This is a genomic window from Arthrobacter sp. STN4, assembly GCF_024539665.1.
GTDB lineage: Bacteria > Actinomycetota > Actinomycetes > Actinomycetales > Micrococcaceae > Specibacter.
In genome coordinates this window covers 1-115,343 of record NZ_JAKZGX010000007.1, presented here as the reverse complement: position 1 = coordinate 115,343, position 115,343 = coordinate 1, and the positions used below count along the sequence as shown (strand labels likewise).

Sequence of the window (115,343 nt, the reverse complement as noted above, 5' to 3'; positions counted from 1 at the left end):
GGAAAAGGCAGGATTGGGCCCGATGAAGCCGCCACAGGAGGAAGCGCCTATGGCCCGGCAACCGAAACCGGATCAGACCGAATCTTGAACTTCGGACAAGGAACGCCATCATGGAACCAACAACGCAACCCGCCACGCGACCCCTGTACGCCGTTGTCGCCAACGGGGGCGCACCTCCTGCCACCCATCCGGGTCCGGCGGAACGCGTAGCGGAGCTCACTGACGGACTGTACACGCTGCTGACTGAGGCCGTCGACGATCCAAGGCAATGGCACCGGCTGCTCGATACCTCGGCAACCCTGTGGAGGTACTCCGGCGGTAACATCGCCTTGCTAATGCTGCAAATGGCCCAACGCGGCAATATGCGACCCACACTCGTGGCGGGCTATAAGGACTGGGTACGCCATGGCCGCTACGTCCTCAAGGGCGAACATGCCCTCTATGTGATCGCACCGCGTACAGCGCGCATCGCCCCGAACGAAGCGGCCGCAATCGATTCAGCAATGGACGGTCCACCTGCCGCACCGGGCGACGGAGTGAACCGCTCGCGGATAGTTGGCTGGCGCGGACAGGCCGTCTTCGACGTCTCGCAAACCGAGGGTGAACCTCTGTTCATACCAGTTCCAGGTGCCCCGGAGTCCGGGCCACCTGAGCCCGCAGCTGTGCTTCAGCTCTGGGAGTCCCTTACTGCCGTGGCACGTGAGGCACGCTTCAACATCGTCGTTTCAGACACGCAAATGGGCTTGGCCGACGGTTTCACCGACCACGCCCGCCAGCTGATCAGTGTTGGATCGTGGCTGGCACAAGACGAACGTGTGGCGACGCTCGCCCATGAGCTGGCCCACGCCTCTCTCCACGTCCCAGGCGACGCAATTGGTGCCCTGTATGGCAACAGCGCCACACACCACGGCCTCGCCGAAATCGAGGCGGAGTCCGTGGCCTACGTCGTCCTCCGCGCCCATGGCATTGATCGTGGCCCCCAATCGGCAGCCTACCTGGCAGGATGGGCCGACGCCGTCATCGAAGCGGAAGCTGACGCAATTCTGCGGTGCACCCGCGACAGAATGCCGATGTCCCGAGTGGACATCGCCAAGTCCGTCCTGGGGAGAGTGTCCTCCGTCGCGAAGACCATCCTGGAAACGACAAATCCGCCAGGGTTTGGCGGGCGGCTGGGGATTCCCGGTCCCAGCCCCAGTAGTAATGTCACAACTCATGGAGTGGATCCACGGAGGTCTGGGGTGCTGCACCAATCGGGAGCTGAGAGGTTGGGTCCTTCCGTTGCTGGCTGACCGGGCGCGGCACATTCCCGGTTAGCGGCGAATTCATGTTCGAATGGCGGCCGTTTCCCATCGGGAACGGCCGCCCTTCGTGCCAGGCGAGGTGTTCGTGGAGCTGGCTAGACGGTGAAGCTGGAGTCGTCGTTCAGATCGACGTCTTTCGTTTCCGGGCCCATGGTGGCTCCGACCCATACGAGGATGCCGGCGAGGCAGATCAGCGAGGCGACGGCTACGCGGTCCGGCATGAAGTTGCCGAGGGCCTGGATGTAGAAGGCGTAGAAGGCCGGGATGATGACTGCGAGGCTGTATCCGACGCCATAGCCGCTGGCGCGGATGCTGGAGGGGAATCGTTCGCACAGGTACGCCCCGACGGGTGCGAATACGCACAGGCTGGTGACCTGGACCAGGACGGCAAGAACACCGGCCAGGATGACGTTTCGGGATCCGACACTCATGGTGGCGATGTACAGCAGGGGAGCGACGACAATGACCAGGACGGCGTACCAGCGGTAGAACCAACGGCGGCCGATCTTTTGTGAGAGGGCTCCCGAGGCGACGAAGGCGCAGGCCGTGACGAGAGGGGCGATGGTCATGATGATGCTGACCGTTTGGTCAGGAATATGGGCGTCGGTCTTGAGCCTGCCGGTGAGAACGGCGTTGCTGAGGTTGCTGAGGATCCACATGCCTGTCATGAGAATGAAAATCTGGATGAGGCTGCGGCGGTGGACGCCGGTAAACAGCGACTTGATCGGGTTCTCTGCCTTGACGGCTGTTTCGGTTCCCGGTGCGTCGTGGACGTTCTTGCGGTAGAAGAAAAACAGTACGGTTGCCAGGACTGCGCCCAAAAGGAATGGGATTCTCCAACCCCAGACCGCGTATGCGGAGTCGTGTCCGGCGGAGGGGATGAAGGACAGCAAGATAAAGGTAATCAGTCCCAGGCTGACGTTGGCCACGGAGGCCATGGATGTGATCATGCCGCTCAGGGGCCCAGGCCGTTTCTTTGGTGCCCATTCCATGGCCAGGGGGATGGCGACGGAGTATTCGCCTCCCAGGAAGAAGCCGCCGATGAATCTCAGCCCGATCAGGAGGGCGAGGCCAAGATGGCCGGCTGTTTCAAAGCCGGGAAGCAGGGCCATGAGCAGGGTCGCCATGCCGAAGCCGCCGATCGCGACCAGGGTGGTGAGCCGGCGGCCGGTCTTGTCAGCAATGTGGCCGAAGAACGCAGCGCCGAGGGGGCGTGCAATGAGGGTGGAGATGAAGATCAGGGAACTGAAAAGGGCGACAGTCTGGGGTGGGGTACCTGCGCCGTTGAAGTAGCTCATGGCGGGTGCCAGGGTGATGATGGGCAGGAAGATGTCGAATTGGTCGACGTAGTAGCCGAAGATTCCGCCGCGGAGTGCGCCCCGGCGTTGTTTGGACAAGGTGGCGTCATGCAGCATTGGCGTTGCCGATTGTGTTGTCATGTGAGGCTCTCTGAATTGTGCCCGTCGTTGGGCGGTGAAAGTTGATGGTTATGCCAGGTCAAGGCGCCGAATGGTGTTGGCGAGGACGTGCACTCCGTTGCTGAGCTGGATCTTGTCCGTGTATTCATCGGGGCAGTGGCTGCGTCCGTCTTGGGAGGGTACGAAGATCATGCCCATGGGGCCGAGGTGGGCCATGTGTGCGGCGTCGTGTCCGGCGCCGCTGGGCACGGCTTCCCAGCTGTATCCGAGGTCATCGGAGGCGGCTGCTACTGTGTCCTGCATGCTTTGGGCTGCTGGGACGGGGTCTTGGTCATTGAGGAGGTCGATGGCCACGTCGACGCCGCGCTTGGCTGCGTCCACGGCGATTTTCTCCGCGATGCTTCGGCGGGCTCCGCCGAGCCAGCTCGGGTCAATGCTGCGGATCTCTGCCCAGATGGTGGCGGAGTCCGGTACGACGTTGAACGCGCCGTGTCCGGTCGCTATCCGGCCGGTGGTGCTCACACCGTGGACGGGTGCTCCGCAGCCCACGCGTTCCACGGTGAGGATTGCTTCTGCGGCAGCTATGAGTGCGTCGGCGCGTTGGTCCATGGGTGTGGTTCCTGCATGGTCGGCCCGGCCGGTGAACACCGCCATCACCCGTTCGATGCCTGCGATGGAGGTGACGACGCCGATTTGGCTGCCGCTGCGTTCCAGCATGGGGCCTTGCTCGACGTGGAGTTCGATGTAGGACTTGATGTTCCGTGGGTTCCAGGCCATGGAAACGGCCGCATTGGGGTCTGCCCCGAAACCGGCTATGGCCTCGCCCATGGACACGCCATGGGCGTCTTTCCGTGCGAGGTGGCTGGCCTCGAGGACCCCGGCGACGGCACGGGACCCTACGCAACTGACGCCGAATCCGTTGGCTTCTTCCCCCAGGAAGTCCATGACGACCAGGTCGCTGGTCAAGCGGGTGCCCGATTCCTGCAGGATCCGGGCGGCCTCGATGGCACCCAGGACACCGACGACGCCGTCGAACCTTCCGCCTGAGTGTACGGTGTCCGTGTGGGATCCGGTGATGATGGCCGGCGCGTTGGGGTTGGTGCCGGGCAGGCGTCCGACGATGTTGCCGGCCCCGTCAATATGGGCCTGCAGTCCGGCGGCGCGCATGCGTGCCAACGTCCATGATCGCGAGGCCTTGTAGGGGTCGGAAAAGACCTCGCGGGTCCAGCCGGGACTGTCGGAATCGACGATTGCCGAGAGGTCCATGATGTCGGTCCAGAGCCGGTCGGCGTCGGGACTGAGGATCGAAGAGGTGGAGCTAATCATAGTGTTTCCATTTCAAAGTATTTACGGGCGGGGAGGGTTTGGCGGCGCCGGGCCTACCACCCTTCCTCTGTCATCCATGCTGCGGAGCCGGCGGCTGAATCTAGTTCGTTGCCGAGCTCGGTGGCGGACTTGCACACGAGCTCAATAATTTCGTCGAGCCGATTGCCGCTCATGCGCTGTTGGCGCCCGGCGACGCTCACCGCGCAGATGCAGTGGCCATGCCGGAAGACCGGGGCGGCGACGCCGATCATGAACGGGTCCACTTCACCCTCGCTAACAGAGAATCCGTTGGAGCGGATCGTGGGCAGCAACATCTGAAGGCGCTCGGCGTCCGGTGTCATGGCGGTGAACCTTCGCATGCTGCTTTCCTGGACGTTGGCCACCACCTCTGCCGGAGCATAGGCCAGCAATGCGGTAGCGCTGGCTCCTGCATGCAGCGGCCGGACCGAACCGCGATAGAACGACAGCGCATCGGCCCGCCGCGGCGAAAGCCTTTCGAGGCAAAGGGCTGCCATTTGAACGCGAACCGTCAGGATCACTGCCTCGCCGGTCTGACTGCATAGCCGGTTCAGCACGGGGGCCGCCACTTCCACCAGGTGCTGCTTTTCCGTTTGCTCGTCGCGGCTGGACACTCTCAGGCCCGGGTAGTAATAGCCGTCCATCTCATAGAGGTAGTCGGTCTCTCGAAAGAGCTTGATGTAGCGGTAGGCGGAGGATTGCGGGATGTCCAGGACCGAAGCGATTTCGTCCACGCGCATTCGGCCCTTGTCAGCAATCATGGTCAGGATCTTCAGACCACGATTGAGTGATGTCAGGCTCATGGCAACTCCTCCTTCCGGCTCCGTTTCATTGGACTATGAGGACTGGACGACGGTCCCATGGCCCTGGACGCCCAGAATCGCGCTTCCGTCCCATACAACCGAGCCTCGTGAGATCGTGGTGGTCACGCGCCCGGAAGTCTTGATGCCCTGGAATGGCGTCCAGCCTGCGTTCGAGAACATGTCCCCGGCATCAATGTGCCAGGCAGTGTCCGGGTCGAAAACAGCAATGTCGGCATCGAAGCCAACTTCAAGGCTTCCCTTCACATGCCCCACACCAAACCTTTGTGCCGGGGTGGAGGTCAGCGACTTGACCGCGGCATTGAACGCCTCGGGGCCACGCTCGAGGGCGGCCGACAGGGTGATGGCCATCGACGTCTGCACGCCCGGGGCCCCGGAGTGGTTGGCAAATATCCCTTCATGGTCCTTGTACTCCGTCGGCCACGGCGCATGGTCGGAAGAGACAACATCAATTTTGCCAGTGGAAAGCCGTTCCCACATGCCCTGGCGGTCGGCGGCCTTGCGCAGCGGCGGATTGATCTTCAACCGTCCCCGCTGGGCATCATGGTCATCCTCCGTGAACGTCAGGTAGTGGGGGCATGTTTCAAGCGTGACGTCCAGACCCTGGTCCCGATACCAATTCACCAGATCCACGGACCGGGGGAGGCTGAGGTGGCAAAGGTGCAGCTTGGCGGACTGCTCGAAGGCAATCTCGAGCGCAGTCAACACACCCATCGTCTCGCTGACCGGAGGGCGGCTGCGGACATGCGCCTTGGGATCGAACGGGTTGCGTTCCTTCTCGATGGCCAGCATGGCCTGCACGATCTCATTGTTCTCTGCATGGACGGCCACGGTCCGTCCGGCGGCGCCAGTTGCGGCCATGACATTGCGAAGTTCGGCGTCGTCAATCCGGGGAAACCTTGCAGCGTCGGTATTGAAAAGCGATACCTTGAACCCAACGGCGCCTGCCTCGCTGATGGCCTCAGCTGCGCGCCAGCCACCCTCCGGAGCAAGCGTGCCCATCATGGCGACGTCAACGAACGCCTCAGTTTCGACCAGTTCACGTTTGACCTTGATGCGCTCAACCGTGTTGATGGGACCTGCCAGGTCAAACGGCATCTCAACAATGGTGGTCACGCCACCGGCGGCCGCGGACTGCGTTGAGGCAGCGACGCCTTCACCCGGATGGGAAAGCGAGTGGACGTGGGCGTCGACCATGCCCGGCAGGACGTAGGCGTTCCCCACGTCCAGCCTGCGCGTCGCTTCAGTGGTGGCGGAAGGATCGGCGATGGCCGTGATTTTTCCGTTGGCAATGTGGACTTCCCGGCGCTTCCAGACGTCGCCGCACTGGACGAGTCCCGTCACCACCAGATCGAGTTTTGCTGTGTTCATAACCACAGCATCTCAATGCGTGGGGATTGTGGAAATATCATTCCTGCAAAATGAGAATTTCATCGTTGTGATACCTGGGTCATTCCTATTCTCACAGCGGGCCTTCTAGAGATCTCCTACCGACGTAGCAATCTGCGGGATGTTCGAGTCGGCCTGGAGAGTCGTCAAGTTTTCGTTGTCGCAGGTGCCACGGCCAGACAATCGTGGGGTCCAATATAGTAAGTCGCGGGCCAAGGGTAGCCGACCATGATCTGTGCTGGATCCGGGCGGATGAGCAGTACCGTCGCTGGCCAGATCGGGAACGATCCATTGGCGATCCATGCCGGTTGCACGTAGCCGAACTTCTCCCAGCGGATCGTTGCCCAAGCCCCGGTTGGGTGACTCTCCTGAAATCCCAGTACCGTGATTTCCGTAGTGGTCTCGTGTTCTTCCTTGGCACGCGCCATGTAGTCCCATTGACGGGTGGCGAACTGGTCCCAAAGGGCCCGTTGATGGAGGCGTTTGGACCAGCCCCACGCAAGCAAGGCTCCAGCAGCAACCGTCACTGCGAGAAAAATCCAAGCCCCGCGCAGCGGAGGCCAACCGAAAATGACAATTACGGCGGCCACGATGAGCAGAAAAGCGGCGACAGTTGTCGTCGCCACCAGCGGGCCAGTGTAAATCTGTGGCCTGACCATCGGGTTCGCATCCATTGGATCTACCTCCGCTCTCATTCTAAATTTCCCATCCGACATTGGTAAGAGGGGCCTCCGTGAACACCTGAGGGGCGGAAAGGTCGCCGTCAGTAGTGGCCACACGTTGCAGGTGGGCCACTTCGGATTCCAGTTGCCGGCGGTCGCTGGCACGCTCCCACTCGTAGTCGGCAGGGGGAGGACCCAACGGGTCGGGATCGGTGCCGATGAGCCACCGGTCCCTGTAAAAGGCGACCCGCTCCAGCAGGGTGTTGCGGTCGACACGTGATGTCTCTGAGGAAATGCTTTCCAGCAGCCCCTGAATCCATGGATCGGCCCCCTCCGTGACCCGTGTATTCAGAACCTGGATCCGCTGCGACGCGAGGCCCCGAACTTGGTTGATCATGGCGGCGAGGTCGTCGCGCCTCGTGGGCAACTCGTCGATCAGCCACCCATCCATGGCTGTTGGCTCCCGGGCTCCGACGGGTCGAAGTCTTGCATGGACGACGGCCATGAGGTCCTTGGCGTCGCCCGGGTGTTGAAGAGCGTGCTCCAGCGTTGCCGTCGCGGTCGTTGGGGCGCTGGCCTTTGCCCGGCGCCAGGCGGTGACGCCGGCACCCCATGAGGGCGACGCTTCCAGCACGTCCGCAAGGCCGGGCTGGATTTGCTCGACGGCGGCGTGGAGGTCGTCGGCTCCGGCGAGTTGTGCGAGGTAGTCGTATTCGGCGGCGAGCCGGTTGAGTGAATTGGCGTTTTCCAATTCCTCATCACCAACTTCGTGGGCCGTCCATTCTGCGCCCTGGGCGGCGAGGACTTCGCCAATGATCTCCAACCACGTGGGATTCTCCGCCTCATGCGCGGAGTCCTCGGGCACAGGTCCGCTCTCGCAGACGTAGGCGGTGTTGCTTTCCCTGCCCCGCGTCATGCCTACGTAGAAGAGTTCACGGGTCAGGCAACCTTGCGTAAGGACCGTGTGGCTCGTGTCCACGGTAATCCCCTGGGAGCGGTGAGCCGTGGTGGCGTATCCAAGTTCCACGGACTCGGACAGGAAAGTGGGGGTCAGCCGGATGCTTTCGCCGGTGTCGGTCCGGCGCCCCACAACTGATCCGTCGCGGCCGGGCCGGGCGGTGAGCTTGATAAGGGTGCCGTTGCGGATGAAGTCGCCGGACGCGTCGGTGAGCCGGCGGTCGTTCTTGCGGGCGATGACGGTGTCGCCGCAGCCGCCGCTGAGTCCGTCGCTGAGGCAGACCGTGTGTTCTGCGTCGACGAGTCCCTGGTCGACGAGTTCGGCATGGGCTCGTTCATTGAGGACCGTGACGGCTTCGTTGTCGGGAGCTATAAGGATTGATGCATGGCCAGCGACGGTGTCGGCGGCCCATTGCTGGTAGGCCGCGTCAATCATGTCCTGGTACTCGCCGTGGATGAAGCGCCCATGGGCTGTGTACGTTTTGACTGCCTCGAAATCCCCAACTCGCAGTTGGAGCGATGCCGGCCCTTCCCAACCGTGGCGGAACCGGCGGACGGTGGTTAGTTCGATCGCCTTGCCCTCTCGGTCCAGCCAGCCGAGGATCCCGCCGGCGTCAATCGCGTCCAGCTGGGCAGGGTCGCCCACCAGAACGATCTTGGCCCCCGCGTCGCGGGCTTGTTGGACCAGGGCCGCCAACTGCACGGTGGAGACCATCGAAGCCTCGTCGACAATCACCAGTTGGTTGCGCCGGAAGCTCCACTGCTCCTGCCGCATGGCCAAGTCGGCCAGCCGTTGCGCGGTCCTCATCTGCTGCCAGTGTTCCGGCCCCGCTGTGGCTTCCAGATCACGGAACCGTTCGGCACGGTGGGCGGCGCCTTGCCCGACTGACTCGTAGAGCCATTTGGCCACGTTCTCCGCCGGCAGCCCCAGCTTGCGCCCGAGGACGTCGGCACTGGCTGCCGCCGGGGCCAGCCCGATGACGGATCCGGTGCCGTGTGATTGTTCCCAGCCGTGTCGGATGGCCTCCATTGTGGTGGTCTTGCCGGATCCTGCCGGGCCGACGACGGCGTCCAGGAACCTGCCGCTGGACAGGACCCGGAATGCGGCCTCCCGCTGGTCCGGGGCCAGTCCGGGTTGGGGGTCGCCGTTGCCCGTGGTGAGCCACGTGTCAGCGAGCCCGGGCGCGATGGCGGGGCCGCCGTCGTTCTTCCAGGTGTCCATGACCAGCTGCTCATTGGCCAGGATTCCGGCATCCGTGTAGAGGCGGGAACCGTGGAATTCGAAGACGCTGTGGACGGCGAAGGCCAGGTCGTCGCCGGCATCCAGGGGGACGTTGTAGCGGTAGGCGTTGAGCGCGACGCACTGGGACTCGGCGGTCGTGGCGACGGTGTCAATCATGGTGCGGCGGGCAGTGGGGGAGGCGCAGCGGATTTCGGCGCAGATGCGTTCGGCTTCGGCGAGGAGGTTCCAGCGGTTCCAGGTGGCGCGCCGCCGTGCCACGGCTTCTCGGGCAGCCGTTGCCGCCGCGGCGACCCACGGCTGTGTGAGATCACTGGCGGTGACGGGGCGTTCATGGGAGCGGTTGACCGTCTGGCGGATGACCCCTACCGGCTCGAAACCCTGCTGCTGCGCGCGGGACCGCCAACCGGCGGCAAGTCCGGCGAGTGGTTTTGGCTCCCTGTCCTTGGCCTGCCGGGTTGAAAGCGTGGCCTGCTGGCGGAGCTTGACGACTACGGTCGCGGATGGAGCATGGCCGCGGGATCGTGTCCACGCCTTGACGAGGCGGTCCTTCTCCTGATCAATGAGCCGGGACCGGTTGGAAAACTCACGCAGGAGCGCATCGTCGACACCGACGAGCTCGTGGCGCGGGTTGCGCTCGGGACCGGCTGGCGGTCGAAAGCCGGGAACTGCCCCCAGTCGCTGCTGCAGCCGGTCAAAGAGCAGCCCGTTGTAGTATTCGCTGGCGGCCACGGTGGCCTTGTACAGGGTTCGTGAATCAAGAGTGGACCAGGCGCCATCGGTGGTGCGCTGGGCGCGGTTGGCAATCACCACATGGGTGTGTAGTTGGGGGTCGCCAGCCCTGGATTCCCAATGGTCGAATGCCGCCGCCACCGCACCCAGAACTGCAATATGTGCGGTTCCGCCGCGTCCGGTCCGTGTGTGGACCACGGACTCCTCCAGCCAAGACAGGACGTCGTTGACGGCGTCGTGGTGGGCGGAAAGGACCTGGCTCTGGATCTCGCGCGGGGCCAGCGCCCACAGGACGGACACGGACTTGGGCACGCTGAAGGTCAGGTCGAAGCCGGCGACGGCATGGCGTTGGATTTCCTCGCCGTTGCGGTGTGCGACGGTGGTTTGGCCGGGGGAGCGGCCCAATGGTGTGTGGGTGTCGGGGTGTTCGGCATGGGTGAAGACGGCGTTGGCGTCGCCGGCCGTGACCAGGTCCAATGGTGCGCGATTGATGCCGGCGAGGCCGTGTCCCAGCCACCGGCCTGTAGGTGTGCCCGCTTTCACGTAATAGCCAGTGGCGTCACCTGGCGCCAGCGGTCCGTCGCCGCGCATGGTGGTCTTGAGCAAATATTTGACGCCAGCCTGGGTGGTCAGGTGGGCAATGGAAACGGTCATCGCAGGCCGGCTGGGACCGTCGCCGCCCACCCGCGGCGGCGGTAAATGTCCGCCGTCGACCGGTCGAGGGGGATGCCGAGATGGTCGGTTAGTTGGAGTAGCCGGCCGGCGAGTCGCATCAGGTCTTGGGCATCGGCCCGCTGGGTGCGAAGCAGGCGGGCGACCTCCAGACGGCCTTCGACCGTTTCTGCTTTGGCCTCGGCAAGCTCACCGCACATATCAAGATTCACGGCATACAGCTGCTGGATCTGCGTTTGCTGCTGGTCGATGGTCCGGTCCCGTTCCAGGACGGCGTTGTTGAACTTCGCGGCCGCCGTCGAATTCTCGATCTGGAGCTGCCGATCGTAAGTGGCTTCGGCTTCCCGTAGCCTAGCTTGGCCGTCTGCCCGTTCGACGGCGACCAGGGTCTTTGCCGCTACACGGGACGTTGACCGCCGCCGTTCCCGTCGGCGGCGTTCATGGGCCCGGCCGGAACATTCGGGCGAGCAGTACAACTGGGTGGACCGCTGCGGTTCAAATGGCGCTTGGCATTGCTGGCACTTTTGCGTAGACATGCATACTCATGGTGCCTGGGCCGGCGGGCATCATGACTGCCCGTACCATCAAAAGCCCGGGGCGGGACCTTGGGTGACAGACGTGTGAACGAGTTTTTGGTAGCTGCAGATCCATGGCTGGCGGGGTGATTTTGCTGTGGAAAATGGCATGGAGTTGGGAGCTGGCCGGGCTGGTGAGCAGAGGAAGAATTTGGTGATGGGGTGGTGGCGCAGGGGAGTGCCGCATGAGGATTTCATGCGGCACTGGATCTCCTGATGGGGCGATTATTGAATCGCGAGCCGGAGTCGTTCGATTTCGGTGGGATTGAATCCAGCCCAATGGTCGTGTTCATTGACGACGACCACTGGGGCTTGGGCGTAGCCGAGGTCCTGGACGTATTCAAGGGCGGCGGCGCTAGTTGTCATGTCCACGACGCTGTAGGGGATGCCGGCATGGGCAAGCGACAGGCAGGTGAATTTGCATTGCTGGCATCCTGGTTTGCTATAGACCGTGACGTTCATTGGTCTCACCTCGTTCTGTATCTTCCGGACTGGATCTCGAGGAACTGTTAGTGCTGGTTCCGGTAGGCGGTGTTCTTGTGCTGTGCCCAGCCGGAGACGACGCCGGCGCCCAGCATCTGGTCCAGCAGTCGGGCCAGGTGGTAGTCGGGGTCGAACGTCAGGGCGACGTGCATGTAGTTCCCGGCGGCCGTTCCCTTGCCCTTCCACCAGCAGATGTGCCCAAGCATCGTCAACGGGGCTGCCACATGTGATGGGGCTGCGATGGTGAGCAGCTGCCGCAGCAGCTTTTCGGCGCTGTCGATCCGGTCCCACTGCGGGGCTTCGCCCGTGGCGCCGAAGAGTGTGGCTGCCATGGGTTCGTTGAGGCCGGGCATGTCGGCCAGGATTTGGTCCCTGAGCCCGACGTGCTGCAGCCCGGCCAAGACCTCAGCCAGTTGGTCGTGGGTGGCTTCGGCGTTGTGGTCGATGAGATCCATCCACAACCGATAGGCCGCGCCTAAACCTTCGGCCGGGTTGGTGACCATGTCCTGCAGCGCTGACTCGACCGCGTCGTGGTCGGCGGCGGCGAACAACTCCGGGATGGAGGGCGTGTCGCTCTGTTCGATGGTGCTGCCTTGGTAGACGAGTTCGGCATTGAGAATGCTGCATTCAATGGCAGTCAGCGGGGTTTCCGTGCCGCACGTGGCGGGGCTGGCGCCGTCGTACGTGGCGAAGGATTCGGGGCCGACAATCCATACGTCATGGACGAGCAGCCCGGCGGTAGCGAGCCGGCGCTTGAGCCCTTGGATCATGGCGGCGAAGGGCTTTTGGTTTCCATGGCCCCATGGCTGGTGGGTGAAGAGGGCGATGAGGACGGCGGTGGCGTCGTGGTCGATGCCGACGGCGTGGGCGACGCGCTCGGCGTAAGTTTGGCCAACGTCGTCACTGGATGGGAGGTTCACGCGGAGGGTCGGGCCGAGGGCCTTGCCTTCGAGGGCGACGCAGACGAGGCTTTCCTTTGGCCAGTAGCCGAGGCTGTGGCCCGTGTAGCTGATGGCATCGGCGGGGCTGCTGATTCTGATCGGTTCCATTGTCCTGCTCCTCTATGTGTGAACGGTGGCTGAGTGTTCGCGGCCGCCTGCTCTGTTGGTGCCTTCTGGTAAGAGGAATCACCGCTGGGTATTAGGGGCCGGAGGGCAACTTGGGGTACCGGGCACGGGGCAAAAACTCTTTCGAGGAAATAAGCGACGCAGGAGCGCCGAGGAAGAATTTTTGGAGGAGCGCACGGCGCGCAGCGCCCTGGTTGCGTGGAGGGCCCGCCCAGCGATGATGGGGTACCAGAAGGCACAACGTGGTTTGGCATGTGTTCATATGGATCCATCGACCGGGGTGTTTGTTCGTGCCGACCGATGAACGCTGAGCGGCTTTGGAGCAGCGGACTTCAGCTTGCGAGTTCATACCTGTTCATAGCGCTGGGGGAGCGAGACGACATGACCGAACGTCCCGCGGCAAGAACGAAGAGGCACGTGTCTCCCGAAAGTAGTGTGATAGGCCATGCCGACGACTGAGGTCGTTGGCACTTCGCCCTGCCACGACTAGTGGATGGGGCGATTTGGAAATCTGCTGGTAGAAATGACTCAGCTCTGTTGACGTTCGGAGAGCCACAGGACAGGAGAACGAGCTATGGGTGCGGAACATGTATTTGAAGCCGGTCAAGGCGAACCAACGGGGAGCAGCGGTGGCGGGGAGAACCGCTCTCCCTGGGACAAGGCCTGGGCTCGAAGCCCCCAATCCCCGGAAGAACTGTGGGCGGAGATCGGCTTCCTGAGTTTTGCCCTTGGGATTGAAACCAAGTTTGTGTGGCGCGGGTTGCCGAGCACGGATTTTGAGGTCAAGTCATCACTGGCACGTAGGCTCTCCGAGCAAGGGATTGAGCCAACAGAAGCGAATCTTCGCTTCAATGAGTTGAAGGCAATAAAGGCCGCCCGAGAATGGGGACTTGGTCATTCACAATATGGATATGCCTCTGACCTTCATTTGTTGGCACTCATGCAACATCACGGGATTCCAACGAGGTTGATTGACGTCACGTACAATCCGCTGACAGCGCTCTGGTTCGCATGCGCAGACCCGGGTCTCATTGACGAACCAGGTGTCCTCGTCAGCATGGCAGTAAGCGATGCCCCTGTTATTGAAACGGTGCCGGTCTTGCCGGAGCAAACGTATGGTTCCATGGAGGACCCCCTGGGATTCGACTACTCGCAGGCGCTCGAGAGTTCAGCTTTGAATCGCCAGCCTTTTCTGGTCCAACCCGTCGTTCGCGATCCCCGGATGACAGCTCAAGAGGGGCTCTTCATAACGGCCTCTGTGCCAGACCAATCCGATGCGACGCCACTATGGGGTTTTCCTTATGAAGCAAACTGGACATTGCTCAGCGTGGTTCGAGAAATGAAAGACATGGGGGTTACGATCCACGGCGACCGATGGCCATCATTCGGAACCTTGGGTCTGATCATCGAACCCGACGTTAAAAGGAAGATCCTGCCTATTCTTGAGCACAGCTTCAATCGCTCTCACCGAACGATGTACCCCGATCTGTCGGGATTCGGAACGCACCGGTTCGATTACTCCGAAGCGAATTGATACTTGCCGCCGGCGCCACGGACGTCATCTGCCATCAGGCAGCCTTGGTCGTGGACTATCCGACGTCGCAACTGGTGCTAGTGGAGATAGTCGTCGGCCATGCCGTTTGATAGTCACACCTCCTCGGCGTTCCATTCACCGAGATAGATGCTCAGCGCGTTGTCGTCGCTCCTAGTGTGGTCCTCACCGATTGTGCAGCGGCAGTCGTCGCCGCAAGAAATCCCTGATTGGCCGTTCGGGATACATGAGGAAGGAATCCAGCGCTTAGCGCCATCTCAGCCAACCACTTTCGGTTTATGTCCAACCATCCTGTGGAATTTCCTCCGCTTGTGTTCAGTGGTATGAGCAATTAAACCTATTTGACTTAGCCTTAGACACTGTTCTGACCGTTCACTCAGGCTCTGCTCGACGTTGACGATTCGTTTGTATTCGAAGGGTCGGCATCCTGCTGCACCGGCAGCCGTTCTTTGCAGTCTGGAGTGTGGACGAGCTCCTGAACTGCGACGCAGCCGACGCTCTCCCCGAACTACGAGATGAGTGTGCCGATTTTCACTCCGATATGCTGAGACGCCATCCTGTCGCTCATCTTGCGGCTGTCAGAACAGTCTGAGACCCTATTTACGGATTCAAGGCTGATGGAGGATCACATCTCCGTGGACAATACCCGTCAATGATTGCAAAGGGGATGAATATGTGTGGCTTGGAAGAAGACTTCCATGTGGATGCGTTTGTTCGTGTGTTGCGGTCACTGGAACCGCATTTACCGATCTCCGACTCCTATGAGCGTGATTGTCCACAGCGTCGGGGAGCGTGGTGGTCGAGCCAGCAGGAGCATATGGTGGCTTGGTTCCAAGGCCAGAACAGTCAAGGAAGTGGAGCGTTCACTCGTGAAGTCCCGAACGTCAGTGCACGCACCACGTACAACCGGCTGCTTTGCCCGGCAGCTCTCGTTTGGATGGCCGAGGCTCTCGGTGAAGATTCTGGGGTTGTCCAGACCGCTGCGGATGCAGCCCGAAATGAGAGCAACCCTCGCAAACGCCCAGGACTACTGCGCCAGCACCTGCCCTGGGCGCGGATCTTCGAATTAGTCCGAGCATTGTAAGTTAGCCGACTTTTAGCCCCTCATCGAAGGACCTGAGCACCAGTTCCAGTCGGTCTAGCACATCGTCCCCGAACAGCTCGTCCGGCCCTGTGGGTGCCAGCTCGCTGTAGGGGGAGTCGTAGAGCGCGCCGATGTCCACAGAGCCGTTCTCCGACAACTGTGTGGTCAGCACAGCCAGGAAGTCCAGCTGTGCGGCGTTAAAAGTGGCGCCGGCAATGAACTCGGACAGGGCTTCCTCCACGGCTGAGCGGTCGAGCCCCACCAGGGAACGTACGAAGTGCGCCAGACCCTCGGTGCGGGCCCGCGCCAGGTCCTCCTGCGTTCCGGCACCGCTCTCCTCAAGGATGCGTTCCAATTCTGCTAGGTCCAGGGGAGTGAGCGGTTTGTTGCGGCGCAGGCGCTGCAGTGTGGCCAGGTCCAGGTGGGAGCGCAGGTACATCTGCGCCTTCTGGCGGTAGCGGTCAAAGTTATTCACGCCTGAATGGACGCCGTCGAGCTCGATCTCTACGAGTTCACCCAGTTCGTCCTCGAAGTTGGTGTACACGACGTTGCGGCGCTTCTTCTCGATCAAGTGGACCAGCCCGCGCAACTTTCGCCGGATCGATTCCAGCCACTCCAGGGAGACGGACTGCCACTCGTTGTCGTCGGCAATTTGTTCCAGCAGGACCAGCACCGGAGAAATGGCTGGATTGTTGGGCTGGTCGGCCAGAGCAGCCGCAATGTCCTGGATCTTCTTGCGGTACCTGTCCACGGCGCCGGGATCCACCAAGGATGCCAGCTGGGCATTGAGCACAATCAGGTCAAAACGTTTCGCTTCTTCCTTCTCGGCAGGTGCGCCCTGTCCGGCAACCTTGGCCAAACCGGTTTCCAGTCCGGCCACATCCTCATCGGATAAGCCACCCCAGCCCTCCGGCGTCGAATATTTCTCAACCGCCTGCCGATGAGGCTTCACAAGGAAATTACTAGTGGGCAGCAATGAAACTTGGCCGGATAGCCCGTGCACCAGGTCCGTCACCAGCGACAGGGAGCCCAATCCGGCCGCCCGGGAGGCAACCAGCAGCTTGGCCCGCGTTGCAAATGTCGTCTCGGACAGGGACTTGCCTACCGATCCCTCGTTCCCGGGTAGCCCTGCGTTGAAGTACTCGGCATTGCGGCATAGGTCAAAGATAAAGAAGTCCTGTTTGTCCTGGCCGGGCCCGAACAAGTCAGGGCGCAACCGCGTGCCGCGCCCCAGCATCTGCCAGAACTTCGTCTTCGAGCGCACCATCTTGAAGAACACCAGGTTGAGAACTTCCGGCACGTCAATGCCGGTGTCCAGCATGTCCACAGAGACGGCAATGTGCGGGTTGTCGTCCGTGCGGCTAAAGGAGTCGATCAGACTCTGCGCATACGTTTCCTGGTACGTGATGACGCGGGCAAAGTCCCCTTTTAGGTGCGGGTAGTTCTTGTCGAACTGGCGGGCTATGAAGTTCGCGTGGTCGTTGTTCTTGGCGAATATGATGGTCTTGCCCAGCCTGTCGCCGCCGGCCACCTTGTGCCCGCGCGTCATCAGCACTTCAAGCGCCTTGTTCACGGTGTCGGTGTTGAACAGCCAGCTGTTAACGACGGCGGGATCCACGGCATCGGGGATCTCACCTTCCTCGTCCCATTCGAGTTCGTCCCACTGCTCCTTCTCTGCTTCGCTCAGATCGTCGTAGCGGATGCCCTCGTAGGGGAACTTCAGCGGGACCGGCACAACACGGGGCGGCACGAGATAGCCAGCCTCGATCGCCTCGTCCAACTCGTAAGCGAAGGTGGGGACGTTGTCTTCAATGTCGAACATGGAATAGGTGTTGCGATCCACGTCGGCCTGCGGCGTGGCTGTCAGGCCCAGCAGCAGCGAGTCAAAGTAGTCGAAAATGGCCCGGTACTTTTGGTAGATCGAGCGGTGCGCCTCATCCACAATGATCAGGTCGTAGTGCCCAATCCCGAACGACGGTTGACCATCCGCGCCCCGCGCACTGCCGGAAATCATGTTCATGATGGTCGGATAGGTGGCCAAGTTGATGCGGCTGTCGGTATCGTTGTCCCGCCCCAGAATCGCCGGTGCGCTACCGGGAAGGTGGGTTTTGAAGGCCCTCGCCGCCTGCTGGACGAGGGATACCCGGTCGGCAAGGAAGAGGATGCGTTTGGCCCAGTTTGCGTCCATGAGCAACTTGGACAGTGCGACGGCGGTCCTCGTCTTCCCGGTTCCCGTCGCCATCACAACAAGTGCCTTGCGGGACGCGGCCTCAAAGCTTTCCGTCACCGTGCGGATCGCGCTGTGCTGATAGCCGCGTTCCACAATGCTATTGTCGATCGGTTCGCCGGCAAGGTGGCGGCGGATGGTCCGACGCGCGACCATCAGTTCCAGCTGGTCACGGGTGTGGAACCCCTGGACGGGGCGGTCGCCGTAGAGGGCGTCGTCCCAGAGCCATGTCCTATAGCCGTTGCTGTAGTAAATGACAGGGCGGCGCCCGAACTTTTGCTCCAGGCAGTCGGCGTACAGCTTCGCCTGCTGCTTGCCCACCAAAGGATCCTTGGTGGAACGCTTGGCCTCAACCAGGGCCAGCGGCAGCCCGTCGGCACCCCACAGCACATAATCGACATAGCCGACCCCGCTGGAACTGGGCATCCCGGTGACCGGATACTCACGGTCCTCATCCTGCGTCAGCGGCCATCCGGCGTCGTGCAAGTCCTGGTCAATGAGGTAGGCGCGGGTCAGTGCCTCGTCATAGTTGTGCACGTCCGGAGTGGCCTGGTTGCGCTGCTTGGCTGCCGCAATCTGGGCCAGGGCCTCCGCGAGCTGGTGTTCAAGTGATGTCGACGCTGCACGGGCTTCAGCGAGTTCCTTGTCCTTGGCGGCGAGCTCATCAGCGAGCTTTGCCACGGCTTCCACGGAAGAGCGAGCAGGTGCCGGAGTCTTCAGCTTCGGCTTGAGCAGTTCGAGATCGAACGCCATGCCGGTTGCCGGCAGGTTCGCGGCGTCGATCGTGTAGGTGCGGGCAAGCCAATAGCAAACATGGAAGAGCTCAGCCACGGCGAACTGCGAGTTTTGGGGAGAAGGATCAGACTTGCCGTGGACGGCGTTGTTGCCGGCCTTGCGGATAGCGTTGAGTTTGCCGGTGACGGTGCTGCCCACCAGCGCCTTGAATTCGGGCTGATTCAGCAGGCCATTGAAATCCCGCTGATACGGGTACGGGATGGCGGATTCATGCTCATAAATCCAGTCCACAATATGCTCGGCCGTGTGGCGGGCATACATCATGGACACGCGCGGATCTATCCAGGCGAATTGCTCGGCCTTTCGGGCCCGAAGTGCCAGGTCCGGCCACTGTGCCAGCATGAAAGCAAAGTTGCTTTGCACTTCCCCCAAGACCGCTCCATTCGTAGCACTGATTGTTCTCTTCAATCATTGAACCATGCAGCTGTGACAGAACTGGAGAGCGTGCCGCACTTTGACGGCACGGCGCGCTTTTGCTGTGAAACAAGACGCCGGACAGCTTGCGTGGGTGCGTCAGTTCACTGTTGCTGCGGTGCTTGAATCTCAAACGTGCCAGGTGACTTTGACGATGACCCGCAAGTGATGACCAACGTGTTCTGGATTGATATGTTCAATAGCTGCCGTCGCAGGTGCGGACTCAAATCCCAGCAGCGCCAAGTAATCTAAGACTGGTGCAGGGACGTAGCCCAGACGCTGATCAGTAGTGGTCAGAAGTTGACGCGCACGGGGATCGAACTGGTTCTCCTTCTCCGGAACTACGTTCAGTGGGGACCCCCCAGCGAGCTCGCCGGCATTCACAGAATTCAGAACAGCCGCATCCTGGTGCCGTAGACCATGTACGGGAACAACGAAGGACACAGTTTTCGCAGACAGGTCAAGATCCGGTTCCCGGAATAATTCATAGGTGTCTGCAACGCGGTGCCCAAATGAGCGGCCAAGAATTTCGAATGGTACAGCGTCAGTATTTAGCCCCATATTGCTTAGCCACTCTGGACGATCTGGACGCTTGGAACCCATCAGCCTTCCCGAGAAAAATGGGAACATCACTGTGGATGTGTAGCTGGATTTTGGATCACGGAAGCCTGGAATGGGGCGGAAATCCTTGTTGTCCTCGACGGAGGCAAAATACTTGAACTCGTAGGAACCGGACTCGTTCATGCCGAGGCGTCCCAAAAGGATGTAGCGACGAGTGCTCGGGTTCTGCCAAGTGACCAGCAATCCGCGGTCATCTGTCTGCTGTGTCCAGCGTGGCTCATGCATCAGTAGCTGAGACATTGACGAAGCCTTTCCAAGTTGGACTGAATGATATTGGTTGCAAGACTAGTTGCAGGTAGTGACATTCTAGAGGAGGCAAGCGCTTCTATGGCTTCGGCTGCTGGAAAGTCATTGATCCGGTTGCGCCAATGTGCTTGGGCCCGGGGTGAGCATTCGGCCAGAAAACTGCAGGCAAAGTCCACCAAACTGACGGTCTTGCCAGATTCAAACCTATGCGCGGTAGCCTGGGTTGCAAAGTCAGGGATCAGGTTTGGTGACTCAAGTAGTCGATCCCGTTTGTCGCCGCGATTGCTGATGCCAAGGCTCGTTGCGTGGTCAAATGATGGCGCGAGGTGCATTTCGCCGGTCTGAGTAGTTTCGACGGCCCAGTTCTGACTGTGCCGGTCTGTGTTCCCGATGAGGGCATCGAATAACAGATAGCCGGAAAACCAATCTGCGGCCGACATCGTCGAATCGTAACCAATGGGACCCTGGATCTGCTCAAGTAGCGCGCGGATCGTGGCGAGGCTGTGTCCGCGTGACTGCTTGTCTCTTGGATCAAAGTCCTTTGTGAACTCAACAAGATAGGAGGCCGCTTCTTCCATCTCATGGATTGGGTCGAGGATCACATTTCGAGAAATGCAACCAGTTGTGCCGGCATACTGCGCCAACTCAACGCGGGCCGCCGGAATGCTTAGCAAATTCGCTATCCGGCTTGTAGCGGCTTCGCAGGAGCCTTCGTCTTGACTACGCTTGGGGCGGTTCGGCTTGTACAGCCAGCGTTGGTTCGTTGATGGCTCCACGAACCAACGCTTGTCTGTCTCGCCCAGCGGCTCATCGTCTCCGCGCAGCCAAGAGCCAAGATCTGTGATGGGGAGTAATGATTGACTCATATTCACATTCTCTCTGGGCAAGCGTCTTCGCGTCCTGGAGACGGCAGGGGCATGAATCGAATTGGTAGCTAGTCCATGCTGAAGTGTGTGAGTGCCCTTTCAACGAGCTTTTCGCGACGGTCACGGATGTGCTGCTCGGTCCATTCCGCTTGGGAGACAACGTCGTCATTAATTGACAGTCCGTTTTTCAGTCCTACAGAACGGTTACCGTTGTCGGTAGACGTGAGTTTTTCAGCAAAAGATTTGTTGCTCAGGGTCGAGTTGAAGCGGGTGATGCTCAGGTTTCCCAGAGTATGGACCAATTCATTTTGCACCCGCTTGGCATGGTCTGCGTCCCCGCCCATGGCTTCGATCCATGTCTTGGGGATGTTTGCCCCTTGAGGGAAGATGTGTTCAACGGACCAGGCGCGCCGGGTCCCGTCTGCCATCGCCCAGAGGTCCACGCGTGTTTCGTCGGTCATGGTCGACTCTGCGAGGGACGCGAGGATGAACCTGGCCATGTCGCGGGCATCCTCGTACAAGTCGCCACGAAGCTTGTCCCGGAAATGGTCATCTGTAGTTGAGAGAGCAACCAGCCGTGTTTGCAGATGTGCGAAGACAGATCCGTTCCAGTCACCGTCCAGATCCCGAGTGATGCCCATGAACGTGCGCTGCAACTCGTACGTCGCGGGCAGTCCAGTCACATTGCGCCGGACAAAGAACGCAACCAATAACCGGCAGATTGCCACGAGTTCATTGAATGACAGTTCCAATCGCTGACGATGCGTCATGAGGTACATCAGGAGCAGGTACGACGTGGACCCTTGTGCCCTGCGAACGCTGGCCAGAGCCTCATCAAATGCCTGCGATCCCGTCCCGGTACCTTGGCCGATCTGGCTGTAGATTTCGGCGGCCGCGGTCAGGTCCTTGACGAGAATTTCGGGACCGTGCTCGATCAACTTCTCAAAAATCTTGATCAAGTTGGACTTGGTGGCCACAGCTTCATTGACCACGGACTCCAACGATGGCTTGAACGCGTTGTAGTACTGGCGGAAGAACCGTTCCTGCTGAACGTAATCGTCTCCCAGCAGATCGATGATCCGCATCCAGTCGGCAAAGACCTCGTCGACTGCCTCCTTGTCGTTGCCGTGAGTGGTCGCAAGCAGCTTGTTCTTGATCAGGTCGATTGGCGTCAGCTGGGCGCCGCGATTGTTCAGCGATTCAAACAAGACATATGCATCGGAGTGCGTTTTCACTTCGATCTTGACCAAAACGGCATCGGACACCAAGTCGACGAAAGTGAAGAGCCGCTCGATGGCATCTGGTTCGGACAATTTGGCGCGGATTGCCAGTTGCTCCTTGAAATACTTGAATGCTTTCATAATCTTGCGGTTTCCGAGGTTGGCGGGCTTTGCCCTATCGGAAATGATGCCGGCTGCAGCCAGGACTGCAGCATAGTCTGCGTTGTTGTTGTTCTGTTTCTGCGGGCTGAGACGAATGAAGTCTTTGGGTGACCTGAGGACAAGTTTCCGTTTGAGATTGAGCAGCTCGGAGGTGGATTCTTCGTCGAGCTCATCCTTACGCTCATTGAGCAGCGCATAAAGCGCGGTCAGCAAGATGGACAGGGTGGTCATCCGCTGCTGGCCGTCAATAAGCTCCAAGGTTGCCACATCCGTGGCATCCTTCTGCTGATTGATGCAAATGATCGAGCCAAGGAAGTAGCCCTTGGGCGAATCCAGGACGTCGTCGAGCAACTGCTCCCAGTGGGTCTTGTTCCACTTGTACTCGCGCTGGTACGGCGGGATGTGGTAGACAATCTTGTTGTCCACTCCAAGGAGAAGTGAAACGGCGCAAGCATTGACGGAATCGATCACTGGTGGAGCTCCTAGAGTTAAAGTTGGCCGCTGAATGCGCGGTGTTGGAGTGACGCGAATAGGGTGTCCAACTGGGCCAGCTGGGTCCGGTGCTGCTCCTTCAAACGTTCGACGCCGGCCACGCGTCTTGCGAAGCTCTGCTGCAGTTCCAGCGGCGGGACTGCGACGTCTAGAGTCCTGCAGTAAGGAACAGAGAGGTGCTTGACGGTCGTACCAGAACCATTCCGTAGGTACTCGCGATGCATATGTTCTCCAGTGAGGTAATGCAATAGAAACTCTGCCGTGGAGATATCGGGGTCTGGGCGGTAGAGCATGGTGCGCTGACCGAGGAAAACTTGCTCGCCGGGCGGAATGATTCCGGCCTCTCCCATTGGAGCTTCCCGAGTCAATACAACGTCACCGTGTGATGGCACTGCACGGCGATTCCACGTCACGAAAGTGTGCTCGTCGACATATCTCACGCTGGTGAGATCTATGGAACGATTCCGAACGTTTGACGTTCGAATCATTTTGTAGGGTGTTGGAGCATCCGCCAGAGGTGCTGTCCGGTTCACACAGTCGACGATGGCGTCGCAAACTTCGCCGATGGGAAGTATCGGCCACCCAGTCTTCTCTGGATCCAAATTTCCGAACATGCTGTTGAACATTGACTGTGTCAGGGCGTCGAGGTGGGCGAGGGCTTCGCGGCGCTGGGTGCGGAGGTGGTCGGCCTTGTCCAGGATGGCCGCGATCCGGCGCTGTTCGGGGAGGGGCGGGAGGGGAATTGTCGATTCTCGGACGATCTTGTCGGAAACAGCAGGGTAGCTCGCACCAGTGGCCTTTGAAATCATGTCGTCAATAAACCGCGGAGACTTCACCCACTGAAAGAGGTAAGTAGGGAGGATCTTTGAGGCGTCAGGACGAAGGACCGTGAAGCCGGTCGAAGCGATGGACCCATCCAGTACCTTGGGGACTACCGCAACGCCATTGAGATTCGGGCGGACGGTAGAAACTAGGACATCGGAAGTCTGGACCACCTGGCGGGCTCGACTCGGGGCCTCTGATGGTTCCAGATTCTTTGTGTCGGAAACCTTTTTTTGCGCCTGATCTACAGATGAGAGGTCGATGTAGGTGAACGCATCAAGAAACTTCTTTTTGGGATCGACGGACGCGGCGCGGGAGGTTACTTCACCGAGTTGAATGAGTTGGTACCCGGTAAGCTCGGCCACCGGCGGGTGATCAACGATTGTCACTTCAACAACTCCCGCAACTCAGCCATGCCGCTGAGGATGGAGGCCTCCAGTTCATTGAGGGCGCCGAGGATTTCTTCGGGAGACTTATGATCCACCTCGTCGTACTCGATTTCCTTGTAGCGGTTGAGGGAGAGATCGTAGTCGTTCGCTTCGATCTCGGAGCGGGGGACGCAGAAGGACTGGTCGGTGCGGGCTCGGGTAAGTTCCGTCGTCGAACGTCCCGTCCAGCGGGTAGCAACGTCCTCAAGATCGGATGTGCCGAGCGGCGTGCGCTTGTCGTCGAGGGAGAAGCCGTCGCTCTTGACGTCGTAGAACCAGACGTTTTCAGTGCCGCCGGCGTTGGTCTTGGTGAAGAACAGGATTGCGGTGGAGACTCCTGCGTAGGGCTTGAAGACGCCGGAGGGGAGTTTCACCACGGCGTCGAGCCTATGGCCGTCGACGATCAGCTTGCGCAGTTCCTTGTGGGCCTTGGTGGAGCCGAACAGCACGCCGTCCGGGACGATCACTGCCGCGCGGCCGCCGGGCTTGAGCAGGCGCAGGAACAGGGCCAGGAACAGCAGCTCCGTCTTCTTGGTCTTGACGATGCTGAGAAGGTCCTTGGCGACGTTGTCGTAATCCAGGCTGCCAGCGAACGGGGGATTGGCGAGGATGAGATCGTATTTCTCTTCCTCTGTTTCGTGGAGGTTGGCCAGGGAATCCCGATAGGTGACCTCGGGATTCTCTACGCCGTGCTGGAGCAGGTTCATGGCGCCAATGCGGAGCATGGTGTTGTCGAAGTCGAAGGCGTGAAACTGTTCGTTGTGGTAGAACTTTGCCGTTTCCGAGTTGGTCAGCAGCGTTTCGTTGTTCTCGCGCAGGTACTCGGAAGCCTGGACAAGGAAGCCGCACGTGCCGGAGGCAGGGTCACAGATTACCTCGAGCGGCTGGGGCCCCTGCATCTGGACCATCAGGTCGATGATATGGCGAGGCGTGCGGAACTGTCCATTGGTGCCTGCCGTGGAGAGCTTGGAGAGCATGTACTCGTAGAGGTCGCCTTTGGTGTCCTTGCCCGACATGTCCATGGCGGAAATGACGTCAACCACGGTGCCGAGTACATTCGCTGTGGGGATGGTGAAGCGGGCGCCTTCAAGATGCTTGGCATAGCTGGAGGCCTCGCCGTTGGACTGCGTGTGCAGGTCCTCGCGCAGGAACGTGAACATGCGGTCAGTGAACAGTTTGAACATCTGGTCCTTGGACAGGTCCTGGAAATTTTTCCAGCGCAGATCACTCCACGGACGGCCCAAATGGTCATTGCCCAACGGGAACGGCAGGTTGTGGGCTTGTTTCCCCGTACGTAGCGTCTGCTTCTCGGCTCGGGTCTGTGCCTCGTCCAGCCGTTTCAAGAAGAGCAGGTACGTGACCTGTTCAATAATCTCGATGGGGTTGGAGATGCCGCCGGTCCAGAACGTGTTCCAAACCTTGTCTACCTGGGACTTAATTTCACCTGTGATCACCAATCGAGTTTAGCGCCGGAAACCTTTCTTGCTGGGCCGGTCGATTCTGCCGCGTGTTTGGTGAGCTACTCCTGTTGTCGAAAATCGCTGGAGCCCTACTGGGCCGGAATGACACGAGTGCTCGTCGACGTCCGGCAGCCAGCGCCCTGTGCTCTCGCTATGCCGAGCTCCGTAGCATCCCCACCGTATCCGGGGACCGACACCAGGCGACGTGACCGAGAGGTAAACCGTCCACTGAGGTGCTGAAAAGGGGGAGTGATTTCTGAAGAAAATTTTGCTGAATTGGGGGAGTAAAGGGGGAGTTGGGCCGTTTTTGGCCTTAGACGACTCTGACCTGCGGAACATAACCGCAGGTCAGAGCCACAATTTGGTGCCCCGGGCGGGAATTGAACCCACGACCAAGAGATTAGAAGGCTCCTGCTCTATCCGCTGAGCTACCGAGGCGTGGCCGCCACAAGCGGCCCCCACTAAATTATCAGGTTTGCGGGCGTATCTCTCCCTCCACAGGCCCACGCCGCCTTGTAGTTGTCCACAAATCAGCCAAGCCCCCTTTTGGAGCCCGTGGCGGGGGAGTTGGCTTGATCCAAGCGAACAACGCCCAAGCAAGGCATAACCGAAAGGAAATCTCATGTCGAACTACTTGACGATCCGGGGCTTTGCCTCGTCACCCGTCGAACTGCATACCAAGGACTCCGGGCTGGTCATTGGCAAGTTCAGGATGGGTTCCAATGACAGGGTCCTGGATCCCTCCACGAACGAATGGGGCGACGGTCCCACCAACTGGTACCGCGTCAACACCTTCCGGACCCTGGCCGGCAACGTCGCCGCCAGCATCAAAAAAGGTGACCGTATCATCGTGACCGGCAAGTTGAAGATCAACACGTACACCAAGCTTGACGGGACCCAGGGCATGTCAGTCGAGATCGACGCCGATTCCGTCGGCGCCGACCTGAAGTTCGGAAGCTGCGCCTACCACCGCAATTCCACCCAGCGCCCCGGCTCCCAGCCACAGCATGGTCAGCAGTCCCCGGACGACTCCGGAGCCACCTCCGAGGCGGGCTTCAACACTGCGGAGGATGGACGGACATCCACCGCGCCCGACCTGGACGCTGAAGGCGGTGAGGTGGATGAGGATGATGACGAGGCCGCAGCCGCCGCACAAAATGCTGACGGCAGCGCCGTGCCGGATGAGAACGGCCGGTATGAAGGGGCGGGAGACAATACTGACGAAGAGGCATATGTGGACAAGGAAACCGGGGAACTCGTCAAGAGCGGCCCACCGTTCTGAGCCACGCCTGCGATGGCGCCCACCCGTCAAGGCGCGTGACACAATGGCGGGGTGACTGCGATGAACCTGACACCCCGCCGGCCGTTCCTTCCTGCCAGGAACCGGCTGCGTGCCACGGCAGCGGCACTGGCGCTTGCTGCCACGCTGGCCGCCACCGGGTGTTCAACGCTCCCGGCCGGTACAAGCGCCGCGCAAAGCCCCTCGCAGGCAGCCAGCCAAGAAGCCAAGGCGAGCAGCACAGCGGGTCCTAAGGAATCAGCTAAAGCCAAGCAACCGGCGTCGGACGCGGCGGCCTTGGCGGCAAGGGTCAAGACCTCCCTGACCGCGCTGGGCAACACCACAAAGTCGCCAAATCGGGGCCAGATGATGCAGGCCATGTTGTCGGCGGGTGCGGTCAAGAACACCGTGGAGGTTTCCATCGACAAGACCCCCACGGGCCTGGCCGTGGACGCCATCCAGTCTGCAGCACGGGTGGCCAAGGAGTGTGTCATTGGCCAGGTGCGCGACGGCAAGGCTGCCGTCACAGTCCTGCCGGTGCTCGCCACCGGCCTCTGCTTTGTTGGCGACCAACACTGACCTCAGCCCTGCCTTGAATGTGAGTTAACCCCCTGCACCCACTAACCTATTGGGTATGGCGGAATTTATTTACACGATGTCCAACGCCCGCAAGGCCGTTGGCGACAAACTCATTCTTGACAACGTAAGCATGTCCTTTTTCCCGGGTGCCAAGATTGGCGTCGTGGGACCCAACGGTGCCGGCAAGTCCACCATCCTGAAGATCATGGCCGGATTGGACACACCCTCCAACGGCGAGGCCCGCCTCAGCGCCGGCTACTCCGTGGGCATCCTGCTCCAGGAACCCCCGCTCAACGAGGAAAAGACCGTCCTGGGCAACGTCCAGGAAGGCGTGGGTGAAATCTACGGCAAGATCCAGCGCTACAACGAGATCTCCGAGGAAATGGCCAGCCCGGACGCGGACTTCGACTCCCTTCTTGAGGAAATGGGCAAGCTGCAGGAAGCAATCGACGCCGCCGACGCCTGGGACATTGACTCCCAGCTGGAGCAGGCCATGGACGCTCTGCAGTGCCCCCCGGGCGACGCCGACGTCACCGTCCTCTCCGGAGGTGAGCGCCGCCGAGTGGCACTGTGCAAGCTGCTCCTGCAGAAGCCGGACCTGCTGCTCCTCGACGAACCCACGAACCACCTGGATGCCGAATCCGTGCTGTGGCTCGAGCAGCACCTGAAGAGCTATGCGGGCGCCGTCCTGGCCGTCACACACGACAGGTACTTCCTGGACCACGTGGCCGAATGGATCGCCGAAGTGGACCGCGGCCACCTGTACCCCTACGAGGGCAACTACTCCACCTACCTGGAGAAGAAGCGCGCCCGACTGGAAGTCCAAGGCAAGAAGGACGCCAAACTTGCCAAGCGCCTCGCCGAGGAACTCGACTGGGTCCGCTCCAACGCCAAGGGCCGCCAGACCAAGTCCAAGGCCCGTCTGGCCCGCTACGAGGAAATGGCCGCCGAGGCCGACCGCACGCGCAAGCTCGACTTCGAGGAAATCCAGATCCCGCCGGGACCGCGCCTGGGCAGCGTGGTGCTGGAAGCTACAAACCTGCAAAAGGGCTTCGGCGACCGCATCCTCATCGACGGGCTCTCCTTCACCCTCCCGCGCAACGGCATCGTCGGCGTCATCGGACCGAACGGCGTTGGCAAGTCCACCCTGTTCAAGACCATCGTGGGCCTGGAACCGCTCGACGGCGGCACCCTCAAGGTGGGCGAGACCGTCAAGATCTCCTACGCCGACCAGAGCCGCGGCGGCATCGACCCGGACAAGACCCTGTGGGAGGTTGTCTCCGACGGCCTCGACTACATCCAGGTCGGCAACGTGGAAATGCCCTCACGCGCCTACGTTGCCGCTTTCGGCTTCAAGGGCCCGGACCAGCAAAAGAAGGCCGGAGTGCTCTCCGGTGGTGAGCGCAACCGCCTGAATCTGGCACTGACGCTCAAGCAGGGCGGCAACTTGCTCCTCCTCGATGAGCCCACCAACGACCTCGACGTGGAAACCCTCAGCAGCCTGGAAAACGCGCTGCTGGAATTCCCCGGCTGCGCCGTTGTGGTTTCCCACGACCGCTGGTTCCTGGACCGGGTGGCCACGCACATCCTGGCCTACGAAGGCACCGACGAAAATCCGGCCAACTGGCACTGGTTCGAAGGCAACTTCGACTCCTACGAGGCCGACAAGGTGGTGCGTCTCGGCGTGGACGCAGCACGTCCACACCGCGTCACGCACCGCCGCCTGACGCGCGACTGATGCGAAACTGATTGAGTGGGGGCCGGTCCTGTGGGGCCGGCCACCAGTCATTTAAGCGGTTGGTTCGGGATACGGGGTCTCGACGGGCTCGACCGCCGGGGTCTCGACGGGCTCGACCGACGGCCTGGCCACGCGGACAGGATGACTTTCAGTCCGCCACCGGTGTGCCCTCGGGCAGCCGGAGCATGCCCTCCTGCGCCACCGAGGCCACCAGTTCGCCTTCGCGGTTGTAGAAGCGGCCGCGGCTCAGGCCGCGCGCGCCGGATGCGCTGGGGGAGTCGGACACATACAGCAGCCAGTCGTCCACGCGGAGCGGACGGTGCCACCACATGGCGTGGTCCAGGCTGGCCACGCTCATGCCGGGCGTGGCCCAGCTGAGGCCGTGCCGGCGCAGCACCGGTTCAAGCAGCGTGTAGTCGCTCGCGTACGCCAGTGCGGCGCGATGCACGCTCTGCTCCTCCGGCATGGGACCCATCGACTTCATCCAGACGGACTGGTGCGCCACATGCCCGCCGGGTGCCTGGAAGTAGATGTTGGGGTCCACATGTCGGATGTCGAAGGGGCGGTCGTACGCCCAGGCCTGGGCGACCGGGTGGTCGATCGCACCCAACAGCTCGGCCGCCGTCGGCAGCGTTTCGGGGTCCGGGATCCCGGCGGGCATGGGTTCCTGGTGCTCGAGGCCGCCGTCGGGCAGCTGGAACGAGGCAATCATGGACAGGATGGGCCTGCCGCCCTGGTAGGCATGGGCGCGACGGGCGGAAAACGAGCGGCCGTCGCGCAGCCGCTCAACGCCGAAGGTGATGGGATCCGCGGCATCGCCCGGGCGCAGGAAATATCCATGCATCGAGTGCACCAGCCGGTTTCCCTCCACGGTCCGCGACGCGGCAATGAGCGACTGTGCCAGCACCTGTCCGCCAAAAAGGCGCGGGCGGACAGAGTCGGGCACGCCCGGGCCCACGAAGATGTCCTCGCCGGTCCGCGCCCCGCCGGCGTCGGAAAGGTCTAGGATATGCAGCAGCTGGTCCATGGGGGCGGCGCGTGGCGGCAGGGCGTTCATACCGAGACTCTATGCGTCATCCGCGTACCCGCACAAATGGCCGCGCCAGCGTAAAAGCCCGCCGGACGCTGCCCGGACGCCGTGATCCATGCCACCTCCGCTTGGTGGCGCCCGGCAGCTTTGACATGATGTGAATATGGCCCAGGCAATCCAAATCCCCCTGCAGGTTCGCTTCGGCGACATCGACGCGTACAACCACGTGAACAATGTTGTCTACCTTCAGTACCTCGAGGACGCCCGGGTGAGGCTGATCCGCACCCCGTTCGCCGAAGACGTGCCGCCGGGCTCGGCCGCAAGCTTCAACGACCTCATCACCGATGACCTGTTCACGCTCGTGGGGCGCAACGAGATCGAATACCTGGCGCCCATCGCCTTCCGCACCGACCCCGTGTTAGTCAACATCTGGGTCACGAACGTCGGCGGCTCCAGCTTCGACTTCGGTTACACCATCACCGACGCCGACACCTCCGTCGTCTTCGCCCAGGCCGCCACCTCCATGGTGCTGGTCTCGCGCGCCACCGGCCGTCCCGTGCGCCTGACCGGGGCCCAGCGCGCCGCCCTCGAAACGTGGCGGGGCGGCCCCGTGCACTTCCGGCGCCGGCCCGCGGAGCTTCCCGCCGGCGTCGAACTTCCCGCAACACCTGCCACCCAAGGAGCGCGCTAAATGCCCACCGCAACCCATGTTGACCAATTCCTCCTGGCCGACGGCGGCACGGTCGCGGACCTGCGCACCTTCGTGACCCGTGCCCGCACCGCGGACGACGGCGCCATCCGCCTTCAGGGGGCCGGTTCCGTCCTCGCGGCGTACGTGTGCGTCATGCGTGCCAAGCTGCTGGGCGAGGGCACCCCGACGATCCTGGGGCTGCGCACCATGGCGCTGGACACGCCGTCGAGCCTGGACGTCACGGTGAGCCTGGCCTCGGTAGCCGACCGCCTGGCGCGCATGGACGCCGACGAGACCGCCCTGCCCGTGCCTCCCATGGCCGTCAACGAGTCGTGGGCGGCGGTCAGTGCACCGCGCGGCGCGTGGGAGGAGGTGGCCGCCGTTGACGCGGAGACGCTGATCAAGGTGGCGAAGGACGGGGTGCAGGAGATCGGGCAGATCATTCCCGTCAATCCCGGTGCGCTCATTGTGAACAACGCACGTGCCGCCGTGTGGGGCCGCCCCATTGCCGGGTTCGACGGCGAATTGCCCGGCGGTGCCGCGTTTGCCGCCTACGCCCTGGGCTTCGTGGCGCCGGGGGAGACCGGTGCCGTGTTCCGGTCCAACCGCTGGCTGCGCCTGAGCACCAGCCGCGGCCACATCCTGGTCCGGCCGAAGGCGGTCCTGTAGCCTTCGGCGGTGCACCTCAGGCGGGTTGTCGCGTGGGTGCGGATTCGGCGGTGCAGCTCAGGCGGGCTGGCGGGTGGCTGGGTCGCTTTTGCTGCACCGCCGATCGGGCCGGCGCCGGCATTCTGCCAATAAGGTCCGCCAGGTCGCCACAGCTGTACTTTCGGCCGCCCGGGCCGGCCGCAACGACCTCCGGGCCGGCGTAGCCAGCAGTGGCGCTACGCGCGGTCGTCCGGGTTGGACGCGGCATTGACCAGCGACGCCGCGGCCCGTTCGAGATAGTCCCAGAGCGTGGCCTCGTGCAGCGGGGAGAGCTCGACGGCGTCCACGCCCTTGCGCATGGCCGCGAGCCACCGGTCGCGGGCCTCGGGCGTGACCGCGAACGGCACGTGGCGCATGCGCAGGCGCGGGTGGCCGCGTTCCTCCAGGTACGTGCGCGGGCCGCCCCAGTACTGTTCCATGAACATCAGCATGCGGCGCTCGGCCGGTGCCAGGTCCTCCTCGTGGTACATGGCCCGCAGCAGCGGATCCGCGGCAATGCCCTGGTAAAAGACGTGGATCATCTTTTCAAAGGTGGCGTGCCCGCCGATCTGGCCGTAGAACGTGTCGGCATAGGCGGATTCGTCCGCGTACGGGTCCGTGGCTGCTGCCGTCCCCTCGTTGCCTGACGCATCTGCCGGGGGCACGGCCGCGGCTGTTTCCGACGGTGATACGCCGGGTGCAGCTGCCGTAGTCGGGGCGGGCCAGGCGCTGGGTGCGTTGACGGAGGGCAGCGGCCGGCCGACTCCCGTGGGAATGGGCAGGAGGGTGGACAACGACTCGCCAAAGCGCGACGGCACGGGGATCCCGGCTCCCAGCTTCGGGCCGGCGGCAACTCCGGGCTTCGCCGGAACTCCGGGCATGGCCGCTCCGCCGGACGTGGGCGCAGCACGGCGGGCAGCTGAATCGGCACCGCCCTCGGCGGCGTCGTTGGCCCGCGGGCCGTCGGCGAAGGGGGACAGCTGGTTGTGTTCGGCGGTCATGGCTGTGTCTTGCTCTCTACTCTGCGGATTCGTGTGGCTCGGTGGTGCGGGGCGTGGCAGGTCCGGACGATGCCGGCGTCCGCGGGCGCTGGCCGGCCTGCGCGTCCGTGTCCACGGAGGCTGGGCCCGCCGCAGGTGCGGCGTGCGAAGTGGCAGGCGGAGTGTCCGCTGGACCACCCGGTGCACCGGCGGCCGCCGGAGGGCCACCCGGCGCGCCGGCAGCCGCACCACCCGAAGTGGCGGCCGGAGCTGCGGGCGCCGTGCCCTGCGCCGTGTCCGGGTCCTCGGACGGGACGTAGCTGCCCTTGGTGCGGTTGCCCAGCCGGAGGATTTCGCCGTTGCGCAGGTACCAGAGCGTGCCGTCCTCGCCCAGCACCCTGGTGATGCGCAGGCCCACGTACTGGACTTCGCCGATGACCTCGCTGGTCTGGATGACGTCGCCGATCCCGTACTGGTCCTCAAGGGTGATGAAGATGCCGGCGAGGAAGTCGCGGATCAGCTGCTGGCTGCCAAAGCCGATGGCGATGCCCACCACGCCGACGCTGGCCAGCAGCGGCCCGATGTCCACATGGAAGGCCAGCAGCACGTAGAACACGGCAATGACCACCACAATGACCGTCAGGAGCGAGTTCAGCAGCGTGCCGATGGTGCTGGCACGCTGGATGCGCCGTTCGTTGTCCAGGGCGCGGAGCACGGGGTCCAGGTTGCGGAAGACGGGCTTCACCCAGCCGAAGCTGCGTTGGTGGAGCGTGCCCTTCCTGACGTGAGTGACGACGGACTTGATCAAGTAGTGCAGCACCAGCCACGCGACCAGTGCTATGGCAACGGCGATGCCTGCGTGGATCAGGTTTTCCAGGAAGGAGTTGCCGGCAGCTTCAAGGGTGTTCAGGGGCAAGGGGTAATCACCTGGCATCTTCGGGGGTGGGAATCGGGCTCGCTTCCAGCCTAGCGCCGAAGGCTGGCAGTTTCCTCCCCGCAGGGTCAGTCCTGCGTGGGTGCGGCCAGGGCGGGGTCGTGGTGGACGGGGAAGTTCACGCTGCGGGCAATGAAGCACTTCCGGTTTGCCTCGGCATGCAGGGAAAGCGCCAGTTCCGCCGTGGCCGGGTCGGCCACGGCAATCCTCGGATGCAGCGTCACGGAGGAGAACTGGCCGCTGCCGTCCGGGTTCAGCACCATGGTGCCGGTGGCGGTGTCCTCGTACTTGGTGATGACCACCCCGTTCAGGACGGCCACGTGCAGGTAGGAGAGCATGTGGCACTGGGACAGGGCGGTGACCAGCAGCAGCTCCGGGTTCCATCGTTCCCGGTCACCGTGGAAGGTCCTGTCCGCGGAGCCGAGAAGGGTGGGCAGGCCTACGGCCGTGACACTGTGGTCACGGCCGTAGCTCCTGTAGCCGGACGTCCCGGCTCCCCGGTTGCCCGTCCAAAAAACATTGATTGCGTAGTGATGCTCGTTTAGCGCCATACCTCAGCATAGAGCGGCGGGCTCAGTTGCACGCCCTGCAGCGCTGCTGCGTAGCCGGATGCGTAGCCTTCCGCGGTGGGGTGGAACGCCAGGGGCAGCGACACAAACGGCGAAACCAGCCAGCTGTCCGGGCTGGGGAAGCCGTGGCCGTCAAAAAGCCCGGCCACCGGCACGAAGCCTGCCCCGCTGCGCTGGACCGACTGTGCCAGCACGGCGTTGAGCTGGTCCACGGCCGCATTGACGGCAACCGCAGCGGCAACCTCCGCAGGCGGGTAGCCCAGTGCAGCCATGTTGGCCGGCTCCAGCAGGTGCGGATAGCCCATGAAAAGCACCTGGGCCTGCGGCACCTGCGCACGGATGGTCTGCGTCAGTGCCGACACCTGCCCCGGCAGCAGGGCGAGTTTGGCCTGCGCCCCGGCGATGGCCCCCTGGCATGTCTCGGGGGTTCCGAGCAGGCAGGCCGCGGCGACCTGGCCGGCCCCCACGTCATTGGCACCGACGGTCAGCGTGACCAGCCGGGTGGTCGGCGGGACCAGCGGCACCTGCAGGGCGGACACCTGGCTGATCGTGGCGCCGTAGCAGGCCAGGTTTGTCATGGACAGGCCGTTGGCGGCGGCAAAGTCGCTGCCATAGCCGTTGGGGCTTTGCAGGCAGGGACCGGCTTCCATGCCGCCGCCCGAGCCGGCCGAGTAGGAATCGCCGAGCACCGTGTACGTGCCGCCGGGCGGCGTTGCCGCCAACGCAGGAATGCCGGCGAACCCCAGGATGAGTCCGCCGGCAACCATTGCCGCTGCGGCTGTGCGCGCGGCCATTCTCTTCAGTGGGTGAGCTCTCATGACCCGACGCTATCCCCACAGCGCGCCGGGGCATAGAGTGGCGGGTACTTGTCTTTGCGGCGCCGGGCACCCTGCCGGCGCCGCAAGGACGACGACGGGCTACTGGTCCGCGGCCTGCGCCTTCAGCGCCCGCACCACGCCGTCGCGGCTTTCCACCACAAGGCGCCGCAGGGCCGGTGCCTCGGAGCCCAGTTCGGCCAGGAAGGCGTCCGTGGCGTCCACCGTGGACTGTGCCACGAGCTGCGAGGGATACAGCCCCGTGATGATCGTCGAGGCGGTCTCATACGACTTCTCCGCCCACACGCCCCGGATCGCGGCAAAGTACTTCGCCACGTACGGCTCCAGCAGTGCGGTGTCCCACACGCGCCCGAAGCCCGTGACGGCCGCGCGCTGCACGGCGTTGGCCCCTTCCCCACGCACGACGACGGCCTCCCACGTCCCGGCCTTGCCTTCCGGCGTCGGTATGGCCGCATGGGCCGTGGCCGCAGCTAGCTGGCCGTTTTGGGTGTTGTCGCGTTCCAGCTCGGCATCGATGTTGCCCTGCGCGGCCCGCGCGCCGGCCACCAGGGACGTCAGCAGCTCCCAGCGCAGGTCCGTGTCAATCGCCAGCCCGTCCAGCGTTTCGGTCCCCTTAAGCAGTTCCTGCACGTTGTCCAGCTGCACGTCGCTTTGTGCGTGCAGCGCGAACGCCTTCACGAACTGCAGCTGGGCGTCGGAACCGGCCGCGGCGCCGCGGGCCAGCTCCCACAGCGCGTCGGCGGCATCAAGGGCCGTTTCCCGCTGGTGGTCCGGAGCCACGTAAAAGTGCAGGGCGGTGGCCAGCTGGCGCAGCAGCACCGTGATGACGGTGGAGTCGGTCTCGTGGCCGATGTTGGCCAGCACCAGCTGGACATACTCGCGGGCGGGGGTTTCGCCGTCGCGGGCGGCATCCCAGGCGGAGGCGGAGACCAGGGTGCGCGGCAGCGAGGCCTTGAAGTCCTTTAGGTGCGCCTTGGCCGTGGCCAGCGAAACGTCGTCGAGGCGGATCTTGGCGTAGGCGAGGTCGTCGTCGTTGAGCAGCACCAGGTCGGGGCGCTGCAGCCCCACCACCTGCGGAACGGCGGTGGACGCGCCGTCCACATCCAGCTCCACGCGCTGCGTGCGCACCAGCTTGCCGGCGTCCTCCCCGGCGGTGGCCAGGTTGTAAAAGCCCACGGCCGCGCGGTGGGGGCGCAGCACGGGGTGCCCGGCCACGGCGGACTGGAGGATCGCGAACGAGGTGATGGCGCCGTCGTCGTCCACCTCAATGGCCGGCTTGAAGGTGTTCACGCCGGCCGTTTCCAGCCATTTTTCCGTCCAGGCCGAGAGGTCGCGGCCGCTGGCGGCCTCCAGTTCAACCATGAGGTCCGGCAGCTCCGTGTTGGACCAGGCGTGCTTGCCGAAGTAGGCGCGCACGCCGGCCATGAACTGCTCCTGGCCCACCCAGGCCACGAGCTGGCGCAGCACCGACGCGCCCTTGGCGTAGGTGATGCCGTCAAAGTTGACCAGCACGTCCTCAAGGTCCTTGATCTCGGCCTTGATGGGGTGCGTGGACGGCAGCTGGTCCTGGCGGTAGGCCCAGCTCTTTTCCAGCGAGGAGAACGTGGTCCAGGAATCCACGTACCGGGTGTTTTCCGCCGCGGCCAGGGTGGACATGAACTCGGCAAAGGACTCGTTGAGCCACAGGTCGTTCCACCAGCGCATGGTCACGAGGTCGCCGAACCACATGTGCGCGAGCTCGTGCAGGATGGTGATGGCGCGGCGCTCCACCATGGCGTCGGTGACCTTGGAGCGGAACACGTAGCTTTCCAGGAACGTCACGGCGCCGGCGTTTTCCATGGCGCCGGCGTTGAATTCGGGGACGAACAGCTGGTCGTACTTGGGGAACGGGTACGGGGTGCCGAACTGCTTTTCAAAGAACTCAAAGCCCTGGCGGGTTAGTTCAAACACGGCGTCCGCGTCAAGGAACTCCATGAGGGACTTCCGCGCAAACACGCCCAGCGGGATCACGCGGCCGTCGGAGCTGGTCAGCTCGCTGCGCACGGATTTGTACGGGCCGGCGATCAGCGCCGTGATGTAGCTGGACATCTTCAGCGTGGGCGCAAAGTGCCACACGGCCTTGCCCTCGCCCGCGGATTCCGGCACCGGGGTGGGGGAGTTGGAGATGACGTCCCAGTGGGCCGGGGCGGTGATGTGGAAGGTGAACTGCGCCTTCTGGTCGGGCTGTTCAAACACGGCAAACATGCGCCGGCTGTCCGGGACCTCGAACTGCGTGTACAGGTACACCTCGTTGTCCACCGGGTCCACAAAGCGGTGCAGCCCTTCGCCGGTGTTCATGAACAGCGCGTCCGCCTCGACGGTGAGCACGTTCTCCGCAGCGAGGCGGGGCAGCTGGATGCGCACGCCGTCGGACACTTCCGCCGGGTCCAGGTCGACGCCGTTCAGGGTCACCTTGTGCACCGTCTCAGTCACCGCGTCAATGAACGACGACGAACCCTCCTTCGCGCTGAACCTCACCGTGGTGGTGGACGGAAAGGTGGTGGCGGACTGTGTCAGGTCAAGGGTGACGTCATAGTCCTTGACCGTCAGTGTTGCGGTGCGCTCGATCGCTTCGGCGCGGGTCAGGTTCAAGCCAGGCAAGGTAATGCCTTTCGTTCGGTGTCGGGTGGACGGTGGTGCACGCCCGCCGCTGGTCTCCAGCGGGGGCGTCCGGGTCATGCGGCGGGGCCGGCCGGCTCAATGCCCCGGCGGGTTCAGCCCAGTCTTTCACTTAAGTCCGCCGGGTGTGAGCGGCGGCACGCCCCAGCCCCTCAAAATTGCCCCCGCCCCGGCCTGCTCCGGGACGGTGCCGCGGCGGTACGCTGAAAATAATCGATTCACGTCAGACACAAGGAAGTGTTGACCATGGCCATCGCGCATGAAGAAGAGCGTGGAACATTCGAATCGGCGGACGGCGGCCTCAAGCGGAGCCTGTCCCTGACACAGTTGCTGTTGCTGGGCGTGAGCGCCCAAATCGGATCCGGCTGGCTGTTCGGCGTGCTGGCGGCGGCCGGGGTGGCGGGCCCCGCGGCCATCCTGTCCTGGATCATCGCCTCAGTCCTGGTCTTCCTGATCGCCCTGACGTACCTGGAGCTGGGGGCCATGCTGCCGAGGTCCGGGGCCATTGTCCGTTACACCTTCCTCAGCCATGGCGCCTTTTCCGGGTGGATCATCGGCTGGGCCTACTGGCTCTCGGTGGTGTCCATCCCGCCCATCGAGGCCGAGGCCACCCTGACGTATCTGGGCGGGCGCTTTCCCGAAACGCACTTTTTGACCACCGTCGGCGGTGTGAAGCTGCTGAGCTGGCCCACGGGGATTGTCAGCGGCTTCATCCTGATGCTCCTCTTTTTCATCCTGAATTTTTTTGGCGCCCGTTTCCTGGCCGAATCCAACCGCTGGGTCACCCTGTGGAAGATCGCGCTGCCGACCCTGACGTTCATCTTCCTGTTCTTCATCCTCAACGGCAGCAATTTCACCTCCTACGGCGGATTCGCACCCCAGGGCGTGCCGCCGATCTTCCATGCCATTGCCACAACCGGCATCATTTTCTCCCTCCTGGGTTTCCGGCAGGCATTGGACTACGGCGGGGAATCGCGCAACCCGCAACGGGACGTGCCGCTGGCCACCATCGGGTCCATTGTGATCCCGGCCGTCATCTACACCTTGTTGCAGGTGGCCTTCATTGGCGCCATCAACTGGCAGGACATGGGCCTGAAGGGCGGCCAGTGGGACAAGCTCGTCAGCGGCGGCTGGGCCGACGGCCCGCTGTTCCACGCACTGGACTCCGCCAACATTGCCGCCCTGGCGGCGCTGGGCACCTTCTTGCTCATTGACGCCGCGATCTCACCCCTCGCCACCGGGTGGGTGTACCTGGGCACGGGGGCCCGCACCGGCTACGGACTGGGCGTGCACCGGAACGTGCCGCGCACCTTCACCGCCAGCAACCGCTACGGCATACCGTGGCTGGCCCTGGTGGTCTCGGCCGTGGTGGGCTGCGTGTTCTTCGTCCCGGCCCCGAGCTGGTACCAACTGGTCGGATTCATCAGCAGCGCCGCCGTGCTGACCTACATCATGGGCGGCGTGGGCCTGCCTGTGCTGCGCAAAACGGCCGGTGCCCTGGAGCGGCCGTTCCGGCTTCGGGGATTCAGGTTTTGGTCCCCGGTCTCCTTCCTGGCTGCCGTGTTGATCCTGTACTGGAGCGGGTTTGCGACGCTGACGAATGTCTTCACCGCCACCTTCATCGGCCTGCCCTTCTTCACGGCCTACTACGCCTGGAAGGCCGGCTGGATGCACGCGGTGGCCAGCACCGTCGTCAGCGTCGTGTTCTTTGTCCTGTGGATCTGGACGGCAGCCGCCAGCGGCTGGGTCCTGACGGGGAGCGGCGGGGCCCGTCCCGGCGCCTGGCCCTTCGTCACCTACTACGTGGTGTTCTGCGTCCTGGTGGTCGCCTTTTGCACCGCCGTGTGGGTCTTCAGCAATGCGGAGGGCCGCCAGCACGTCAACGCCACGTGGTGGCTGGTCTGGCTGCTGCTGGCCTCCCTGCTGGTTGGCTACCTTGGCGTGTACGGACCCCTGGCCACCCCGGTGCTCCAGTTCCCCTGGGGCATGGTCACCGAACTTCTTGTCGGCATCGTGACCTACCTCTGGGCCGTCCGCTCAGGATTTGAAACGGCTGAAATCAAGGACATCGTGGCCGGCGCCGCGGGCCGTGGCCCGCGGTCCGGCACCGCCGCCGGCGCGGGGGCCTGAAACCGCCGGGCCGGCCGGCCCGCCACCGACGTAAAGACCAACGTGTGAATAAAGTAGGGACCATGGACGCCCCCGCATCGGAGAACAGCAACGACCGGCACATTGACGCCCGGGCGCTGCGCTTCGCCATGATCTTCCCGGTGCTGCTGTGCCTGGGCCTGGTGGGCGGCGGCCTGCTGGTGGCCGGCAGGCTTCCCGCAGGGGCGGTGCTGCCCACCGGCGGCGGTGCCCTGCCGCTGCCCGCATTCCTGGCCGTGGCCGTGGCCGTGACGCTGGGCCTGGGCGCAGGCATCGGCTTTTTCGGTGCGCGGACCACGCTGCCGCGCAACCTGCGCCGGATCCTGCTGGGCACCGCCATGGCACTGCAGCTGGCCTCCACCACCGTTTTTTCCGCCGCGCTCCTGGGCCAGTCCGGGCTGGGCGGTGCGGCCCCCGTGCGGTTGGACGGCTACGTGGTCATGATGGGCTGCGGGCTCGCCGCCGCCATGGGGGTGGTCCTGGCCCTGACGTTCAAGCCCGACGAACAGTGGACCGGGGCCGACGACGAGGCGCTCGCGGAACTGCTGGAAATCGAGGCGGACCCCACGGTGGCCAACGACCGCCTGTTCTACGCCATCCACCCGCGCAGCTCCGTGGTCATCATGATCCTGCTGGCCGGGATCCTGCCCGGGGGCGTCCTGACAGTGGTCAGTCCCTGGCTCCTGCTGGCCCTGGCCCTGGCCGCCGGGCTGGTCGTGGCCCTGCTCAGCGCCACCGTCCATGTGGACAGGCAGCGGCTCGTGGTCAAGCTCGCCGGGGTGGTGCCGGTCATCGCCATGGCCTGCACCGACGTCGAAGCGGCCGTGTCACTGGACATCAAGGCGCGGGACTACGGCGGCTGGGGCCTGCGCAAGCACAGCGGCAGTGAAAGCTTCCTGGCGTTCTCGGGGGCCGCCGTCGTCCTGCGGGACGTCAGGGGCAGGGTGGTCCTCGGCGCCCCCAACCTGGACACGGCCGACGACCTTGCCGCGATCCTCAACCGGCGTGCGGGCAAGCGGCCCGGTCAACACTGAGGCGGCGGTTTCGGTAGGCTGGAGGCAACTGCACCCCTCAAGCCTGAAGGACCACCCATGCGCGTTCACATCGCAACCGACCACGCCGGCATGGAGCTCAGCTCCCACCTCATCACCGCACTGGCCGCCAAGGGCTACGAGATGGTGGACCACGGCCCCGCAGCCTACGACCCCGAGGACGACTACCCTTCGTTCTGCATCAACGCCGCGCTCGCGGTCGTGGCCGACCAGGCGGCCGGCGTGGACGCGCTGGGGATTGTGCTCGGCGGCTCCGGCAACGGCGAGCAGATCGCCGCGAACAAGGTCAAGGGCGTGCGCGCAGCACTCGTCTGGAACCTGGACACCGCCAAGCTGGCCCGCGAACACAACGACGCCAACGTGGTGGCCGTGGGCGGGCGCCAGCACAGCGTTGAGGAGGCCACCGGGCTGATCGAGGCGTTCCTGGCCGAACCGTTCAGCAACGCCGAACGCCACGTGCGCCGCATCGGCAAAATCGCCGCGTACGAGGCCACCGGCGAAGTTTCCGCCTGACCCTGCCCGTACTGTTACGCCTGATTTGAAGGGAGCCCGGTGTGGGCAGGCCGCTGAAGCCGGGGAACCGGCAGCCGGTGTTTGACCGCCGCACACCGGTCCCGGGCGGGGCGCCGGAGCACGGAGGCCCCCGTGCCTGAGGGGCATTCTGTCCACCGGCTGGCCCGGCAGTTCAACGACGTCTTTGGCGGCGCCCTGCTGGCCGTCTCCAGCCCGCAGGGGAAGTTCACCGCGGGCGCCGCGCGCGTGGACGGGCAGGTGTTGGAACTGGCCGAGGCCCATGGCAAGCAGTTGTTCATGTTCTTCCGGCACGAGCTCGTCATGCGCGTCCACCTGGGCCTCTACGGCGCCTGGGACTTTGGCGGCGATGCAACGTTTGCCGGTGCGTCCAGCATTGGCGCACCGCGGCGGATTGGCGAGCAGGAGCTTGCCCCGGACGACGGCGGCACGCCCTACAGCGGGCCGCCGGAACCCAAGGGCGCCGTCCGGGCGCGGCTGGTGTCGGCCCACGGTTGGGCGGATCTCCGCGGCCCGGCAGCCTGCGAGGTGCTGACTGTGGCCGGTGCCGCCACGGTGCGCGCCAAGCTGGGGCCGGACCCGCTGCTCAACCGGCCCGGCGACCGTGCGGAGTTCGTGCGGCGCCTGTGCCAGAGTGCCACCCCCATTGCCCTGCAGCTGATGAAGCAGGAGGTGCTGGCCGGCGTGGGAAACGTGTACCGGGCCGAGGTCCTGTTCCGGCGCGGCCTGGACCCCCGGCTGCCAGGCACCTCGCTGGGTGCCGGTGAGGCCGGGGAGCTGTGGGACGACATTGCGCTGGTGATGGCCGACGGCGTCAGCGACGGCCGTATCATCACCACAGAACTGGCCGACCGGCCCTCGGGACGTGGCGCCGGGGCGGGCCACGCACTGGGTGGGGGAGACGGGCAGGGTGACGTCCCGGCGTCGACCATCAACAAGGACGTGCCGGTGGCCGACGCCCACTACGTCTACAAGCGCAACGGGCTGCCGTGCCGGCACTGCGGCACCGCGGTGGCCATGGCGGAGCTGGGCGGGCGCAAGCTGTACTGGTGCCCGGGGTGCCAAGGGGGTTAAAAGCGTAAACCCCGGATCTTGACTGGCTCGATCAGCGGGGCGTCTGGATCAGGGGTTTGGTGGAGGGGGCGACGGGAATCGAACCCGCGTAATCAGTTTGGAAGACTGAGGCTTTACCATTAAGCTACGCCCCCGAAAAGTTCGCCTTTCGGCTGAACAACTCCTCGATACTAGCAATGCACCCGGCGGGCCGCAAATCCGTCACGGCCAGCCGGGCGTGGCGGCGGGGCCGGGCAGATTGTGCATCCGCCAAGGTTTGCCCGTAGACTGTTGCGGGCACTACGGGGCGTAGCGTAGTGGCTAGCGCGCCTGCTTTGGGAGCAGGAGACCGCAGGTTCGAGTCCTGTCGCCCCGACTCAGCATTATCCGGTTCACGTTTGGTCAGTGACTGCCCATGTGCTGGTGCCTAACATCCACCAACAGACCATCAGGAGTACCACGCTGTGAAGAGCGCTGTCGAAAACCTCACGCCCACCAGGGTAAAGCTCAATGTCGAGGTTTCCTTTGAGGAATTGAAGCCGAACATTGCCGAGGCTTATAAGACGATTGCCACACAGGTCCAGGTGCCTGGCTTCCGCAAGGGCAAGGTCCCCAACAAGCTGATCGACCAGCGCGTGGGCCGCGGCTACGTCCTGGAAACCGCCATCAACGAGGGCCTCAACGGCTGGTACCAGAACGCGGTCATCGAAACCGGCATCAGCCCGCTCAGCCGCCCCGAGGTTGAGATCACCGAGGTCCCGGACCCCACCGCCACCGACGGCGAACTGAAGTTCCACGTCGAGATCGACATCCGCCCCGAGATCGAGCTGCCCGACTACGAGGGCATCGAGGTTGAGGTTGAGGCGCTCGAGGCCACCGACGAGGACACCGATAAGGCCCTGGACGACCTCCGCGGCCGCTTCGGCACGCTCAAGGCTGCCGACCGCCCCGCCGCCGACGGCGACTTCGTCACCATCAACATCGCCGCCAAAATCGACGGCAAGGAGGTCGACTCCGCAGCCGACCTGTCCTACCAGATCGGTGCCGGCAACATGCTTGAGGGCCTGGACGAGGCCGCGACCGGCCTCTCCGCCGGCGAGGAAGCCATCTTCGAGAGCAAGCTGGCCGGCGGCGAGCACGCCGGCGAAGACGCCCAGGTCACCGTGAAGGTCACCGCCGTCAAGGTTCGCGAACTGCCCGAAGCCAATGACGACTTTGCCCAGCTGGCCTCCGAGTTCGACACCATTGCCGAACTGCGCGAGGACCTGGCCAAGCAGGCCGCCGACGCCAAGACGGTTGAGCAGGGCGTCGAGGCCCGCGACAAGGTCCTGGACAAGCTCGTCGAGCTCATCGAGGTCCCCGTCCCCGAGTCCGTCGTGGCAGAGCAGCTCGAGCAGCACTTCAAGCCGGAGAACTCACACGGTGAAGGCCACGACTCCGAGGAACACCGCGCCGAGGTCAAGGAAAACACCGAGCGTGCGTTCCGCAACGAGATTATCCTCGACGCTGTCGCGGAGAAGGAAGAAATCGGTGTCAGCCAGGCCGAGCTGATCGACTACATCGTCTCCTCCGCCAGCCAGTACGGCATGGACCCGAACCAGTTCGCGCAGATGCTCGACTCCTCCGGCCAGGTCAACATGATCGTCGGCGAAGTCCGCCGCCGCAAGGCCCTCGCCGCGGTGCTGGCCAAGGCCTCCGTGAAGGACACCAAGGGCGACGCCGTGGACCTCACCGACTTTGTCTCCGTCTCCTCCGACGAGGACGAGACCGCCGGGGACGCCTCTGACGAGGTCATCGAGCCGACCGCCGTGACCGACCCGGGCGAAGTCCGCATCTAATTGCCCTACGCCTTGGGCGTGAAGCCCTACGCCTTGGGCATGGCCAGGCCGTTGCCGGTTCCCTTCACGGGAACCGGCAACGGTTTTTTCATGCCCCGCGCCGGGCGTGCGCCGCGATTTTCACCGGCAGCCCGCAAACCGTGCGCCGTCAGCGAACAGCACGCTTTTGCGAAACAAAACACGGCCGAAAAAGGCTACTGTCCAAGTAGTGAAGATTAGTGATGGCCCGCGTTGGGCCGGTCGTGGCGGTACCTGCCGGCACGGTCACGGACCAGCGGACCGCACGAAGGAGAGGTAAGTCCACGATGGCACAGCAAACCACACCGACCATGGCCGGCCCGGATTCGTCAGGCCCGGACCAGTACATCTACAACCGCCTGCTCAAGGAACGCATCATCTGGCTCGGCTCGGAAGTGCGCGACGACAACGCCAACCTGATCTGCTCACAGCTCCTGCTGCTCTCCGCCGAGGACCCGGAAAAGGACATCTTCCTGTACATCAACTCGCCCGGCGGCTCCGTCACGGCAGGCATGGCCATCTACGACACCATGGAGTTCATCCCGAACGACGTCGTGACCGTCGCCACCGGGCTGGCCGCTTCCATGGGCCAGTTCCTCCTCTCCTCCGGCACCAAGGGCAAGCGCTATGCGACGCCCAACGCACGCATCCTCATGCACCAGCCCTCCGGCGGCATCGGGGGAACGGCGTCGGACATCAAGATCCAGGCCGAACTGATCCTGCACATGAAAAAGGTCATGGCTGAACTGACCGCCGAACAGACCGGGCAGACCGTGGAGAAGATCCTTACGGACAACGACCGCGACAAGTGGTTCACGGCCGAGGAAGCGCTTGAATACGGCTTCTTTGACAAGATCAGCCGGCACGCGGGCACGGTGTCCGGCGGCGGCGGAACCAGCGCGAACTAACCGGCCAAAGAACAATTTCCAGGAGCACAGCAGACATGACTTACAACTTTGGCGGTTCGGCCTTTGGCAGCACTGCCGGCAATCTTCCCACCAGCCGCTACGTCCTCCCGCAGTTCGAGGAGCGCACGCCCTACGGCTTCAAGCGCCAGGACCCGTACACCAAGCTGTTTGAGGACCGCATCATCTTCCTGGGCGTCCAGGTCGACGACGCCTCCGCCGACGACGTCATGGCGCAGCTGCTGGTGCTCGAGGCCGACGACACCGACCGCGACATCACGCTGTACATCAACTCGCCCGGCGGATCGTTCACGGCCATGACGGCCATCTACGACACCATGCAGTTCATCCGCCCCGAAATCCAGACCGTCTGCCTGGGCCAGGCCGCCTCCGCAGCGGCCGTGCTGCTGGCAGCAGGCACCCCCGGAAAGCGCCTGGCACTGCCCAACGCGCGCGTGCTGATCCACCAGCCGGCCCTGTCCGGCGGCCAGGGCGGCCAGGCCTCGGACCTGGAAATCCAGGCCAACGAGGTCATGCGCATGCGCGAATGGCTGGAAAACACGCTGTCGGCACACTCGGGCCGCACGCCCGCTCAGGTCAGCAACGACATTGAGCGCGACAACATCCTCACCGCCGCCGAGGCCAAGGACTACGGCCTGATCGACGAAGTGCTTGAACCCCGCAAGATCAAGCCGGCGGCCATCGCCCGCTGATCCGCCACGCGCGGGCGGGGCAAAAACCGCCCCGCCCCGCGCGTACCTTCCACCCTTTGTCGGAGCCTTGCCCTAGAGTGGAACCATACGCAAGGCAGGGCGGCCCAGGCTGCCGGAATCGCAACAACCAATGGCAGCGGCGCACGCCGGCTGCCATTCGCGGAAGGACGCACACATGGCCAGGATGGGCGAAAGCACTGATCTGCTGAAGTGTTCCTTCTGCGGCAAAAGCCAAAAGCAGGTCCGCAAGCTCATTGCGGGCCCGGGCGTGTACATTTGTGACGAATGCATCGAGCTGTGCAATGAGATCATTGACGAGGAACTGGCCGAGGTGGCCGAACTCGACGCGTTCGAGCTGCCCAAGCCGCGGGAGATCTTTGACTTCCTGCAGGAGTACGTCATTGGCCAGGAACCGGCCAAGCGCTCCCTGTCCGTGGCCGTGTACAACCACTACAAGCGCATCCAGTCCGGCCATGCGGTCAAGTCCAACACGCTGGCCGGCACCGTCCACGACGAAGTGGAAATTGCCAAGTCCAACATCCTGTTGGTGGGACCCACCGGCTGCGGCAAGACCTACCTGGCCCAGACCCTGGCCCGCCGTCTCAACGTCCCCTTCGCCGTGGCGGATGCCACGGCCCTGACCGAGGCAGGCTACGTCGGTGAGGATGTGGAAAACATCCTCCTCAAGCTCATCCAGGCCGCCGACTTCGACGTCAAGAAGGCCGAACAGGGCATCATCTACATTGACGAGATCGACAAGATCTCGCGCAAGTCCGAGAACCCCTCCATCACCCGTGACGTCTCCGGCGAGGGTGTGCAGCAGGCGCTGCTGAAAATCCTGGAGGGCACCGTGGCCTCCGTGCCGCCGCAGGGCGGACGCAAGCACCCGCACCAGGAATTCATCCAGATCGACACCACCAACGTGCTGTTCATCGTCGCCGGCGCCTTTGCCGGGCTCGAGGACATCATCGGTGCGCGGGCCGGCAAGAAGGGCATCGGCTTTGGCGCCCCGCTCAGCGCCCTCAAGCAGTCCGAGGCCAGCTACGCCGACGTCATGCCCGAGGACCTGCTCAAGTTCGGGCTCATCCCCGAATTCATCGGCCGGCTGCCCGTCATCACCACCGTGACCCAGCTGGACCGCAGCGCGCTGATCCAGATCCTCACCGAGCCCAAGAACGCCCTCATCAAGCAGTACCAAAAGATGTTCACGCTCGACGGCGTTGACCTCGAGTTTGAGGACGACGCCCTCGCCGCCATTGCCGACCAGGCCCTGGCCCGGGGGACCGGTGCCCGCGGGCTGCGCGCCATCCTCGAGGAAGTGCTGCAGCCGGTCATGTTCGACCTCCCCAGCCGCGAGGACATCTCCACCGCCGTCATTACCGCCGACGTGGTCAACAAACTGGCGGAGCCGAACCTGATCCCGCACGATGTTGTTGCCAAGCGCAGGAACAAGTCCGCCTGATCGGCTGTTATGCCTTACAGGCGTGTAAGCCGCCCACCTTTGTGAGCCGATCTGAGGAGACCACCTTGTCTGAAACTGCCGCTGCCGAAAAGGCCGATTTTTGGTTTGACCCCGCCTGCCCCTATGCCTGGGCCACGTCCAGGTGGATCGGCGAGGTGGAGAAGGTCCGCAATATCACCGTTGACTGGCATGTCATGAGCCTGGCGGTCCTCAACGAAGGCCGCGACGAACTGCCCGCCGACTACCGGGCGTTCCTGGCGACGGCCTGGGGCCCCGTCCGGGTCATCATCGCCGCCGCACAGGAGCACGGCAGCGAAGTCATCAAGCCGCTCTATGACGCCATGGGAACCCACATCCACTACAACGGCGACAAGGACATTGACAATGTCATCGCCAAGTCCCTCGCCGAGGTCGGGCTGCCGGCGGGGCTGGCCGCCGCCGCCACCTCCACCGAATACGACGACGCCCTGCGCGCCAGCCACGAGGAAGGCATCAGCCAGGTGGGACAGGAGGTGGGCACGCCCATCGTCGCATTCAACGGGACGGCGTTCTTTGGCCCGGTCATCACCCGCATTCCGCGCGGCGAAGAGGCCGGGAAGCTGTGGGATGCCACCACCACCCTGGCCGGCTTCCCGTACTTCTTCGAGATCAAGCGCACCCGCACGGAAAGCCCGCAGTTCGGGTAGTTTCCCGGGGCACGGGGCGGGGCGCATACTTTTCTTACCCAATCCTTCGGGAGAGGGGATGGACGCCAGAAATTCAACGACAGAACCGAAAAGAAAATTGAGCACCACCTCACGGCGGAGGCTCGTTAATTGAAGGAACTGGAAGCCGGTGACGCGGCTAAAGGCGTTGAATGTCAACGGAGTCCAACAGACCGCCGAACGTCACACGGTGGCCGAAAGCCGAAGCCCCACCGACGGCAAAATGCCGATGGGGCTTCCCCTTTGCCCACCGTCCGCAACTGGGTCGCAGTTGTTGCGGAAAATACGCGATTTCCGGCCAATTTCCTGCAACAACTGCGACCCACCTGCCCCGGCGGCAGAGGGTGGGCCGGACCGGCGTTAACCCACTCTTCACCGGGACGTTCCCCGAGTTCCGGACACCGGCCATGTCTGCCCGACACGCTGGGGGCGTGAAGGTTGCCATAGTTGCTGAATCGTTCCTGCCGGACATGAACGGGGTCACCCATTCCCTGTTGAAAATCCTCCAACACCTTAAGCAGCGCGGCGACGAGGTCCTGGTCATTGCCCCGTCCACCACCGCCGACGCGCCACGCCGGGTGGAGGGCGCCACCGTATGGCGCCTGCCTGCCATGCCTGTGGCAGGCTACCGCAACGTGCGGGTGGCCGTGGGCGGGGTGGCCCGTGTCCGGGCGATGCTCGCCGCCTTCAACCCGGACATTGTCCACCTCGCGTCCCCGTTCGTACTGGGCTGGCGCGGGGTGCGCGCCGCCCAACAGCTGGGCCTGCCCACCGTGGCCGTGTACCAGACCGACGTCCCCGGCTATGCCGCAAAGTACGGCATGCCGTTTCTGGAGAACTGGGCGTGGGCACGGGTGGAGCGGATTCACATGGCCGCCACGCGGACGCTTGCCCCGTCCACGGATGCCATCAACCAGCTGCGCGGGCACGGGGTCCCGCGCGTCGAGCTGTGGCGCCGCGGCGTGGACACCGGCCGGTTCCATCCGTCCAAGCGAAGCGAGGCATTCCGGCGCCTCGTGGCGCCCCGGGGCGAAACGGTCATTGGCTATGTAGGCCGGCTCGCCCTGGAAAAGCAGGTGGCAGACCTTGCCGTCCTGGCCGGCATCCCCGGCACGCGACTGGTGGTGGTGGGTGACGGCCCGCAGCGCCAGGAACTCCAGGAGGCCCTGCCCCATGCCCACTTCACGGGCTTCGTGGCGGGGGAGAAGCTGGCCGCCGCCATGGCCTCACTGGACCTTTTTGTCCACCCGGGCGAGCTGGAAACGTTCTGCCAGACCATCCAGGAAGCCATGGCGTCCGGCGTGCCGGTGGTGGCCACGGGCCGCGGCGGCCCCCTTGACCTGGTGGACTCCTCGCGCACCGGCTGGCTCTACCAGCCCGGCGAGCTGGGCGAACTGCGCGGCTATGTGGAGGACCTGGTGGGCGACGGTGCCAAGCGGGCCGCGTTCGGATCGGCGGCCCGCGCCGCGGTCGAGGGCCGTACCTGGGCTGTGGTTTGCGGGCAGCTCATGGAACTGTACAGCGAGACCATCGACCGGCACGCCCGCCAGGGCGCTGGCCTGGGAGGGTTCAAGTGAAAGTTTCCGTCATTGGCTGCGGCTACCTGGGCGCGGTCCATGCCGCAGCCCTCGCCTCCCTGGGGCACCACGTCACGGGCCTGGACACCGACTCCGCCAAGGTCTCCCTGCTGGCGCGGGCTGAGGCACCTTTCCACGAACCCGGGCTGCCCGCCCTGCTGCAGGAAGGAAGCGACTCCGGCCGGCTCACGTTCAACACCGACCCCGTCCGGCTCGCCGGAGCCCGCGTCCACTTCATCTGCGTGGGCACGCCCCAGGCGAAAACGGGCAACGGGGCAGACCTGGGACAGCTGCGCGGGGCCGTCGAGGCGCTGCGCCCGCACCTGGCCCCGGGGGACCTGGTCGTGGGCAAGTCCACGGTCCCCGTCGGCACGTCCGCGGGCGTGGCAGCCCTTCTCGCCGGAACCGGTGCCATGCTGGCGTGGAATCCGGAGTTCCTGCGCCAGGGGACGGCCGTGAAGGATTCCCTGATGCCGGACCGCATAGTCTACGGGCTGCCCGAAGGGGAAGACCGCCTGGCGGCCCGTGACATGTTCGACGCCGTTTACGCACCCCTCCTGGAGCGCGGCACCCCGTGCGTTGCCACCGATTATGCAACGGCAGAACTTATCAAGGTTGCCGCCAACGCGTTCCTGGCCCTCAAGCTTTCCTACATCAACGCCGTCGGCGAGCTGTGCGGGCAGGTGGGGGCCGACGTCGTCGACCTGGCCGGGGCCCTGGGGCACGACGCCCGCATCGGCGCCGGCTACCTCCGGGCCGGCGTCGGGTTTGGCGGCGGCTGCCTGCCCAAGGACCTGCGCTCGTTCCGGGTACAGGCGCAGGAGCACGGCGTGGAATCGCTCGACGAACTGCTCTCCCTCGTGGACGGCATCAATGCCGACGCCCGCTACCGTGCCGCCGAGGCCGCGGTGGCCATGTGCGACGGGCAGGTGGCCGGGCGCCGGATCACCGTCCTGGGCGCGGCGTTCAAGCCCCACACCGACGACACCCGGGACTCGCCCGCCCTGGACATCGCCCTGCAGCTGGCCGCCCAGGGTGCCCAAGTCACCGTCAGCGACCCGCAGGCCGCAGGCCACGCCTGGCTGGCGCACCCACAGCTGGAGTTCGAGCCGGAGGCACTGGAGGCCCTGCGCGGCGCCGAGCTGACGATGCTGCTCACTGAGTGGCCGGAGTTCACCGCCCTGGACCCGGCGGAGGTGGCCGCCGTCGTGGACCGGCCTGCCATGGTCGATGGCCGCAACGCCTTGGACGCCGGTGCCTGGCGCGCCGCGGGCTGGGAATACCGCGGGATCGGGAAGGGGACCGGGCCGCACGTGGAGGCTGCCCGGACGGCCGTCTGAGACGTGGGGCAAGGGTGAGGTACGTGGCGCTGGGGGACTCGTTCACCGAGGGGGTGGGCGACCCCAACAAGCACCTGCCCAACGGCGTGCGCGGCTGGGCCGACCGCGTTGCCGAGGGACTGGCCCGGCACGAACCCGGTTGGGAGTACGCCAACCTGGCCATCCGCAGCAAGCGCCTGCGCCACATCCTGGCCGAACAGCTCGGACCCGCCGTCGCCATGGAGCCGAGCCTCGTCACGCTGTACGCGGGCGGCAACGACGTCATGGACATCGGCACGCGCGTCGCGGACATCCTGGCCCAGTATGAGGCGCTCGTCGCCGGACTGGCAGCCACGGGAGCGCAGCTGCTGCTGTTCACGGGCTACGACATCGAAGTTTCCGCAGTGCTTGCCCCGCTGCGGCGCAAGAACCACCTGTACAACGACGGCGTCCGGCGCATCGCCGGGCGCCACGGCGCCGTGGTGGTCGACTTTGCCACCTTCGAGGCCTACCGGAACCCCCACTTTTGGTGTCCGGACCGCCTGCACATGTCCAAGGCAGGCCACAAGTACATGGCCGGACAGGTCCTGGACCTGCTCGGCGTGCCCCACGGCATTGGTCCCAAACACAAAAAGCAAGGTCCCGCCCCCACCTGGAGACAGTGGGGACGGGACCTGTACCGGTGGACCACAGAGTGGGTGCTGCCCATGTTCGCCCGCAAGCTGCGCGGGGTGACTCTCGGTGACACGCTCACACCGCGCTGACCCGAGCCGGTGCGCGTGCCACGGCGGAAAGGCCTGCGGAAGCTGGCGCTGGGCCCACGCGCCCGAGGGGCCCCGGCCGAGGAACGAGGCCGGGGAGGGCGTGGGGATTAGGCCTGGACGGGTTCCTCAGCCGGCGCCAGCACGACGTCGGACACCGCGAGTCCGCCGGTGTCCTCGGCCACCGTGAGGTCCAGGGCGTTCGCGGCGGCCGTGAGGTCGCCGAGCCCGGCGCGCAGCTGCGCGGCCTGGGCCGCATCCGCGGTGACGGTGGCCGAAAGCACCTGGGTGCGCTGCTTGACCTTGGCCTCGGACTTGGCCTTGCGGATGCCGCCCAGCGCGGCGCCGACGGTGGCCAGCATGGTGGTGTCGCCGTCGTTCACCTCCACTGCCGCGGGCCAGGACGCGCGGTGGACGGAGCCGGTGCGCCACCAGCTCCAGACCTCCTCCGTGGCGAACGGCAGGAACGGTGCGAACAGGCGCAGCAGTGAATCCAGCGTGGTGGCCAGTGCCGCCAGCACGGACGCCTGCTCGGCATCGCCGGCCGCACCATAGGCACGGTCCTTGATCAGCTCCACATAGTCATCCGTGAAGTGCCAGAAGAAGCTCTCGGTGATCTGCAGGGCCTTGGCGTAGTCATACTTTTCAAACGCCGAGGTTGACTGGCGAACGACGTCGGCCAGCTGGGCCAGCACGGCGCGGTCCAACGGGTTGGTGGCCACGTCCGTGGCGCCTGTGATGACGTCGGCATCCGTGGCGCCCAGGTTCAGCACGAACTTGGAGGCGTTGAGCAGCTTGATGGCCAGGCGGCGGCCGATCTTCATCTGCGCAATCTCATAGGCGGTGTCGGCACCAAGCTTGGCCGAGGCGGCCCAGTAGCGGACGGCGTCGGCACCGTAGGCGTCGAGCACGTCGTTGGGGACCACCACGTTGCCCTTGGACTTGGACATCTTCTTGCGGTCCGGGTCCAGGATCCAGCCCGAAATGGCGGCGTGCTTCCACGGCGCGCTCTCCTGGAGCGCATCGGCACGCACGGCCGAGGAAAACAGCCAGGTGCGGATGATGTCGTGGCCCTGCGGGCGCAGGTCGAACGGGTAGACCTTGGCGAACAGGTCCTCGTCCTGGCCCCAGCCGCCCACAATCTGCGGGGTCAGCGACGACGTGGCCCAGGTGTCCAGGACATCCGCGTCGCCGATGAAGCCGCCGGGCGCATTGCGCCGGTCCTCGGGGAAGCCGGGGGCCGCGTCCGCCGCCGGGTCCACCGGGAGCATGTCCGCCGTGGGCAGGATGGGGTGGTCGTAGTCCGGGTTCGCGTCCGCATCCAGTGGATACCAGACCGGGACCGGTACGCCAAAGAAACGCTGGCGGGAGACGAGCCAGTCGCCGTTCAGCCCGGAAATCCAGTTGTCGTAGCGAGAGCGCATGAAGGCGGGGTGGAATTCGATCTCCTTGCCGCGGCTGATGAGGCGTTCGCGGCGGTCCTCATCGCGGCCGCCGTTGCGGATGTACCACTGGCGGGAGGTGACAACTTCCAGGGGTTTGTCCCCCTTTTCAAAGAAGTTCACGGGGTGCATGATCTTCTTCGGCTCGCCGTCGAGCAGCCCGATTTCGGCGAGCATCGCCACCACGCCTTCCTTGGCGCTGAAGACGGTCTTCCCGGCAATTTTGGCGTAGCTTTCGCGGCCCTCCTCCGTGGTGATCCATTCGGGGGTGTCGCCGAGGATCCGGCCGTCGCGGCCCACGATGGCCCGCGTGGGCAGCTGCAGTTCGCGCCACCAGGTGACGTCGGTCAGGTCGCCGAAGGTGCAGACCATGGCGATGCCGGAGCCCTTGTCCGCCTTGGCCAGCGGATGGGCGCGGACCTCAACCTCGACGCCGAACAGCGGCGAGGTGACCTTCTTGCCGAACAGCGGCTGGTAGCGTTCGTCGTCCGGGTTGGCAACGAGCGCCGCGCAGGCGGCCAGCAGTTCGGGGCGCGTGGTCTCGATGAAGACCTTCGTGCCGTCCTCGGCGAAAAAGGGGTAGCGGTAGTAGGCGCCGGCCACGTCGCGGTCCTCGAGCTCGGCCTGGGCCACGGCGGTGCGGAACGTGACGTCCCACAGCGTGGGGGCCTCGGCCATGTAGGCATCGCCGGCGGCCAGGTTGTCCAGGAAGGCGCGTTGGGACACCGCGCGCGAGTGGTTGTCGATGGTGCGGTAGCTCAGGTTCCAATCGACGGAAAGGCCCAGGGTCTGGAACAGGTTTTCAAAGACCTTCTCATCCTCGACGGCCAGCTCTTCGCAGAGCTCGATGAAGTTCCGGCGCGAGACGACGTCGAAATCACGCTGGTTCTTGGCGGGGGACGCGGGAGGGCGGTAGCCGGCGTCGTACGGGGTCTTCGGATCGCAGCGGACGCCGAAGTAGTTTTGGACGCGGCGCTCGGTGGGCAGGCCGTTGTCGTCCCAGCCCATCGGGTAGAACACGTTCTTGCCGTTCATGCGCTGGAAGCGGGCCAGGACGTCGGTCTGGGTGTAGGAAAACATGTGCCCCACGTGCAGTGAACCGGAGGCGGTGGGCGGGGGGGTGTCGATGGAGTACACCTGCTCCCGCGTGGTCTCACGGTTGAACCGGTACGTTCCCTCCTCGAGCCAACGCCGGGTCAGCGCCGCTTCCAGCCCTTCCAGTGCGGGCTTGTCGGGAACGTTGCTTGCGGGGGTTGCGGGCGTGTCTGTGCCCGGAGTGTTTTCAGCCATGGGCCAATTCTTTCATGAGTTCGTGCCGGAACAGGATTTCCGCGTGCGCAGCTGCCGGTGGACGGGGGCGCGGCGCCGCTTCGGAGCCGGCCGCGTTCCCTATGCGCCGAACCCGCCGTGGGTTTGGCGCCAGTGGACAAGATGCGCCGAACCGGGTGCGGGTCCGGCGCATAAGCGACGCAGGGGTGCCCGGAACCCGGCTTCAGGGCCCCGGGGCTATGATGCGGTCATGGGCACAATGCGGATTTTGCGGGTGTATGAGGACCCTGAACCGGACGAGTTCCGGATCCTGGTGGACCGGTTGTGGCCGCGCGGGATCAAGAAGGACCGCGTGGACGTTTGGCTGAAGGAGGCCGGACCCAGCACCGGGGTCCGCAACGCCTTCAACCACCAGCCGGAGAACTTTGCCACCTTCGTTAAGGACTACCGGGCGGAACTGGCCACAAACCCGGCCGTGGACCAGATCCGGGCGCTCGCGCAGGAACACCCCAAGGTGGTGCTGCTCTTCAGTGCCAAGGACCACCACGAAAACCAGGCCACGGTGCTGCTGGACTTCCTCAACGGCGTGGACACAAAACTGGGCTGACCGCGCGATAGATTGGTGGCATGAGAGAAAACGCACCCATCAAACATGCAGTGGTCACCGGCGCCAGCACCGGCATCGGCGAGGCCACCGTCCGCGCCCTGCGTGCCGCCGGCTGGCAGGTGGTGGCCGTGGCCCGCCGCGCCGACCGGCTCGAGAAGCTCGCCGCGGAAACCGGCGCCCTGGCCTATGCCGCCGACGTCTCCAAGGACGACGACGTCGCCGCCCTGGTTGCGTTCGTCGACGAAAACGGCGGGCTGGACACGCTCATCAACGTTGCCGGCGGCGCCCGCGGAGCGGACAGCATAGGAGCGGCGCAGAACGAGGACTGGGAATGGATGTTCCAAGCCAACGTCATGGGCACCATGAAGATGGTCCGGGCGTTCCTGCCGGCCCTGCGCGAACACCGTGCCGGAACCGTGCTGAACCTGACCTCCACCGCCGGGCTCGCCGCCTACGAGGGCGGCGCCGGCTACAACGCGGCCAAGTTTGCCCAGCACGCCCTCACGAACGCGCTGCGGCTGGAAGAAGTGGAACACAACCTGCGGGTGATCGAGGTGGCGCCGGGCCTGGTCCACACCGAGGAGTTCGCGCTCAACCGCCTCGGCGACCAGGCCGCGGCGGACAAGGTGTACCAGGGCGTGTCCAAGCCCCTCACGGCGGACGACGTGGCGGAGGTGGTGGCGTACGCCGTCGGGCTTCCGCACCACATCAACCTGGACCAGATCGTCATCCGCCCCGTGGCCCAGGCCGCCAACCACAAGCTCGTCCGGCAGTAGCAGCCCTGTTGGGCGAGGCGGCCCCTCCGGCCGCCGCGCACCACGGGACGGGAAAATGTCCCGTATCATGGACAACAAAGCTTCGACCCGGCCATCACCGGTGAGCTTCCGGAAGAACGCCCCGAACAGTGGCCGGTAGAACCGGACGGGTAAGCCCGTCACAGCAGTCAACAAGCGGCCGCACCCGGTGAAAACCTGGCGCGGCAAGCGAGGTGGTACCGCGGCGCAAGCCGTCCTTGCATCCTGAAATGAACGCCCACGACCAGGATGATGTGATGACCCACTTCCCGAAGGCAACAGCCGCCGCCGGCCTCCACGCCGACTCCAACCACGTCCCCGCCTCCGTGCGTTTCCCGGAAGTGGAGGAACTGGTGCTCAAGTACTGGGCCGAGGACGGCACCTTCCAGGCCAGCATTGACCAGCGGGAAGCCGGGCAGGACGGGTCAAACGAGTTCGTCTTCTATGACGGGCCGCCCTTTGCCAACGGCCTGCCCCACTACGGGCACCTGCTCACGGGCTACGTCAAGGACCTCGTGGCCCGCTACCAGACCCAGCGCGGCCGCCGCGTGGAGCGCCGCTTCGGCTGGGACACCCACGGGCTGCCCGCGGAGCTGGAAGCCATGAAGCAGCTGGGCATGACGGACAAGAAGCAGATCGAGGCCATGGGCATCGACAAGTTCAACGACGCCTGCCGCGAATCCGTCATGAAGTATGCCGGCGAATGGCAGGCGTACGTCACCCGCCAGGCCCGCTGGGTGGACTTTGACAACGACTACAAGACGCTGAACGTCGACTACATGGAATCCGTGCTCTGGGCGTTCAAGCAGCTCCACGAAAAGGGCCTGACCTACAACGGCTACCGCGTGCTGCCCTACTGCTGGAAGGACGAGACGCCGCTCTCCAACCACGAGCTGCGCATGGACGACGACGTCTACAAGGACCGCCAGGACCAGACCGTCACCGTCACCTTCCCGATCCTGCCCGGCAACTCGGCGATCTCCCGGGAGCTGGCCGGCGTTGCCGCGATCGCCTGGACCACGACGCCCTGGACCCTGCCCACCAACCAGGCCCTCGCCGTCGGGCCCGCGGTGACCTATGCCGTCGTGCCCGCCGGGCCGAACGCCGCCAGCGCCACCGCCGGGCGTTTCCTGCTGGCCGCCGACCTGGTGGGTTCCTACGCCAAGGACCTGGGGTACGACGACGCCGCTGCCGCGACGGCCGCCGTCACCGCCAGCTACGCGGGCGCCGACCTTGAGGGGCTGAAGTACGAGCCCCTGTGGGACTACTTTGCCGACGATGAAAAGTACGGCACGGCCAAGTCCTGGCAGTTCCTGGTGGCGGACTACGTCACCACCACCGACGGCACCGGCATAGTCCACCAGGCACCCGCCTACGGCGAGGAGGACCAGAAGGTCTGTGAGGCGAACGGCATCCCCGTGGTGCTCTCCGTGGACGAGGGCGCCAAGTTCCTGCCCCTGTTCGAGGGCGGGCCGCTGCACGACATCGCCGGCGTGCAGGTCTTTGATGCGAACAAGACCATCACCCGCGTGGTCCGCGACGCCGGGCGGCTGCTGCGCCAGGCCAGTTACGTGCACAGCTACCCGCACTGCTGGCGCTGCCGAACACCCCTGATCTACCGCGCCATCTCCTCCTGGTACGTGGAGGTGACGAAGTTCAAGGACCGCATGACCGAACTGAACCAGGAGATCAACTGGATCCCCGGCAACGTCAAGGACGGCCAGTTCGGCAAGTGGCTGGCCAACGCCCGCGACTGGTCCATCAGCCGCAACCGTTACTGGGGCAGCCCCATCCCGGTGTGGCAGTCCGACGACCCCGAGTACCCGCGCACCGACGTGTACGGCTCGCTGGCCGGCATGCAGGCCGACTTCGGCCGCCTGCCGCTGAACAAGGCGGGCGAGGTGGACCTGCACCGCCCGTTCATCGACGAGCTCACCCGGCCCAACCCTGACGACCCCCGCACCCCCGACCAGGGCCAGTCGACCATGCGCCGCGTCGAGGACGTGCTGGACGTCTGGTTCGACTCCGGCTCCATGCCCTACGGCCAGGTGCACTACCCGTTCGAGAACGAAGACTGGTTCAACACGCACAACCCGGCGGACTTCATCGTCGAGTACATCGGGCAGACGCGCGGCTGGTTCTACATGCTGCACGTCCTCTCCACCGCACTCTTTGACCGGCCCGCATTCCGCAACGTCATCAGCCACGGCATCGTGCTCGGCTCGGACGGACAGAAGATGTCCAAGTCGCTGCGCAACTACCCGGACGTCTCCGAGGTGCTGGACCGCGACGGCTCCGACGCGATGCGCTGGTTCCTGATGGCCAGCCCCATCCTGCGCGGCGGCAACTTGATCGTGACGGAGCAGGGCATCCGCGACGGCGTCCGCCAGGTCATCCTGCCGCTGTGGAACGTCTATAGCTTCTTCACCCTGTACGCCAACACGGCCAACGGCGGCAAGGGCCACGACGCGCAGCTGCGCTTTGACGGCTACCCCGACCCCATGGACCAGTACCTGTTGGCCAACACCGGCGACCTGGTGCGCAGCATGGGCGCCAAACTCGACGCCTACGACGTCTCCGGCGCCTGCGACGAGCTGCGCAGCTACCTTGACATGCTCACCAACTGGTACGTACGCCGCAGCCGGAACCGCTTCTTCGACGAGAACACGGACGCATTCGACGCGCTGTACACCGCCCTGGAAACCGTGTGCCGCACCGCCGCCCCGCTGCTGCCGCTGGTGACCGAGGAGATCTGGCGCGGCCTCACGGGTGGACGCTCGGTGCACCTGACCGACTGGCCCAACGCCGACCTCTTCCTGCCCAACCCGGCCCTGGTGGAGCAGATGGACCGCGTCCAGCAGATCTGCTCCACCGGTTCCAGCCTGCGCAAGGCCGCCAAGCTGCGCGTGCGCCTGCCCCTGGCCGGCCTCACCGTGGTGGCCCCCAATGCGGCGGCCCTCGACGGCGGCGCCGGCACGGTGGCCGACGAACTGAACATCCGCGAGGTGCGCTTCGTGGACTCGGCCGACGCGTCCCCGGAAGAGTTTGGCATCTCCCAAAAGCTGGTGGTCAACGCCCGCGCTGCCGGCCCCCGCCTCGGCAAGGACGTCCAAAAGGCCATCAAGGGCGCCAAGTCCGGCGACTGGTCGGTCACGGACGGCACCGTCACCGCCGGCGGGCTGGTCCTGGAACCGTCCGAATACACGCTGGAGACAGTGGTCTCCGAGGCGCACGACGGCGGCTCCACCGCGGTTGCCATGCTGCCCGGCGGCGGATTCGTGGTGCTGGACACCGCCCTCACCCCCGAGCTGGAGGCCGAGGGCACCGCCCGGGACATGGTCCGCGCCATCCAGCAGGCCCGCAAGGACGCCGAACTGAACGTCAGCGACCGCATCCGCACCATCGTCCAGGCCCCGCAGGACGTCGTGGACGCCCTCCACGCCAATGCCGGCCTGGTGAAAAAGGAAACGCTCACCCTCGAACTGGAACTGGTTCCCGGCGACGTTGACACCACCATCACTGTTGAACGGACTGTTGCCCCATGAGCCACGAACACGACGAATTCTCCGTGGAGAGCGTTTACGCCGAGCTGCTGGGCCGCGCCCCGGAAAACAAGATGGAGCCGCGCCTGGCCCCGCTGTTCCGGGCCATGGACATCCTGGGGGAGCCGAACAAGGCGTTCCCGATCATCCACATCACCGGCACCAACGGCAAAACGTCCACGGCCCGCATGATCGAGTCGGGGCTGCTGGCCCACGGACTGCGCACCGGCCGGTACACCAGCCCGCACCTGACCCGGGTCACCGAGCGCATCAGCATCGACGGCGCCCCGGTTGCCGACGCCACGTTCGTGCGGATCTGGGACGAAATCCGCCCGTACCTGCAGATGGTCGACGGCGAGCTGGAGTCCGCCGGCGAGCAGCGCCTGACGTACTTTGAGTGCCTGACCATCCTGGCCTACGCCGTTTTTGCGGACGAGCCCGTGGACGTGGCCGTGCTGGAAGTGGGCCTGGGCGGCATCACCGACGCCACCAACGTCGGCGACGGCCAGGTTGCCGTCATCACCCCCATCTCCCTGGACCACATGGAACTGCTGGGGGACACCACCGGCGAAATTGCCGTGGAAAAGGCCGGAATCATCAAGGAAGGCGCCTTCGTCATCAGCGCCGTCCAGCCCGTCGATGCGGCGCAGGTGATCCTGGACAAAGCCCGGGAAATGCACGCCACCTTCAAGTTTGAAGGCGTGGAGTTCGGCGTGGAGTCCCGCACCATCGCTGTGGGCGGGCAAATGGTCACCCTGCAAGGGCTGGCCGGCCGCTACCCGGACATCCTGCTGCCGCTGCACGGCGCGCACCAAGCCGGGAACGCCGCCGTCGCACTCGCCGCCCTGGAGGCGTTCCTCGGCGGGGGAGGGAAGGAACTGAACCTGGACCTGGTCCAGGAGGGCTTCGCCAACGCCACCTCGCCCGGCCGCCTGGAGGTGCTGCGCACCTCGCCCACCATCGTCGTGGACGCCGCGCACAACCCCGCCGGCATCGCCGTCAGCGCCGCAGCCCTGCAGGAGGCCTTCGCCTTCAGCAAGCTGGTGGTGGTGCTGGGCGTGCTGGCTGAAAAGGACGCCGAGGAGATCCTGCGGACCCTGAAGGAGTCCTACGGGGACGAGGCCGGGGAACTGTGCCTCACCCAGTCCAGTTCGCCCCGCGCCATCCCCGCCGCCGAACTGGCCGAAATGGCCGTGGACCTGGGCTGGAACGAGGAGGACGTGCACATTGCCGAGAATCTCGACGACGCCATCGAGTGGGCCGTGGAACGCGCCGAATCCAACAACGACCTGGCCGGCGGCGTGCTGGTCACCGGTTCCATCACCGTGGTGGGCGAGGCCCGCATCCTGCTGGGCCGCCCCGGCGAAAAGGAAGGTGCCTAAGGCATGGCAAGACTGACCAAGGCGCAGCGTGAATGGCGCCCCGGGATGCCCAAAAAGCTGCGCTCCACCAAGGCCATGTTTGCCTCCACCGTCCTCGTGCTGGAGGCGTTCGTGGCACTGTTCCTGGGCCTGGGCCTGTTCGGGGTGCACGGCAAGAACCCGGTCTACCTCCTGGTCGCGGGCGTGCTGGCCGTGCTGATGGTGGCCACCTGCGCGGTCATCGGCAGGAAGTGGGGGCCGGCCGTCGGCTGGATCCTGCAGCTGCTGCTGATTGCCGGCGGTTTCTGGGAGACGTCCATGTTCGTGGTGGGCGTCCTGTTCGCCATCGCCTGGTGGTACGCCCTGCACATGGGCGGGCGCATCGACCGGGAGAACCGGGCACGGGCCCGCCAGCAGGCCGAATGGGAAGCCGCCCACCCCGAGGAAGGCTAGCCCTTTTTCGTTTGGGCAGCTGCGGGATGGCCCGTAGACTTGCCTGTGAAACCCCTCATTACCGAAAGTGGAACAACTGTGAGCATTGAGCGCACCCTCGTCCTGGTCAAGCCCGACGGCGTGGCCCGCAACCTCTCCGGTGCCGTCCTGGCCCGGATCGAAGCCAAGGGCTACACGCTGGCCGAACTGAAGAAGGTCACCGCCACCCGCGAACAGCTCGAGCAGCACTACGCAGAGCACGCCGGCAAGCCGTTCTACGAGCCCCTGGTCGAATTCATGCTGTCCGGCCCCGTCGTGGCCGCCATCTTTGAAGGCGAGCGGGTCATCGAAGGCTTCCGCGCCCTCGCCGGCACCACCGACCCGACCACGGCCGCACCCGGCACCATCCGCGGCGACTTCGGCCGCGACTGGGGCCTGAAGGTCCAGCAGAACCTGGTCCACGGCTCGGACTCGGTGGAGTCCGCCGAACGTGAGATCGGCATCTGGTTCGCCTAAAAGGCCGGCCACACACGAAAGGGCACCTCCCGGCGGGAGGTGCCCTTTCGTCGTCGTACGCGCCTTTCCGGCAGGAAGGTTTTCGCCGGGGCGGTTCAGGCGTTCGACGGGATGATCACGTGCATGAACTTGAAGAAGATCGCCGCGATGATGCCCAGGTAGGCCAGGGCGGTGATGACCCAGGCCCAGTCGGCGGCAAACCTGGCTACGGCGGGAGCTGCGGGGATCACGCCATGCCTGAGGTTGCGGACGGTGACCCACACGAACACCGGGATCACCATGGCCCACACCACCATGCAGTAAGGGCACAGAAGGGCCAGCACATACACGGCCTGCGTGAAGAACCAGCAGACCAGCACCAGCCCGAGTGCGACGCCCACATTGAAGCAGATCCAATACCAGCGCGCGAGCCTGGCGCCGGCGAGCAGCACCATGCCCGTGGTGATGACCACCGCGAAGGCCACGATCCCGATGAACGGGTTGGGGAAGCCGAAGATGGCCGCCTGGGGCGTCTTCATGACGTCGCCGCAGGAGATCCAGGAGTTCACGTCGCAGTTCAGGACCGCGTGGGGATTGGCGTACAGCTTGAGGCGGTCCAGCACGAGGGCGGCGGAGGCCAGCCAGGCGACGGCCCCGGCAATGACCAGGAACCAGCCAAAGGGCCGGGCCCCCACGAGGGCGGCATCGGCTGGGCGCGCGGAAACACTGGGGCTCGGCATCTTGGCCTTTTCTCCTCGGGGCAGCATTGTTGTCCTGATTGTAGCGTGGCAAACTTGGCGCGCCGTGCCTGCCAAGGCCCTGCCGGCGGCTGCGTATGAGACAATAAGGGTGGCTGATCGGCGATCCACATGCGCCCTTTGGTCCAATGGCAGGCCCTCGGGATTGCCGGTGACGACGCTCCATTCCATGGCAGCCATCCACCGGGCAGCCCCACGCAGAGCAACTGCGGCAGCGGCACGCCATTGGCTTCCTGCGAGCTTGCGCACCCGTATAAAGGTGGTGCCGCCCGCGAAGCAATTAGACGACTTCCGCCGGCGCCCGCGGGTGCCGGCACATCAGCCGTTCGCGGCACCCGATGTGGGGGTGTGGCAGCGGCGCGAAAGTAACGCCACAAATGGATAATGAACAGCCCGCAACAGAATCAAGCACAGCAGCTGCAGGCAGTGCTGCAGCCGGCAACGCCGCAGTGGGCGGTCCCGCCGACGGTGCGGCACCGGCCAAGGCGCGCCGCCCGCGCCGCGCCACGGCAACGGTGACCGACACCTCGGCCGTTTCCCGGGGTGCCGCCGCTTCCCGAAGTGCCGCCCGTGCCGGTGCCAGCCGTGCCGGTGCCGCCCGTGCCGGTGCCGACGCCGGAACTGCGGCCGACGTGCCTGCCTCCGAGGGCGGAACTGCCGCCCCGGCCAAGAAGGCGCCGGTGCGCCGCAGCCGGGCCAAGAAGGCGGTGGCCGAAACGCCGGACCTGCTCGACGGCCTGGCCACCGCCGACCAGGCTCCCACCGCCCCAACCTCCACCGCACCGGCTGCTGACGCCGGCACTGCCGGTGCCGGGGCTGCCGCCCCCGAGGCTGCTGCCGGGGCGCCTGCCGAAGCGAGGAAGGCCCCCGCCAAGCGGGCCACCCGCCGCCGGGCCACCTCACCGGTCACCGCCCCGGCTGCCACGGCCGTCCAGGGCGAACTGTCCCTGGGCCAGGCAGGCGACGGCGTGGCGGCTGCTGCTGCCCCCGCCGAAACGCCGGCAGCGGTGGAAGCACCTGCCAAGAAGGCCCCCGCGCGCCGCAGCCGCGCCAAGGCGTCCGCCCCCGCCGCAGAAGCGCCCGCCCCCGCCGCAGAAGCGCCCGCCGAAACGACCGCTGCCGTTGTTGAGGCCGCCGAAGCGCCCGCCGCCGAAGCAGCCACGACGGAAGAGGCGCCAGCCAGGGCCACCCGCAGCCGCCGCAAGCCGGCTGCCGCGAAATCCACCGTGAAGCCCGTGCAGGAACCCGCCGCGGGCGACACCGCAGATGCCGACACCGGGGAACCGACGGCAGCCGCCGACGCCACCCAGGCGGGCGCAGGCACGTCCGCTGAAGCAAGCGGCACCGCAGCCGACGCTGCCGGGACCGCCGCGGACGCCGGGCAGGCCACGGCTCCCGCGTCCTCCGCCACTGATGCCGCCCCGGCCGTGGATTCCCTGTTCATGGCCCCGGGAGCCGGAATTTCCGGCCTGTTCCTGGCCCCCGACCTCAGCCTGGCCGTCCCCGCGCCCACCACCGCGGCTGTCGGGGAAGACCACGACGCCGAGGACGAAGACTCCGCCGACCACCGCCGCGGCCGCGGGCGCAACCGCAACCGCCGCAACAAGTCCTCCGACCACGGCGGACCCGCCGACGTCGAACAGGACAACGACGCGGACGGCGGCACCGGCCATGCCGCAGAGGCCGCCGAGGACTCCGACGGCGTCACGTCCCGCCGCCGGCGGCGCCGCCGCCGCGGGGACGCGGACCTGGAACTGACCGGCGGCACCGACGAGGACCCGCCCAACACCGTCACCAAGGTGCGGGCACCGCGCCCCGCCGTCGAATCCTCCCAGAGTGCCTCCAACCGGGTGACGAGCCTGCGCGGTTCAACGCGCCTGGAAGCGAAGAAGCAGCGCCGCCGCGACTCCCGCGACTCAGGCCGCCGCCGCACCGTGATCACGGAAGCGGAGTTTCTGGCGCGCCGCGAATCCGTGGACCGTGTCATGGTGGTTCGCCAAAACGATGACCGGATCCAGATCGGCGTCCTGGAGGACGGTATCCTCGCCGAGCACTTCGTGTCCAAGACGCAGCAGGATTCACTCATCGGCAACGTTTACCTGGGCAGGGTCCAGAATGTGCTCCCGAGCATGGAAGCCGCCTTCGTGGACATCGGCCGCGGCCGCAATGCCGTCCTGTACGCGGGCGAGGTGGACTGGGATGCCGCCAAGCTCAACGGCCAGCCGCGCCGCATCGAGAACGCGCTGAAGTCCGGGGACTCCGTCCTGGTCCAGGTTTCCAAGGACCCGGTCGGTCACAAGGGTGCGCGCCTGACCAGCCAGGTCTCCCTCCCGGGCCGCTACCTGGTGTACGTGCCGGGCGGGTCCATGACCGGCATTTCCCGCAAGCTGCCCGACGTCGAACGCAACCGGCTCAAGCGCGTCCTGAAGGACCACCTGCCCGAAAATGCGGGCGTCATTGTGCGCACCGCGGCAGAGGGTGCCAGCGAGGAAGAGCTCACCAACGACATCAACCGGCTGCGCGCCCAGTGGGAGGGCATCAGCACCCGTGCCGCATCGTCCAAGACGCTCGCCCCCGAAATGCTCTACGCCGAGCCGGACCTCACCATCAAGGTGGTCCGCGACGTCTTCAACGAGGACTTCACGAAGCTGATCGTCTCCGGTGAGGAAGCCTGGGACACCATTGAGGCGTACGTGACGTACGTGGCCCCCGACCTGCTGGACCGCCTGGAAAAATGGACCAAGTCCGAGGACATCTTCGGTGCCCACCGCATCGACGAGCAAATCTCCAAGGCCCTTGAGCGCAAGGTGTTCCTGCCCTCCGGCGGCTCGCTGGTCATTGACCGCACCGAGGCCATGACCGTGGTGGACGTCAACACCGGAAAGTTCACCGGCTCCGGCGGCAACCTCGAGGAAACCGTCACCAAGAACAACCTTGAGGCGGCCGAGGAAGTGGTGCGCCAGCTGCGCCTGCGTGACATCGGCGGCATCATCGTCATCGACTTCATCGACATGGTGCTCGAATCCAACCGGGACCTGGTGCTCCGCCGCCTGGTCGAGTGCCTGGGACGCGACCGGACCAAGCACCAGGTGGCCGAGGTCACCAGCCTGGGACTGGTGCAGATGACGCGCAAGCGCATGGGCACCGGGCTGCTGGAAGTGTTCGGGGAGCTGTGCGAGGCCTGCGCCGGACGGGGCATGGTCACCCACGAGATCCCCGTGGAGCACCGCCGCGTCCACACGGTGGCTGCCGAGCAGCACCACCCGCAGCCGGGCCGGAGCGAGCACCGCGACGTCGAACGCACTGCCAACCGCTCCACGCGCAGCGAACGCAAGCGCAACCGCAACCGTTCCCAGCAGCACGAGGGTGACGGGCAGGAGGCGCACGAGCACCTTGAGGCCGCCGTCGTGGACCCGGCAGCCGAGGCCGAGCGGCAGCAAAAGGCCACCCAGGCACGTGCCGCGCTGGCCAGCATTGCCGCTGCGGCGGCCGCCGCGCACCACGAGCCCGCGCAGGACGGCCAGGCCGGGAACGGCAACGGCGCGCCCGCCCGCACCGAGCCGGGCCGTGCGGACGACGACGTCGCCGACGTCGAGGTGGAAACGCTGCCCACCAGCCTGGCGGAGACCGCGACGGTGACGCTCGGCGGTGAGGCCGTGGCGCTGCCCCGCGGCCACCACCCCGCCGGCGACGACCACCGTGCCGAGCAGGCGGCGGCGCTGGCCGGCCTGGCCCAGGCACTGGACCAGCTCGCCGGCCCGAAGGCCACGGATGGCGTTGCACCGGCGCCCGCCGCCGCTCCCACCGCCGCAGGGCCGGGCACCGGCACCGTCCGGGCCGCCGGCGACGCCGCGTCCGAGGGCCGGGACGGATCCCCGGAACGCTCGCGCTCCCGCCGCCCGCGCCGCAACCGCAGCGCCCGCAGCGCACAGGGCGGTGCGGACATGAGCGTTGAGACCTCGGCCGTCCCGGCCGGGCAGGGCGGCACGCCTCACACAAGCGGCCCGGCCCAGCCGGCCGCGCACACCGGGTCGGAGCGGACGGGTTCGGCGCAGGCTGAGACGGCGCAGGCCGGACCGGCGGCAGCGAAGGAAGCGGCCCCGATCATCATGCTCGGCGTCGGCGTGCCCGCTTCCGAGCTGTAGCGTCCCCGCCCAACTGGGTGTCAATAGTTACGGTTTTGTCAACCTTTTCCGGTTGCGATGCGGCAACTACTGGCACCCAGTTTTCGCTTAAGCGGAAGCAGGGGCGCTAATGTGGTGAGCGACACGGGGTGCCAGGCCACGAGGGCCGGCTGAGAACAAACCCGTTGAACCTGACCGGCCAGCACCGGCGAAGGGATGTCCGCTTGACCCACAACACCACGCCCCGGACCACCACGAACCCGCAGCCCGCCCCGAACCAGCCGGCCCCCGGTCCCGCACCGCGGCCGCCGCACGTGCTCAGCATCGCCGGCTCCGACCCCTCGGGCGGCGCCGGCATCCAGGCGGACATCAAGTCCATCTCGGCCCACGGCGGCTACGCCATGGCTGCCATTACGGCCCTGACGGCCCAGAACACGCAGGGTGTCCAGGGCGTCCACGTCCCGGCTGCGGATTTTCTCCGGCAGCAGCTGGACAGCCTCTCCGCGGACATCACCATTGACGCGGTCAAGATCGGCATGCTGGCCAACGCCGAGGTGATGGACACGGTGGGGGAGTGGCTGGCGGAAACCCGGCCGCCCGTCGTCGTGCTTGACCCGGTGATGGTGGCGACCAGCGGGGATGCGCTGGTGGACGGGGACGCGCGCAAGTCCCTGCTCCGGCTGTTGCATCAGGCCCACCTGGCCACGCCCAACCTGGCCGAACTGGCAGTCCTGTGCGGGGAGCCCGAGGCTGCCAGCTGGGACGCGGCGCTGCAGCAGGGCAAGGCCCTGGCCGCGGTCCACGGGACAGCCGTGCTGGTCAAGGGCGGGCACCTGGAAGGTGACCAGTGCCCCGATGCGCTGGTGGGACCGGACGGCTCGGTGGAAATCTTTGCCGGCCCGCGCGTGGACACCGACAACACGCATGGCACCGGCTGCTCGCTGTCCGCGGCGCTGGCCACCCTGCAGGTGCAGACCGGCAGCTGGGCCGAAAGCATGCGCCGCGCCAAGGACTGGCTGACCGGCTGCCTGCAGGCGTCCGGGGTCCTCGACATCGGGCACGGGCACGGACCGCTCAACCACTTCCACGAACTGTGGGCCCTGCAGGCTCCGGCCGCCGGCGAATTCACCCGGTCGCTGTGGGCGCAGATCGCACCGGAGCGCGAGGCCATCTTTGCGTTGGACTTCATCCGCGAGCTGGCCTCGGGCGGGCTCGACGAGCGGCACTTTGCCTATTACCTGGCCCAGGACGCGCAGTACCTCAACGCCTACTCGCGCGTGCTGTCCCGCGCCAGCGCCCTCGCCCCCACTGAGGACGAGCAGCGTTTTTGGGCCGCCGGCGCGCAGAACTGCCTGGTCGTGGAACTGGCGCTGCACCGGGAATGGCTCAGCCGCCACCCCGTGGAGGTGGCCCGGGGCCCCGTAACCAAGCACTATGTGGACCACCTGTCGGCGGTGGCGTTCTCGGGCAGCTACGCCGAGCTGGCCGCCGCCGTGCTGCCCTGCTACTGGCTGTATGCGGAAGTGGGCCGCGTGCTCCACGCCGGCTACCTGCGGGACCGCACGCTGGCGGACGACGCCGGCACGGGCGCAGGTGCCCACCCCTACGGTGAGTGGCTGGAGACCTACGCGGATGAGGCCTTCGCGGAGGCCACGGCGCGGGCCGTCGCCATCGTCGACGCGGCCGCCGTGCGCGGATCTGCCCTGGAGCGGGAGCGCATGCGCGAGGCCTTCGTGCATTCGGCACGGTACGAGGTTGACTTTTTTGATGCACCCCGCCGCCATGCCTGAACGGGCCCGCCGCCAGGCGCGCGGCAGGGCCCCCGCCGAGGTGGGCGTGATGAACGCCACGGGGCCGCCGCGGATTAAAGCGGCGCGCCACGCCCGCCAAGAGGCCGTTCCACGCCGCCCGTCCGCTAAGGTGGTGGTGCACGGTTCCGTTGAACGGACGGGGCGGACGGGCAGCAGCCCGGCTGCCTGCGCGCCGGTATGCGGAACCAGTCTCATTTGCGGCCGGGCCAGGAATTAGCGTATTCTTGTTCTTCGGTGCTTACGCCAACACTTAGGGCAACCACTCCATGGTCGAACTCCATTGAGGTCCACGGCGTTGAGGCACATTAATTCTTTGTAATAAACGTCGAGAGAAGTGAGTTCCCCAGTGGTGTACGCGATTGTCCGCGCAGGCGGCCGTCAAGAAAAGGTTTCCGTCGGAGACTACGTGACCATGAACCGCGTCCCCGGTGGAGTCGGCAGCACACTTGAGCTGCCCGCTTTGCTTCTGGTTGATGGTGAGAAGCTCACCACCGCCGCAAAGGACCTGGCAAATGTGAAGGTTACGGCTGAGAAGCTGGAGGATCTTCGCGGACCGAAGATCGTCATCCAGAAGTACAAGAACAAGACCGGCTACAAGAAGCGCCAGGGCCACCGTCAGGAACTGTCCAAGGTCAAGATCACCTCGATCGCGTAATTACCCTACGCAAGCGAAACAGATCCTCTTCAGCAGTCTTTTAGTCAAAAGGTAGGCATTTCAAATGGCACATAAAAAGGGCGCGAGCTCCACTCGCAACGGTCGTGATTCCAACGCTCAGTTCCTCGGCGTGAAGCGCTTCGGCGGCCAGGTCGTCAAGGCCGGCGAGATCATCGTCCGCCAGCGCGGCACCCACTTCCACCCCGGCGCGGGCGTGGGCATCGGCAAGGACGACACCCTGTTCGCCCTGGACGCCGGCGCAGTCGAGTTCGGCCAGCGCCGCGGCCGCCGCGTCGTGAACATCGTCGCAGCCACGGTCTAACACCAAGGCATTTACCAGTGGAGCGGGCCGGCCGGCCCCCTCCACTGTGTTTTTAACAGGCGGCGTTTTTAACAGGCAGAGTTTTTAACAGGCAGCGTGTGACACGCTGCCTGGCGCGTGTGGCAGCCAGCGCCCAACGCGGCCTGCCGGCGTCGGCGCCGCCAAAGAGGCGCAGACTAGAATGTAACTGCGCAACGGCAGTACTAATCAAGGAGATCCCATTGGCCAGCTTTGTTGACCGGGTTGTTTTGCATGTATCCGGCGGGGCAGGCGGCCATGGCTGCGTCTCTGTCAAACGCGAGAAGTTCAAGCCGCTGGGCGGGCCCGACGGCGGCAAGGGCGGGGACGGCGGGGACGTCATCCTGCGCGTGAGCGCCCAGACCACCACCCTGCTGGACTACCACCACGCCCCCCACCGCAATGCCGGCAACGGGGGCCCGGGCATGGGCGATTGGCGCGACGGCAGGATTGGCGAGACCCTCGTCCTCGACGTGCCGGACGGCACCGTGGTCAAGGACAAGGCCGGAACGGTCCTGGCCGACCTCGTGGGCGTCGGCACCGAGTACATTGCCGCGGCCGGCGGGCAGGGCGGGCTGGGCAATGCGGCCCTGTCCTCCCAGAAGCGCAAGGCCCCCGGCTTCGCCCTGCTCGGCGTGGAGGGGGACCAGCGGGACATCGTCCTGGAACTGAAGTCCATCGCCGACATCGCCCTGGTCGGCTTTCCCTCGGCCGGAAAGTCCAGCCTGATCGCCGCCATGTCCGCCGCACGGCCCAAGATTGCCGACTACCCCTTCACCACCTTGGTGCCCAACCTCGGCGTGGTCCAGTCCGGTGACGTCCGCTTCACCATCGCCGACGTCCCGGGGCTGATCGAGGGCGCCAGCGAAGGCAAGGGCCTGGGCCACAACTTCCTGCGCCACGTGGAACGCTGCGCCGCCCTGGTCCATGTCCTGGACTGTGCCGCGCTGGAACCGGACCGCGACCCCATCTCCGACCTGGCCGTCATCGAGGCGGAACTTGACCGCTACGCCGTGGACATGGGCTTTGCCGGCCCCGACGGCGAGGTGGTGCCACTGAACGCCAGGCCGCGCCTGGTGGCGTTGAACAAGGTGGACGCCCCGGACGGGCGCGACATGGCCGAGTTCGTCAAGGGCGACCTGGAAGCCCGCGGATACCGCGTGTTCGAGGTGTCCGCGGCCAGCCACGAGGGCCTGCGCCAGCTCGGCTTTGCCATGGCCGAGATTGTCCAGGAAGCCCGCGACGCCGTGGCCGCCGCCCCCGTCAAGGCCACCCCCGTTGTGCTGCGGCCGCGCGCCGTGAACGCCACCCCGTTCACGATCCGCCGTGAAGAAAAGAACCTGGAGCCGCTGTTCCGGGTCATCGGCGAAAAGCCCGAACGCTGGGTCCGCCAGACCGACTTCCAAAATGAGGAGGCCATCGGCTACCTCGCCGACCGCCTGGCCAAGGCAGGGGTGGAAACAGGCCTGTTCAAGGCCGGTGCCACGCCCGGTGACACCGTGGTCATCGGCGAGGACGACGGCATGATCTTTGACTGGGAACCGACCATGATGGGAGGTGCCGAGCACCTGGCCGCGCCCCGCGGCACCGACCTGCGCCTGCTGGACCTGGGCGACCGGCCCACCCGCGCCCAAAAGCGTGAAGAGCAGCAGGAACGCCGCGACGCCAAGGCCGCCGCCCGTGCCGAGCTCGAAGCCGAGCGCAAGGCCGGCATCTGGACCGAATCGACTAACCGCAAGCACGCCAGGGACGCCGTCATCCAATCCGACCTTGACGCCAACGGCGGTGCATCGGACGACGATGAGCTCTAGCGGGCTGGCCGCACGGGCCGACGCCGGCACCCGCCGGGCGATCGCCTCCGCGGCAAGGATTGTGGTCAAGGTGGGTTCCTCGTCGCTCACGTCCGTGGCCGGCGGCATCTCCGAGGTGGCGCTGAAAAACCTGGTCGACGTGCTGGCGCGCCGTCGCCTGGAGGGCACCGAGGTCATCCTGGTCTCCTCCGGCGCCATCGCCGCCGGGCTGCTGCCGCTGGGCCTCTCGCGGCGCCCCAAGGACCTGGCCACGCAGCAGGCGGCGGCCAGCGTGGGCCAGGGCCTGCTCATGGCCCACTACAACCGGGCCTTCATCAGCCACGGCGTCACGGTCTCCCAGGTGCTGCTGACCTCCGAGGACCTCACCCGGCGCAGCCAGTACGTCAACGCCCACCGTGCCTTGGAACGCCTGCTCCACCTTGGGGTGGTGCCCGTGGTGAACGAAAACGACACCGTGGCGACCCACGAAATCCGTTTCGGCGACAACGACCGCCTGGCCGCGCTGGTGGCCCACCTGGTCAAGGCCGACGCCCTCGTGCTGCTCTCCGACGTCGACTCCCTGTACGACGGCCCGCCCGCCGACGGCGCCCGGCGCATCAGCCACGTGGATTCGCCCGAAGACCTCGAAGGCATTGTCATCGGCAGCGCCGGCAAGGCAGGCGTGGGCACCGGCGGCATGGCCACCAAGGTCCAGGCCGCCCTGATCGCTGCAGAGACCGGCATCCCGGCCCTCGTCACGTCCACCGAAAACGCCGCCGCCGCCCTGGCCGGGGACGACGTCGGCACCTGGTTCAGCATCAACGGCAGCAAGCGCCCCGTCCGGCTGCTGTGGCTGGCCCACCTCGCCGACATCCGCGGGCGTCTGGTGCTTGACGACGGCGCCGTCCGGGCCGTGTGCGAACGGCACAAATCGCTCCTGCCCGCCGGCATCACCGCCGTCAGCGGCGACTTTGAGGCCGGCGACGCCGTGGAGCTCGCCGACTCGGCGGGCACCGTGGTGGCCCACGGCCTAGTCAACTACCAGAGCGCGGACCTGCCACAGATGCTGGGCCGCTCCACGAAGTCGCTGGCCAGGGAACTGGGCCGGGAGTACGAACGCGAGGTGGTCCACGTGGACGACCTCGTCCAGGTCCACGCCTGAGCACCCCGCCGGATGGCCCGCTGCTTGCCTTCCCCATGGGGGCCGGCCGGCCGCCTGTGGAGCGGGCCGCGTAACGTATGCCGCCGTGCCCTAGACTGGTGGCATGAGCGAGCAGATTGTTGAACAGATGACGGACGCCTCGGACGGGAACGCGTCGGCGGCCGCCGCCGAGGTGCGCGGCATCACCGAACGGGCACGCCGCGCCTCGCGACGCATGGCCGGAGCCAACCGCGCCTGGAAGGACAGGGGGCTGCGCGCCATTGCCGCGGCCCTGCTGGAAAACCAGGACAACATCCTGGCCGCCAACGCCAAGGACGTGGCCGCCGGGCGTGCCAACGGGACCTCCGCCGCCATGCTCGACAGGCTGTCACTGACCCCGCAGCGCATCGAAGGGCTCGCAGCGGCCCTGGAAAACCTCGCCACCCTGCCGGACCCCGTGGGGAACGTGGTCCGCGGCCAGACCCTGCCCAACGGCCTGCGCATGCGCCAGGTCAATGTCCCGATGGGCGTGGTGGCCGCCATCTACGAGGCCCGGCCCAACGTCACCGTGGACATCGCCGGGCTGGCCCTCAAGAGCGGCAACGCCGTGATCCTGCGCGGCGGCACCGCCGCGGCGCACACCAATGAAGCGCTGCTGGACATCCTCCGCGACGCCCTCGACTCCGTCAAGCTGCCCGCCGACGCCGTCCAGTCCGTTGACAAGTACGGCCGTGAGGGTGCCAACCTGCTCATGAAGGCCCGCGGCCAGGTGGACGTGCTCATTCCCCGCGGCGGGCGCGAGCTCATTCAGACCGTTGTGCGGAACTCTGCCGTTCCGGTCATTGAAACCGGCGAAGGCAATGTGCACATCTTCATCGACGCCAGCGCCAAGGAGGAAATGTGCGTGAACATCCTCCTCAACGCCAAGACCCAGCGCCCCAGCGTCTGCAACACCGTCGAGACGCTGTTGGTCCACAAGGACTCCACCGTGGCCCCGGCCGTCCTGAAGGCCCTGTCCGACGCCGGGGTGCGCCTCCACGTGGACGGGCGCATCGCCCCGCTGGTCCCCGCCGGGGCAACCAGCTTCCCGGCCACCGACGAGGACTGGGCCACCGAGTACATGGACCTTGACCTGGCCGTCAAGATGGTGGACTCGCTGCCGGAGGCCGTCGCGCACATCCGCCAATGGAGCACGGGGCACACCGAGGCCATCCTCACCAACGACCTCGCCAACGCCGAGACGTTCATTGCCGAGATCGACTCGGCCGCCGTCATTGTCAACGCCAGCACCCGCTTCACCGACGGCGGGGAGCTGGGACTCGGCGCCGAGGTGGGGATTTCCACCCAGAAGCTCCACGCACGGGGCCCGATGGGGCTCAGCGAACTGACCACGACCAAATGGATTGTCCAGGGCGAGGGTCAGGTCCGCGGCTGACAACGGGGTCCCGGAACCGGGAAATCGGCCCGGACCGCGTGGCCGGTGCGGCAGCGGCAACGGATACCACGTACCATTAGAGGGAATCCACGCAACGAACGGCAGGGTGCACTTTTCAAGGGCATCCGGCCACCAACCCTAGGGGAGAAATAATGCTGACCCAGCTTGCCGGCGTCGTCCTTGCCGAAGCAGCCGCACATGAAGAGCCGTGGCCGTTGATTGCGCCTCCGTATGTGATCGGCGGGACCGTTCTGGCCATCCTGCTGGTGCTGATGTTCATCTGTGTTTCCTTCATGAACCTCGGAAACCGCCATGAGCCCGTTGAGGCTGCGGACAACCCCCACAAGCAGCACACCAACAAGCACATGCACCACGAGGGCCAGGTGTCCTCCGATCACTGAGGACCCGCGCACGCTGCCCCCTGCAGGGGGCAGCGGCGGCCGTCTCCGGGTTGGAGTCATGGGTGGCACGTTTGATCCAATCCACCATGGACACCTTGTCGCAGCCAGCGAGGTTGCGAGCGTCTTCAAGCTGGACGAAGTAATTTTTGTGCCCACGGGGGAGCCGTGGCAGAAGGCGAAGCGAAAGGTCAGTGCGGCCGAACACCGCTACCTGATGACGGTGATTGCCACCGCCGCAAACCCCCAGTTCACCGTCAGCCGGGTTGACATTGACCGGCCGGGGCCCACCTTCACCATTGACACGCTGCGCGACCTGAAGCGGATGCGCCCGCAGGCGGACCTGTTCTTCATCACCGGTGCGGACGCCATGGCGCAGATCATGTCATGGAAGGACAACGAGGAATTGTGGAACCTGGCACACTTCGTCGGCGTGACCCGGCCGGGTCACGTACTCGACGACATGGGCAGGTCCGACGTAAGTTTGTTGGAAGTGCCCGCCATGGCCATCTCGTCCACGGACTGCCGCACCAGGGTCAAGGAACACAATCCGGTCTGGTACCTGGTGCCGGACGGGGTGGTGCAATACATTGCCAAATACGGGCTGTACGTCCAGCCGGACAGCGATACGGGCGCAAGGGCCCTGCCGGTGACTTCTAGTACTGAATGAGTAAGTGATGAGCAAGGATCAGGAGCCGGTTCGCAGCCGCAGGCAACTGCGGGAGGCGAACGTGGCGCAAACGCAGGGCGCACCGGGGAAGGCCCCGGTGCCCATTGTGGCTGCCCCCTCGACCGCCGATGTGGAGCGCCGCGGCCGGCGTACCCAACCCGGTGCGCCTGTTGATGCGGGAGCGAAGGGGACGCCCGCGGCCGGGGGACCCGCACCAAGTGCTGCGCAGGCCGCCCCCGCCAACCGCGGTGCCGCACCCGCCCCGCGCGAACGCCAGTCCCAGACCCGCGCCCGTGACCGGGCGGCCCTGCGGGCCTACAAGGAGCTCGTGGACGCGGCGCCGGCGCAGCAGAATCCGCTTCCCTCACGCCGCGCCCTGCGCCAGGCCCAGCTCGACGCCGAGCGCGCGCCGGTCACCAGCATCACCCCCGTTGTCCAGCCCGCCAAAGCGCACGCGCAGGCCAAGGCCGTGCCTCCCGTGCCGCCCACCGCACCCGCAGCCGGGCCGGCAGGACCTGCCCGGCCCGCAGCCACCGCCGCCCCCAAGCCTGGCGGCAAGCCTGCCCCGGGGACCGTGGGCAAGCCCGCCGGTGCGCCCGCCGCCAAGGCCGCCCCGGGAGCCGGAACAGCAGCCCCTGACGCCGCAGCCCCCGGGAACGAGGCGCCGCACCGCGCCCGCATGGGCCGCAGGGCCTCCGCCGCCGCCCCGGACTCGCCGGCGGCCGCCGCCGGGACGCGGGGCGCCGCCCCCACGGCGGGCCGCCCGCCGGCCCAGCGCCCGGACACGGGTGCCCTCCCGGCCCGGCAGAATCCCGCCACCGGTTCGGTCCCGGCCCAGCGCCCGGCCCGGCCCGTGCCGGGAATGCCCTACCCCTCGGTCTCCGTAGGTCCCCGGACACCCCCCGGCCAGGCGCCGAGCACCGAGGAACTGCGTCTGTTGGCCGAACAGCGGGCACAGTCGGACCGTGCCGCCATCCTGGACCAGCGCGCCCAAGCCCGCGAACGGCTGGCGCAGGAGAGCGCAAAGTCCCGGCGCGAGCCGGCCGACCCCACGGCCACCAACAACCTGGCCATGGTCACACCCATCGAGTTTGTCGAGGTGCCAGGGGCGGAAAGGCCCGTCATGCGCCCGCCGTCGACCACCCACGTGCCCATCGTCACCCGTTCCACGCCCAGGCTGGCACCGTCCCGCAGGCCCCAGGCCGGCAAGCAGGCAGCCGGCAAGGCGGCCGCGGGTAAGCCTGCCGCAGGCACAACAAACCAAGCGCCGGACCCCAACGCGGAGCGTTTTGACGCTGCCCTGGCCGCCCGGTCCGTGCACCGGCCGGGGCCGGGCAGCCGCCCGCTCACGGGAGGGCGCAGCGGCACGCTTCAGCGTGCGGAGGCGATGGCCGGCGTCGTCCGTCCAGGGGCGGCGGTGCAGGCGGCTGCCGTGACCCGGACACAGATGCCCCCCATGCCCGCCGACTACGCCCACGGGCTGGAGCCGCTGGACGCCGTCACCGCCGGCCTGGGACGCACCCAGCGCAACCTGCTCATCCAATGGGGCAGCATCATTCTTGGCGGTGCGGCACTGGTTGTCGGTGCCGTCATGTTCATCACCGCGCTGGCACACTAGCGCCGGACCGACCAAAGGACAATTTAGTGACCGCAACACAACACTCGATCGAGGTGGCCCGGGCAGCAGCGCGGGCGGCGTCGGACAAGCTCGCCCAGGACCTCATCGCCCTGGATGTGAGCGACCGGCTGGCCATTACGGACATCTTCTTCATCGCCTCCGCCCCCACCGAACGCCAGGTCAACGCCATCGTGGACGGCATCGAGGACGAGCTGCACAAGTTTGACATGCGCCCCGTACGCCGCGAAGGCCGCTCGGGGGGACGCTGGGTGCTGCTGGACTACGCCGACATCGTGGTGCACGTCCAGCATGAGGAAGACAGGATCTTCTACGCCCTGGAGCGCCTCTACGCCGACTGCCCCGTGGTGGACCTGCAACTGCCCGAGTCCGATCCTTCGGTCAAGCAGGACGCCGCCCAGGGTGTGGACGCCGGGTAGTTCCCATCAACACCGAACCTGGGGCGTCCGCCGTGCCGGAGCCCGCCGCCGCACCGGGGCAGGAGCCTGCCCTGCGGACACCGGCACAATCCGTCCTTCAGCCCGCCGGCCCACGCCGCAGGGTGATCTTTTGGCGGCACGGGCGCACCGGCTGGAATGCGGCGCGGCGTTTTCAGGGCCAGAGCGACATCCCCCTTGACGAGGTGGGCGCCGGCCAGGCAGAGCGCTCCGCGGCCTTGCTGGCCGGCAAGCTGGCCGCCCTGCCCGGCCCGGGCGCGGTAAGGATTGTCTCCTCCGACCTGTCCCGGGCCTTCGCCACGGCGCAGGCCCTTGCGTCGCTGACCGGGGAAGCCATCACGGTGGACGCGCGCCTGCGTGAAACGTACGGCGGACGCTGGGAGGGGCTCGCCTTCGAGGAGATTGAGCGGGCCTATCCGGCGGAGATCAAGCTCTGGCAGCTCGATGAACCCACCGTGCGCGCGGGCGGCGGCGAGACCAGGCGGGAGGTGGCCGGGCGCATGGTGGCGGCCATCCTGGACGGGATTGACGCCATGCCCGAAGGCGGCACCCTGGTGGTGGCCACGCACGGCGGGGCCACCCGCGTGGGCCTGGCCAAGTTGCTGGGACTGCCCGAGGAACTGTGGCGCACCCTCTCGGGGCTGTCCAACTGCCATTGGTCCGTGGTGGAGCAGTCCCAGCCGTCGCTGGCCGGGGCCAGCGAATGGCACTGGCGCCTGACTGAACACAACGTGGGCACCCTGCCCCAGCCGTTCGAGGCGCCCGAAGACCTGGCCGAACCCGTCGAGGATTAGCTCCATGACGGGCCAAAACCGGAGTGGTTCCGGGGGATTGCGGCCCGATTTGGCAACCTGAAGAAACGTGTTCTAGGATAGACAAGTTGCTTCGGCCAAGACCGAAAGGTCAAGGAAAAAGCAAGTGTTTGGGGCTGTGGCGCAGCTGGTAGCGCACCTGCATGGCATGCAGGGGGTCAGGGGTTCGAGTCCCCTCAGCTCCACCAAACACACCACGGAATCCGGGGTAGTTTGCAATTGAATATCCAATGTTTGGGGCTGTGGCGCAGCTGGTAGCGCACCTGCATGGCATGCAGGGGGTCAGGGGTTCGAGTCCCCTCAGCTCCACCAAATCAAGGAAGTCCGCATGCTGTCCCCGGCATGCGGACTTTTTTGTCTGCCGCGCACCGGGTGCCGTCACCGGCATCGCTGCAAGCCGTAGCGCCGCCCGCCGGGGCGCGCATTCAAACAATGGAAGAATGGTGGCCATGTGCACTTGCGCCCCGGCCGGCCCCCGGCACCCCAACCAGCGGCTTCCTTCCCCAGCAGGTTCCCCCGCCCGGTGCCTGCCGTGAGGTGCCCCTGCAACAGCGGCGACACGCTTGAGGCGTGTTGTGGCAGGTTCCTTGACGCGCCGGCCGGCACACGGTTTGCCCCCACGGCCGGGGCCCTCATGCGCTCACGCTATACGGCCTTTGCCACCGGCAACGCAGCGTACCTGCTGCGCACCTGGCACCCGGACACCCGCCCGGGGAGCGTGGGCCTGGACCCGGGCCAGCAGTGGTACCGCCTGGACATCCTTGACACCGTCCGCGGCGGCCCCCTGGACCACGACGGCATTGTTGCGTTCCGGGCGCACTTCCGCGCCGGGGGCGCCCGGGACAGCCTCCTGGAAACCAGCCGTTTTGTGCGGATCGGCAGGCAGTGGCTGTACGTGGACGCCCTGTAGCTCCGGGCGTCAGTCCTCTTCGGCGGTGCCCCCGGTGTCGGTGGAGCGGCCCGGCTCGGGGTTGCGTCCGGTCTCCGGGGCTTCGGCCAGCGCCCGGCGGGCGTGCAGGATGTCGCCAATGAACCAGTCGTAGAGGATGACGCCGACCACGCCGCCCACGAGCGGGCCGACTATCGGCACCCAGAAGTACCAGCTGTACGCACCGGGAATGCCGCTTGCCGTCCCCGGCAGGGCCACGTCGCCCCAGCCGGCCATCCAGGCGAACAGCCGCGGCCCAAAATCACGGGCCGGATTGATGGCGTATCCGGCGTTGGCACCAAAGGACATGCCGATGGCCGCCACGGCCAGGCCGATCATGAGCGGCGCCATGCTGGCCTTGACGGCTGCGTTCCGGGCGTCAACGATGGCCACGACGAGGATCACCAGCAGGGCGGTGCCGACCACCTGGTCGATGAACGGGATGGTGAGGTTGCCGTTGAAGTAGGGTGCCGGGAAGGTGGCGAAGATGGAGAAGGTGATGAAGCCCTTTCCGGAGTCCCTGGGCTGGTCCCCCAGGGCCTTGTTAAACGCGTCGATGGCGTTGTAGTACACCAGGTACAGCAACGCGGCGGCGGCAAACGCGCCCACCACCTGGGAGACGATGTAGGGAATGACCTTGTTCCAGGCGAATTTCCGCCGAACGGCGAAGGCCAGCGTGACGGCAGGGTTGATGTGGGCCCCGCTCACGCCGCCGGCCACATAAACGCCCATGGTCACGGCCAGGGCCCAGCCCCAGGTGATCAGCAGCCAGTCTCCGGCGCCTTGGAAGAAGATGTTGGCGCCGGCGGTGCGCCCGCTGCCAGGCAGTGCGGCCACGGCCATGGCGACCACACCGTCGCCAAAAAGTATCAGGACGAAGGTGCCAAGAAACTCGGCCAGGCATTCGCCCCACAAACCGCCCACACGCTTGAGCCCGCTGCCGTTGCGTACGGTGTTTCGCAGTGGCGTGATTTCGCTCATGGTAACCCCTTAAGTCGTCTTTGACGGCGACATCGCTGTTGACTTGAGTGCTTGAGTGACTGATTTGATTCTAGGACGGATGTGATGTATTGCACATGTCGACTTTGTCACACGGGGCCGGGCGGGCGGCGCGGCTAAACTTGGTGCGGGCCCCGGCGCCGGGGCCATTGTGAAGGGGCACCATGAGCAGCATGCAGGATCCCGGCCCGGGCGGACCGGCCACCGCGAGCTTTGATTTCCCCGCATTGCGGCGCTTTCCGGACATTGAGGCCCCCAACCTTTACGCGCACGACGCCACGGATGAGTTGATCCTGGCCGGGGCCGCGGACCGCCTGGCGGCACTCGCCGGCACACACGACGGCGGTTCCCTGGCCGTTGTGGGCGACCGTTACGGTGCGCTGGCCCTGGGCGCGGCGGCCCGGCACGGCCTGGCCGGCATCCGTGTCCACCAGGATGCGCTGTCCGGTGAGCTGGCAGCGGCCAACAACGCCGAACGGCTGGGGCTCGCGGGCCGCCACGTGTCCATGCCGTTGGTGCCCGGCCTGTTTTCCGGAGCCACGGTGGTCCTGTGGCAGCTGCCGCGGAGCCTGGACGAGCTGGCCGAGACGGCGGCACTGATCCGCACCCACGCCGCACCGGGCGTGCAGGTGGTGGCGGGCGGACGCGTCAAGCACATGACCCTTGCCATGAACGAGGTCCTGGGCAGCCACTTCCAACACGTAGTGCCCGGCCGGGCCTGGCACAAGTCCCGCCTGCTCATGGTGGACGGGCCGCGGGAGGGGGTGCTGGCACCGGACTTTCCGCGCAAGGAGTTCAACGCTCACCTGGGCCTGTGGCTGTGCGCCCACGGGGCAACGTTCGGCGGCACCAAACTCGACCTGGGCACCCGCTTCCTGCTCGACTTCCTGCCCCGGATGCGCCCCGCCGCCACCGCCGTCGACCTTGGCTGCGGCAACGGCACCATCGCCGCGGCCTTGGCGACGGCGCGCCCCGGGTTGCAGGTCTGGGCAACGGACCAGTCGGCCGCTGCTGTGGCCTCTGCAGCGGCCACGGCAGCGGCCAACGGGCTGGGGGCGCAGGTCACGGTGGTCCGCGACGATGCCCTGGCACGCTTCCCGGCCGGTTCGGCGGAGCTGGTGGTGCTCAACCCGCCGTTCCACGTCGGTGCCACCGTCCATGCCGGGATCGCACTGAAGCTCTTTGACGCGGCGGGCCGGGTCCTGGCGCCCGGCGGCGAGCTGTGGACCGTGTACAACCGGCACCTTGACTACCGCCCCCAGCTGCAGGGCCGCGTGGGTGCCACGGAGGTGATGGGGCGCAACAGCAAGTTCACGGTGGCGCGCTCCGTGGCCGGCTGGGGATCCCGGGGCTGAGGACCCCGGGCCGTGGCGTGCAGCACAGCCTTCATGCGAGGAGGTAGTGTTTCAGCGGAGGGAGTTGGGGCCTCGCCGCCAACCCGTTCCGTCATTCTCAAGGAGTCAATGTTGGGTGTTCCCGAGGCCACGGCGCCGCAGCGGCGCCGCGGCACCAACCTGCCCAAAATGGGCGATTTCAACCAGGCCGTCATCCTGGACTCCATCCGGCGCTCGGCGGAGGGGCTGAGCCGGGTGGAGCTGGCAGGATCGGCCGGGCTCGCCGCCCAAACCGTCTCCAACATTTGCCGCCGGCTGCTCGATGCCGGGCTGATCATGGAGGCCGGCAAGGAAGCCTCGGGCCCCGGCAAGCCCCGCACCATCCTGCGGCTGAACCCGAAGGGGATGTTCGCCGTCGGCGTCCACATCGACCCGGCCGTCACCAGCTTCGCCCTGGTGGATGCTGCCGGCACGGTGGTCGAATCCCTGGAGCAGCCCACCGACCTTGACAGCGCACCCGAAGCCGCTGTCGCCGCCATGGGTGGGCAGATCCGGGCGATCATTGAGCGCTCCGGCGTCGACCAGCTGCGCATCGCCGGGGTGGGGGTGGCCTTGCCGGGCCCCATCGACGCGGCCAGCGGCACCGTGGTGGATCCGCCGCACATGCCCGGCTGGCTGAGGGTGCCGGTGCGCAGCATCCTGCAGGAGGCCACGGGGCTGCCCGTCGTCATGGACAAGGACGTTACGGCCGCCGTGGTGGCCGAACTGTGGACCGGGGCCACGGGGACCGCGGCAAGCCTTGTCTACATCTACATCGGCACGGGCATCGGCGCCGGGCTCATCATGGGCGACGAGGTGGTCCGCGGCTCCTCGGGCAACGTGGGCGAGATTGGCCACATCATCACCGACCCGGACGGCGCGGAATGCGACTGCGGGCGCCGCGGCTGCGTCAAGGCCACCTGCATGCCTGAAACGCTTGTGGCCGAAGCCCGGGCGCTGGGCGTGCTGCCCGCAGTCGACCCGCAGAACCCGGCCGGACTGCAGGCGGACCTGGCTGCCGTCGCGGCAGCCGCCCAGGACGGCAACGCCGGTGCCGCCGGCGTCCTGGCCCGCTCCGCCCGCCGCATGGCCGGCGTCGTCTCGGTGCTGGCCAGCCTGCTGGACGTGGAAAGGGTGGTCTTTGGCGGGCCGTTCTGGCCGCCGCTGGCCGCCACCTACCTGGCGCAGGTGCCGGAAATCGTGCAGCAGCTCAGCGTGACCAGCGACGTCCACGCCCTCGACATCGCCGGCACGCAGCTGTGCCCCGGCGAGGAGGCCGTGGGCGCGGCCTGCCTCGTCATGGAAAAGACCTTCAGCCCCAACGCGGCCCGGCTGCTCCTGGACGCCAAGGGCTGAGGCTCCTAGTCCGAATCCTCGCGGACCTGCCCAAACGGGATGGCGTCATCCAGGTGCGCCTGGACGCCGTGCGGCAGCTGGACCACCTTCACCCCGTGGAGCTGGTCCGCCGCCGACTGCCGCAGGATGGGCAGCACGGTTGCCGTGAAATCCTCGTCCTTGCCCTCAAGGTACGCCAGGTATGACTCTGGTAACTGTTTCATGACCCCACAGTAGCGCCGGCCCGGCGGGGTGGACAGGGCCTGGCGAAAGTTCTTTCGACAGTGTGCGCAGGCATTGAAATCCGTACTTAATTCGGTTACACCGCCTGCCATGGCCGGCCCATGGTCCAAATTATTGGTCACAATCGGTAAAAAGCAGGAAAAATTCGGCATCCGCCTTGTCGCCGGCCGTTTGGCTGCATAGTGTTGGCAGTGCGTACTTTTCACAACGTGTGTCAGCGACCCTTCGCATGAGCAAGGGTGTGGGTGCCCCCATGTGGGCCTGACATTTGCTTGACGGAACACCGCCGCGCATTGCACCCCTCGTGGGTGCAGCGCCGTGTCTCCGCCGCCACTTCAACGACAAACCGTCCTGCCCCGGTGTTCTAGGCACCACAGGGTTGGGCCGACCCCTCGCCAAGGAACAGCAAATGTCCCCACCCCCTCCAGCACTGGCGCCCCCCGGCGCAAGTGCACCCATCGCGCTCTCCTACGAGCTCTTTCCACCCCGCAACCCAACGGCCTCGGCGTCCCTGTGGGACACCATCCGCGAACTTGAAGGAACCAGGCCGGACTACGTCTCCGTCACGTACGGGGCCAACGGCAGCAACCGGGACACCGCGGTCGAACTGCTCAACCGGCTCCTGACCGAAAGCACCCTGCGGCCGCTGGCCCACCTGACGTGCGTCGGCAACACGGCCGCCGAGCTGGCCGGGATCATCTCCGAACTGCTGGACCACGGCGTGCGCGGCATCCTCGCCCTGCGCGGGGACCTGCCCCGCGACCCCGCCGGGATTCCGCAGGCCGGATCCCCACGCTACGCCCAGGACCTGGTCGAACTGATCCGCCGCGTTGAGCAGGGCCGGTCCGCCCTGCTGTGCGCCGGCCGCGTGGCCATCGGTGTCGCGGCCTACCCGGCCAAGCATCCGGAGTCCCCGTCCGTGGAACACGACTTGGAAGTGCTGCTGGCCAAGCAGCGCTCCGGTGCCGACTTTGCCATCACCCAGGTGTTCTTCCACGCCGAGCAGTACCGCGACCTGGTGGTCCGCGCCCGCCGGGCCGGCGTCACCATCCCCCTGATTCCCGGCGTCATGCCGCTCACCAGCCTGCGGCGCCTCAAGCGCCTGGCCGAGCTGACCGGCGTCGAGCCCGCCCCGGGGCTGCTGGACGCGCTGGGGCGCGCCGCCGACGCCACCGCGGCGCGGCGGATCGGGGTGGCGGCCACGGTGGACCTGGCCCGGGCCGCACTCGATGCCGGGGCGCCCGGCATCCACCTGTACACCTTCAACGAACACGCCGCCGCGCTGGACGTGCTGGACAAGCTCCAGCTGCCGCGCCCTGCGCCGCTGCGGCGGCCGGCACAGCCTGAACTTGTGCGGGCATAAAACCCTTTGTGCACCCCCGCCTTGGCATTGACAACCCATTTACCCTAAGGAACCTCCCATGAGCAACACCCCCGCCTTCCCCGCCGCCTCCCTGCTTGGCTACCCGCGCATCGGCCGCCGCCGCGAACTGAAAAAGGCCGTCGAAGCGTACTGGACCGGCCAGATCGATGAAGCCGCCCTGGACGCCGCCGCCCGCGACATCCAGCTCGGCGCCGCCCGCCGCCTCCTGGACCTGGGCCTCACCGAAGCCGCCGCCGTCCCCGGCACGTTCTCCTTCTACGACCAGGTGCTCGACGCCACCACACACGTCGGCGCCGTCCCGGCCCGCTTCGGCGAGCTGCGCAACGCCGCCGGCGAACTGGACCTCAACGCCTACTTCACCCTGGCCCGCGGCACCAAGGAACAGCAGCCACTGGAAATGACCAAATGGTTCGACACCAACTACCACTACCTGGTGCCGGAAATCGGCCCGGAAACCACCTTCTCCGTGACATCCAACCGCATTGTGGAGCAGTTTGAGCTGGCCCGGGCCAACGGCATTGAGACCCGGCCCTACCTGGTGGGCCCGGTGACGTACCTGCTGCTGAGCAAGGCCTCCGACGACGCGCCGGCCAGCTTCTCCCCGCTGTCCCGCCTGGCAGACCTGCTGCCCGTGTACGCCGAACTGCTCACGCGGCTGGCGGCAGCGGGCGCCACCTGGATCCAGCTGGACGAGCCGGCCCTCGTTGCCGACCAAGACGTGCCCGTCGCGGAGCTCCAGGCCGCCGTGGCCCGGGCCTACGAGGTCCTGGCCTCGACGCCCGAACGCCCGGCCATCCTGGTCTCCACCCCCTACGGCGCACTGGGCGAACTGCTGCCGACGCTCGCCGCCACCGCCGTCGAGGCCATCCACCTCGACGTCTTCAAGGGCGCCCTGCCACCCGCTGCGGACCTGGCCCTGCTGGCCGGCAAGACCGTGGTTGCCGGCGTGGTGGACGGCCACAACATCTGGCGCAACGACCTGGCTGAATCCGCAGCCAGGCTGGATGCGCTCAAGGCCGCCGGCCTTGTGGTGGCCGTCTCCACCTCGACCTCCACGCAGCACGTCCCGCACGACGTCGAGGAGGAGACCCAGCTTTCGGCCGAACTGCGCAGCTGGCTGGCATTCGCTGACCAGAAGGCCGGCGAAGTGGTGACGCTCGCCGCCTATGTGGGGGACCCGGCGTCGGCCGCCACCGCCATTGCCGAAGCCTCCGCCGTGATCGCCTCCCGCGCCGCAGCCACCGGCGTCAAGCGTCCCGCCGTGCGCGCCCGGCTCTCCGCCCTGACGACGGCGGACTTCAACCGCTCCGACTACGCCGTGCGCGAGGCGGCGCAGCTGCAATCGCTGCAACTTCCGCCGCTGCCCACCACCACCATCGGATCCTTCCCCCAGACAGGCGAAATCCGCGGCGCCCGCGCCCGCGCCCACAAGGGCACCATCACCGGCGAAACCTACACGCAGCTGATGAAGGACGAGATCAAGCGCGTCGTGGGCCTGCAGGAGGAGCTCGGCTTTGACGTGCTGGTGCACGGCGAACCCGAACGCAACGACATGGTCCAGTACTTTGCCGAAAACCTGGAGGGCTTCGACGTCACGGTGCACGGCTGGGTGCAGTCGTACGGCAGCCGCTGCACGCGCCCGTCCATCCTGTGGGGCGACGTCACCCGCGAGAAGGCAATCACGGTGGAATGGGCCGCCTATGCGCAGTCGCTGACGGCCAAGCCCATGAAGGGCATGCTCACCGGCCCCGTCACGATCCTGGCCTGGAGCTTTGTCCGCGACGACCAGCCGCTGGGCGAGACCGCCAACCAGGTGGCCCTCGCACTGCGGGACGAGATCGCGGATCTCGAGGCAGCCGGCATCAAGGTCATCCAGGTTGACGAGCCCGCCCTGCGCGAGCTGCTGCCGCTGCGCCGCGCCGACCAGCCCGACTACCTGGACTGGTCCGTGAACGCCTTCCGCCTGGCCACCGCGGGCGCCGCCGACAGCACCCAGGTCCACACCCACCTGTGCTACTCGGAATTCGGCGTGGTCATCGACGCCATCGATGGGCTGGATGCCGACGTCACCTCCATCGAGGCCGCCCGCTCGCGCATGGAAGTTGTCAACGACCTGGAAAGCCACGGCTTTGGCCGCGGCGTGGGCCCGGGCGTGTACGACATCCACAGCCCCCGCGTCCCCGGCCAGGCGGAGGTCGCCGAACTGCTCGGCAAGGCGGTCAGCCACGTGCCCGCCCGCCAGCTCTGGGTCAACCCGGACTGCGGCCTGAAGACCCGCGGCTACGCCGAGACCGAGGAGTCCCTGCGCAACCTGGTCGCCGCCACCCGGGAGGTCCGCGCCCAGCTGGTGTAGGCACCCGGGCCTGACATACGACGGCGGTCCGTGCCTCCCGTGGGGGAGTCACGGGCCGCCGTCGTGCATTCACGGGCCTAATGGGCCCCGGGCATTCAGCAGGGGCGCCGCCTCCCCAGCCGGTGCCGGCATGGCAGTTGTGCACAGAACGGGGGACGGGGGCTTCCGGGCCGCACCGCATGCGGCAATGCTGGATGGCGGGTGGTTCGTGAACCGCAGGGAACCAAGGAGGTGTGCGGCGTGGAGGTGCCTGGGTGGCTGGAAGAAGCGGGCTGGGACGGCGGGGGAGCCGGTGTTTCCCCGGTCGGTGCCGCCGGTGCAGCACAAGAGGCGGACGCGTGGTCCCTGCCCGGTTCGGCGGCCGCCCTGGTGGAACATGCCCGCCACTTCACCGCGGCCGTGGCGGAGGGGCTCGGCGCACCGCTGCTGGAGCTGGCGGACCATCAGTTCGCGGATGCCGTGCAGCTGGCAGCCCAGGCCCGCCCCGGGGACCCGATTGCCGTGGACGGGCAGGTGCGGGACGCCGTCGGCGCCGCAGGTGCAGCCTTGATAGATGCCATCCGGGAGCTGGAAAACGTCAAGAACGCGGCAGCCGGGGCCCAGGCGAAGGCCGAGGTCTTGTTCGGGGTCATCGAAGCGACACGGCAGGCGCAGCTGGGGATCAGGGGGAGTGCCTTGGGCAGGGGGACCGTGTTGGCCGTGGCACTGGCCCGCAGGGAGTCCCAATGGACAGCCGGCCGGCATGTCGCCTCGGCCACCCGGATTGTGCGGGAAATGCCCCGGACGCTCGAAGCATGTTCGAACGGCGTTCTAACAGAGCGCAGGGCTGCCATCATTGAAGCGGGCACCGAATTTCTCACCCCGGACCAGCGGCACGCCGTGGACGAGGCCATTGCCGGTGACGCCGCGACGCTCGAATCCATGGGGGACAAGGAACTGGATGCCGCCGTCAAGCAGATGGCGTACGAGTTTGACTGCAACGCTTTCACCAAGCGCCTGCACAAGGCGGAGTCGGAACGCCATGTCAGCCTGAAGCCGGAGGCGGACGGCATGGCCGCGTTGAAGGCCTTCCTGCCGCTCAAGCAGGGGGTGGCAGTCCTGAAGGCACTGAAAGCCGTGGCGGACTCGGCCCGCAATGCCGGGGACAAGCGCACCCAGGGGCAGCTCATGGCGGACGTGCTCACACACCGGCTGCGGCAGCACCTTCCCTGTCAGGGCGCAGAGGGCGCACCGGAGAAGAAACCACGGGCAGCAGGGGACAGCGGATGCCTCACGGCAGGGGAGGCCGAAATCCACCTCGACCTGATCATGACGGACAGGGCCCTGTTCGACGGCGCGGACGACCCCGCGATCCTCACCGGCTTCAGCCCCGTTCCCGCGGCCGCCGCGAGGGCAATGGTCACCAACACGGCGGGCCAGGCACAGGTATGGTTGCGACGGCTCTACACGCATCCGGAATCCGGCAGCCTCATGTCCATGGATTCCCGGAGCAGGCTGTTCCCCGAGGTCATGAAGCGGTTCCTGTTCGACCAGGACCAGTTCTGCGCCAACCCGTGGTGCGGCGCGCCCATCAGGGACTACGACCACATCAAGTCGTTCATGGCGGGAGGCTCCACCACCGTTTCCAACGGCCAGGGGCTGTGCCAACGCTGCAACCTGGCCAAGGAAGTGCCCGGATGGAGCAGCGAGGCCGCCACCGGGGCCGACGGGCGGCCCGTCACCGTCACGCGGACGCCCACCGGCCACAGCTACAGCTCGGCCAAGCCGGTGCTGCCGGGAACGGTCCGTGGTGGCAGGCCCCCGGGTAGTGCAGCCTCCACCGCCTCCGATCCACCAGCCCAAGGGCCGTAGCACGGGTACATTGAGACCATGAGCACACAGGCATCCCGCCCAGGGAGCATTCGCGACGCCGTCACTGCCGCGCGGTCACTGTTCGCCACGGGGGCAAGCAAACCCCTGGCCTGGCGGCTGGACCGGCTCAAGGCAATGAACCAAATGCTCCTGGACCATCGGGACGACTTCAGCTCCGCGCTCGCAGCCGACCTCGGCAAGCATCCAGCCGAGGCCTGGCTGACAGAGATTGGCTTCCTCACCGCCGAAATCTCCCACACCGCCAAGCATCTGAAACGGTGGCTCGCGCCGCAAAGGGTGGAGGTCCCGCCGGCACTCCAGCCGGCCAAGGCCCACACCGTGCTCGAACCTTTGGGCGTTGTGTTGGTCATTGCACCGTGGAACTACCCCATCCAGCTGCTCCTGGCCCCCGTTATCGGTGCGCTCGCAGCCGGTAACACGGTGGTGGCCAAGCCGAGCGAAATGGCGCCCGCCTGTTCCGCCGCCCTGGCGCGGTGGGTCCCTGAGTACCTCTCCGGTGCCGTCACCGTGGTGGAAGGCGGGGTGCCGGAAACCACGGAGTTGTTGGCGGAACGGTTCGACCATATTTTTTACACCGGAAACGGGCGGGTGGGACGGATTGTCATGGAGGCCGCGGCCAGGCACCTGACCCCGGTGACCCTGGAACTGGGCGGCAAGTCCCCGGTGTACATTGACGACACCGTTGACATGAAGGCTGCAGCGGCACGAATTGCGTGGGGGAAGTTTATGAACGCGGGCCAGACGTGCGTGGCGCCGGACTACGTCCTGGGCACGCCCGGTGCCCTGGCCCGGCTGGCCAGGGAGCTTGGCAAGGCCATTCTGGCCCAGCACGGGGATGATCCTGCCCACAGCCCTGCCTATGGACGCATGGCCACCGACGCCGCCTTCGCCCGTGTAGCCGGGATGCTGGAACAGGACCTGAGGCACGGGGAAGGTTCCCGGCTGGTGAGTGGCGGACGCCATGAGGCAGCCACCCGGTACATCGAGCCGACCGTGCTCCATGTGGGATCCGGCGCCGCACTCATGAAGGAGGAGATCTTCGGGCCCGTCCTGCCACTGGTCACCGTGGAGTCGGCGCAGGACGCCATCAACTTCATCAACGTCCGCGACAAGCCGCTGTCGTTGTACGTCTTCAGTTCAGACACCGGCGTGCGGGCGGCCTTTACGCAACGGACGTCATCCGGCGCGCTGAACTTCGGCGTGCCCGTGGCCCACCTTTCAGTTCCAGGACTGCCCTTTGGCGGGGTGGGGGCCAGCGGCATGGGCAATTATCACGGACAACATTCAGTGCACACCTTCTCCCACCGGAAGCCTGTGCTGGACAAGCCGCTGTCGCCGGACACCCTCGCCCTGGTCTATCCACCCTCTGGTGCCTTGAAGCGGCAGGTCATCACGCGCCTCGTGGCCCCTGCGAAGAGACGACTGCGCGCCAGGTAGCATGCCGGCTGCGGCACGGCGTCGATCCAGCATGGAACGTGTGCCTATGCGGGAGTGTCCAGCGAGCTGGTGCGTGTCAGTTCGCCGAGGATGCCGGATATTTTGTCCATGAACACCTCGGTCCGCGGCGTGTGCCCGTCATTGATCAGCAGGGCGAATATATTGCGCGCCAGGCGGATTTCCGGGACGTCGAGCACCACCACGTCATCCGGCCGGCGGGTCAGCGCCAATTCCGGGACCAGGGCCGCGCCCAGGCCAACGGAGGCCAGCTGCAGGCTGGCATTGAAGTCGTCGCTGTAGGCCGCCACGCGCGGATGCAGGTTGCAGCTGGCAAAAAGCCGCTCGATCACCGTCGCGTCGGAGGTGCCCGGGTGGTGCATGATCCAGGGCATGTCTGAAAGTTGTCCCGCTTCCACGCTGGCGCCGGGTCGGATGCCCCAGGACTTGGGCAGCACGACGCGGAAATTGTCGTCGCCCACCCACTGCCGGTTGATCGTGTGCGGCCACGCCAGCCCGGACTGGCCCACCTGGTAGACGAGTGCGACGTCCAGTTCGCCGCCGCTGCGCAGCCCGGAGATGGTTTGCTGCGGCTCGCCCACCGAAACGTGGAGATTGATGCCCAGGCCGGGCCAGTCGGGGCTGCGCAGCAGGCGGGGGAGCACATATGTTGCCAGCGACGGAAAAATGCCCAGCCGCAGTTCCTGGCTGGTTCCCTGCTCCGTGCGGGCACTGGCCGCCAGCAGGGCATCGATGTCGGTCAGGACCTTGGCGGCGTGCCGGCTCATCACCAGCGCGGCTTCCGTCGGCGTGACACTGCGGGCGGTGCGCTGGAAGAGGGACACGCCGGCATCACGCTCCAGGGCCGACATCTGCTGGGAGACGGCGGACGCCGTGTACCCCAGCACGGTGGCGGCTGCGGCAAAGGAACCGCGGCGGACCACCTCCAGCAGCGTCTTCAGGTGGATCGGGTTGATCACTCCGTGTCCCTTCCCGCACCGCGCAGGGCGCCCGGTGATTTCGCGCAGCGACGTCTTCGCTGGGCCGGCCGGTCCTGCAAGCATATGTGCGCCGTGCCCCGGTCCACACCGTCCCGCACACCTTGCGGCACGACACGCCGGACCCGCACGACACGCCGCCTGGATTTAAGTGCTCAACTACTCCACAGCCTGTGGACAGAGGGACCTTAAACGTTGGAATCCTGCGCTTTTAATCCGCCGGGCCTGTGGACTACCGGTGCATAAAATGACATACTTGTAATACATCATCTTGGGGTCGTTCCCGGGAGCGTGCACTACATGTAGTATCGAGTACAGCAATTCAAGCAGTTCGGAAAGTCATCCGGAACGCTGGCGAGGCCAAGGGCAACAGCTGTCAGGCCCCTCCGACAGCGGGCGCGCCGTACGCGGGACGCGAATGCCAATTCCACACCGTTTTTTATGACAAGGGGACCTCGATCATGACCGTCACGGTTTACACCAAGCCCGCCTGTGTTCAGTGCAACGCCACCTACCGTGCACTGGACAAAAAGGGCATCACGTACCAAAGCGTGGACATCACTGAGGATCCCGCGGCGCTGGAACGCCTGCTCAGCCTGGGCTACCAGCAGGCGCCCGTCGTGATCACGGATGCCGACCACTGGTCCGGCTTCCGTCCGGACAAGATCGCCGCCATCGCCCAGGCCGGTGGGAGCGAAGCGTCGAACGTAGCTTGAGTTCCGGCGGGCCAGGTGCCTCCCGGACCACAAAATTTCATGTGCCGCATGGGCACAAGGGTGGGGCTGACCGTCGAATGGTCGGCCCCACAACAGCAAGGAAACACACCAGGAAGCGATGACCATGTCAGCCGTTGCAGCAACGCCAGCTGCGAGCCGGGAAACCGGAAGGCATACCGGCAGCAGCCTGATCTACTTTTCGTCAATTTCCGCCAACACGCACCGCTTTGTTGGCAAACTCAACATGGAGGCGGCGCGCCTGCCGATCCACACCCGCGAGGACACCCTGGTGGCGCATGCGCCATACGTCCTGGTCCTGCCCACCTACGGCGGGGATTCAGGGCACGGAGCCGTCCCCAAGCAAGTCATCAAGTTTCTCAACGTACCCGGCAACCGGGCACTGATCCGCGGCGTCATCGGCGCCGGCAACACAAATTTTGGTGAAACCTACTGTCTGGCCGGGGACATCATCTCGGTCAAATGCCAAGTACCGCATCTCTACCGTTTTGAATTGATGGGCACGTCGGATGACGTGGACCGCGTTCACGAAGGATTGGAAGAATTTTGGACACGATTGTCTCAGCAGCAGACGCAGCCGTGAAGTCGAACAAGGACATGCCGGCAGCATGGGAAGGACTCGGTTACCACGAGCTGAACGCCATGCTCAACCTGTACAACTCCGAGGGCAAGATCCAGTTCGACGCCGACCGCGCCGCCGCCCGCCAGTACTTCCTGCAGCACGTGAACAACAACACGGTGTTCTTCCACGACCTGGAAGAGAAACTGGACTACCTGGTCAAGAACGAATACTACGAGCGCGAAACGCTTGACCAGTACACGATGAACTTCATCCGCGACCTCTACAACCACGCCTACAAGAAAAAGTTCCGCTTCGAGACGTTCCTGGGTGCGTTCAAGTTCTACACGTCCTACACCTTGAAGACGTTTGACGGCAACCGGTTCCTGGAGCGCTACGAGGACCGCGTCTGCATGGTGGCCCTGCACCTGGCCCGCGGAAACGAGCAGCTGGCCGTCAAGATGGTGGACGAAATCATCGAGGGCCGCTTCCAGCCCGCCACGCCGACATTCCTGAACGCCGGCAAGAAGCAGCGTGGCGAATTGGTCTCCTGCTTCCTGCTGCGCATCGAGGACAACATGGAGTCCATCGGGCGCTCCATCAACTCGGCCCTGCAGCTGTCCAAGCGCGGCGGCGGCGTGGCCTTCGCCCTGACCAACATCCGCGAGGTGGGCGCCCCCATCAAGCAAATCGAGAACCAGTCCTCGGGCGTGATCCCCGTCATGAAGCTCCTTGAGGACAGCTTCTCCTACGCCAACCAGCTCGGTGCCCGCCAGGGTGCCGGAGCCGTGTATCTGCACGCCCACCACCCGGACATCAACCGCTTCCTGGACACCAAGCGCGAGAACGCCGACGAGAAGGTGCGCATCAAGACCCTCTCGCTGGGCGTCGTGGTTCCGGACATCACCTTCGAGCTGGCCAAGCGCGACGAGGACATGTACCTGTTCTCCCCGTACGACGTCGAAAGGGTCTACGGCGTGCCGTTCTCCGACATCTCGGTCACCGAGAAGTACTACGAGATGGTGGACGACGCCCGCATCAAGAAGACCAAGATCAAGGCCCGCGAGTTCTTCCAGACCCTCGCCGAGATCCAGTTCGAGTCCGGCTACCCGTACATCATGTTTGAAGACACCGTCAACCGGGCCAACCCGATCGACGGCAAGATCATCATGAGCAACCTGTGCTCGGAAATCCTCCAGGTTTCCGCGCCCACCAGCTACCACGACGACCTTTCCTATGACGAGACCGGCAAGGACATTTCCTGCAACCTGGGCTCGCTGAACATCGCCAAGACGATGGATTCCCCGGACTTTGGCAGCACCATCGAAACGGCCATCCGCACGCTGACCGCCGTCTCCGACATGTCCCACATTGCTTCCGTCCCCTCCATCGCGAAGGGCAATGACCAGTCGCACGCCATCGGGCTGGGGCAGATGAACCTGCACGGCTACCTGGCCCGCGAGCGGGTCCACTACGGCTCCGAAGAGGGCCTGGACTTCACCAACATCTACTTCTACTCTGTGCTCTATCACGCGATCCGGGCCTCGAACCTGATCGCGAAGGAGACCGGCTCGACCTTCGCCGGCTTTGAAAAGTCCAAGTACGCCTCCGGCGAGTTCTTTGAGAAGTACACCGAGCAGGAATGGATTCCCCAGACCGCCAAGGTCGCAGGATTGTTCGAAGGCATCCACATCCCCACCCAGGATGACTGGCGTGAGCTGAAGGCGTCCGTCATGGAGCACGGCATCTACAACCAGAACCTGCAGGCCGTCCCGCCCACGGGCTCCATCAGCTACATCAACAACTCCACGTCCTCCATCCACCCGGTGGCGTCGAAGATCGAAATCCGCAAGGAAGGCAAGCTGGGCCGGGTGTACTACCCGGCCCCGTACCTGACCAACGACAACCTGGATTACTACCAGGACGCGTACGAGATCGGCTACGAGAAGATCATCGACACGTACGCGGCCGCCACCCAGCACGTTGACCAGGGCCTGTCCCTGACGCTGTTCTTCAAGGACACCGCCACCACGCGCGACATCAACAAGGCCCAGATCTACGCCTGGCGCAAGGGCATCAAGACCATCTACTACATCCGTCTCCGCCAGCTCGCGCTGGAAGGGACGGAGGTGGAAGGCTGCGTTTCCTGCATGCTGTAGCAACCGTTGTGCCTAGCCATCGGATGGATCCTGGCTTGAAACAGCAAAACTGAAGAGCACGACGGCGGGCGCCTCCCGCCGTCGTGCCTTTGGCTTAAGATTGATTAGGCCCCCGGGCCCCAAGATTTAGTGGAGAGAGAAGAGCGATGACACCGGAGAAGCTGAAGTTGGCGAGCCATGTGAAGGCCATCAACTGGAACCGCATCGAGGACGAGAAGGACGTGGAAGTCTGGAACCGCCTCGTGAACAACTTCTGGCTGCCCGAAAAGGTGCCGCTGTCCAACGACATCCAGTCCTGGGCCACGCTGACCCCGGACGAGCAGCTGCTGACCATGCGCGTGTTCACGGGCCTGACCCTGCTGGACACGCTGCAGGGCACCGTAGGCGCCGTCTCGCTCATCCCGGATGCCATCACCCCGCACGAGGAGGCCGTCTACACGAACATCGCATTCATGGAGTCGGTGCACGCCAAGAGCTACTCCTCGATCTTCTCCACGCTGTGCTCCACGAAGGAAATCGACGAGGCGTTCCGCTGGTCGGTGGAAAACGTGAACCTGCAGAAGAAGGCGCAGATCATTGAGTCGTACTACTACGGCGACGACCCGCTCAAGCGCAAGATTGCCTCCACGCTGCTGGAATCCTTCCTTTTCTACTCGGGCTTCTACCTGCCCATGTACTGGTCCTCACGCGCCAAGCTGACAAACACCGCCGACCTGATCCGCCTGATCATCCGCGACGAGGCAGTGCACGGCTACTACATCGGCTACAAGTACCAGAAGGGCCTGGAAGGGCTTTCCGAGGAGCGCAAGGCCGAGCTGAAGGACTACACCTTTGAGCTCATGTACGAGCTGTACGAAAACGAGGTCCAGTACACGCACGACCTCTACGACTCCGTGGGCCTGGCCGAAGACGTCAAGAAGTTCCTGCACTACAACGCCAACAAGGCCCTGATGAACCTGGGCTACGAGGCCATGTTCCCCTCCGCCGTCACCGACGTGAACCCGGCCATCCTCTCGGCCCTGTCCCCGAACGCGGACGAGAACCACGACTTCTTCTCCGGCTCCGGCTCGTCGTACGTGATTGGCAAGGCCGTCAACACCGAAGACGACGACTGGGACTTCTAGCCCTTGTCCACGCCTGAGCCGCCACAGCCCGGCTGGTCAGCCGCGGCAGCCCGGTTCGTCCGGGACGCCGCGGCTGTGGTGCGTCCCGGCCACCTCAGCGGGCCCCGGGACCCCGGCGACGCCTGGGTGGAGGGGGACCAGGGGAAGTTCTGGGGCCGCTTTGGTTCCGCCGGCCTCCTGGTGTCCGACGCCGGACGCGGCGTCCTGCTGCAGCACCGGGCGGTCTGGTCGCACCACGGCGGCACGTGGGGCCTGCCCGGCGGCGCCCTCCACGAAGGCGAGGCCGCCGTGGACGGCGCATTGCGCGAAGCCTGGGAGGAAGCCGGCGTGCCCCGGGAAAACGTGGAGCTGCTGTTCACCTCCGTGTACGACGTCGGCTATTGGCGCTACACCACGGTGGCCGTGGCCGCGGTGGTCCCGTTTGAGCCGGTCATCAGCGACCCCGAAAGCCTGGCCCTGGAATGGGTTTCGTTTGACGATGTTGCCCGGCGGCCGCTGCACCCGGGGTTCGGCAGGGCCTGGCCCGGGCTTCGCAGCCGTCTGGGATCCTAGCCGAGTCCCAGCAGTTCAACACTCCGTTGCCGCATGTCCATCTTGCGCACCTTGCCGGTGACGGTCATGGGGAATTCGTCCACCACCAGCACATAGCGCGGCACCTTGTGGCGGGACAGGTGCCCCTCGCAGAAGGCGGCCACGCCGGCCGCATCCAGGGGAGCGGCGCCGGGTTTCATCAGCAGCCAGGCGCACAGCTCCTCGCCGTATTTTTCATCCGGGACGCCGATCACCTGGACGTCGGCGATGTCCGGGTGCGAATACAGGAACTCCTCAATCTCGCGCGGGTACAGGTTTTCCCCGCCCCTGATCACCATGTCCTTGATCCGGCCCACAATGTTGACGTAGCCGTCGTCGTACATGACGGCGAGGTCTCCCGTGTGCATCCACCGGGCCGGGTCGATGGTGGCGGCGGTCTTCCCAGGATCGTTCCAGTAGCCCAGCATGACCGAGTAGCCGCGCGTGCAAAATTCGCCGGCCTCCCCGCGCGGGACGGTCAGCCCGGTCGCCGGATCCACGATCTTCACCTCCAGGTGCGGGTGTACCCGGCCCACGGTCTCGGTGCGGTGGGCGACGTCGTCGTCCGTCTGGGTCTGCATCGACACCGGCGAGGTCTCCGTCATGCCGTAGGCGATGGAGACCTGTTCCATGTGCATGTCCGTCATGCAGCGCTTCATGACCTCCACGGGGCAGGGCGAGCCGGCCATGATGCCCGTGCGCAGGCTGGAGAGGTCGTAGGAGGCAAAGTCGGGCAGGTTTTGCTCGGCAATGAACATGGTGGGCACGCCGTACAGCGTGGTGCAGCGCTCGTCCTGGACCGCCCGCAGCGTTGCGGCCGCGTCGAAGGAGGCCGCCGGAATGACGATCGCCGCCCCGTGCGAGGTGGCGCCAAGGTTGCACATGACCATGCCGAAGCAGTGGTAAAACGGCACCGGCACGCACAGCCGGTCCTCCTGCGTGAACTTGATGGTTTCGGTGACGAAGTAGCCGTTGTTCAGGATGTTGTGGTGGCTGAGGGTGGCCCCCTTGGGCGAGCCCGTGGTGCCGGAAGTGTATTGGATGTTGATGGGTTCGTCGGTGCCCAGGCCAGCCATGGCACGTTCGACGGCGTCCGCTGGCACCACTTCCCCGCCCGCCACCAGCGCATCCCAGGAGGCGGTGCCAATGTAGACCGTCTCCGTCAGTTCGGGGCACTCGGGCCGGATGGCGTCGATCATGGCCGCATAGTCGGAACTGCGGAATTCCGGCAGCGCCACGATCATGCGCATCCCGGACTGCCGCACGGCGTACTTCAGCTCGTGCTGGCGGTAGGACGGGTTGACGTTGACCAGGATGGCGCCAATCTTGGCCGTGGCGTACTGGATGAGCACCCACTCGGGCACGTTGGGCGCCCAGATGCCCACACGGTCGCCCTTGGCCACCCCGGCGGCAAGGAGCCCCCGGGCCAGGGCATCGACGTCGTGGTCCAGCCGGGCGTAGCTCCAGCGGCGGCTGGACGGCACGTCCACGAGGGCCTCACGGTCCGGAAAGCGGGCGGCGGTGCGGGCAAGGTTGGCCCCGATCGTGTCGCCCAGCAACGGGATGGTGGAGGTTCCGGAGGTGTATGAGGCTTGAACGTCGTTGGTCATGGTTTGATGGTAATGCCCGAAACCGGTTAATGTGCACTAACTCACTGGGGAACTTTTCGCGGCCGCAGGACCGGGCAGCCGCTCGGGCAGGAAGCCGCGACCCACCAGCCTGGCCACGACCGGGCGGGCGGCCTTTGAGCCGAGCGTTGCCAGGCGCGCCTGCCAGGGCGCCATCTCCCCATGATTGGCCGACGCCGCACCGGAGATGGCCTTGTGGACCTGCTGCTGCAACGGCTGCATCAGGCGCACCGGCCATTCCCGCCGGCCCTGGAACTGCCGCATGGCCTGGTCCACGGCCCGGCCCGCCAGCAGGGGCGGGGCCAGCAGCCGGGCGGCAGCAACGGCGTCCTGAACGGCGTAGTTGACACCCACGCCGAAGACCGGGCTCATGGCATGGGCGGCGTCGCCGATGCACAGCAGCCCGGGGGCCGACCATTGCCTGAGACGGTCCAATTGCACGGACAGCAGCTTGACGTCCTCCCAGTCGTGGAGCGATTCCACCGCCTGGGAAAGGAACGGGGCACTCGTGCGGACCTGCCGGCGGAAGGCCGCCAGCCCCTGGGCCCGGATCGCTTCAAAGCCGCCTTTGGGGATCAACATGCCCATTTGGTAATAGTCCGTGCGCGGGATGGTGATGAGCAGGGTGCCGTTGCGCAGGTACCCCAGCGTGTCCGGCGGCGGCGACGGGGGAGTGGGGAGCCGGAACCACAACACGTCGATGGGAACGCCCAGCCCCTCCGGCTGCAGGCCAGCGGCCTTGCGGGCCAGGGAGTCGCGCCCGTCGGCTGCCACGGTCAGGGTCGCGTTGATCCGCAACGGCCCGCCGGGGCCCTGTGCCAGGACGCCGGTGACGGCGGCACCCGGGGCGTCGTGGAGCAGCCCGGTGGCCGTGGTTTCCATGAGCAGCTTGAAGTTGGGCAGGGTCCGGGCCTCCTGGGCCAGGAGGTCCAGGAAGTCCCATTGGGGCATCAGCGCAATCCGCCTGTTCGGCCCCCGCAGGGTCCTGAAGTCGACCAGCGTCAGGCGCGTGCCGCCCACCACGATGTCCAGCGTGGTGATGCTGGTTTGGGGAATCCGCAAAAACCTGGCACGCAGCCCGAGCCCGTCGATCAAGTCGAGGGTGGAGGAATGGATGGTGTCGCCGCGGAAGTCCCGGAAGAAATCGGCGTGCTTCTCCAGGACGGTGACGTCCACCCCTGCCCGGGCCAGCAGCAGCCCCAGCATCACGCCCGCCGGTCCCCCACCCACAATGCAACACGTCGTCTCCCGCGTGGTTTCCTGCATCAGGGGCCTCCGGTCTGGGCGAAACGGTCGGTGTCCTTCGTATGCTACGCCGCGGGGCCCGTTCCAAACAGGGCGGACAACCCGGCTTACAGGCGGCGGAACCCGGCCTGCCCTCCACAGGAAGACCCGTGGCGCGCCCCGTCCGCTGTTCCCGTCTGCCTGCCCGGTGGGCCTGGCGGAAAGGCGGGCCCCGGCCCTGTGGGGGTCCTTCCCCTGGCCGGATGCGAAGGGACCCCGTGGATTGGGGGAACCAACGTTTGCCCGGGTATCCTGATGGCGTGGCGCCTGGTCCCGAACATGGGCCGGGCCGATTTCCTGGCTTGGTGGGGGTGGAACACGCATGATGGACACCATTGGCTCCCTGCCGTTCATGTGGGCCTACCTGGTGTTGTTCGTCATCGTGATGCTCCGTTCCAACGCCACGTACTGGGCCGGGCGCGGCATCGCCGCCGGGGGCCGCCGGACCAGGCTGCAACGCTACCTTGATTCTCCCTCCGTGGCCCGGGCTGAAAAGGCCATCGCCCGGTGGGGCGCACCCGCCGTCAGCGCCAGCTTTTTGACCATCGGCTTCCAAACGGCCGCCAACCTCGCAGCCGGGGTCGGGCGCATGCCCCTGCGCCGATACATCCCCGCCACCGTGGTGGGCGCCATGGCGTGGGCGGCCATCTACGCCACTGTCGGCCTGGCCGCCTTCGACGCCGCCCTTGCCGCCGCGGCAGGCTCCCCGGTTGCCCTCGTTGCCCTGCTGGCGGCCGGCGGCGCCGCGCTGGTGGGCATCCACCTCTTCCGGGTTTCCCGCCGGCGCAGGCTGGACCGCGCCGCCGTCGCCGACTGCCCGGCCCTGAATCCTGAACCCGGCGCGGCACGGTCTTTGACGCAACCGTAACGGCGGTAAAGTCTTAGCCATGCAGGAAACCACCACGGCCACCCAAACACAGGCTTACTACCGGCATTTGGGCGGCAACCTTTATGCGTCCACCGTCCACGCACAGGGTGCCTGGAACGACCACGAACAGCACATGGCCCCCGTGACAGGCCTCATGGTCCGGGCGCTGGAGCAGTTCCAGCCCCGCGCGGACATGCGCCTGACCCGGTTCAACTTTGACATCCTCGGCTTGATCCCGGCCGGGGAGTTCAACATTGAAACCACCGTGCTGCGTCCCGGGCGCACCATCGAGCTGCTGCAGGCGGAGCTGGTGGCCGGCGGCCGGACCGCGGTGCGCGTGACGGCGTGGCGCATGCTCACCCTGGACACCACGGCCGTGGCGGCCCTGGAAGACGAACCCTTCCCTTCGCTGGAGGAATCGGAGCGCTGGCACGGGCTGAACGTGTGGCCGGGCGGCTTTATTGCCTCCCTTGAAGGCCGGAACATTGCAGGCCACCGGCCCGGCCGCGGGCGAGCCTGGCTGCGCACCCCCCATGACATGGTCGACGGCGAACCCACCTCGGCGCTGGTGCGCCTGATGGGCCTGGTGGACAGCGCCAACGGCATTGCCGCGCGCGTGCCCCCGGGACAGGGCAGCTACATGTTCCCCAACGTGGACCTTTCCGTGCATGTCTACCGGGAGCCCACAGGGGAATGGCTGGGACTGGATACCAAGGTCACCTTTGCCGGCGACGGCATCGGCCTGACATCCTCGGTGCTGCACGACGAGGAGGGCCCGTTCGGCCGCGCGGAGCAGATCCTGACGGTGCGTCCCATCCCGCACGCCGAGTGAACCGCTTCCTCGCCCCCCGGCTGGCCGTCCACCGCCAGGTGGAGTCGCTGGGTGCCGAAGCCGACCTCAACCGCGGCCTGGACCTGCTGGCGGACGTGAAGGCCGGGCGCCTGCCCGCCACGCTGCGGCTCTACCGCCCGGAACCCACCGTGGCCTTCGGCCAGCGCGACACCCGGCTGCCCGGTTTTGCGGAGGCCCGCGAGGCGTCCCTGGCCCGCGGCTTTGTGCCCGCCGTCCGTCGGGCCGGCGGGCGCGCTGCCGCGTACCACCAGGGGACCCTGGTGGTGGACCACATCCAGCCGCAGGAGGATTCCATCGCCGATGCGAAGGCGCGTTTTGGCTTCTTCGGTGGGCTGTTCACCGACGCGCTGAGGTCCCTCGGCGTGGATGCCGGGGTCGGAGAGATACCGGGGGAGTACTGTCCCGGGGAGTTCAGCGTGTTCGGCCGGGGGGCGGCCGGCCACCTGAAGCTGGTGGGCACGGCCCAACGGGTGGTTGCCGGCGCCTGGCTGTTCAGCTCGGTGATTGTGGTGGAAAACTCCGCCCCGATCCGGGAGGTCCTCGTCGACACCTATGCCGCACTGGGCCTGGATTGGGACCCGCGCACGGCGGGGGCCGCCGAGGACCTGGTCCCCGGCACCACGGTCGACGCCGTGGAAGCCGCAGTCCTCGCGGCCTACGGCTCCCACGTCCAGCTTGCCTGAGCAGCCGGTCAGCTGATCCGGCCGGCCTCCGCGCCAACAGTGGTGGAGTCGCCGTGGCCGGTGTTGACCACGGTTTCGGCCGGCAGCACCAACAGGCGCCCGGCAATCGAGCGCAGGATCGTGGGGTGGTCGCTGAAGGACCGCCCCGTGGCCCCGGGCCCGCCGTTGAACAAGGTGTCGCCGGAGAACACCGTGGCCAGGGACCCCGCGTAGAAGCAGGTGGAACCGGGGGAGTGCCCCGGTGTGTGCAGGGCTGTCAGCTGCGTGCCGGCAACCTCGAACACCTGTCCGTCGGCAATGGGGCCGTCCGGGGTGGTGCCCGGATAGATGTCTTCCCACAGCATTTGGTCGGCCGGGTTCATGAACACCGGCGCCCCGGCCAGCGCGGCGAATTCGCGGGCATGGCGGATGTGGTCGTCGTGGCCGTGCGTGAGCAGCACGGCCTTCACGGTGCGCCCCGCCACGGCTGCCAGGACGGCCTGCGGGTCGTGGGCGGGGTCGATCACGAACACCTCGGCGTCGTCGCCCACGATCCAGACGTTGTTGTCCACCTCCCAGGTGCCGCCGTCGAGCGAGAATGTCCCGGAGGTGACCAGCCGGTCAATGCGCGCGGCCATCAGAGCACCACGACCGACCGCAGCACGGACCCTTCGCCCATCTTCGTGAAGGCCGCCTCGACGTCGTTGATGGTGATGCGTTCGGTGACGAAGGCGTCCAGGTCCAGCTTCCCCTGCTTGTACAGGTCAATGAGCATGGGGAAGTCACGCGAGGGCAGGCAGTCGCCGTACCAGGACGACTTCAGCGACCCGCCGCGGCCAAACACGTCCAGCAGCGGCAGCTCCAGCTGCATGTCGGGGGTGGGCACGCCCACCAGGACCACGGTGCCGGCCAGGTCACGTGCATAGAACGCCTGCTTGTAGGTTTCCGGGCGCCCGACGGCGTCAATCACCACATCGGCGCCGAAGCCGCCGGTGAGTTCCTGGATGGCGGCCACGGCGTCCTGCTCCGAGGAGTTCACCGTGTGCGTGGCACCCAGCGTCCTGGCCATCTCCAGCTTCCGCGGATCACGGTCCACGGCGATGACCGTGGTGGCCCCGGCCAGCGCGGCACCGGCAATCGCCGCCGAACCCACGCCGCCGCAGCCAATGACGGCCACGGAGTCCCCGCGCTTGACCCCGCCGGTGTTGATTGCGGCACCGAGCCCGGCCATGACGCCGCAGCCCAGCAGCCCGGCCGCCGCGGGATCGACGTCGGCGTCCACCTTGGTGCACTGGCCGGCCGCCACCAGGGTCTTTTCAATGAACGCGCCGATGCCCAGTGCGGGCGAGAGGACGGTGCCGTCCTCCAGGGTCATCTTCTGGGTGGCGTTGGCCGTGTTGAAGCAGTACTGCGGCTGGCCCTTGGCGCATGCGCGGCAGGTGCCGCACACGGCCCGCCAGTTGAGGATCACCCGGTCCCCGGGGGCCACGTTGGTCACATCGGGCCCGACGGCGCTGACCACGCCCGTGGCCTCGTGCCCCAGCAGGAACGGAAAGTCGTCGTTGATGCCGCCCTGCTTGTAGTGCAGGTCGGTGTGGCACACACCGCTCGTGAGGATGTCCACGAGGGCTTCCCCCGGGCCGGGATCCGGGACCAGGATCGTCTCGATCGTGACGGGGGCGTCCTTTGACAGGACCACGGCGCCTTGAACTTTGTGAACCACTTGCTTGCTCCTTGGGAAAGATGAATGTGCCATGGCTTGTCTATCATGGGGGCCGTTAAAAACCCATCGCCGCCGCGGCCCGTGACATTCGGGATTGCGGCGGCGAAGCGGAAAACTCGGTGGGGGATGCGCCCCGGCGGCTATACGCCCAGTTTTTCCATGACGTCATTGAGCGAGGGATTGGTGGCGGAGGAGCCGTCCGGGAAGATCACGGTGGGAACGGTCTGGTTGCCGTCGTTGAGCTTTTCAACGAGTTCGGCCGTGCCGGGCGTGTCCTCGATGTTGATTTCCGTGTAGCCGATCCCCTTGGCGTCCAGCTGCTTCTTCAGGCGCTTGCAGTAGCCGCACCAGACGGTGGAGAACATGGTGATGGTGCCGGATTCGGGCGTGTACTGCAAGGCGGGCTCCTGACGGTCGGGGAGGGGCGGGCGCACGCTGCGCCACGCCTGGGCTTCAGTAGGCACAACGCTACCGCCTGTCCGGGGTATTCCCGGTGTGGCGGGCCCGGCCTGTGGCACGATGGAGCCATGTGCGGAAGATACGTCATGGCCCGGGCCGTGGGCGACCTCGTGGCCGAACTCGAAGCCGAGGCGGATGCGAACCTGGAGTTGCGCGCCTCCTGGAACGTGGCCCCCACCACGGACGTGCCCATAGTGCTTGAGCGTCTGCTCGACGGCGCGGTCCACCGGCAGGTGCACGTGGCCAAATGGGGCCTGGTGCCGGGCTGGGCGAAGGATCCTGCCGTCGGGGTGCGCTCGTTCAATGCCCGCAGCGAGACCGTCCTGGACAAGCCCACGTTCCGCACCGCCACCAGGAAGCGCCGCTGCGGGGTGCCGGTGGAGGGCTATTACGAATGGAAGAAGCTGCCGGATGGCACGAAGCAGCCCTATTTCATTCACCGTCCGGACGGGGCACTGACCACCTTCGCCGGCCTCTATGAGTGGTGGAAGGACCCGGCCAAGGCGGACGGTGACGGGGACCAGTGGCTGCTCTCCTGCACCATCCTGACCATGGCTGCCCCGCCCGACGGCGAACTGGCCACCCTGCATGACCGATTGCCGGTGCCCCTGGGCCGCGACGGCCTGGCCGAATGGCTCAATCCGGCGGCAGGGGATCCTGCCACCCTGCTGGACGCGGTCCTGTCCGGGGCCTACGGCATTGCCGCCGGATGGCAGTTGGACCCGGTGGGTGCGGCCGTGGGCAACGTGCGCAACGATTCGCCTGGACTGACGGCACGCATCAGCTAGCCGGCGTGCCGGGACTCAGGACAGCGCGTAGAAGCACACGGCAAGGGCCGCAACGAGGAACGCTTCAAAAACCCCCAGCACGCGCGATGGCCGCTCCGATGCTTTTCCGGGTGTCGCGAAAGCACCCAGCAGCCAGCCCACGCAGGCCAGCAGCAGCACGATCCAGGCAATGACGTGTTGAATCAGGGTGCCCAGCTGCCGGGCGGCCGGGTGCGGCCCCAGGGCGCCAGCCAGGGAAACGGCGGCCCAGGTGGCCACCACCGTGATGATCAGGTGGTACAGGGCCCGCCCCCTGCCCGCACCGGAACCTGGGGCCGCACCGTCAACCGGACCGGCCGGGGAGGCCGCCCCGGCGTGGGGCGCAGGGACGGCAACGGGGGCCGGCGCCGGGGCGGCCACACGGTACAGGAACCACAGCGCAACCGCCCCCAGAGGCACCAGGACCGCCAGGCCGGCGTCGTGCCAGCCGAGGAACACTGCGGACGGAACGAGCGCGGCTGCCCACACGGCCAGCGCATCCACGCGGGCCGCCGCCCGCCCGGGGGGCCGGCCCCCGGCAGGGAGCCGGCGGGGTGCTGTGGCCAGCACGACGCCCAGCACCAGGGCCCCGGCAAGCAGTGCGGCAAGCAGCAGTTGGATCAACACGTGGGCACCTTTACTTGACGCATGTCACTGAACCGCCCTGAAGGGCGCCGGTCCAGTCGGAATAGGTGGTGGTGGCCGGGGTCTTGGCTGCCTTGGGGGCAGTGCCCGATGACGGCGCGTTTGCGGCGCTTCCGGACGGGGAGCCGGACCCGTGTGAAGCTCCGGACCCTGAGGAAGCGCTGCCGGCGGGCTTGGAATGTCCCGGGGTTGCGGCCTTCGCGGCGGGCTTCCGGGCCGGGGAGAGCAGTTCCTTGACGGTCGCCTGGACCTGGGCCACGTCGACCGTGTTGATTGATTCCCCCGTGGGGGACGTCCCGAAGCCGGTGATCGGCAGGGTGGTGAAGGAAATGTTGCCGGAGGTGATGGCGCCGGCCTGCCGGGCCATGTCCAGCAGGTTCAGCCCGGAGTCCACCACCAGGTTGCTGCTGACGGCGGACAGCACCGACTGCATCTTGGGGATGTCCGTAAACGTGCCCGCCTGCTTGAGCTGGTGGATGACTGAGACGATGAACGCCTGCTGGCGGCGCTCCCGGTCCAGGTCGGTGAAGCTGTAGTTCGGGTTGGTGGTGTCCCGGCGCTGGCGGACGAAGGCCATGGCCTGCTTGGCGTTGATCTGCTGCACGCCCTTGACGAAGTTGGCGCCCGAGTATGTGTCCTGGGTGGCCTGGTTGACGCAGACAGTGATCGGGGCCACGGCCTGGGCCACCTCATAGAAGCCCGCCATGGTCACCTCCACGAAGTGGTCGATGTGTACGCTGCCCAGGAACTGGGAGACCGTCGCGATCTCGGCCCTGCGCCCGGCCTCCCGGGCCTGCTGGTACGTGGCCTGGTCGTTGGGCTTGCCGGCGGCCAGCAGTGCGGTCTGTTCGGCAGCCAGCCCATAGCCGTAGGCTTCCTTGATCTTTGCATGCAGGTCCTGGCCGGGAATGCCGGCGAGGTGCACATAGTCGTCGCGGGGGATCGACATGGCCGTGGCCTTGGAACCGTCGGCCGGAATGTGCACCAGCATCAACACGTTGGCGTTGTAGCCTCCGGTGCTTTGGTTGCCGGCGTCCAGGGCGCTGTAGACGGCAGCGGAGAGTGGTTTGCCCTTTTCGTCAACACGTGAGTCGAGGCCCATCACGAGGATGTTGGTGTCCTTGGTCAGCTTTGCCACCGATTGGGCCCCGTCCAGGGCCCGGGAACGCAGGATGTTGTCGTTGGCCTGGACCACGGTGGCGACAACGAAGGCCACCGCCACCATCACGGCGGCCACCACCGCCGCCAGCACCGCGAGCGTGATCCGCCGACGGCGCAGCCGCCGGCGGTCACGCAGAATCAATTGCTCGTACAGGCCCATGGCTTTGCTCCTTGCCGGTGCCCCACGCCCGGTGAATCCTTGGCCCTCACTGCTCCGGGCCCCGGCTCCCATCGTCACACGGCGCGCCTGGCGGCCAGGCCCAAACGGCCCAATTTCCCGGGAAGTCCCAGCGGATTCACAGCCGCGGGCAGGGGCGGCCGGGGACGGCCGCGTGCGGTTCCCGACAGGTGCCCGCCCGCCCTGCCATACTCAAGGCACGGGCGCACACATCGTGGCTGCGCTGCGGAGGGGAGGGCGGGGGACATGTGCCGGCTTTTTGGGCTGCATGCAGGCAGGGACGCCGTCACGGCCACGTTTTGGCTGCTGAAGGCGCCGGACAGCCTTCAGGCGCAGAGCCACCGCGCCCCGGACGGGACGGGGATCGGCGTGTTCAACGGCCCGGGGACGCCCGTGGTCAGCAAACAGCCCATGGCCGCCTGGCACGATGCCGCCTTTGCCTCGTCGGCACGGACCCTGGAGGGCACCACCTTCCTGGCGCACGTGCGGTACGCGTCCACCGGGGCGCACACCCTGGAAAACACCCACCCGTTCGAACTCGACGGGCGGCTGTTCGCGCACAACGGGGTGGTGCACGGCCTGGACCGGCTGGACGCGCGCATTCTTGAACGGGGCGGGGCGGGGCTTGTCCGCGGTGAAACGGACAGCGAGCGGCTGTTCGCCCTCATCACGGCCGAGACGCGGCTCGCCGGGGGCGACCTCGGCGCCGGGCTCGCCGCGGCCATGGCGTGGGTGGTGGCGGCGCTGCCCGTGTACAGCCTGAACCTCATCATCACGACCGGCACCGGCCTGTGGGCGCTGCGCTACCCCGAAACCCATGGGCTTTACGTCCTGGAGCGCCGCCCCGGCGGCCACGGGCGCGGTGCCCAGCTGCAGGCCGGCAGCCCCCGGATCCATGCCCACAGCCCAAGCCTCGCCAACCAGGCGTCCCTGGTGGTTGCCAGCGAGCCCATGGACGCCGACCCCGGCTGGCGCCTGCTGGGTTCGGGGGAGATGCTCCAGGTGGACGCGGGACTGGCAGTCACGTCAACGTTCCCGCTGCCGGAGCACCCCGCATTCCCCTTGGCACTGGCAGACCTTGGCAGCGAGGCTGCCGCGTCGCAGCACCCGCACGCGGCGGGAGCGGCCTAAAAACCGGCCGGGCCGCGGCAGGGCTCAGACCGTCACGTGCCCGGCGTCGTCCACGGCCCAGGTGGGGTTGTAGGCCACTTCCCAGCGGAAGCCGTCCGGGTCGGCGAAGTAGCCGCTGTACCCGCCCCAGGGCTGCTGCCTGGGCGGACTTGCGACGTCGGCCCCCGCCTCCCGCGCCTGGCCCACCACGGCGTCGACCTCGGCGGGACTGCTCACATTGTGGCTCAGCGTGAGGGCGGCAATGTCAGCGCGCAGCCCGTCTTCCGGGACCCCGAGCTCGGCGGCCATCTGGGCGCGCTTCCACAGGGACAGGACCAGGCCGTGGTTGACCTGCAGGAAGAGGACGTCGCCGGGCACCTCCAGCCGCGGGGTCCAGCCCAGCCCGTCCACGTAAAAGCTGCGGGAGCGGGCAACATCGCGGACTCCCAGGGTGATGAAGTTCAGCCGTTGTTCCACGGTCCCGGCAGCCTAGTCGTCGCTGTCCTCGGGGGTCCACCGGCGGAAGTCGAGGGACAGGTAGAGGGCCAGTGCGGCCGAGTTGCTTTCCTCCACGCGCAGGGCCACCTCCTGGTGCCCTTCGTTGAACAGGGTGTCCATCGTGGCCAGGACCAGGTCCTCGGCCAGCCCCTGCCGGCGGTGGTTGCGGTCCGTAATGAGTTCAATGATGAACGGCGACTCGGGCGTGTCGTCACCCAGGGCGCGTTCGACGACGAGCACCGCGGCCACGATCCTGTCGTTTTCATCCAGCGCCACGTGGGACGCCTTGGGCAGGAACTGCCCGTACTTGCCGGCCAGCGAGGCACGCATGTTGTCCATGGCAACCTGCAGCGTTTCGCCCGCCAGGCCCGGGTCATAGGCGGTGAAGTAGAGCTCCCCGAGCCGGGGGAGGTCGGAATCCTCCACGGTGCGGGAGGCGGTTTTGAGTTCCCGCTCAAGCGGCGTGGTCCTGGCGATGAGGGTGACCATGTCTGTCATGGAACGCTCCTTATGTCGTTGCGGGGCCAACAGTGCAAGGTGCACCGGGGATCCGGCGGATCCCCGGTGCCGGTGCCGTGGCAGGTAATTGCTTAACGTACGGCGGGGCCGGTAAATGCCCGTCCGAGGCGAAATTCTTCCCAATTGGCGACTTTCTTGCCGCGTGAAGTGAGCGTACACTACATTTATTAGAATATATTTCCTAGTACTAAACGGGCGCCATGTACATGCTGCATGGCGCGTGGTGTGGCAGGCGGAGGTGGCAGGCACGCATGGGCACTTTCAGTGAAGGCATCGAGGTGGTGGAGACCGCCGCCGGGCTGCCGCTGCACCTGGCCTGGCGCGGCGGGCGCTACACGCTCGCCGCCGAGCCCCTGCGCTGGTACCGGCGGCGCAACTGGTGGGATGAGGAAACCCGCGCCGCCCCGGGAACGGGGGCGGGCCTGGTGGACAGGGAAATCTGGCGGGTGCAGGTCCGCCGCGACGGCGGATCCCGCAACGCACCGCTGCTGACCCTGGACCTGGTCAGGTACCTGCCGTCCGGCCGGTGGCGGGTCATAAAAATTCACGATGCGTTAACCGAAACGGTGGAAGAGCTGGAACCCGGTGCCTAAGTTTGTGCATTTGCATGCCGCCAGCGCCTACAGCGCCCACTACGGGGTTTCCTGGCCCGATGACCTGGTGCAGGCCGCAGCCGCCGACGGCGCCGACGCGCTGGCCGCCACCGACCGCGACGGGCTCTATGGTGCCATCAAGCACGTCCAGGCCTGCATGGCTGCCGGGATAGACCCCATCCTGGGCGTCGACCTCGCCATCCTGGACGACGCCGGCCAGGGAAGCGGGGCGGGCCCGTCCCGTTCCCGCCCGGCGCCCGTGGAGACCGGGCGGGTGGTGGTCCTGGCCCACGGCGGCCGGGCGCTGCGTGCCGGTGCGGGGTATGCGGCCCTGTGCCGGCTGGTCTCCGCCGCGCACGCCCGGCAACAGGGCCCCGTGGGGCTGACCCTGGCGGAACTGGCCGGCGGCGTGCTGGACCCGGAAACCGGTGAACCGGCCCTGACCGTGCTGGTGGGCCCGTTCTCCGACGTCGCCGGGGCCATGGGCGGGCGGCGGTACCTGGCGCCCCGGACCAGGTTTGCGGCCTGGCTGCACGCGATGCCGGCCGGCACCCTGGCCGTTGAGGTGGTGAGCCACTTCAGCGAGCCCGGGGGACCCCTGAGCACCACCCGCGCGGTGCGCATGCTCAAACTGGCCGAGGAATTTGGCGTCCCCGCGGTGCTGGCCAACGCCGTGCGGTACTGCACCGCGGACGACGCCCCCACCGCCGACGTGCTGGACGCCGCCCGGGCCATCACCCCCCTGGGCCGGCTGCCCGGCCTCCAGCCCACGGGGCAGGGCTGGCTGAAAAGCGGTGCGGACATGCACCGGGCGGGGCGGGAGATTGTTGGCCAGGGCGGCTACGGCACGGCGGAACTGGAGCAGCTGTGGGCCAACACGCTCAAGGTGGCGGACAAGTGCCGGCTGGATCCGGCGGCGGACCTGGGCTGGAAAAGGCCGGTCACCCCCGAGGCGGCCGTGCTCGGCCTGTCCCAGGCCCCGGCCAGGGAACTGTGGCAGCGGGCCGAGGCCGGGCTAAGCCTGCGCTTCCCCGGAATTGGCGGGGGCAGGCTGGCCGCCGTCCGGGACCGGCTCACCATGGAAATGGACACCATCAACGACCTCGGCTTTGCCTCCTACTTCCTGACCGTGGCCGAGGTCTCGGAGATGATCCGCGGCATGGGGGTGCGCCGGGCCGCGAGGGGGTCCGGGGCGTCGTCGCTGGTGAACTACCTGTTGGGCATCAGCGCGGTGGACCCCATCGCCAACGACCTCCTCTTTGAACGCTTCCTCTCCCGGGACCGCTCCACGCTGCCGGACATCGACCTCGATGTGGAAAGCGCCGAACGGCACAACGTCTACCACCGCATCTTTGAACGGTTCGGTCCCCGGCGCGTGACGCTGATGAGCATGCAAAACGGCTACCGGGCCCGCGGGGCCGTGCGCGACGCCGGGCTGGCCCTGGGCATGGACCCGGAGGACGTGGACGGGATCGCCAAGCAGTTGTGGCGCTTCTCGGCACGCTCCTTCCGGGAGGCCCTGGTGGAAAAGCCGGAGCTGCGCGACTTTGCCGCCCGGGTGGAGCAGGCCCACGAGCTGGGCGGCGGCACGCAGCTGGACCTGCTGGTGGACCTCACCGAACGGCTGGACCGGCTGCCCCGGCACATTTCCATGCACCCGTGCGGGGTGATCCTGGGCGATGCCACCCTGCTGGACCGCACCCCGGTGCAGCCCAGCGGGCTGGGCCTGCCCATGAGCCAGTTCGACAAACACGACATGGACCCGATGGGCATGCTCAAGCTGGACGTGCTGGGCGTGCGCATGCAAAGCGCCATGGCCTACGCTGTGCGCGAAGTGGTCCGGCTGCACCCCTCCAAGGCGGAGGTGGTGGCTGCGGGGCGCCACCCGGCGGGCCCCGACGGGCGGGGCCCGGACTACGTGGGGGAGGACGGCCGGATTGACCTTGACGCCGTCCCGCTCGACGACGAACCCACCTTTGAGCTGATCCGCAGCACCCACACGCTGGGCTGCTTCCAGATCGAATCCCCGGGCCAGCGCGAGCTGGTGGGCAAGATGGCCCCGCGCGAGTTCAACGACCTCATCATTGACATCTCCCTGTTCCGCCCCGGCCCCATGAAGTCGAACATGGTCAAGCCCTACCTGGAAAACCGGCACGGCTTTGCCCCCGAACACTATGCGCACCCGGATCTCAAGCCCGCCCTGGCCGAAACGCACGGGGTGACGGTGTTCCACGAGCAGGTGCTGCGCACCTTCCACGTCATGACGGGCTGCTCCCTGTCCCACGCCGACGAGCACCGACGCCGGCTGGGCAATCCGGAGCAGGAACCGGCCGTGGAGGCCTTCTTCCGCACCAGCGCCCGCGCCAAGGGATACGGCCCGGAGACCATCGAGGAGGTGTGGGAGACGCTGAAGGCCTTCGGCAGCTTCGGCTTTTGCAAGGCCCACGGCGCCGCCTTCGCCATGCCCACCTACCAGTCGGCCTGGCTGAAGGCCCACCACCCGGCGGAGTTTTTGGCCGGGCTGTGGGAACACGACCCCGGCATGTACCCGCGCCGGCTGCTCGTGGCGGAGGCCCGGCGGATGGGCATCCCCATCCTGCCCCTGGACGTGAACGCCAGCACCGGCTCCTACCGGGCCGAACGCACGCGGGCCGTTCCTGGCGGGAGCGGCGGGAACAGCGGCGGAGCAACGGGCGGAAGGGAAGCGGCCGGAAGGGAAGCGGCCGGGGAGGAAGTGACGGGGATCCGGCTGAGCCTGGCGGACGTGTACGGGCTGTCCGGCACGGAACTGAAGCGGATTGTGGCCGGGCAGCCCTACGACTCCCTGGCGGACCTGCGCAGCCGGGCCCGGGTGTCCCGGCCCGTCCTGAAGCGGCTGGCCCAGCTCGGTGCCCTGGACTCCCTGCAGCGCAGCGCCCAGCAGGCCACCGGCAATACGGCCAACCGGGCGGACCTGGTGGCCCATGTCAACAGCCTGCCGGCACCGAAATCCGGCAGGCACAACGAGCCGATGGAAGGGCAGCTGCACCTGCCGCTGGGGGAGTTGGAGCTGGGCACCCTGCCGGCCAGGCTTCCCGCACCCACCCAGGCGGAGACCGTGCGCACCGAGCTGGACCTGCTCGCACTGGACGCCAGCGCGCACCTGATGGACAGCTATGCCCCGCTGCTGGCCGAACTTGGTGTGACGACCTCGGACCGGCTGCTGGGGCTGCGCAACAACTCCGAGGTGCTGGTGGCCGGGGTGCGCGTGGCCACCCAGACCCCGCCCATGCGCGGCGGGCGGCGCGTGGTGTTCATCAGCATCGACGACGGCACCGGCTGCGTTGATGCCACGTTCTTCCATGAAGCCCAGGACCGCTCCGGTCCCTTGCTGTTTGGCACCCGGATGCTGCTGATCCGGGGCCTGACCCGGCGCACCGGCCCGCGCGGCATCAGCCTGCAGGCACTGGAGGCCTGGGACCTGGGCCGGCCGGAAACCCTGCCGGGACCGGGCTGCCTCCAGGACCCGCGAAGGCCGCAGGACTCCCGGCACCCCGCGCCGGGAAAGCCGGAACCGACCGTCGCCGGCCTGGCCCGGCTCATGGAGTCCGAGGGATTGGACCACCGGACCGGCCAAGCGGCGCCGGAAGGTGCGTGCCCGGCCGGGTTGGTTGGCGCTGCGCGAAACCGATACGATCAAGGAGGCCCACAGCAACCCCCGTATGTTGCTTGGACAAGGGGCCATACATGACAAATCAAGGAGTTACCCGTGCCAGTGGATACACAGATCACCATTAAAGTCGACGGCGAGACGACGACGGTGGCCACCGGCACCACCGGTGCGGAACTGTTCTTTGACCGCCGTGAGGTTGTGGTGGCCCGCGTGGACGGCGTCCTGACGGACCTGGTCACCCCGCTGGCCGACGGCGCCGTCGTTGAACCCGTCACTGTGGACTCCCCGGACGGGCTGAACGTGCTGCGCCACTCCACGGCCCACGTCATGGCCCAGGCCGTGCAACAGCTGCGCCCCGACGCCAAGCTCGGCATCGGCCCCTACATCACCGACGGCTTCTACTTTGACTTTGACGTCGCCGAGCCTTTCACGCCCGAGGACCTGAAGACGCTTGAGAAGATGATGCAGAAGATCGTCAACCAAAACCAAAGGTTCGCCCGCCGCGTCGTCTCCGAGGCCGAGGCCCGCGAAGCCATGGCCAACGAGCCCTACAAGCTGGAACTGCTGGGCAAGGCTTCCGACGCCGACACGGCCGGCGAAGGGGTCAACGTCGAGGTGGGAGCCGGTGACATCACCATCTACTCCAACATTGACCGCAAGAGCGGGGAGGAGGTCTGGTGCGACCTGTGCCGCGGCCCGCACCTGCCCAACACCAAGCTGATCTCCAACGCCTTTGCCCTGACACGCACCTCCGCCGCGTACTGGCTGGGCAACCAGAAAAACCAGCAGCTGCAGCGCATCTACGGCACGGCGTGGCCCACCAAGGAGGCGCTGAAGGCCTACCAGGAACGCATCGCGGAGGCCGAGCGCCGGGACCACCGCAAGCTCGGCGTCGAACTTGACCTGTTCTCCTTCCCCGACGAGCTGGGCTCCGGCCTGCCCGTCTTCCACCCCAAGGGCGGCATCATCCGCAAGGAGATGGAGGACTACTCGCGCAAGCGCCACGTGGAGGCCGGCTACGACTTCGTCTACACCCCCCACATCACCAAGGGCCACCTGTACGAGGTGTCCGGCCACCTGGACTGGTACAAGGACGGCATGTTCCCGCCCATGCACGTGGACGCCGAACTCAATGAGGACGGCACGGTGCGCAAGCCCGGCCAGGACTACTACCTCAAGCCCATGAACTGCCCCATGCACAACCTGATCTTCCGCTCCCGCGGACGGTCCTACCGCGAACTGCCGCTGCGCCTGTTCGAGTTCGGCTCGGTCTACCGCTACGAGAAGTCCGGCGTGGTCCACGGCCTCACCCGCGTGCGCGGCATGACACAGGACGACGCCCACATCTACTGCAGCAAGGAGCAGATGAAGGACGAGCTTACCGAGACACTGAACTTCGTGCTGTCCCTCTTGAAGGACTACGGGCTGAACGACTTCTACCTGGAGCTCTCCACCAAGGACCCGGAAAAGTTCGTCGGCTCCGACGAGGTCTGGGAGGAAGCCACCCAGACGCTGGCCGACGTTGCCACGGCTTCCGGGCTCGAACTGGTGGCCGATCCCGGCGGCGCGGCGTTCTACGGACCGAAGATCTCCGTCCAGGCCAAGGATGCGCTGGGCCGCACCTGGCAGATGTCCACCATCCAGCTGGACTTCAACCTGCCCGAGCGTTTTGAACTGGAGTACCAGGCGGCCGACGGCACCCGCCAGCGCCCGGTCATGATCCACCGCGCCCTCTTTGGCTCGGTGGAGCGCTTCATGGGCGTGTTGACCGAACACTACGCGGGCGCTTTCCCGGCCTGGCTTTCGCCCGTCCAGGTGGTGGCCATCCCGGTTGCCGAGGCATTCAACGACTACATGTTCGACGTCGTGGCCAAGCTCAAGCAGCAGGGCATCCGTGCCGAGGTGGACACCTCCAGCGACCGGTTCCCCAAGAAGATCCGCACGGCCAGCAAGGAAAAGGTGCCGTTTGTGCTGATCGCCGGCGGCGACGACGCCGACGCCAACGCGGTCTCCTTCCGCTTCCGCGACGGCAGCCAGGACAACGGCGTGGCCGTTGACGAAGCCGTGCGCCGCATCGTTGAAGCCGTCAGGAACCGCACGGCGTGAGTGAACAGGGTGTGGCGTCCATGCAGGACGACTTTGAGCTTCCAGGTGTGCCGGATGCCTTTCAGCGGCTCTGGACGCCGCACCGCCTGGCCTATGTCAAGGGCGGGCAGGAGCAGGTCACCGGCACGCACAACTGCCCGTTCTGCGAGGCCCCGGGGCGAAGCGACGAGGAATCCCTCATTGTCCACCGCGGCAGCCTGGCCTATGTGGTGCTGAACCTGTTTCCGTACAACCCGGGCCACCTGCTGGTGTGCCCGTACCGGCACGTGCCCGACTACACGGACCTGACCGTGGCCGAGACGGCGGAGTTCGCCGAGCTGTCCCAACAGGCCATGCGCGTGTTGCGGGCCGTGTCCAACCCGTCGGGATTCAACCTGGGGATGAACCAGGGCGTCACGGGAGGTGCCGGCATTGCCTCTCACCTGCACCAGCACATTGTGCCGCGCTGGGGCGGGGACGGAAACTTCCTGCCCATCATCGCCGGGACCAAGGCCATTACCCAGACCCTCGGAGACGCGCGTGGGCAGATCGCCGGCGCCTGGGGCGGAATCGGCTAGCAGGCACCTACCAGGACGAGGAACCATCAATGCTGAACAAGTACGCCCGCGCGCTGTTCGCAGCCATCTTTACACCGGTTGCGGCGCTGCTGGTGCGCCTGAAGGTGTCACCGGACGCCGTCACCATCATCGGCACCCTGGGCGTGGCGGCGGGCGCCCTCATCGGGTACCCCATGGGGCAGTTGTTCTGGGGCACCGTGGTCATCACGGTCTTCGTCTTCTCCGACATCCTCGACGGGCTCATGGCCCGCATGCTGGACCGGTCCGGCAAATGGGGGGCCTTCCTGGATTCCACCCTTGACCGGGTGGGCGATGGCGCCGTCTTTGCCGGGATCGTGGTCTGGTTCTACACCGGCGGGCACAACCACTTCATCGCAGCCATGGCCCTCACCTGCCTGGTCCTGGGCTCAATCGTTTCCTACGCCAAGGCGCGCGCCGAGGGCCTGGGCATGACGGCGAATGTCGGCATCGCCGAGCGCTCGGACCGCCTCGTGGTGGTGCTCGTGGCGACCGGGCTGGTGGGCCTGGGCATCCCGCAGGCCGTGCTCGCCGTCGTCCTGGTCCTGCTGGCGGTCGCCAGCCTGGTGACCATCATCCAGCGGGTCGCCACTGTACGCCGCCAAGCGCTGAACGGCAATCTGCCCGCGGGGCGTTGACACGGGTTTCAACGCCGGCCGCTTCCGGGAATAGAATGGGCGTACCCGTGTGGCATGCCACGTTCGCGGGCAGAAAATTTTTCGTTCCTTCCCAGAGGGGTTTTTGTGTCTACACCCGATGTAACACCGGTGACCGGCAGCAGCCGCGTCAAGCGCGGAATGGCTGAAATGCTCAAGGGCGGCGTCATCATGGACGTTGTCAACGTCGAGCAGGCCAAGATTGCCGAGGATGCCGGCGCAGTGGCCGTCATGGCCCTTG

At 66.2% G+C, this 115,343-nt stretch carries 94 protein-coding genes, 5 tRNA genes, 2 pseudogenes and 1 riboswitch (1 of these 102 running past the window's edge); of the genes and pseudogenes, 65 read left to right on the top strand and 36 right to left on the bottom strand.

All coding sequences use genetic code 11. From position 1 onward, the window contains the following. Both MMF96_RS07635 and MMF96_RS07630 read left to right on the top strand, forming a co-directional pair. Window positions 1-88, top strand: partial view of a hypothetical protein gene (locus tag MMF96_RS07635; protein WP_256883113.1) — the 3' end only. It extends 470 nt beyond the left edge of the window; only the last 88 of its 558 coding nucleotides appear in the window; the start codon falls outside the window, past its left edge; the stop codon is at window positions 86-88. Between the two features lie 22 nt (window positions 89-110). Further along, on the top strand, window positions 111-1,289 hold the full coding sequence (locus MMF96_RS07630; RefSeq protein WP_256883112.1) for an ArdC-like ssDNA-binding domain-containing protein: 1,179 nt from the start codon (window positions 111-113) through the stop codon (window positions 1,287-1,289). Between the two features lie 107 nt (window positions 1,290-1,396). Here MMF96_RS07630 and MMF96_RS07625 read toward each other — a convergent pair whose 3' ends face one another. From MMF96_RS07625 to mobF, 6 genes are all read right to left on the bottom strand, one after another. Then, complete coding sequence (locus tag MMF96_RS07625; RefSeq protein ID WP_256883111.1) at window positions 1,397-2,740, bottom strand: MFS transporter; 1,344 nt, start codon at window positions 2,738-2,740, stop codon at window positions 1,397-1,399. A 48-nt stretch (window positions 2,741-2,788) separates the two neighbouring features. Further along, window positions 2,789-4,045, bottom strand: coding sequence for a M20 family metallo-hydrolase (locus MMF96_RS07620; RefSeq protein WP_256883110.1), 1,257 nt, complete (start codon window positions 4,043-4,045; stop codon window positions 2,789-2,791). Between the two features lie 53 nt (window positions 4,046-4,098). Beyond that, window positions 4,099-4,866: an IclR family transcriptional regulator gene (locus MMF96_RS07615; protein WP_256883109.1), complete on the bottom strand. Its 768-nt coding sequence runs from the start codon at window positions 4,864-4,866 to the stop codon at window positions 4,099-4,101. Between the two features lie 33 nt (window positions 4,867-4,899). After that, on the bottom strand, window positions 4,900-6,255 hold the full coding sequence (locus tag MMF96_RS07610) for a dihydroorotase family protein (protein ID WP_256883108.1): 1,356 nt from the start codon (window positions 6,253-6,255) through the stop codon (window positions 4,900-4,902). 164 nt (window positions 6,256-6,419) lie between these two features. After that, window positions 6,420-6,947, bottom strand: a complete 528-nt coding sequence (locus MMF96_RS07605) for a hypothetical protein (protein ID WP_256883107.1) — start codon at window positions 6,945-6,947, stop codon at window positions 6,420-6,422. A gap of 22 nt (window positions 6,948-6,969) precedes the next feature. Beyond that, entirely contained in the window at window positions 6,970-10,518 is a 3,549-nt protein-coding gene (gene mobF, locus MMF96_RS07600) for a MobF family relaxase (RefSeq protein WP_256883106.1), read from the bottom strand. Between the two features lie 125 nt (window positions 10,519-10,643). On the opposite strand from mobF, the gene MMF96_RS07595 reads away from it, so the two are divergent. Continuing rightward, window positions 10,644-10,886, top strand: coding sequence for a hypothetical protein (locus MMF96_RS07595; protein WP_256883105.1), 243 nt, complete (start codon window positions 10,644-10,646; stop codon window positions 10,884-10,886). Window positions 10,887-11,336: 450 nt separating this feature from the next. On the opposite strand, the gene MMF96_RS07590 is transcribed toward MMF96_RS07595, so the two are convergent. Together MMF96_RS07590 and MMF96_RS07585 are read right to left on the bottom strand one after the other, a co-directional pair. Continuing rightward, window positions 11,337-11,573 (bottom strand): glutaredoxin family protein, encoded by a 237-nt coding sequence (locus MMF96_RS07590; RefSeq protein ID WP_256883104.1) that lies wholly within the window; start codon window positions 11,571-11,573, stop codon window positions 11,337-11,339. Window positions 11,574-11,620: 47 nt separating this feature from the next. Further along, window positions 11,621-12,643, bottom strand: coding sequence for a DUF4192 domain-containing protein (locus MMF96_RS07585; protein WP_256883103.1), 1,023 nt, complete (start codon window positions 12,641-12,643; stop codon window positions 11,621-11,623). A 592-nt stretch (window positions 12,644-13,235) separates the two neighbouring features. Between MMF96_RS07585 and MMF96_RS07580 the strand changes: the two genes are divergently transcribed. After that, complete coding sequence (locus tag MMF96_RS07580; RefSeq protein WP_256883102.1) at window positions 13,236-14,195, top strand: FRG domain-containing protein; 960 nt, start codon at window positions 13,236-13,238, stop codon at window positions 14,193-14,195. Window positions 14,196-15,298: 1,103 nt separating this feature from the next. Here MMF96_RS07580 and MMF96_RS07575 read toward each other — a convergent pair. From MMF96_RS07575 to MMF96_RS07545, 7 genes are all read right to left on the bottom strand, one after another. Then, complete coding sequence (locus MMF96_RS07575; RefSeq protein WP_256883101.1) at window positions 15,299-18,661, bottom strand: DEAD/DEAH box helicase family protein; 3,363 nt, start codon at window positions 18,659-18,661, stop codon at window positions 15,299-15,301. 201 nt (window positions 18,662-18,862) lie between these two features. Continuing rightward, the gene (locus MMF96_RS07570; protein WP_256883100.1) at window positions 18,863-19,594 is read right to left on the bottom strand and encodes a hypothetical protein; all 732 of its coding nucleotides are present in this window, start codon (window positions 19,592-19,594) and stop codon (window positions 18,863-18,865) included. After that, window positions 19,579-20,466 (bottom strand): HipA domain-containing protein, encoded by an 888-nt coding sequence (locus MMF96_RS07565; RefSeq protein WP_256883099.1) that lies wholly within the window; start codon window positions 20,464-20,466, stop codon window positions 19,579-19,581. The genes MMF96_RS07570 and MMF96_RS07565 overlap by 16 nt, the downstream gene beginning before the upstream one ends. A gap of 68 nt (window positions 20,467-20,534) precedes the next feature. After that, on the bottom strand, window positions 20,535-22,319 hold the full coding sequence (locus tag MMF96_RS19785) for a DUF262 domain-containing protein (RefSeq protein ID WP_256883098.1): 1,785 nt from the start codon (window positions 22,317-22,319) through the stop codon (window positions 20,535-20,537). A 17-nt stretch (window positions 22,320-22,336) separates the two neighbouring features. Then, the gene (locus MMF96_RS07555) at window positions 22,337-23,551 is read right to left on the bottom strand and encodes a restriction endonuclease subunit S (RefSeq protein WP_256883097.1); all 1,215 of its coding nucleotides are present in this window, start codon (window positions 23,549-23,551) and stop codon (window positions 22,337-22,339) included. Next, window positions 23,548-25,044 carry a class I SAM-dependent DNA methyltransferase gene (locus MMF96_RS07550; protein ID WP_256883096.1) on the bottom strand — a complete coding sequence of 499 codons (1,497 nt, stop codon included), beginning with the start codon at window positions 25,042-25,044 and terminating at the stop codon, window positions 23,548-23,550. The genes MMF96_RS07555 and MMF96_RS07550 overlap by 4 nt, the downstream gene beginning before the upstream one ends. 368 nt (window positions 25,045-25,412) lie before the next feature. Then, a tRNA-Arg gene (locus MMF96_RS07545) sits at window positions 25,413-25,488 on the bottom strand. A 184-nt stretch (window positions 25,489-25,672) separates the two neighbouring features. Between MMF96_RS07545 and ssb the strand changes: the two genes are divergently transcribed. The 3 genes from ssb to ettA are packed head-to-tail and all read left to right on the top strand — an operon-like array spanning window position 25,673 to window position 28,646. After that, window positions 25,673-26,332: a single-stranded DNA-binding protein gene (ssb, locus tag MMF96_RS07540; protein WP_256883095.1), complete on the top strand. Its 660-nt coding sequence runs from the start codon at window positions 25,673-25,675 to the stop codon at window positions 26,330-26,332. 60 nt (window positions 26,333-26,392) lie between these two features. Continuing rightward, entirely contained in the window at window positions 26,393-26,908 is a 516-nt protein-coding gene (locus MMF96_RS07535; RefSeq protein WP_256883167.1) for a DUF6993 domain-containing protein, read from the top strand. Between the two features lie 55 nt (window positions 26,909-26,963). Next, a complete protein-coding gene (gene ettA, locus MMF96_RS07530) occupies window positions 26,964-28,646 on the top strand; it encodes an energy-dependent translational throttle protein EttA (RefSeq protein WP_176616389.1) in 1,683 nt (560 codons plus the stop codon). 148 nt (window positions 28,647-28,794) lie between these two features. Here ettA and MMF96_RS07525 read toward each other — a convergent pair whose 3' ends face one another. After that, window positions 28,795-29,703 (bottom strand): acyl-CoA thioesterase II, encoded by a 909-nt coding sequence (locus MMF96_RS07525; protein ID WP_176616390.1) that lies wholly within the window; start codon window positions 29,701-29,703, stop codon window positions 28,795-28,797. Between the two features lie 136 nt (window positions 29,704-29,839). Here MMF96_RS07525 and MMF96_RS07520 point away from each other — a divergent pair, with 136 nt between their 5' ends. Both MMF96_RS07520 and MMF96_RS07515 read left to right on the top strand, forming a co-directional pair. After that, entirely contained in the window at window positions 29,840-30,367 is a 528-nt protein-coding gene (locus MMF96_RS07520) for a thioesterase family protein (RefSeq protein WP_176616391.1), read from the top strand. Beyond that, complete coding sequence (locus MMF96_RS07515; protein ID WP_256883094.1) at window positions 30,368-31,036, top strand: hypothetical protein; 669 nt, start codon at window positions 30,368-30,370, stop codon at window positions 31,034-31,036. A 215-nt stretch (window positions 31,037-31,251) separates the two neighbouring features. Here the strand turns inward: MMF96_RS07515 and MMF96_RS07510 are convergent, their stop codons facing one another. From MMF96_RS07510 to pepN, 5 genes are all read right to left on the bottom strand, one after another. Further along, window positions 31,252-31,719: a globin gene (locus tag MMF96_RS07510; RefSeq protein ID WP_256883166.1), complete on the bottom strand. Its 468-nt coding sequence runs from the start codon at window positions 31,717-31,719 to the stop codon at window positions 31,252-31,254. Between the two features lie 352 nt (window positions 31,720-32,071). Further along, on the bottom strand, window positions 32,072-32,950 hold the full coding sequence (locus MMF96_RS07505; protein WP_375141410.1) for a mechanosensitive ion channel family protein: 879 nt from the start codon (window positions 32,948-32,950) through the stop codon (window positions 32,072-32,074). Between the two features lie 86 nt (window positions 32,951-33,036). After that, window positions 33,037-33,519, bottom strand: coding sequence for an OsmC family protein (locus tag MMF96_RS07500; protein WP_256883093.1), 483 nt, complete (start codon window positions 33,517-33,519; stop codon window positions 33,037-33,039). Then, window positions 33,510-34,355: an SGNH/GDSL hydrolase family protein gene (locus MMF96_RS07495; protein ID WP_256883092.1), complete on the bottom strand. Its 846-nt coding sequence runs from the start codon at window positions 34,353-34,355 to the stop codon at window positions 33,510-33,512. The genes MMF96_RS07500 and MMF96_RS07495 overlap by 10 nt, the downstream gene beginning before the upstream one ends. Before the next feature lie 99 nt (window positions 34,356-34,454). Then, window positions 34,455-37,013 carry an aminopeptidase N gene (gene pepN, locus MMF96_RS07490; RefSeq protein ID WP_256883091.1) on the bottom strand — a complete coding sequence of 853 codons (2,559 nt, stop codon included), beginning with the start codon at window positions 37,011-37,013 and terminating at the stop codon, window positions 34,455-34,457. Between the two features lie 264 nt (window positions 37,014-37,277). On the opposite strand from pepN, the gene MMF96_RS07485 reads away from it, so the two are divergent. The 4 genes from MMF96_RS07485 (at window position 37,278) to MMF96_RS07470 (ending at window position 41,836) form a co-directional block, all read left to right on the top strand. Next, window positions 37,278-39,161 carry an APC family permease gene (locus MMF96_RS07485; RefSeq protein ID WP_256883090.1) on the top strand — a complete coding sequence of 628 codons (1,884 nt, stop codon included), beginning with the start codon at window positions 37,278-37,280 and terminating at the stop codon, window positions 39,159-39,161. Between the two features lie 62 nt (window positions 39,162-39,223). Continuing rightward, entirely contained in the window at window positions 39,224-40,213 is a 990-nt protein-coding gene (locus MMF96_RS07480; protein WP_256883089.1) for a hypothetical protein, read from the top strand. A gap of 57 nt (window positions 40,214-40,270) precedes the next feature. Then, the gene (locus MMF96_RS07475) at window positions 40,271-40,744 is read left to right on the top strand and encodes a ribose-5-phosphate isomerase (protein WP_176616400.1); all 474 of its coding nucleotides are present in this window, start codon (window positions 40,271-40,273) and stop codon (window positions 40,742-40,744) included. 132 nt (window positions 40,745-40,876) lie between these two features. Further along, complete coding sequence (locus MMF96_RS07470; protein WP_256883088.1) at window positions 40,877-41,836, top strand: DNA glycosylase; 960 nt, start codon at window positions 40,877-40,879, stop codon at window positions 41,834-41,836. Window positions 41,837-41,896: 60 nt separating this feature from the next. Here MMF96_RS07470 and MMF96_RS07465 read toward each other — a convergent pair. Next, window positions 41,897-41,970 (bottom strand) — tRNA-Gly (locus MMF96_RS07465). Between the two features lie 148 nt (window positions 41,971-42,118). Between MMF96_RS07465 and MMF96_RS07460 the strand changes: the two genes are divergently transcribed. The 9 genes and pseudogenes from MMF96_RS07460 to MMF96_RS07420 form a co-directional block, all read left to right on the top strand. Then, a tRNA-Pro gene (locus MMF96_RS07460) sits at window positions 42,119-42,191 on the top strand. Between the two features lie 88 nt (window positions 42,192-42,279). Beyond that, the gene (gene tig / locus MMF96_RS07455) at window positions 42,280-43,653 is read left to right on the top strand and encodes a trigger factor (protein ID WP_256883087.1); all 1,374 of its coding nucleotides are present in this window, start codon (window positions 42,280-42,282) and stop codon (window positions 43,651-43,653) included. A 305-nt stretch (window positions 43,654-43,958) separates the two neighbouring features. Continuing rightward, on the top strand, window positions 43,959-44,579 hold the full coding sequence (locus tag MMF96_RS07450; protein WP_176616403.1) for an ATP-dependent Clp protease proteolytic subunit: 621 nt from the start codon (window positions 43,959-43,961) through the stop codon (window positions 44,577-44,579). A 35-nt stretch (window positions 44,580-44,614) separates the two neighbouring features. Continuing rightward, window positions 44,615-45,289 (top strand): ATP-dependent Clp protease proteolytic subunit, encoded by a 675-nt coding sequence (locus tag MMF96_RS07445; protein ID WP_176616404.1) that lies wholly within the window; start codon window positions 44,615-44,617, stop codon window positions 45,287-45,289. A 175-nt stretch (window positions 45,290-45,464) separates the two neighbouring features. Then, window positions 45,465-46,751 carry an ATP-dependent Clp protease ATP-binding subunit ClpX gene (clpX, locus tag MMF96_RS07440; RefSeq protein WP_176616405.1) on the top strand — a complete coding sequence of 429 codons (1,287 nt, stop codon included), beginning with the start codon at window positions 45,465-45,467 and terminating at the stop codon, window positions 46,749-46,751. Between the two features lie 65 nt (window positions 46,752-46,816). Continuing rightward, window positions 46,817-47,437 (top strand): DsbA family protein, encoded by a 621-nt coding sequence (locus tag MMF96_RS07435; RefSeq protein WP_256883086.1) that lies wholly within the window; start codon window positions 46,817-46,819, stop codon window positions 47,435-47,437. 449 nt (window positions 47,438-47,886) lie between these two features. Further along, a complete protein-coding gene (locus MMF96_RS07430) occupies window positions 47,887-49,032 on the top strand; it encodes a glycosyltransferase family 1 protein (protein ID WP_256883085.1) in 1,146 nt (381 codons plus the stop codon). Then, on the top strand, window positions 49,029-50,372 hold the full coding sequence (locus MMF96_RS07425; RefSeq protein WP_256883084.1) for a UDP-glucose/GDP-mannose dehydrogenase family protein: 1,344 nt from the start codon (window positions 49,029-49,031) through the stop codon (window positions 50,370-50,372). Before MMF96_RS07430 ends, MMF96_RS07425 begins: the two co-directional genes overlap by 4 nt. Then, a pseudogene (locus tag MMF96_RS07420) lies at window positions 50,369-51,112 on the top strand (SGNH/GDSL hydrolase family protein); the annotation flags it as partial. The gene MMF96_RS07425 and the pseudogene MMF96_RS07420, both read left to right, overlap by 4 nt. A gap of 110 nt (window positions 51,113-51,222) precedes the next feature. Here the strand turns inward: MMF96_RS07420 and valS are convergent. Beyond that, on the bottom strand, window positions 51,223-53,844 hold the full coding sequence (valS, locus tag MMF96_RS07415) for a valine--tRNA ligase (protein WP_256883083.1): 2,622 nt from the start codon (window positions 53,842-53,844) through the stop codon (window positions 51,223-51,225). A gap of 229 nt (window positions 53,845-54,073) precedes the next feature. On the opposite strand from valS, the gene MMF96_RS07410 reads away from it, so the two are divergent. The 6 genes from MMF96_RS07410 to ndk all read left to right on the top strand — a co-directional run bounded on the left by MMF96_RS07410 (window position 54,074) and on the right by ndk (window position 61,075). Beyond that, window positions 54,074-54,430 (top strand): DUF488 domain-containing protein, encoded by a 357-nt coding sequence (locus MMF96_RS07410; RefSeq protein ID WP_256883082.1) that lies wholly within the window; start codon window positions 54,074-54,076, stop codon window positions 54,428-54,430. A gap of 20 nt (window positions 54,431-54,450) precedes the next feature. Continuing rightward, window positions 54,451-55,206 carry an SDR family oxidoreductase gene (locus MMF96_RS07405; protein ID WP_176616410.1) on the top strand — a complete coding sequence of 252 codons (756 nt, stop codon included), beginning with the start codon at window positions 54,451-54,453 and terminating at the stop codon, window positions 55,204-55,206. A gap of 275 nt (window positions 55,207-55,481) precedes the next feature. Then, entirely contained in the window at window positions 55,482-58,769 is a 3,288-nt protein-coding gene (ileS, locus tag MMF96_RS07400) for an isoleucine--tRNA ligase (RefSeq protein WP_256883164.1), read from the top strand. Then, on the top strand, window positions 58,766-60,148 hold the full coding sequence (locus MMF96_RS07395; protein ID WP_256883081.1) for a folylpolyglutamate synthase/dihydrofolate synthase family protein: 1,383 nt from the start codon (window positions 58,766-58,768) through the stop codon (window positions 60,146-60,148). The genes ileS and MMF96_RS07395 overlap by 4 nt, the downstream gene beginning before the upstream one ends. Before the next feature lie 3 nt (window positions 60,149-60,151). Beyond that, window positions 60,152-60,580, top strand: coding sequence for a DUF4233 domain-containing protein (locus MMF96_RS07390; RefSeq protein ID WP_256883080.1), 429 nt, complete (start codon window positions 60,152-60,154; stop codon window positions 60,578-60,580). Between the two features lie 78 nt (window positions 60,581-60,658). Beyond that, window positions 60,659-61,075: a nucleoside-diphosphate kinase gene (gene ndk / locus MMF96_RS07385; protein WP_176616413.1), complete on the top strand. Its 417-nt coding sequence runs from the start codon at window positions 60,659-60,661 to the stop codon at window positions 61,073-61,075. Window positions 61,076-61,170: 95 nt separating this feature from the next. Here the strand turns inward: ndk and MMF96_RS07380 are convergent, their stop codons facing one another. Next, window positions 61,171-61,794 (bottom strand): vitamin K epoxide reductase family protein, encoded by a 624-nt coding sequence (locus tag MMF96_RS07380; RefSeq protein ID WP_176616414.1) that lies wholly within the window; start codon window positions 61,792-61,794, stop codon window positions 61,171-61,173. A gap of 395 nt (window positions 61,795-62,189) precedes the next feature. Between MMF96_RS07380 and MMF96_RS07375 the strand changes: the two genes are divergently transcribed. The 15 genes from MMF96_RS07375 (at window position 62,190) to MMF96_RS07305 (ending at window position 77,971) form a co-directional block, all read left to right on the top strand. Then, window positions 62,190-65,957: an Rne/Rng family ribonuclease gene (locus MMF96_RS07375; protein ID WP_256883079.1), complete on the top strand. Its 3,768-nt coding sequence runs from the start codon at window positions 62,190-62,192 to the stop codon at window positions 65,955-65,957. Window positions 65,958-66,071: 114 nt separating this feature from the next. Then, a riboswitch (TPP riboswitch) is annotated at window positions 66,072-66,170 on the top strand. After that, window positions 66,161-67,726, top strand: coding sequence for a bifunctional hydroxymethylpyrimidine kinase/phosphomethylpyrimidine kinase (locus MMF96_RS07370; protein ID WP_256883078.1), 1,566 nt, complete (start codon window positions 66,161-66,163; stop codon window positions 67,724-67,726). (Overlaps the previous riboswitch by 10 nt.) A gap of 367 nt (window positions 67,727-68,093) precedes the next feature. After that, complete coding sequence (rplU, locus tag MMF96_RS07365; protein ID WP_176616427.1) at window positions 68,094-68,402, top strand: 50S ribosomal protein L21; 309 nt, start codon at window positions 68,094-68,096, stop codon at window positions 68,400-68,402. A gap of 64 nt (window positions 68,403-68,466) precedes the next feature. Further along, window positions 68,467-68,724, top strand: a complete 258-nt coding sequence (rpmA, locus tag MMF96_RS07360; RefSeq protein WP_256883077.1) for a 50S ribosomal protein L27 — start codon at window positions 68,467-68,469, stop codon at window positions 68,722-68,724. Between the two features lie 221 nt (window positions 68,725-68,945). Next, a complete protein-coding gene (gene obgE, locus MMF96_RS07355; RefSeq protein WP_256883076.1) occupies window positions 68,946-70,553 on the top strand; it encodes a GTPase ObgE in 1,608 nt (535 codons plus the stop codon). Continuing rightward, window positions 70,543-71,694 carry a glutamate 5-kinase gene (gene proB, locus MMF96_RS07350; protein ID WP_256883075.1) on the top strand — a complete coding sequence of 384 codons (1,152 nt, stop codon included), beginning with the start codon at window positions 70,543-70,545 and terminating at the stop codon, window positions 71,692-71,694. Before obgE ends, proB begins: the two co-directional genes overlap by 11 nt. A gap of 127 nt (window positions 71,695-71,821) precedes the next feature. After that, window positions 71,822-73,108, top strand: a complete 1,287-nt coding sequence (locus MMF96_RS07345) for a glutamate-5-semialdehyde dehydrogenase (RefSeq protein WP_256128039.1) — start codon at window positions 71,822-71,824, stop codon at window positions 73,106-73,108. Window positions 73,109-73,260: 152 nt separating this feature from the next. Then, a complete protein-coding gene (locus MMF96_RS07340; RefSeq protein WP_176617963.1) occupies window positions 73,261-73,509 on the top strand; it encodes a hypothetical protein in 249 nt (82 codons plus the stop codon). 13 nt (window positions 73,510-73,522) lie between these two features. After that, on the top strand, window positions 73,523-74,176 hold the full coding sequence (gene nadD, locus MMF96_RS07335; RefSeq protein ID WP_256128038.1) for a nicotinate-nucleotide adenylyltransferase: 654 nt from the start codon (window positions 73,523-73,525) through the stop codon (window positions 74,174-74,176). A gap of 7 nt (window positions 74,177-74,183) precedes the next feature. Then, on the top strand, window positions 74,184-75,794 hold the full coding sequence (locus MMF96_RS19615; protein ID WP_306295771.1) for a hypothetical protein: 1,611 nt from the start codon (window positions 74,184-74,186) through the stop codon (window positions 75,792-75,794). Between the two features lie 26 nt (window positions 75,795-75,820). Next, window positions 75,821-76,231 carry a ribosome silencing factor gene (gene rsfS, locus MMF96_RS07325; protein ID WP_256883074.1) on the top strand — a complete coding sequence of 137 codons (411 nt, stop codon included), beginning with the start codon at window positions 75,821-75,823 and terminating at the stop codon, window positions 76,229-76,231. Between the two features lie 32 nt (window positions 76,232-76,263). Continuing rightward, entirely contained in the window at window positions 76,264-77,043 is a 780-nt protein-coding gene (locus MMF96_RS07320; protein ID WP_256883073.1) for a histidine phosphatase family protein, read from the top strand. Between the two features lie 130 nt (window positions 77,044-77,173). Continuing rightward, window positions 77,174-77,249: transfer RNA gene (locus tag MMF96_RS07315), tRNA-Ala, on the top strand. A 48-nt stretch (window positions 77,250-77,297) separates the two neighbouring features. Next, window positions 77,298-77,373: transfer RNA gene (locus tag MMF96_RS07310), tRNA-Ala, on the top strand. A 139-nt stretch (window positions 77,374-77,512) separates the two neighbouring features. Further along, window positions 77,513-77,971, top strand: coding sequence for a YchJ family metal-binding protein (locus tag MMF96_RS07305; protein ID WP_309145223.1), 459 nt, complete (start codon window positions 77,513-77,515; stop codon window positions 77,969-77,971). A gap of 9 nt (window positions 77,972-77,980) precedes the next feature. Here MMF96_RS07305 and MMF96_RS07300 read toward each other — a convergent pair whose 3' ends face one another. Further along, entirely contained in the window at window positions 77,981-78,970 is a 990-nt protein-coding gene (locus MMF96_RS07300; RefSeq protein ID WP_256883071.1) for an MIP/aquaporin family protein, read from the bottom strand. A 182-nt stretch (window positions 78,971-79,152) separates the two neighbouring features. Here MMF96_RS07300 and MMF96_RS07295 point away from each other — a divergent pair, with 182 nt between their 5' ends. Both MMF96_RS07295 and MMF96_RS07290 read left to right on the top strand, forming a co-directional pair. After that, window positions 79,153-80,343 carry a methyltransferase gene (locus MMF96_RS07295; RefSeq protein ID WP_306295770.1) on the top strand — a complete coding sequence of 397 codons (1,191 nt, stop codon included), beginning with the start codon at window positions 79,153-79,155 and terminating at the stop codon, window positions 80,341-80,343. Window positions 80,344-80,451: 108 nt separating this feature from the next. Further along, window positions 80,452-81,717, top strand: a complete 1,266-nt coding sequence (locus MMF96_RS07290; protein WP_256883070.1) for an ROK family transcriptional regulator — start codon at window positions 80,452-80,454, stop codon at window positions 81,715-81,717. A 5-nt stretch (window positions 81,718-81,722) separates the two neighbouring features. Here MMF96_RS07290 and MMF96_RS07285 read toward each other — a convergent pair whose 3' ends face one another. Then, a complete protein-coding gene (locus MMF96_RS07285) occupies window positions 81,723-81,920 on the bottom strand; it encodes a hypothetical protein (protein ID WP_176617957.1) in 198 nt (65 codons plus the stop codon). 428 nt (window positions 81,921-82,348) lie between these two features. Here MMF96_RS07285 and MMF96_RS07280 point away from each other — a divergent pair, with 428 nt between their 5' ends. From MMF96_RS07280 to MMF96_RS07265, 4 genes are all read left to right on the top strand, one after another. Then, window positions 82,349-83,302: a methylenetetrahydrofolate reductase gene (locus tag MMF96_RS07280; RefSeq protein WP_176617956.1), complete on the top strand. Its 954-nt coding sequence runs from the start codon at window positions 82,349-82,351 to the stop codon at window positions 83,300-83,302. A gap of 58 nt (window positions 83,303-83,360) precedes the next feature. After that, entirely contained in the window at window positions 83,361-85,676 is a 2,316-nt protein-coding gene (metE, locus tag MMF96_RS07275) for a 5-methyltetrahydropteroyltriglutamate--homocysteine S-methyltransferase (protein ID WP_256883069.1), read from the top strand. 201 nt (window positions 85,677-85,877) lie between these two features. Continuing rightward, window positions 85,878-87,527 (top strand): HNH endonuclease signature motif containing protein, encoded by a 1,650-nt coding sequence (locus MMF96_RS07270; protein ID WP_256883068.1) that lies wholly within the window; start codon window positions 85,878-85,880, stop codon window positions 87,525-87,527. Between the two features lie 18 nt (window positions 87,528-87,545). Beyond that, the gene (locus MMF96_RS07265) at window positions 87,546-88,985 is read left to right on the top strand and encodes an aldehyde dehydrogenase family protein (RefSeq protein ID WP_256883067.1); all 1,440 of its coding nucleotides are present in this window, start codon (window positions 87,546-87,548) and stop codon (window positions 88,983-88,985) included. 44 nt (window positions 88,986-89,029) lie between these two features. Here MMF96_RS07265 and MMF96_RS07260 read toward each other — a convergent pair whose 3' ends face one another. Further along, a complete protein-coding gene (locus tag MMF96_RS07260) occupies window positions 89,030-89,962 on the bottom strand; it encodes a LysR family transcriptional regulator (RefSeq protein WP_176617952.1) in 933 nt (310 codons plus the stop codon). A gap of 479 nt (window positions 89,963-90,441) precedes the next feature. Between MMF96_RS07260 and nrdH the strand changes: the two genes are divergently transcribed. The 5 genes from nrdH (at window position 90,442) to MMF96_RS07235 (ending at window position 95,108) form a co-directional block, all read left to right on the top strand. Continuing rightward, window positions 90,442-90,696 (top strand): glutaredoxin-like protein NrdH, encoded by a 255-nt coding sequence (gene nrdH / locus MMF96_RS07255; protein WP_176617951.1) that lies wholly within the window; start codon window positions 90,442-90,444, stop codon window positions 90,694-90,696. A gap of 124 nt (window positions 90,697-90,820) precedes the next feature. Continuing rightward, complete coding sequence (nrdI, locus tag MMF96_RS07250) at window positions 90,821-91,297, top strand: class Ib ribonucleoside-diphosphate reductase assembly flavoprotein NrdI (protein WP_176617950.1); 477 nt, start codon at window positions 90,821-90,823, stop codon at window positions 91,295-91,297. Window positions 91,298-91,311: 14 nt separating this feature from the next. Then, window positions 91,312-93,432 carry a class 1b ribonucleoside-diphosphate reductase subunit alpha gene (gene nrdE / locus MMF96_RS07245; RefSeq protein ID WP_176617971.1) on the top strand — a complete coding sequence of 707 codons (2,121 nt, stop codon included), beginning with the start codon at window positions 91,312-91,314 and terminating at the stop codon, window positions 93,430-93,432. A 146-nt stretch (window positions 93,433-93,578) separates the two neighbouring features. Next, window positions 93,579-94,556, top strand: a complete 978-nt coding sequence (gene nrdF / locus MMF96_RS07240) for a class 1b ribonucleoside-diphosphate reductase subunit beta (protein WP_256883066.1) — start codon at window positions 93,579-93,581, stop codon at window positions 94,554-94,556. Window positions 94,557-94,559: 3 nt separating this feature from the next. Then, window positions 94,560-95,108, top strand: coding sequence for an NUDIX domain-containing protein (locus MMF96_RS07235; protein WP_218063272.1), 549 nt, complete (start codon window positions 94,560-94,562; stop codon window positions 95,106-95,108). Here MMF96_RS07235 and MMF96_RS07230 read toward each other — a convergent pair. Both MMF96_RS07230 and MMF96_RS07225 read right to left on the bottom strand, forming a co-directional pair. Next, a complete protein-coding gene (locus MMF96_RS07230) occupies window positions 95,105-96,736 on the bottom strand; it encodes an AMP-binding protein (protein WP_176617948.1) in 1,632 nt (543 codons plus the stop codon). The two genes, MMF96_RS07235 and MMF96_RS07230, sit on opposite strands and share 4 nt — an antisense overlap. Before the next feature lie 36 nt (window positions 96,737-96,772). Beyond that, a complete protein-coding gene (locus tag MMF96_RS07225) occupies window positions 96,773-98,020 on the bottom strand; it encodes an FAD-dependent oxidoreductase (RefSeq protein WP_256883065.1) in 1,248 nt (415 codons plus the stop codon). A gap of 340 nt (window positions 98,021-98,360) precedes the next feature. Here MMF96_RS07225 and MMF96_RS07220 point away from each other — a divergent pair, with 340 nt between their 5' ends. Genes MMF96_RS07220 through MMF96_RS07210 form a run of 3 tightly spaced genes read left to right on the top strand, consistent with a single transcriptional unit; the run spans window position 98,361 to window position 100,442 of the window. After that, the gene (locus MMF96_RS07220; RefSeq protein ID WP_256128031.1) at window positions 98,361-98,906 is read left to right on the top strand and encodes a DedA family protein; all 546 of its coding nucleotides are present in this window, start codon (window positions 98,361-98,363) and stop codon (window positions 98,904-98,906) included. A gap of 19 nt (window positions 98,907-98,925) precedes the next feature. Further along, the gene (locus MMF96_RS07215) at window positions 98,926-99,738 is read left to right on the top strand and encodes a thioesterase family protein (protein ID WP_176617946.1); all 813 of its coding nucleotides are present in this window, start codon (window positions 98,926-98,928) and stop codon (window positions 99,736-99,738) included. After that, on the top strand, window positions 99,735-100,442 hold the full coding sequence (locus MMF96_RS07210) for a lipoate--protein ligase family protein (RefSeq protein ID WP_256883064.1): 708 nt from the start codon (window positions 99,735-99,737) through the stop codon (window positions 100,440-100,442). Before MMF96_RS07215 ends, MMF96_RS07210 begins: the two co-directional genes overlap by 4 nt. Window positions 100,443-100,450: 8 nt before the next feature. On the opposite strand, the gene MMF96_RS07205 is transcribed toward MMF96_RS07210, so the two are convergent. The 3 genes from MMF96_RS07205 to MMF96_RS07195 form a co-directional block, all read right to left on the bottom strand. After that, window positions 100,451-101,059 (bottom strand): MBL fold metallo-hydrolase, encoded by a 609-nt coding sequence (locus MMF96_RS07205; protein ID WP_176617944.1) that lies wholly within the window; start codon window positions 101,057-101,059, stop codon window positions 100,451-100,453. Next, window positions 101,059-102,144 (bottom strand): S-(hydroxymethyl)mycothiol dehydrogenase, encoded by a 1,086-nt coding sequence (locus tag MMF96_RS07200; RefSeq protein WP_256883063.1) that lies wholly within the window; start codon window positions 102,142-102,144, stop codon window positions 101,059-101,061. The genes MMF96_RS07205 and MMF96_RS07200 overlap by 1 nt, the downstream gene beginning before the upstream one ends. Before the next feature lie 140 nt (window positions 102,145-102,284). Beyond that, entirely contained in the window at window positions 102,285-102,542 is a 258-nt protein-coding gene (locus tag MMF96_RS07195) for a mycoredoxin (protein ID WP_256128035.1), read from the bottom strand. 129 nt (window positions 102,543-102,671) lie between these two features. Here MMF96_RS07195 and MMF96_RS07190 point away from each other — a divergent pair, with 129 nt between their 5' ends. After that, entirely contained in the window at window positions 102,672-103,391 is a 720-nt protein-coding gene (locus tag MMF96_RS07190; protein WP_176617942.1) for an SOS response-associated peptidase, read from the top strand. Window positions 103,392-103,406: 15 nt separating this feature from the next. Here MMF96_RS07190 and MMF96_RS07185 read toward each other — a convergent pair whose 3' ends face one another. Both MMF96_RS07185 and MMF96_RS07180 read right to left on the bottom strand, forming a co-directional pair. Continuing rightward, window positions 103,407-104,036 (bottom strand): hypothetical protein, encoded by a 630-nt coding sequence (locus MMF96_RS07185; RefSeq protein WP_176617941.1) that lies wholly within the window; start codon window positions 104,034-104,036, stop codon window positions 103,407-103,409. 10 nt (window positions 104,037-104,046) lie between these two features. After that, complete coding sequence (locus tag MMF96_RS07180; protein WP_176617940.1) at window positions 104,047-105,375, bottom strand: LCP family protein; 1,329 nt, start codon at window positions 105,373-105,375, stop codon at window positions 104,047-104,049. Window positions 105,376-105,639: 264 nt separating this feature from the next. Here MMF96_RS07180 and MMF96_RS07175 point away from each other — a divergent pair, with 264 nt between their 5' ends. After that, window positions 105,640-106,524, top strand: coding sequence for a class II glutamine amidotransferase (locus MMF96_RS07175; protein WP_176617939.1), 885 nt, complete (start codon window positions 105,640-105,642; stop codon window positions 106,522-106,524). A gap of 24 nt (window positions 106,525-106,548) precedes the next feature. Here MMF96_RS07175 and MMF96_RS07170 read toward each other — a convergent pair whose 3' ends face one another. Further along, a complete protein-coding gene (locus tag MMF96_RS07170) occupies window positions 106,549-106,980 on the bottom strand; it encodes a VOC family protein (RefSeq protein ID WP_176617938.1) in 432 nt (143 codons plus the stop codon). A gap of 12 nt (window positions 106,981-106,992) precedes the next feature. Further along, window positions 106,993-107,499 (bottom strand): GNAT family N-acetyltransferase, encoded by a 507-nt coding sequence (locus tag MMF96_RS07165; protein ID WP_176617937.1) that lies wholly within the window; start codon window positions 107,497-107,499, stop codon window positions 106,993-106,995. A 272-nt stretch (window positions 107,500-107,771) separates the two neighbouring features. Between MMF96_RS07165 and MMF96_RS07160 the strand changes: the two genes are divergently transcribed. From MMF96_RS07160 to MMF96_RS07135, 6 genes and pseudogenes are all read left to right on the top strand, one after another. Then, window positions 107,772-108,113, top strand: coding sequence for a DUF6504 family protein (locus tag MMF96_RS07160; protein ID WP_176617936.1), 342 nt, complete (start codon window positions 107,772-107,774; stop codon window positions 108,111-108,113). After that, window positions 108,106-111,843: a DNA polymerase III subunit alpha gene (locus MMF96_RS07155; RefSeq protein WP_256883062.1), complete on the top strand. Its 3,738-nt coding sequence runs from the start codon at window positions 108,106-108,108 to the stop codon at window positions 111,841-111,843. The genes MMF96_RS07160 and MMF96_RS07155 overlap by 8 nt, the downstream gene beginning before the upstream one ends. Before the next feature lie 18 nt (window positions 111,844-111,861). Beyond that, complete coding sequence (thrS, locus tag MMF96_RS07150) at window positions 111,862-113,871, top strand: threonine--tRNA ligase (RefSeq protein WP_256883061.1); 2,010 nt, start codon at window positions 111,862-111,864, stop codon at window positions 113,869-113,871. Window positions 113,872-113,891: 20 nt separating this feature from the next. Further along, a complete protein-coding gene (locus MMF96_RS07145) occupies window positions 113,892-114,428 on the top strand; it encodes an HIT domain-containing protein (protein ID WP_176617967.1) in 537 nt (178 codons plus the stop codon). Window positions 114,429-114,457: 29 nt separating this feature from the next. Continuing rightward, window positions 114,458-115,084 carry a phosphatidylinositol phosphate synthase gene (gene pgsA, locus MMF96_RS07140; protein WP_176617933.1) on the top strand — a complete coding sequence of 209 codons (627 nt, stop codon included), beginning with the start codon at window positions 114,458-114,460 and terminating at the stop codon, window positions 115,082-115,084. A gap of 105 nt (window positions 115,085-115,189) precedes the next feature. Continuing rightward, a pseudogene (locus tag MMF96_RS07135) lies at window positions 115,190-115,343 on the top strand (pyridoxal 5'-phosphate synthase lyase subunit PdxS); the annotation flags it as partial.

Bases quoted from the DNA above. Each gene is read 5' to 3' on its own strand.
- MMF96_RS07630 (WP_256883112.1), top strand. From the start codon at position 111: ATGGAACCAACAACGCAACCCGCCACGCGACCCCTGTACGCCGTTGTC.
- MMF96_RS07625 (WP_256883111.1), bottom strand. From the start codon at position 2,740: ATGACAACACAATCGGCAACGCCAATGCTGCATGACGCCACCTTGTCC.
- MMF96_RS07620 (WP_256883110.1), bottom strand. From the start codon at position 4,045: ATGATTAGCTCCACCTCTTCGATCCTCAGTCCCGACGCCGACCGGCTC.
- MMF96_RS07615 (WP_256883109.1), bottom strand. From the start codon at position 4,866: ATGAGCCTGACATCACTCAATCGTGGTCTGAAGATCCTGACCATGATT.
- MMF96_RS07610 (WP_256883108.1), bottom strand. From the start codon at position 6,255: ATGAACACAGCAAAACTCGATCTGGTGGTGACGGGACTCGTCCAGTGC.
- MMF96_RS07605 (WP_256883107.1), bottom strand. From the start codon at position 6,947: ATGGATGCGAACCCGATGGTCAGGCCACAGATTTACACTGGCCCGCTG.
- mobF (WP_256883106.1), bottom strand. From the start codon at position 10,518: ATGACCGTTTCCATTGCCCACCTGACCACCCAGGCTGGCGTCAAATAT.
- MMF96_RS07590 (WP_256883104.1), bottom strand. From the start codon at position 11,573: ATGAACGTCACGGTCTATAGCAAACCAGGATGCCAGCAATGCAAATTC.
- MMF96_RS07585 (WP_256883103.1), bottom strand. From the start codon at position 12,643: ATGGAACCGATCAGAATCAGCAGCCCCGCCGATGCCATCAGCTACACG.
- MMF96_RS07580 (WP_256883102.1), top strand. From the start codon at position 13,236: ATGGGTGCGGAACATGTATTTGAAGCCGGTCAAGGCGAACCAACGGGG.
- MMF96_RS07575 (WP_256883101.1), bottom strand. From the start codon at position 18,661: ATGCTGGCACAGTGGCCGGACCTGGCACTTCGGGCCCGAAAGGCCGAG.
- MMF96_RS07570 (WP_256883100.1), bottom strand. From the start codon at position 19,594: ATGTCTCAGCTACTGATGCATGAGCCACGCTGGACACAGCAGACAGAT.
- MMF96_RS07565 (WP_256883099.1), bottom strand. From the start codon at position 20,466: ATGAGTCAATCATTACTCCCCATCACAGATCTTGGCTCTTGGCTGCGC.
- ssb (WP_256883095.1), top strand. From the start codon at position 25,673: ATGTCGAACTACTTGACGATCCGGGGCTTTGCCTCGTCACCCGTCGAA.
- MMF96_RS07535 (WP_256883167.1), top strand. From the start codon at position 26,393: ATGAACCTGACACCCCGCCGGCCGTTCCTTCCTGCCAGGAACCGGCTG.
- ettA (WP_176616389.1), top strand. From the start codon at position 26,964: ATGGCGGAATTTATTTACACGATGTCCAACGCCCGCAAGGCCGTTGGC.
- MMF96_RS07525 (WP_176616390.1), bottom strand. From the start codon at position 29,703: ATGAACGCCCTGCCGCCACGCGCCGCCCCCATGGACCAGCTGCTGCAT.
- MMF96_RS07520 (WP_176616391.1), top strand. From the start codon at position 29,840: ATGGCCCAGGCAATCCAAATCCCCCTGCAGGTTCGCTTCGGCGACATC.
- MMF96_RS07515 (WP_256883094.1), top strand. From the start codon at position 30,368: ATGCCCACCGCAACCCATGTTGACCAATTCCTCCTGGCCGACGGCGGC.
- MMF96_RS07500 (WP_256883093.1), bottom strand. From the start codon at position 33,519: ATGGCGCTAAACGAGCATCACTACGCAATCAATGTTTTTTGGACGGGC.
- MMF96_RS07495 (WP_256883092.1), bottom strand. From the start codon at position 34,355: ATGAGAGCTCACCCACTGAAGAGAATGGCCGCGCGCACAGCCGCAGCG.
- MMF96_RS07485 (WP_256883090.1), top strand. From the start codon at position 37,278: ATGGCCATCGCGCATGAAGAAGAGCGTGGAACATTCGAATCGGCGGAC.
- MMF96_RS07480 (WP_256883089.1), top strand. From the start codon at position 39,224: ATGGACGCCCCCGCATCGGAGAACAGCAACGACCGGCACATTGACGCC.
- MMF96_RS07475 (WP_176616400.1), top strand. From the start codon at position 40,271: ATGCGCGTTCACATCGCAACCGACCACGCCGGCATGGAGCTCAGCTCC.
- MMF96_RS07450 (WP_176616403.1), top strand. From the start codon at position 43,959: ATGGCACAGCAAACCACACCGACCATGGCCGGCCCGGATTCGTCAGGC.
- MMF96_RS07445 (WP_176616404.1), top strand. From the start codon at position 44,615: ATGACTTACAACTTTGGCGGTTCGGCCTTTGGCAGCACTGCCGGCAAT.
- clpX (WP_176616405.1), top strand. From the start codon at position 45,465: ATGGCCAGGATGGGCGAAAGCACTGATCTGCTGAAGTGTTCCTTCTGC.
- valS (WP_256883083.1), bottom strand. From the start codon at position 53,844: ATGGCTGAAAACACTCCGGGCACAGACACGCCCGCAACCCCCGCAAGC.
- MMF96_RS07410 (WP_256883082.1), top strand. From the start codon at position 54,074: ATGGGCACAATGCGGATTTTGCGGGTGTATGAGGACCCTGAACCGGAC.
- MMF96_RS07405 (WP_176616410.1), top strand. From the start codon at position 54,451: ATGAGAGAAAACGCACCCATCAAACATGCAGTGGTCACCGGCGCCAGC.
- ileS (WP_256883164.1), top strand. From the start codon at position 55,482: ATGACCCACTTCCCGAAGGCAACAGCCGCCGCCGGCCTCCACGCCGAC.
- MMF96_RS07395 (WP_256883081.1), top strand. From the start codon at position 58,766: ATGAGCCACGAACACGACGAATTCTCCGTGGAGAGCGTTTACGCCGAG.
- MMF96_RS07390 (WP_256883080.1), top strand. From the start codon at position 60,152: ATGGCAAGACTGACCAAGGCGCAGCGTGAATGGCGCCCCGGGATGCCC.
- MMF96_RS07380 (WP_176616414.1), bottom strand. From the start codon at position 61,794: ATGCCGAGCCCCAGTGTTTCCGCGCGCCCAGCCGATGCCGCCCTCGTG.
- MMF96_RS07375 (WP_256883079.1), top strand. From the start codon at position 62,190: ATGGATAATGAACAGCCCGCAACAGAATCAAGCACAGCAGCTGCAGGC.
- rpmA (WP_256883077.1), top strand. From the start codon at position 68,467: ATGGCACATAAAAAGGGCGCGAGCTCCACTCGCAACGGTCGTGATTCC.
- proB (WP_256883075.1), top strand. From the start codon at position 70,543: ATGAGCTCTAGCGGGCTGGCCGCACGGGCCGACGCCGGCACCCGCCGG.
- MMF96_RS07345 (WP_256128039.1), top strand. From the start codon at position 71,822: ATGACGGACGCCTCGGACGGGAACGCGTCGGCGGCCGCCGCCGAGGTG.
- MMF96_RS07340 (WP_176617963.1), top strand. From the start codon at position 73,261: ATGCTGACCCAGCTTGCCGGCGTCGTCCTTGCCGAAGCAGCCGCACAT.
- MMF96_RS19615 (WP_306295771.1), top strand. From the start codon at position 74,184: ATGAGCAAGGATCAGGAGCCGGTTCGCAGCCGCAGGCAACTGCGGGAG.
- MMF96_RS07300 (WP_256883071.1), bottom strand. From the start codon at position 78,970: ATGAGCGAAATCACGCCACTGCGAAACACCGTACGCAACGGCAGCGGG.
- MMF96_RS07295 (WP_306295770.1), top strand. From the start codon at position 79,153: ATGAGCAGCATGCAGGATCCCGGCCCGGGCGGACCGGCCACCGCGAGC.
- MMF96_RS07290 (WP_256883070.1), top strand. From the start codon at position 80,452: ATGTTGGGTGTTCCCGAGGCCACGGCGCCGCAGCGGCGCCGCGGCACC.
- MMF96_RS07285 (WP_176617957.1), bottom strand. From the start codon at position 81,920: ATGAAACAGTTACCAGAGTCATACCTGGCGTACCTTGAGGGCAAGGAC.
- MMF96_RS07280 (WP_176617956.1), top strand. From the start codon at position 82,349: ATGTCCCCACCCCCTCCAGCACTGGCGCCCCCCGGCGCAAGTGCACCC.
- metE (WP_256883069.1), top strand. From the start codon at position 83,361: ATGAGCAACACCCCCGCCTTCCCCGCCGCCTCCCTGCTTGGCTACCCG.
- MMF96_RS07265 (WP_256883067.1), top strand. From the start codon at position 87,546: ATGAGCACACAGGCATCCCGCCCAGGGAGCATTCGCGACGCCGTCACT.
- nrdH (WP_176617951.1), top strand. From the start codon at position 90,442: ATGACCGTCACGGTTTACACCAAGCCCGCCTGTGTTCAGTGCAACGCC.
- nrdI (WP_176617950.1), top strand. From the start codon at position 90,821: ATGTCAGCCGTTGCAGCAACGCCAGCTGCGAGCCGGGAAACCGGAAGG.
- nrdE (WP_176617971.1), top strand. From the start codon at position 91,312: ATGCCGGCAGCATGGGAAGGACTCGGTTACCACGAGCTGAACGCCATG.
- nrdF (WP_256883066.1), top strand. From the start codon at position 93,579: ATGACACCGGAGAAGCTGAAGTTGGCGAGCCATGTGAAGGCCATCAAC.
- MMF96_RS07230 (WP_176617948.1), bottom strand. From the start codon at position 96,736: ATGACCAACGACGTTCAAGCCTCATACACCTCCGGAACCTCCACCATC.
- MMF96_RS07225 (WP_256883065.1), bottom strand. From the start codon at position 98,020: ATGCAGGAAACCACGCGGGAGACGACGTGTTGCATTGTGGGTGGGGGA.
- MMF96_RS07220 (WP_256128031.1), top strand. From the start codon at position 98,361: ATGATGGACACCATTGGCTCCCTGCCGTTCATGTGGGCCTACCTGGTG.
- MMF96_RS07215 (WP_176617946.1), top strand. From the start codon at position 98,926: ATGCAGGAAACCACCACGGCCACCCAAACACAGGCTTACTACCGGCAT.
- MMF96_RS07205 (WP_176617944.1), bottom strand. From the start codon at position 101,059: ATGGCCGCGCGCATTGACCGGCTGGTCACCTCCGGGACATTCTCGCTC.
- MMF96_RS07190 (WP_176617942.1), top strand. From the start codon at position 102,672: ATGTGCGGAAGATACGTCATGGCCCGGGCCGTGGGCGACCTCGTGGCC.
- MMF96_RS07180 (WP_176617940.1), bottom strand. From the start codon at position 105,375: ATGGGCCTGTACGAGCAATTGATTCTGCGTGACCGCCGGCGGCTGCGC.
- MMF96_RS07175 (WP_176617939.1), top strand. From the start codon at position 105,640: ATGTGCCGGCTTTTTGGGCTGCATGCAGGCAGGGACGCCGTCACGGCC.
- MMF96_RS07165 (WP_176617937.1), bottom strand. From the start codon at position 107,499: ATGACAGACATGGTCACCCTCATCGCCAGGACCACGCCGCTTGAGCGG.
- MMF96_RS07160 (WP_176617936.1), top strand. From the start codon at position 107,772: ATGGGCACTTTCAGTGAAGGCATCGAGGTGGTGGAGACCGCCGCCGGG.
- MMF96_RS07145 (WP_176617967.1), top strand. From the start codon at position 113,892: ATGCAGGACGACTTTGAGCTTCCAGGTGTGCCGGATGCCTTTCAGCGG.
- pgsA (WP_176617933.1), top strand. From the start codon at position 114,458: ATGCTGAACAAGTACGCCCGCGCGCTGTTCGCAGCCATCTTTACACCG.